The 115,343-nt window shown below is 35.3% G+C and carries 107 protein-coding genes, 1 tRNA gene, 1 other RNA gene, 1 pseudogene and 2 riboswitches (2 of these 112 running past the window's edge); of the genes and pseudogenes, 82 read left to right on the top strand and 28 right to left on the bottom strand.

Going from position 1 to position 115,343, the window contains the following annotated elements:
• Nucleotides 1-1,395, top strand: the 3' portion of a protein-coding gene (locus CALKRO_RS10770; protein ID WP_013431043.1) for a beta/alpha barrel domain-containing protein. It extends 3 nt beyond the left edge of the window; only the last 1,395 of its 1,398 coding nucleotides appear in the window; its start codon lies off the left edge, out of view; it ends in the stop codon at nucleotides 1,393-1,395.
• A gap of 51 nt (nucleotides 1,396-1,446) precedes the next feature.
• Here CALKRO_RS10770 and CALKRO_RS10765 read toward each other — a convergent pair whose 3' ends face one another.
• From CALKRO_RS10765 to CALKRO_RS10755, 3 genes are all read right to left on the bottom strand, one after another.
• Complete coding sequence (locus CALKRO_RS10765; RefSeq protein ID WP_013431042.1) at nucleotides 1,447-1,776, bottom strand: DUF6922 domain-containing protein; 330 nt, start codon at nucleotides 1,774-1,776, stop codon at nucleotides 1,447-1,449.
• On the bottom strand, nucleotides 1,773-2,483 hold the full coding sequence (locus CALKRO_RS10760) for a nucleotidyl transferase AbiEii/AbiGii toxin family protein (protein WP_013431041.1): 711 nt from the start codon (nucleotides 2,481-2,483) through the stop codon (nucleotides 1,773-1,775). The genes CALKRO_RS10765 and CALKRO_RS10760 overlap by 4 nt, the downstream gene beginning before the upstream one ends.
• A gap of 618 nt (nucleotides 2,484-3,101) precedes the next feature.
• Nucleotides 3,102-4,289: an ISL3 family transposase gene (locus tag CALKRO_RS10755; protein WP_013431040.1), complete on the bottom strand. Its 1,188-nt coding sequence runs from the start codon at nucleotides 4,287-4,289 to the stop codon at nucleotides 3,102-3,104.
• Between the two features lie 244 nt (nucleotides 4,290-4,533).
• Here CALKRO_RS10755 and CALKRO_RS10750 point away from each other — a divergent pair, with 244 nt between their 5' ends.
• The 25 genes and pseudogenes from CALKRO_RS10750 (at nucleotide 4,534) to CALKRO_RS10635 (ending at nucleotide 29,081) form a co-directional block, all read left to right on the top strand.
• Complete coding sequence (locus tag CALKRO_RS10750; RefSeq protein WP_013431039.1) at nucleotides 4,534-5,880, top strand: ammonium transporter; 1,347 nt, start codon at nucleotides 4,534-4,536, stop codon at nucleotides 5,878-5,880.
• Between the two features lie 45 nt (nucleotides 5,881-5,925).
• Nucleotides 5,926-6,264, top strand: a complete 339-nt coding sequence (locus tag CALKRO_RS10745) for a P-II family nitrogen regulator (RefSeq protein WP_013403998.1) — start codon at nucleotides 5,926-5,928, stop codon at nucleotides 6,262-6,264.
• Nucleotides 6,265-6,656: 392 nt separating this feature from the next.
• Nucleotides 6,657-7,481, top strand: a complete 825-nt coding sequence (gene nifH, locus CALKRO_RS10740; protein ID WP_193345562.1) for a nitrogenase iron protein — start codon at nucleotides 6,657-6,659, stop codon at nucleotides 7,479-7,481.
• Nucleotides 7,482-7,504: 23 nt separating this feature from the next.
• Nucleotides 7,505-7,822: a P-II family nitrogen regulator gene (locus tag CALKRO_RS10735; protein ID WP_013431037.1), complete on the top strand. Its 318-nt coding sequence runs from the start codon at nucleotides 7,505-7,507 to the stop codon at nucleotides 7,820-7,822.
• 23 nt (nucleotides 7,823-7,845) lie between these two features.
• Nucleotides 7,846-8,220: a P-II family nitrogen regulator gene (locus CALKRO_RS10730; protein ID WP_013431036.1), complete on the top strand. Its 375-nt coding sequence runs from the start codon at nucleotides 7,846-7,848 to the stop codon at nucleotides 8,218-8,220.
• A 37-nt stretch (nucleotides 8,221-8,257) separates the two neighbouring features.
• Entirely contained in the window at nucleotides 8,258-9,652 is a 1,395-nt protein-coding gene (locus CALKRO_RS10725) for a nitrogenase component I subunit alpha (RefSeq protein WP_013431035.1), read from the top strand.
• Nucleotides 9,625-11,004: a nitrogenase component 1 gene (locus CALKRO_RS10720; protein ID WP_013431034.1), complete on the top strand. Its 1,380-nt coding sequence runs from the start codon at nucleotides 9,625-9,627 to the stop codon at nucleotides 11,002-11,004. The genes CALKRO_RS10725 and CALKRO_RS10720 overlap by 28 nt, the downstream gene beginning before the upstream one ends.
• A 25-nt stretch (nucleotides 11,005-11,029) precedes the next feature.
• Entirely contained in the window at nucleotides 11,030-12,319 is a 1,290-nt protein-coding gene (locus tag CALKRO_RS10715) for a nitrogenase component 1 (RefSeq protein ID WP_013431033.1), read from the top strand.
• Between the two features lies 1 nt (nucleotide 12,320).
• A complete protein-coding gene (locus tag CALKRO_RS10710) occupies nucleotides 12,321-13,121 on the top strand; it encodes a radical SAM protein (RefSeq protein WP_013431032.1) in 801 nt (266 codons plus the stop codon).
• Nucleotides 13,122-13,141: 20 nt separating this feature from the next.
• The gene (locus CALKRO_RS10705) at nucleotides 13,142-13,468 is read left to right on the top strand and encodes a NifB/NifX family molybdenum-iron cluster-binding protein (RefSeq protein WP_013431031.1); all 327 of its coding nucleotides are present in this window, start codon (nucleotides 13,142-13,144) and stop codon (nucleotides 13,466-13,468) included.
• 46 nt (nucleotides 13,469-13,514) lie between these two features.
• Entirely contained in the window at nucleotides 13,515-14,300 is a 786-nt protein-coding gene (gene modA / locus CALKRO_RS10700) for a molybdate ABC transporter substrate-binding protein (protein WP_013431030.1), read from the top strand.
• A gap of 41 nt (nucleotides 14,301-14,341) precedes the next feature.
• On the top strand, nucleotides 14,342-15,106 hold the full coding sequence (locus CALKRO_RS10695) for a molybdate ABC transporter permease subunit (RefSeq protein ID WP_013431029.1): 765 nt from the start codon (nucleotides 14,342-14,344) through the stop codon (nucleotides 15,104-15,106).
• 21 nt (nucleotides 15,107-15,127) lie between these two features.
• Nucleotides 15,128-16,120: a beta/alpha barrel domain-containing protein gene (locus tag CALKRO_RS10690; RefSeq protein WP_041741737.1), complete on the top strand. Its 993-nt coding sequence runs from the start codon at nucleotides 15,128-15,130 to the stop codon at nucleotides 16,118-16,120.
• A gap of 148 nt (nucleotides 16,121-16,268) precedes the next feature.
• A pseudogene (locus tag CALKRO_RS14160) lies at nucleotides 16,269-16,577 on the top strand (UPF0236 family transposase-like protein); the annotation flags it as partial.
• The gene (locus CALKRO_RS14155) at nucleotides 16,573-16,821 is read left to right on the top strand and encodes a hypothetical protein (RefSeq protein ID WP_041741733.1); all 249 of its coding nucleotides are present in this window, start codon (nucleotides 16,573-16,575) and stop codon (nucleotides 16,819-16,821) included. The pseudogene CALKRO_RS14160 and the gene CALKRO_RS14155, both read left to right, overlap by 5 nt.
• A gap of 190 nt (nucleotides 16,822-17,011) precedes the next feature.
• Complete coding sequence (locus CALKRO_RS10675) at nucleotides 17,012-18,184, top strand: ABC transporter substrate-binding protein (RefSeq protein ID WP_013431027.1); 1,173 nt, start codon at nucleotides 17,012-17,014, stop codon at nucleotides 18,182-18,184.
• Between the two features lie 143 nt (nucleotides 18,185-18,327).
• Complete coding sequence (locus CALKRO_RS10670; RefSeq protein ID WP_013431026.1) at nucleotides 18,328-20,259, top strand: aconitate hydratase; 1,932 nt, start codon at nucleotides 18,328-18,330, stop codon at nucleotides 20,257-20,259.
• A gap of 72 nt (nucleotides 20,260-20,331) precedes the next feature.
• Nucleotides 20,332-21,339 (top strand): isocitrate/isopropylmalate dehydrogenase family protein, encoded by a 1,008-nt coding sequence (locus CALKRO_RS10665; protein ID WP_013431025.1) that lies wholly within the window; start codon nucleotides 20,332-20,334, stop codon nucleotides 21,337-21,339.
• A 28-nt stretch (nucleotides 21,340-21,367) separates the two neighbouring features.
• Nucleotides 21,368-22,063, top strand: coding sequence for a GntR family transcriptional regulator (locus CALKRO_RS10660; protein WP_013431024.1), 696 nt, complete (start codon nucleotides 21,368-21,370; stop codon nucleotides 22,061-22,063).
• A 97-nt stretch (nucleotides 22,064-22,160) separates the two neighbouring features.
• Nucleotides 22,161-24,386, top strand: a complete 2,226-nt coding sequence (locus CALKRO_RS10655; RefSeq protein ID WP_013431023.1) for a Mur ligase — start codon at nucleotides 22,161-22,163, stop codon at nucleotides 24,384-24,386.
• Nucleotides 24,387-24,462: 76 nt separating this feature from the next.
• Nucleotides 24,463-24,750: a hypothetical protein gene (locus tag CALKRO_RS10650; RefSeq protein WP_013431022.1), complete on the top strand. Its 288-nt coding sequence runs from the start codon at nucleotides 24,463-24,465 to the stop codon at nucleotides 24,748-24,750.
• Nucleotides 24,751-24,797: 47 nt separating this feature from the next.
• An RNA gene (ffs, locus tag CALKRO_RS13365) (signal recognition particle sRNA large type) lies at nucleotides 24,798-25,068 on the top strand.
• 128 nt (nucleotides 25,069-25,196) lie between these two features.
• Nucleotides 25,197-25,604, top strand: coding sequence for a hypothetical protein (locus tag CALKRO_RS10645; RefSeq protein ID WP_013431021.1), 408 nt, complete (start codon nucleotides 25,197-25,199; stop codon nucleotides 25,602-25,604).
• 152 nt (nucleotides 25,605-25,756) lie between these two features.
• Nucleotides 25,757-27,433, top strand: coding sequence for a GGDEF domain-containing protein (locus tag CALKRO_RS10640; protein ID WP_013431020.1), 1,677 nt, complete (start codon nucleotides 25,757-25,759; stop codon nucleotides 27,431-27,433).
• Entirely contained in the window at nucleotides 27,417-29,081 is a 1,665-nt protein-coding gene (locus CALKRO_RS10635; RefSeq protein WP_013431019.1) for a nucleoside kinase, read from the top strand. Before CALKRO_RS10640 ends, CALKRO_RS10635 begins: the two co-directional genes overlap by 17 nt.
• A gap of 49 nt (nucleotides 29,082-29,130) precedes the next feature.
• Here the strand turns inward: CALKRO_RS10635 and CALKRO_RS10630 are convergent, their stop codons facing one another.
• Nucleotides 29,131-30,018, bottom strand: a complete 888-nt coding sequence (locus CALKRO_RS10630) for a hypothetical protein (protein WP_013431018.1) — start codon at nucleotides 30,016-30,018, stop codon at nucleotides 29,131-29,133.
• 193 nt (nucleotides 30,019-30,211) lie between these two features.
• Between CALKRO_RS10630 and CALKRO_RS10625 the strand changes: the two genes are divergently transcribed.
• On the top strand, nucleotides 30,212-31,867 hold the full coding sequence (locus CALKRO_RS10625; RefSeq protein WP_013431017.1) for an FAD-dependent oxidoreductase: 1,656 nt from the start codon (nucleotides 30,212-30,214) through the stop codon (nucleotides 31,865-31,867).
• Between the two features lie 6 nt (nucleotides 31,868-31,873).
• Here CALKRO_RS10625 and CALKRO_RS10620 read toward each other — a convergent pair whose 3' ends face one another.
• Nucleotides 31,874-32,479 carry a DedA family protein gene (locus CALKRO_RS10620; RefSeq protein WP_013431016.1) on the bottom strand — a complete coding sequence of 202 codons (606 nt, stop codon included), beginning with the start codon at nucleotides 32,477-32,479 and terminating at the stop codon, nucleotides 31,874-31,876.
• A 359-nt stretch (nucleotides 32,480-32,838) separates the two neighbouring features.
• Between CALKRO_RS10620 and CALKRO_RS10615 the strand changes: the two genes are divergently transcribed.
• The 4 genes from CALKRO_RS10615 (at nucleotide 32,839) to CALKRO_RS10600 (ending at nucleotide 36,165) form a co-directional block, all read left to right on the top strand.
• A complete protein-coding gene (locus tag CALKRO_RS10615) occupies nucleotides 32,839-33,867 on the top strand; it encodes a ubiquitin-like domain-containing protein (protein ID WP_013431015.1) in 1,029 nt (342 codons plus the stop codon).
• A 210-nt stretch (nucleotides 33,868-34,077) separates the two neighbouring features.
• Nucleotides 34,078-34,971, top strand: a complete 894-nt coding sequence (locus CALKRO_RS10610; protein WP_013431014.1) for a glycoside hydrolase family 130 protein — start codon at nucleotides 34,078-34,080, stop codon at nucleotides 34,969-34,971.
• A gap of 74 nt (nucleotides 34,972-35,045) precedes the next feature.
• On the top strand, nucleotides 35,046-36,023 hold the full coding sequence (locus CALKRO_RS10605; protein ID WP_013431013.1) for a zinc-dependent alcohol dehydrogenase family protein: 978 nt from the start codon (nucleotides 35,046-35,048) through the stop codon (nucleotides 36,021-36,023).
• Nucleotides 36,024-36,073: 50 nt separating this feature from the next.
• Nucleotides 36,074-36,165 (top strand) — tRNA-Ser (locus CALKRO_RS10600).
• Between the two features lie 62 nt (nucleotides 36,166-36,227).
• Here CALKRO_RS10600 and CALKRO_RS10595 read toward each other — a convergent pair.
• Together CALKRO_RS10595 and CALKRO_RS10590 are read right to left on the bottom strand one after the other, a co-directional pair.
• Nucleotides 36,228-37,100 (bottom strand): sensor histidine kinase, encoded by an 873-nt coding sequence (locus CALKRO_RS10595; RefSeq protein WP_013431012.1) that lies wholly within the window; start codon nucleotides 37,098-37,100, stop codon nucleotides 36,228-36,230.
• Nucleotides 37,087-37,593: a hypothetical protein gene (locus CALKRO_RS10590; protein WP_013431011.1), complete on the bottom strand. Its 507-nt coding sequence runs from the start codon at nucleotides 37,591-37,593 to the stop codon at nucleotides 37,087-37,089. Before CALKRO_RS10590 ends, CALKRO_RS10595 begins: the two co-directional genes overlap by 14 nt.
• A gap of 107 nt (nucleotides 37,594-37,700) precedes the next feature.
• Between CALKRO_RS10590 and CALKRO_RS10585 the strand changes: the two genes are divergently transcribed.
• From CALKRO_RS10585 to CALKRO_RS10570, 4 genes are read left to right on the top strand one after another with little or no spacing between them, the layout of a single operon-like run.
• On the top strand, nucleotides 37,701-38,597 hold the full coding sequence (locus CALKRO_RS10585; protein ID WP_013431010.1) for a DUF2156 domain-containing protein: 897 nt from the start codon (nucleotides 37,701-37,703) through the stop codon (nucleotides 38,595-38,597).
• A gap of 56 nt (nucleotides 38,598-38,653) precedes the next feature.
• Nucleotides 38,654-39,655, top strand: a complete 1,002-nt coding sequence (locus CALKRO_RS10580; protein ID WP_041741730.1) for a CotS family spore coat protein — start codon at nucleotides 38,654-38,656, stop codon at nucleotides 39,653-39,655.
• The gene (locus CALKRO_RS10575) at nucleotides 39,646-40,614 is read left to right on the top strand and encodes a protein kinase family protein (protein ID WP_013431008.1); all 969 of its coding nucleotides are present in this window, start codon (nucleotides 39,646-39,648) and stop codon (nucleotides 40,612-40,614) included. Before CALKRO_RS10580 ends, CALKRO_RS10575 begins: the two co-directional genes overlap by 10 nt.
• A gap of 45 nt (nucleotides 40,615-40,659) precedes the next feature.
• Entirely contained in the window at nucleotides 40,660-41,652 is a 993-nt protein-coding gene (locus CALKRO_RS10570; protein ID WP_013431007.1) for a CotS family spore coat protein, read from the top strand.
• An 84-nt stretch (nucleotides 41,653-41,736) separates the two neighbouring features.
• Here CALKRO_RS10570 and CALKRO_RS10565 read toward each other — a convergent pair whose 3' ends face one another.
• From CALKRO_RS10565 to CALKRO_RS10555, 3 genes are read right to left on the bottom strand one after another with little or no spacing between them, the layout of a single operon-like run.
• A complete protein-coding gene (locus CALKRO_RS10565; protein ID WP_013431006.1) occupies nucleotides 41,737-42,525 on the bottom strand; it encodes a type III pantothenate kinase in 789 nt (262 codons plus the stop codon).
• Nucleotides 42,526-42,547: 22 nt separating this feature from the next.
• Nucleotides 42,548-42,868: a heavy metal-binding domain-containing protein gene (locus tag CALKRO_RS10560; protein WP_013431005.1), complete on the bottom strand. Its 321-nt coding sequence runs from the start codon at nucleotides 42,866-42,868 to the stop codon at nucleotides 42,548-42,550.
• A gap of 12 nt (nucleotides 42,869-42,880) precedes the next feature.
• Nucleotides 42,881-44,116 carry an LL-diaminopimelate aminotransferase gene (locus CALKRO_RS10555; protein ID WP_013431004.1) on the bottom strand — a complete coding sequence of 412 codons (1,236 nt, stop codon included), beginning with the start codon at nucleotides 44,114-44,116 and terminating at the stop codon, nucleotides 42,881-42,883.
• A 326-nt stretch (nucleotides 44,117-44,442) separates the two neighbouring features.
• Here CALKRO_RS10555 and CALKRO_RS10550 point away from each other — a divergent pair, with 326 nt between their 5' ends.
• Complete coding sequence (locus tag CALKRO_RS10550; RefSeq protein ID WP_013431003.1) at nucleotides 44,443-45,117, top strand: 4Fe-4S binding protein; 675 nt, start codon at nucleotides 44,443-44,445, stop codon at nucleotides 45,115-45,117.
• 192 nt (nucleotides 45,118-45,309) lie between these two features.
• The gene (locus CALKRO_RS10545; protein ID WP_013431002.1) at nucleotides 45,310-47,397 is read left to right on the top strand and encodes a ribonucleoside triphosphate reductase; all 2,088 of its coding nucleotides are present in this window, start codon (nucleotides 45,310-45,312) and stop codon (nucleotides 47,395-47,397) included.
• Between the two features lie 62 nt (nucleotides 47,398-47,459).
• On the opposite strand, the gene CALKRO_RS10540 is transcribed toward CALKRO_RS10545, so the two are convergent.
• Nucleotides 47,460-47,864: a hypothetical protein gene (locus tag CALKRO_RS10540; RefSeq protein ID WP_013431001.1), complete on the bottom strand. Its 405-nt coding sequence runs from the start codon at nucleotides 47,862-47,864 to the stop codon at nucleotides 47,460-47,462.
• 14 nt (nucleotides 47,865-47,878) lie between these two features.
• On the bottom strand, nucleotides 47,879-48,328 hold the full coding sequence (locus CALKRO_RS10535) for a hypothetical protein (RefSeq protein ID WP_013431000.1): 450 nt from the start codon (nucleotides 48,326-48,328) through the stop codon (nucleotides 47,879-47,881).
• A 198-nt stretch (nucleotides 48,329-48,526) separates the two neighbouring features.
• Between CALKRO_RS10535 and CALKRO_RS10530 the strand changes: the two genes are divergently transcribed.
• The gene (locus CALKRO_RS10530) at nucleotides 48,527-49,477 is read left to right on the top strand and encodes an ROK family protein (protein WP_013430999.1); all 951 of its coding nucleotides are present in this window, start codon (nucleotides 48,527-48,529) and stop codon (nucleotides 49,475-49,477) included.
• 34 nt (nucleotides 49,478-49,511) lie between these two features.
• Complete coding sequence (locus CALKRO_RS10525) at nucleotides 49,512-50,156, top strand: SGNH/GDSL hydrolase family protein (protein ID WP_013430998.1); 645 nt, start codon at nucleotides 49,512-49,514, stop codon at nucleotides 50,154-50,156.
• Nucleotides 50,157-50,215: 59 nt separating this feature from the next.
• On the opposite strand, the gene CALKRO_RS10520 is transcribed toward CALKRO_RS10525, so the two are convergent.
• The 5 genes from CALKRO_RS10520 to glgB are packed head-to-tail and all read right to left on the bottom strand — an operon-like array spanning nucleotide 50,216 to nucleotide 58,447.
• Complete coding sequence (locus tag CALKRO_RS10520) at nucleotides 50,216-52,678, bottom strand: glycogen/starch/alpha-glucan phosphorylase (RefSeq protein ID WP_013430997.1); 2,463 nt, start codon at nucleotides 52,676-52,678, stop codon at nucleotides 50,216-50,218.
• 28 nt (nucleotides 52,679-52,706) lie between these two features.
• The gene (glgA, locus tag CALKRO_RS10515; RefSeq protein ID WP_013430996.1) at nucleotides 52,707-54,143 is read right to left on the bottom strand and encodes a glycogen synthase GlgA; all 1,437 of its coding nucleotides are present in this window, start codon (nucleotides 54,141-54,143) and stop codon (nucleotides 52,707-52,709) included.
• Nucleotides 54,140-55,282: a glucose-1-phosphate adenylyltransferase subunit GlgD gene (gene glgD / locus CALKRO_RS10510; protein WP_013430995.1), complete on the bottom strand. Its 1,143-nt coding sequence runs from the start codon at nucleotides 55,280-55,282 to the stop codon at nucleotides 54,140-54,142. The genes glgA and glgD overlap by 4 nt, the downstream gene beginning before the upstream one ends.
• A gap of 16 nt (nucleotides 55,283-55,298) precedes the next feature.
• Nucleotides 55,299-56,480, bottom strand: a complete 1,182-nt coding sequence (locus CALKRO_RS10505; RefSeq protein WP_013430994.1) for a glucose-1-phosphate adenylyltransferase — start codon at nucleotides 56,478-56,480, stop codon at nucleotides 55,299-55,301.
• A gap of 32 nt (nucleotides 56,481-56,512) precedes the next feature.
• On the bottom strand, nucleotides 56,513-58,447 hold the full coding sequence (gene glgB, locus CALKRO_RS10500) for a 1,4-alpha-glucan branching protein GlgB (protein ID WP_013430993.1): 1,935 nt from the start codon (nucleotides 58,445-58,447) through the stop codon (nucleotides 56,513-56,515).
• Between the two features lie 304 nt (nucleotides 58,448-58,751).
• Here glgB and radC point away from each other — a divergent pair, with 304 nt between their 5' ends.
• On the top strand, nucleotides 58,752-59,450 hold the full coding sequence (gene radC / locus CALKRO_RS10495; RefSeq protein WP_013430992.1) for a RadC family protein: 699 nt from the start codon (nucleotides 58,752-58,754) through the stop codon (nucleotides 59,448-59,450).
• A gap of 56 nt (nucleotides 59,451-59,506) precedes the next feature.
• Here the strand turns inward: radC and CALKRO_RS10490 are convergent, their stop codons facing one another.
• Entirely contained in the window at nucleotides 59,507-61,030 is a 1,524-nt protein-coding gene (locus tag CALKRO_RS10490; protein ID WP_013430991.1) for a LysM peptidoglycan-binding domain-containing protein, read from the bottom strand.
• 176 nt (nucleotides 61,031-61,206) lie between these two features.
• Here CALKRO_RS10490 and CALKRO_RS10485 point away from each other — a divergent pair, with 176 nt between their 5' ends.
• Both CALKRO_RS10485 and CALKRO_RS10480 read left to right on the top strand, forming a co-directional pair.
• Nucleotides 61,207-61,554 carry a nucleotidyltransferase domain-containing protein gene (locus CALKRO_RS10485; RefSeq protein ID WP_013430990.1) on the top strand — a complete coding sequence of 116 codons (348 nt, stop codon included), beginning with the start codon at nucleotides 61,207-61,209 and terminating at the stop codon, nucleotides 61,552-61,554.
• On the top strand, nucleotides 61,535-61,939 hold the full coding sequence (locus tag CALKRO_RS10480) for a HEPN domain-containing protein (protein WP_013430989.1): 405 nt from the start codon (nucleotides 61,535-61,537) through the stop codon (nucleotides 61,937-61,939). Before CALKRO_RS10485 ends, CALKRO_RS10480 begins: the two co-directional genes overlap by 20 nt.
• Here CALKRO_RS10480 and ribH read toward each other — a convergent pair.
• The 5 genes from ribH to CALKRO_RS13360 form a co-directional block, all read right to left on the bottom strand.
• Entirely contained in the window at nucleotides 61,936-62,406 is a 471-nt protein-coding gene (gene ribH / locus CALKRO_RS10475; protein ID WP_013430988.1) for a 6,7-dimethyl-8-ribityllumazine synthase, read from the bottom strand. The two genes, CALKRO_RS10480 and ribH, sit on opposite strands and share 4 nt — an antisense overlap.
• A complete protein-coding gene (ribB, locus tag CALKRO_RS10470; protein ID WP_013430987.1) occupies nucleotides 62,393-63,601 on the bottom strand; it encodes a 3,4-dihydroxy-2-butanone-4-phosphate synthase in 1,209 nt (402 codons plus the stop codon). Before ribB ends, ribH begins: the two co-directional genes overlap by 14 nt.
• A gap of 6 nt (nucleotides 63,602-63,607) precedes the next feature.
• Entirely contained in the window at nucleotides 63,608-64,186 is a 579-nt protein-coding gene (locus CALKRO_RS10465; protein WP_013430986.1) for a riboflavin synthase, read from the bottom strand.
• Nucleotides 64,179-65,294, bottom strand: coding sequence for a bifunctional diaminohydroxyphosphoribosylaminopyrimidine deaminase/5-amino-6-(5-phosphoribosylamino)uracil reductase RibD (gene ribD / locus CALKRO_RS10460; RefSeq protein WP_013430985.1), 1,116 nt, complete (start codon nucleotides 65,292-65,294; stop codon nucleotides 64,179-64,181). Before ribD ends, CALKRO_RS10465 begins: the two co-directional genes overlap by 8 nt.
• Nucleotides 65,295-65,416: 122 nt before the next feature.
• Nucleotides 65,417-65,545: riboswitch (FMN riboswitch) on the bottom strand.
• A gap of 104 nt (nucleotides 65,546-65,649) precedes the next feature.
• Nucleotides 65,650-65,847, bottom strand: coding sequence for a DUF4176 domain-containing protein (locus CALKRO_RS13360; RefSeq protein WP_013430984.1), 198 nt, complete (start codon nucleotides 65,845-65,847; stop codon nucleotides 65,650-65,652).
• A 232-nt stretch (nucleotides 65,848-66,079) separates the two neighbouring features.
• On the opposite strand from CALKRO_RS13360, the gene CALKRO_RS10455 reads away from it, so the two are divergent.
• The 24 genes from CALKRO_RS10455 to CALKRO_RS10340 all read left to right on the top strand — a co-directional run bounded on the left by CALKRO_RS10455 (nucleotide 66,080) and on the right by CALKRO_RS10340 (nucleotide 90,198).
• Nucleotides 66,080-67,066: a LacI family DNA-binding transcriptional regulator gene (locus CALKRO_RS10455; RefSeq protein ID WP_013430983.1), complete on the top strand. Its 987-nt coding sequence runs from the start codon at nucleotides 66,080-66,082 to the stop codon at nucleotides 67,064-67,066.
• A 44-nt stretch (nucleotides 67,067-67,110) separates the two neighbouring features.
• Nucleotides 67,111-68,619, top strand: coding sequence for a xylulokinase (gene xylB, locus CALKRO_RS10450; RefSeq protein WP_013430982.1), 1,509 nt, complete (start codon nucleotides 67,111-67,113; stop codon nucleotides 68,617-68,619).
• A 105-nt stretch (nucleotides 68,620-68,724) separates the two neighbouring features.
• A complete protein-coding gene (locus CALKRO_RS10445; RefSeq protein ID WP_013430981.1) occupies nucleotides 68,725-70,212 on the top strand; it encodes an HD-GYP domain-containing protein in 1,488 nt (495 codons plus the stop codon).
• A 60-nt stretch (nucleotides 70,213-70,272) separates the two neighbouring features.
• Nucleotides 70,273-70,857: an ANTAR domain-containing response regulator gene (locus tag CALKRO_RS10440; RefSeq protein WP_013430980.1), complete on the top strand. Its 585-nt coding sequence runs from the start codon at nucleotides 70,273-70,275 to the stop codon at nucleotides 70,855-70,857.
• Nucleotides 70,833-71,555 carry a gamma-glutamyl-gamma-aminobutyrate hydrolase family protein gene (locus CALKRO_RS10435; RefSeq protein WP_013430979.1) on the top strand — a complete coding sequence of 241 codons (723 nt, stop codon included), beginning with the start codon at nucleotides 70,833-70,835 and terminating at the stop codon, nucleotides 71,553-71,555. The genes CALKRO_RS10440 and CALKRO_RS10435 overlap by 25 nt, the downstream gene beginning before the upstream one ends.
• Nucleotides 71,555-72,343, top strand: a complete 789-nt coding sequence (locus tag CALKRO_RS10430) for a mechanosensitive ion channel family protein (RefSeq protein WP_041741726.1) — start codon at nucleotides 71,555-71,557, stop codon at nucleotides 72,341-72,343. The genes CALKRO_RS10435 and CALKRO_RS10430 overlap by 1 nt, the downstream gene beginning before the upstream one ends.
• A 37-nt stretch (nucleotides 72,344-72,380) precedes the next feature.
• Entirely contained in the window at nucleotides 72,381-74,099 is a 1,719-nt protein-coding gene (locus CALKRO_RS10425; protein ID WP_013430977.1) for a proline--tRNA ligase, read from the top strand.
• A 96-nt stretch (nucleotides 74,100-74,195) separates the two neighbouring features.
• Nucleotides 74,196-74,825, top strand: a complete 630-nt coding sequence (locus CALKRO_RS10420) for a cyclase family protein (protein ID WP_013430976.1) — start codon at nucleotides 74,196-74,198, stop codon at nucleotides 74,823-74,825.
• Nucleotides 74,826-75,107: 282 nt separating this feature from the next.
• Entirely contained in the window at nucleotides 75,108-77,060 is a 1,953-nt protein-coding gene (locus tag CALKRO_RS10415; protein WP_013430975.1) for a methyl-accepting chemotaxis protein, read from the top strand.
• Nucleotides 77,061-77,094: 34 nt separating this feature from the next.
• Nucleotides 77,095-77,646 carry a chemotaxis protein CheW gene (locus CALKRO_RS10410; RefSeq protein ID WP_013430974.1) on the top strand — a complete coding sequence of 184 codons (552 nt, stop codon included), beginning with the start codon at nucleotides 77,095-77,097 and terminating at the stop codon, nucleotides 77,644-77,646.
• A 38-nt stretch (nucleotides 77,647-77,684) separates the two neighbouring features.
• Nucleotides 77,685-78,716 (top strand): protein-glutamate methylesterase/protein-glutamine glutaminase, encoded by a 1,032-nt coding sequence (locus tag CALKRO_RS10405; protein WP_013430973.1) that lies wholly within the window; start codon nucleotides 77,685-77,687, stop codon nucleotides 78,714-78,716.
• A 29-nt stretch (nucleotides 78,717-78,745) separates the two neighbouring features.
• Nucleotides 78,746-80,383, top strand: coding sequence for a chemotaxis protein CheA (locus CALKRO_RS10400; RefSeq protein ID WP_237699072.1), 1,638 nt, complete (start codon nucleotides 78,746-78,748; stop codon nucleotides 80,381-80,383).
• Between the two features lie 29 nt (nucleotides 80,384-80,412).
• On the top strand, nucleotides 80,413-81,891 hold the full coding sequence (locus CALKRO_RS10395) for a HEAT repeat domain-containing protein (protein ID WP_013430971.1): 1,479 nt from the start codon (nucleotides 80,413-80,415) through the stop codon (nucleotides 81,889-81,891).
• Nucleotides 81,892-81,902: 11 nt separating this feature from the next.
• Nucleotides 81,903-82,745 carry a CheR family methyltransferase gene (locus CALKRO_RS10390; RefSeq protein ID WP_013430970.1) on the top strand — a complete coding sequence of 281 codons (843 nt, stop codon included), beginning with the start codon at nucleotides 81,903-81,905 and terminating at the stop codon, nucleotides 82,743-82,745.
• 31 nt (nucleotides 82,746-82,776) lie between these two features.
• A complete protein-coding gene (locus CALKRO_RS10385; RefSeq protein ID WP_013430969.1) occupies nucleotides 82,777-83,148 on the top strand; it encodes a response regulator in 372 nt (123 codons plus the stop codon).
• Between the two features lie 16 nt (nucleotides 83,149-83,164).
• On the top strand, nucleotides 83,165-84,166 hold the full coding sequence (locus CALKRO_RS10380) for a chemotaxis protein CheW (RefSeq protein ID WP_013430968.1): 1,002 nt from the start codon (nucleotides 83,165-83,167) through the stop codon (nucleotides 84,164-84,166).
• A complete protein-coding gene (locus CALKRO_RS10375) occupies nucleotides 84,167-85,156 on the top strand; it encodes a methyl-accepting chemotaxis protein (RefSeq protein ID WP_013430967.1) in 990 nt (329 codons plus the stop codon).
• Nucleotides 85,157-85,190: 34 nt separating this feature from the next.
• The gene (locus tag CALKRO_RS10370) at nucleotides 85,191-85,634 is read left to right on the top strand and encodes a response regulator (protein WP_013430966.1); all 444 of its coding nucleotides are present in this window, start codon (nucleotides 85,191-85,193) and stop codon (nucleotides 85,632-85,634) included.
• Between the two features lie 26 nt (nucleotides 85,635-85,660).
• Entirely contained in the window at nucleotides 85,661-86,008 is a 348-nt protein-coding gene (locus CALKRO_RS10365; RefSeq protein WP_013430965.1) for a PAS domain-containing protein, read from the top strand.
• Nucleotides 86,009-86,049: 41 nt separating this feature from the next.
• A complete protein-coding gene (locus CALKRO_RS10360; protein ID WP_013430964.1) occupies nucleotides 86,050-86,676 on the top strand; it encodes a phosphoribosyltransferase in 627 nt (208 codons plus the stop codon).
• 99 nt (nucleotides 86,677-86,775) lie between these two features.
• Complete coding sequence (locus CALKRO_RS10355) at nucleotides 86,776-87,300, top strand: helix-turn-helix domain-containing protein (RefSeq protein ID WP_013430963.1); 525 nt, start codon at nucleotides 86,776-86,778, stop codon at nucleotides 87,298-87,300.
• 27 nt (nucleotides 87,301-87,327) lie between these two features.
• Nucleotides 87,328-88,239, top strand: coding sequence for a hypothetical protein (locus tag CALKRO_RS10350; protein ID WP_013430962.1), 912 nt, complete (start codon nucleotides 87,328-87,330; stop codon nucleotides 88,237-88,239).
• Between the two features lie 19 nt (nucleotides 88,240-88,258).
• On the top strand, nucleotides 88,259-89,128 hold the full coding sequence (locus tag CALKRO_RS10345) for a hypothetical protein (protein ID WP_013430961.1): 870 nt from the start codon (nucleotides 88,259-88,261) through the stop codon (nucleotides 89,126-89,128).
• 212 nt (nucleotides 89,129-89,340) lie between these two features.
• Nucleotides 89,341-90,198, top strand: a complete 858-nt coding sequence (locus CALKRO_RS10340; protein ID WP_013430960.1) for a cation diffusion facilitator family transporter — start codon at nucleotides 89,341-89,343, stop codon at nucleotides 90,196-90,198.
• A gap of 4 nt (nucleotides 90,199-90,202) precedes the next feature.
• On the opposite strand, the gene CALKRO_RS10335 is transcribed toward CALKRO_RS10340, so the two are convergent.
• Both CALKRO_RS10335 and CALKRO_RS10330 read right to left on the bottom strand, forming a co-directional pair.
• On the bottom strand, nucleotides 90,203-90,688 hold the full coding sequence (locus tag CALKRO_RS10335; protein ID WP_013430959.1) for a DUF3368 domain-containing protein: 486 nt from the start codon (nucleotides 90,686-90,688) through the stop codon (nucleotides 90,203-90,205).
• Entirely contained in the window at nucleotides 90,681-90,938 is a 258-nt protein-coding gene (locus CALKRO_RS10330; RefSeq protein ID WP_013430958.1) for a UPF0175 family protein, read from the bottom strand. Before CALKRO_RS10330 ends, CALKRO_RS10335 begins: the two co-directional genes overlap by 8 nt.
• Nucleotides 90,939-91,043: 105 nt before the next feature.
• Nucleotides 91,044-91,107: riboswitch (Fluoride riboswitch) on the top strand.
• Nucleotides 91,108-91,198: 91 nt separating this feature from the next.
• On the opposite strand from CALKRO_RS10330, the gene crcB (CALKRO_RS10325) reads away from it, so the two are divergent.
• From crcB (CALKRO_RS10325) to CALKRO_RS10275, 11 genes are all read left to right on the top strand, one after another.
• Complete coding sequence (gene crcB, locus CALKRO_RS10325; protein WP_013430957.1) at nucleotides 91,199-91,597, top strand: fluoride efflux transporter CrcB; 399 nt, start codon at nucleotides 91,199-91,201, stop codon at nucleotides 91,595-91,597.
• Complete coding sequence (crcB, locus tag CALKRO_RS10320) at nucleotides 91,594-91,950, top strand: fluoride efflux transporter CrcB (RefSeq protein ID WP_013430956.1); 357 nt, start codon at nucleotides 91,594-91,596, stop codon at nucleotides 91,948-91,950. Before crcB (CALKRO_RS10325) ends, crcB (CALKRO_RS10320) begins: the two co-directional genes overlap by 4 nt.
• Nucleotides 91,951-92,070: 120 nt before the next feature.
• Entirely contained in the window at nucleotides 92,071-93,336 is a 1,266-nt protein-coding gene (gene hisS, locus CALKRO_RS10315) for a histidine--tRNA ligase (protein ID WP_013430955.1), read from the top strand.
• 41 nt (nucleotides 93,337-93,377) lie between these two features.
• Complete coding sequence (gene aspS, locus CALKRO_RS10310) at nucleotides 93,378-95,168, top strand: aspartate--tRNA ligase (protein WP_041741722.1); 1,791 nt, start codon at nucleotides 93,378-93,380, stop codon at nucleotides 95,166-95,168.
• A gap of 226 nt (nucleotides 95,169-95,394) precedes the next feature.
• Nucleotides 95,395-97,662, top strand: coding sequence for a cellulase family glycosylhydrolase (locus tag CALKRO_RS10305; RefSeq protein WP_013430953.1), 2,268 nt, complete (start codon nucleotides 95,395-95,397; stop codon nucleotides 97,660-97,662).
• 241 nt (nucleotides 97,663-97,903) lie between these two features.
• Complete coding sequence (locus CALKRO_RS10300) at nucleotides 97,904-98,845, top strand: ABC transporter permease (protein ID WP_013430952.1); 942 nt, start codon at nucleotides 97,904-97,906, stop codon at nucleotides 98,843-98,845.
• Between the two features lie 42 nt (nucleotides 98,846-98,887).
• Nucleotides 98,888-99,793 (top strand): carbohydrate ABC transporter permease, encoded by a 906-nt coding sequence (locus tag CALKRO_RS10295; protein ID WP_013430951.1) that lies wholly within the window; start codon nucleotides 98,888-98,890, stop codon nucleotides 99,791-99,793.
• 103 nt (nucleotides 99,794-99,896) lie between these two features.
• Entirely contained in the window at nucleotides 99,897-101,399 is a 1,503-nt protein-coding gene (locus CALKRO_RS10290; RefSeq protein WP_013430950.1) for an ABC transporter substrate-binding protein, read from the top strand.
• A 167-nt stretch (nucleotides 101,400-101,566) separates the two neighbouring features.
• Nucleotides 101,567-102,907, top strand: coding sequence for an ABC transporter substrate-binding protein (locus tag CALKRO_RS10285; protein ID WP_013430949.1), 1,341 nt, complete (start codon nucleotides 101,567-101,569; stop codon nucleotides 102,905-102,907).
• Entirely contained in the window at nucleotides 102,904-104,775 is a 1,872-nt protein-coding gene (locus CALKRO_RS10280; RefSeq protein ID WP_013430948.1) for a sensor histidine kinase, read from the top strand. Before CALKRO_RS10285 ends, CALKRO_RS10280 begins: the two co-directional genes overlap by 4 nt.
• Nucleotides 104,768-106,405 carry a response regulator transcription factor gene (locus CALKRO_RS10275; RefSeq protein WP_013430947.1) on the top strand — a complete coding sequence of 546 codons (1,638 nt, stop codon included), beginning with the start codon at nucleotides 104,768-104,770 and terminating at the stop codon, nucleotides 106,403-106,405. The genes CALKRO_RS10280 and CALKRO_RS10275 overlap by 8 nt, the downstream gene beginning before the upstream one ends.
• A gap of 48 nt (nucleotides 106,406-106,453) precedes the next feature.
• Here the strand turns inward: CALKRO_RS10275 and CALKRO_RS10270 are convergent, their stop codons facing one another.
• Nucleotides 106,454-107,674 (bottom strand): MFS transporter, encoded by a 1,221-nt coding sequence (locus CALKRO_RS10270; protein ID WP_013430946.1) that lies wholly within the window; start codon nucleotides 107,672-107,674, stop codon nucleotides 106,454-106,456.
• The gene (locus CALKRO_RS10265) at nucleotides 107,664-108,092 is read right to left on the bottom strand and encodes a helix-turn-helix domain-containing protein (RefSeq protein WP_013430945.1); all 429 of its coding nucleotides are present in this window, start codon (nucleotides 108,090-108,092) and stop codon (nucleotides 107,664-107,666) included. Before CALKRO_RS10265 ends, CALKRO_RS10270 begins: the two co-directional genes overlap by 11 nt.
• Before the next feature lie 270 nt (nucleotides 108,093-108,362).
• On the opposite strand from CALKRO_RS10265, the gene xylA reads away from it, so the two are divergent.
• A complete protein-coding gene (gene xylA / locus CALKRO_RS10260; RefSeq protein ID WP_013430944.1) occupies nucleotides 108,363-109,679 on the top strand; it encodes a xylose isomerase in 1,317 nt (438 codons plus the stop codon).
• Nucleotides 109,680-109,728: 49 nt separating this feature from the next.
• On the opposite strand, the gene CALKRO_RS10255 is transcribed toward xylA, so the two are convergent.
• Complete coding sequence (locus CALKRO_RS10255) at nucleotides 109,729-110,436, bottom strand: arginase family protein (protein WP_013430943.1); 708 nt, start codon at nucleotides 110,434-110,436, stop codon at nucleotides 109,729-109,731.
• Nucleotides 110,437-110,588: 152 nt separating this feature from the next.
• On the opposite strand from CALKRO_RS10255, the gene CALKRO_RS10250 reads away from it, so the two are divergent.
• From CALKRO_RS10250 to CALKRO_RS10235, 4 genes are all read left to right on the top strand, one after another.
• Nucleotides 110,589-110,765 carry a MarR family transcriptional regulator gene (locus tag CALKRO_RS10250; RefSeq protein WP_013430942.1) on the top strand — a complete coding sequence of 59 codons (177 nt, stop codon included), beginning with the start codon at nucleotides 110,589-110,591 and terminating at the stop codon, nucleotides 110,763-110,765.
• Between the two features lie 176 nt (nucleotides 110,766-110,941).
• On the top strand, nucleotides 110,942-112,507 hold the full coding sequence (locus CALKRO_RS10245) for a response regulator transcription factor (protein ID WP_013430941.1): 1,566 nt from the start codon (nucleotides 110,942-110,944) through the stop codon (nucleotides 112,505-112,507).
• Nucleotides 112,504-114,288: a cache domain-containing sensor histidine kinase gene (locus CALKRO_RS10240; RefSeq protein WP_013430940.1), complete on the top strand. Its 1,785-nt coding sequence runs from the start codon at nucleotides 112,504-112,506 to the stop codon at nucleotides 114,286-114,288. The genes CALKRO_RS10245 and CALKRO_RS10240 overlap by 4 nt, the downstream gene beginning before the upstream one ends.
• Nucleotides 114,289-114,509: 221 nt before the next feature.
• Nucleotides 114,510-115,343: the 5' portion of an ABC transporter permease gene (locus CALKRO_RS10235; RefSeq protein WP_013430939.1), read on the top strand. It continues 87 nt past the right edge of the window; 834 of the gene's 921 nt are visible here — the first part of the coding sequence; the start codon lies at nucleotides 114,510-114,512; its stop codon lies beyond the right edge, outside the window.

Genomic DNA, 115,343 nt, shown 5'->3' with positions numbered 1-115,343 from the left:
GCAAGAGTAGAATTTAATCCCAAGACAAACCTGATTGAGCAGGCAGCGTATAAATATACACTCCAGGATGTTCCAGAGCCGAACCTCTATAGAGAGATTTTCCCGTACACAGAGATACCCAAGATAGCCTTCAACCACAGGCATGTTCCTATGTTTGTGCCTGATGAGATATGGATAACAGATACAACATTCAGAGATGGTCAGCAAGCAAGGTCTCCTTATACAGTTGAACAAATTGTAAGGCTTTTTGATTATCTTCATGAACTTGACAATGACTCTGGCGTGATCCGTCAGACAGAGTTTTTCCTATATTCAAAAAAAGATAGAGAAGCTGTTATAAAATGTATGGAAAGAGGCTACAGGTATCCAGAGGTTACCTCATGGATAAGAGCAAGAAAAGAGGATTTTCAAATTGTGAAAGAGATGGGCATCAAAGAGACAGGAATTTTGGTATCCTGCTCTGACTATCATATATTCAAAAAGCTCAACATGACAAGAAAACAGGCAATGGAGATGTATCTTTCTATTGTTGAAGCAGCGCTTGAACATGGAATTATTCCGCGCTGCCATTTTGAGGACATAACAAGAGCAGACTTTTACGGCTTTGTTGTTCCGTTTGCAAATGAGCTTATGAAACTTGCGCGCCAAGCAAATATGCCGGTCAAGATAAGAGCATGCGATACCCTCGGGCTTGGTGTGTCTTACCCGGGAGTTGCTCTGCCAAGAAGTGTTCAGGGAATAATTTACGGGCTAAGGCATTACGCAGAGGTGCCATCTGAGTGGCTTGAGTGGCATGGTCACAACGATTTTTACAAAGCTGTTGTTAACTCTGGTACTGCATGGCTTTACGGTGCATCTGCAGTTAATTGTTCGCTCTTGGGTATAGGTGAGAGAACTGGTAATACTCCTTTGGAGGCTATGGTAATTGAATATGCCCAGCTTAGAGGCACAACAAAGAATATGAGACTTGAGGTAATCACTGAGATTGCAGATTACTTTGAAAAAGAGCTTGACTACGAGATTCCACCAAGAACGCCGTTTGTTGGCAGAGCATTTAATGCAACAAGAGCAGGAATTCATGCTGATGGTATTTTGAAGGATGAGGAAATCTACAACATATTTGATACAAAAAAGATTTTAAACCGTCCAATTGTCATTGCAGTTGATGCACACTCTGGGCTTGCAGGTATCGCTGCATGGATTAACACATATTTCAGACTTGAAGGTGACAAAAAGATTGACAAGCGCGACCCGAGAGTTGCTAAAATCAAAGAGTGGGTTGACAGGGAGTACGAAAATGGAAGAACAACTGTTATTGGCGACGATGAGCTTGAAATGGTTGTTCGAGAAGTCATGCCAGAACTTTTCAAGATGCATGAAAGTAGGGTAAAATAGTTTTTCTCAAGCATTTGAAAAGAGCCAGTCCTAAAAAGTTGGGCTGGCTCTTTATTTTTGTATCTTTCTTGTCTGTTTCCATTTTTCTACCAAATTCATCTTACTTCTTATATTTCTGTATTCCCAATACTCTTTTTCATCAAGAAATATACTTCCCCAAAGATAAATTGTAGGTATAGGAAGTTCTGTAACTCCATAAAAGTCTTTTAAGAATACATCTTTTATTTCGTTGAAGCTATAAAAAGTAAAAAGTTTTTCAATGTGTTCCCAATTGCCGTATGCTAATACTGTCTTTATTATTAATTCTTTGTGTTTTTCTGTATCTAACATTTCAAAGTTATAATTTTTGAATAAGATTTTAAAATCCTCTGGAAGTTTCATGGTAGCATACCTCTTTTCTTTATATACTTTTCAATTGATATTTTAGCTTGCTGAGTTAAAAACCTTTCTATTTCACCTACTTTTGGTGCTTCACCTATTACAGAGATTAATGCTGTTTCTTTATCAATTATATCTTCTGTATACATAAGTTGTTCTAAGAACAATTTCTTTGAAAAAACTGATTCACCTTCTATTACAAATTTCTGAGGTGCTTTTTCTAAGATATATTCTAAAGTTACAATACCTTTTTTAAGTAGAAAATACAAATCAATATAATCTCTGAATGTTGGTCTTCTACCGATGGTATACGCTTTCATCAAAGCTATTTCCTTAGGAGATGCTAAATTGATTCCTTTTAAACGAATGTCTATTTTATCACCTTGGACTAATGGCTCAATCAAAGGGAAAGGATATGCAATGAAACTTACCTTTACTCCACATATAGTAGAAGTCATTTGGTCAACTTGCTTTACAACGATATTTACATCTCTTTTAGAGAAAAACTGAGTTAAGACATTGTAAATATATTCAAATTCTATTTTTTCGCTAACTTCTTTTTGAAAAAAATCTAAATCATATGACTTTCTATGGCGAAGTTGCAATGCCAATGCAGTACCTCCTGCAAGATAGAATTTTTTTGACAAATTGCTTTTAGCGATATTTCTACATATTTCATATCCTACTGAGTCTAATACTTCCATATCCATCATAGCTGACTCCTTTTTTATTTTCCTCTTTATTTACCATTATAACATATAACCATAAAAAATAATTTAATTAGCTCAAATTTAACTTTGATTTAATTTGAATCTAAAAAGTTTATGTGAGATTATATCTTGCAAATTTATTATCAGGCAATAATTAACAAATAGAGTATTGTAATATTTGTTTAACGAAACACAAATTATACAAATATATATTACTTTTTATATACTATATCTAAAACAATTATAAATTACCTTAAAAACTTTATATAAAATAAAATGCAATTTTGGTATTGACAAATTGCAAAATGAAGAATATAATGAGAGTAAACAAAGAGAATAAAGAAAGAAAGGCAAAGGCGCCTTTCAAAAGGTTGCCTTTGCCTTTTTTAATTACCCAATTTTATCCGTCTTCACACACACTTTTGATTTTTGAATCTTCTCTTTTTAAAAAGGCTCTTTGTCAAGAGTTGGGGTGGGTACTCTGAATGCCCACCTTTTTCAGTTTTATCAACCAAGCATTAATTGTAATATATGCCTATTACAGGTAAATAATTTTAAAAACCTAATATTGCCTTTCCCCGCGACTTTTGCGGGTTTTAAATATTCTCTTTCTAACTCCTAACTACCACAACTGTATAAAATCCTCTTTCTAAATCTCTCAAAATTTCTATATCCAAATGCATTTCTCTTTAAAACTTTTATCTTATTGTTAAAACCTTCTGTTACACTATTTGTATATGGAACATCAAATGAATTTACTATCTCTGAAAACCAGTTCCTAAAAACCTTTATACATCTGCAAAATTCAGAAAGGCCACTTCTCTCTGCTGCCTCTATCCATTTTTTTAATTCAACTTTTGCTTGTGCTGAATTACTGCTTTCCAAAACTTTTCTAAATTCTTCCTTGAGTCTATGCGCTTTCCTTAAATCTCTACTGTACCAAAACATCACTTCTAACTCTTCTCTCTGCTCTGCTGTAAGTTCTTCATAAGACTTTAACAGTAGTTTCCTGCTTCTCTTGAAATACTTCCTTAAATTATCTTCTAATTCCTTTTGTACTCTCTTCCTTACATTTTCTAACGCCCAATACACATATCTTGTAAAATGAAATTTGTCTATTACTATTTTCGCGTTTTTAAAATATATCTTTGCTGTCTCCACAAATTGTCTCCACATGTCACATACAAAATATTTTACTTTATCCCTATCCTTCAATCTCTTAAAATATTCAATCAAAACATCTTGTCTTCTGTCTTTTAAAATTTCTACTATCTGCTTTTTCACAGGGTCCACAATTATACACTGATATTTAGCTCCACCTGCATTTCCTTTGAATTCATCTATGCATATCGCCTCAGAAGAAAAATCCTCTATTTTCTTGGTAGGACTTACCTTATCAAATAACCTCATAACTGTTGTAACTGATACATTTGTCTGTCTTGCCACTTCTTTCATACTGCTTAAGCTACTGAGCTGACTTATAATGTATGCTGCTAATCTATTTGTCATTCTTTGTCGCTTGCCTAAAAAATTTATGTGTTCAAAAAATTTCTTTCCACATTCTTTGCAAACATATCTTCGCTTTCTTAAAACTAAATATGTTCTCTTACCCATTATTGGTACGTCCTTTACTCTTTGGACACGATAATCATGTATCTTGCTTGTGATACTACCACACTTAGGACACTTGTGAGGTTTTTGCGTCTGACTTATGTGCAGTTCTACCTCCTTTTCGCTTTCTACTACTTGGTGGAGAATGATATCTTTTGATTTCAAAAGTTCTGTGATATAATTATGATTGAGCACTTATTCTGGATGCCTCCTTTCTTTTGTGTGTTTTTTTATCTCTAAAAACAATTTTAATTATAGCAGGCATTCAGAATAAGTGCTATATTTTTTCTTTTCTTACCACCCCAATATTTATTATAGAGCCTTTAAAAATTGCGTGCTTTTTCATTATACCAGAGAATCTTTACTTTGAAAAGGGGGCGCAGGGCAAGTGAACAAAGTTGTATCAGTAAAAAGTTAGGTTTAAGGAGGGTTTTTAAAGATGAATAGACTCATTAAAAACTACAAGGCCTTTTTAATCACGGTAGGAACAATTGCAACTTTGCTGCTTGTTACATCAATAGCAAAAGCTGACCAGATTACACCTGAAAAGGTTGCAACAGCAATTGATAATGTGTGGGTGCTTATTACAGCGTTTTTGGTCTTCTTTATGCAAGCAGGATTTGCAATGGTCGAAGCAGGCTTTACCAGAGCAAAAAATGCGAGCAATATTGTTATGAAAAACCTAATGGACTTTGCAATAGGCTCTGTGATATTCTGGCTCTTTGGATTTGCATTCATGTTTGGGAAAGACGCAGGTGGGTTTATCGGTACGTCTGGATTTTTCCTGAATGATTCATTTAAACACTTGGGCCTATCTATTCCGCTTACATCATTTTTGATGTTTCAAACAGTGTTTGCTGCAACAGCTGCAACAATTGTCTCAGGTGCTATGGCTGAAAGAACAAAGTTTATTGCGTATTGCATTTACAGTGCTGTAATTTCGTTTATCATCTATCCTGTTGTAGGTCACTGGGCATGGGGTGGCGGTTGGCTGAGCAAACTTGGATTTATCGACTTTGCAGGTTCTACTGTTGTTCACTCAGTAGGTGGCTGGGCAGCACTAATTGGTGCAGCAATGCTTGGACCAAGAATTGGCAAATATACAAAAGATGGTAAAATAAATGCAATACCTGGCCATAGTATAACCTTGGCAGCACTTGGAACGTTTATATTGTGGTTTGGTTGGTTTGGCTTCAACCCAGGTTCAACACTTTCGGGTATGAATGAAAAGATTGGCGATATTGCTGTCAATACCAACTTGGCAGCTGCGATGGGTGCAAACTTAGCAATGATATACACATGGCTAAAGTACAAAAAACCAGACGTTAGTATGACACTAAACGGTGCTTTGGCTGGTCTTGTTGCAATTACAGCAGGCTGTGCGTCTGTCAACCCATGGGGTGCGGCAATAATAGGCGGGCTTGCCGGAATATTGGTTGTTGTATCTGTTGAATTCATTGATAAAAAACTAAAGATCGATGATCCTGTCGGTGCAATATCAGTACATGGAGTATGTGGTTCTTTTGGGACATTGATGGTTGGACTTTTTGCAACAGAAGGAGGACTATTCTATGGTGGAGGGATAAAGCAATTTTTAGTCCAGCTTGCCGGAGTTGCTTCAACATTTATATGGACTACCGTAACAACCTTTATTCTATTTGCAATAATCAAACTCACAGTTGGTTTGAGAGTCTCTGAAGAGGAAGAGATAGAAGGTCTGGACGTTACAGAACATGGTGCAACAGCATATGGTGACTTTGTAATAAAGTCTCAGGCAGTAAAGTAAGTTTTGGGGTTTAAGATAAATTTTATTTGAAAAGGGTGAAAGTTAATGAAAAAGATTGAGTGTATTATTAGACCTGAAAAGCTTGAAGAGGTAAAGGATGCTTTAAATCAACTTGGGATTAAAGGCATGACAGTGTCACAGGTTATGGGCTGTGGTCTTCAAAAAGGAAGAACTGAATACTACAGGGGTGTTGAGATTAATATAAATCTTTTGCCAAAGGTCAAGATAGAGCTTATTGTAAAGGACTCAGAAGTGGATAGAATTGTTGATACCATTGTTAAAGTAGCACGCTCTGGAAAGATAGGCGACGGCAAGATATTCATTTATAACGTAGAAAATGCAGTGAGAATAAGAACTGGCGAACAGGGCGAAACTGCAATTTAAACCTTCCCTCATCCCTTGAGTTTATAATTTGGCAACAGCAGGCATCCAAAACACCCCCACATTTAATAAAAAGCTTCTGCCTTGCCTCTTGCGCCCCTCTTTTTAAAAAAGTGAATAGTGTGTTTTGTGCCTGCCATTGCCATGTGTTATCGTTATGACAAGGCTTTAGATGTCTGCTGTTGCCCTTTTTCATAGATTTTAGCTCATTCTTCTTGAAAATACAGGGGGAGAAGAATTAAAAGTGCTTCCTCTACCTTGAAGATACTTAGTAGATTTGCACAACTTATCTCCCCCTGCCTCGCAAAAAAATTGATTTATTGTCCTATTTTTAAGTTTACCATATCAAAACACATAATTCAACAATTTTAATCTTGCTGAAAGGAGGCAATTAGATTATGAGACAGATTGCTATTTATGGAAAAGGTGGTATTGGAAAATCTACAACAACTCAAAACACAGTTGCAGCTCTGGCAACTCTTGGCAAAAAGGTAATGATTGTTGGATGTGACCCAAAAGCTGACTCAACACGACTTATTTTAGGTGTCAAGTCTCAGGTGACGGTTATGGACACTGTGCGAGAGGTGGGTGAAAGCAATGTCAAGCTTGACAAAGTGATGTTCACAGGTTTTGGTGGTGTGAGGTGTGTAGAGTCTGGTGGACCAGAGCCGGGTGTTGGTTGTGCCGGGCGTGGTGTGATTACTGCCATCAATCTTTTAGAAGAGCTTGGTGCATTTACTGATGACCTTGACTTTGTGTTCTACGATGTTCTTGGTGATGTTGTGTGTGGCGGTTTTGCAATGCCAATCAGAGAAGGCAAGGCAAACGAGATATACATTGTTGCATCTGGTGAGATGATGGCACTTTATGCTGCGAACAACATCTGCAGAGGAATACTCAAGTTCGCTGAAACAAGCGGTGTTAGACTTGGTGGTATAATTTGCAATTCGCGTAGGGTTGAAAATGAAAAAGAACTTTTGGAAGCATTCTGTAAACGTCTTGGAACACAGCTTATAAAGTTTATCCCACGTGATAATATTGTCCAAAAAGCTGAGATTAACAGAAAAACTGTTATTGAATATGACCCAGGGAGCAATCAAGCAAAAGAATATTTGGACTTGGCAAAAAGGATAATTGAAAATGACATGTTCGTCATTCCAAAACCCATGCCAATGGATGAACTTGAAAAGCTCATTGAAGAGTATGGACTGGCAGATTAGAAAAAAGGAGGTTTTGAATAGTTATGAAGATGATACGAGCAATAATTAGACCAGAGATGCAAGAAAAGGTTGTGAGGGCACTTGACTCAAACGGTTTTGTTTCAATGACAAAGATTGATGTATTTGGACGTGGAAAACAAAAAGGCATCAAAACAGGGAACATCGTCTATGACGAACTTCCAAAGACAATGATCATGATGGTAGTAGAAGATAATGACTGCCAAAAAGTAGTTGATATAATCTTGCAAAATGCGTATACCGGCAATTTCGGTGACGGTAAGATATTTATAAGCCCTGTTGAAGAGGCTTATACCATCAGAACGGGAGAAAAAGGTCTGTAGTAAGAAGGAGGTATTTTTTAAAAATGAAAGAGATTGTAGCTATTATCCGAATGAACAAAGTGGGTGTGACAAAAGATGTGCTGGCTGCAGCGGGGTATCCCGCTGCAACATTCCAAAAAGTCATGGGGCGTGGCAAACAGCGAGGGCTGGTTGGTGAGGTAAAAGCAGTGGAGGTTGACAAAGCTACAGAGATGGTTCTTTCATCCACCGCTATGGAGTTTATTCCCAAAAGAATGGTTACAATCATTGTAGATGATAGAGATGTTGAGAGGGTTGTCAATATCATTACGGCTGTAAATCGCACAGGTCAAATTGGCGATGGAAAGATATTTGTTCTTCCTGTTGAAGATAGTATAAGAATCAGGACAAGAGAAAAGGGCTATGAGGCCCTGATATAAAAAATCCTAATCTTTAAATAAAAGGAGGTTGACAGTCATGCCATTTGTGACTTTGGACTGTGACAGGTGCATTGAAGAAAGAGGAAAACACACATATATAACTGACAGGAACAATCCTGTTGTACCTGTGTGCAATGTAAGAACCATCCCGGGTGACATGACAGAGCGTGGTTGTGCATTTGCAGGAGCAAGAGGTGTTGTTGGAGGACCTGTTAAAGATGTAATTCAGATAGTCCATGGGCCAATTGGCTGTGCATATTATACGTGGTCATCACGAAGACACCTGTCCGATAGTGAATTTCATAGAAAGTATTGCTTTTCAACTGACATGCAAGAAAAAGACATAGTTTTCGGTGGGGAAAAGAAACTTTACAATGCAATAATTGAAGCAAACCAGCAGTTTCCTGAAGCCAAAGCGGTATTTATATATGCAACATGTCCAACTGCCCTAATTGGTGATGATTTAGAAGCTGTTGCCAAAAAAGCTTCAAAAGCAATAGGAAAACCAGTCATTGCATTCAATTCACCGGGTTTTTGCGGTGTTTCTCAGTCTAAAGGTCATCATATCGCAAATCACACAATCTTTGAAAAGATTGTTGGGACAAAAGAACTTGAAGACCCAACACCGTATGATGTTAATATCATAGGCGAGTACAACATTGATGGAGATTACTGGGTGCTTGAGAAGCTATTCACAAAGATTGGCTTGAGGATTATAACAGCATTTACTGGAAACGCTTCTTATGATAATCTGTGCAAGATGCACTATGCAAAGCTCAACATTGTCCACTGCCAGAGGTCAGCAACATACATTGCAAGGCTTATGAAAGAAAAGTACGGCACGCCATTTATCAGGGTAACACTTTTTGGAATTACCGAAACAACTAATTCTCTTAGGGAGATAGGAAAGTTTTTTGGAATTGATAAAAAGGTGGAAGAAGTGATTGAAGAAGAGCTCGAAAGTATTATGTCAAGGCTTGAGTTTTTCAGAGAAAAGCTTCGCGGCAAGCGTGCAATGATTTACGTTGGAGCACCAAGAGTCTGGCACTGGATACCGCTTATGCGTGACCTTGGGATAGAAGTTGTTGCATGTGCTACAACATTTGGGCATGAGGATGACTATGAAAAGATAAACGCAAGAGCAGACGATGGAGTTTTGGTGATCGATAATCCTAACGAGCTTGAGCTTGAAGAGGTTATAGAAAAGTATAAACCCGATATATTCCTCACAGGATTGAAAGAGAAATACCTTGCACACAAGATTGGTGTTCCATCTTTGAACTCACATTCTTACGAAAATGGGCCATATGTAGCTTTTGAAGGTCTGGTCAATTTTGCAAGAGACCTTTACAAGTCACTCTATGCTCCAGTTTGGAAATTCGTTGACAGGAGGTGGGCATCACAATGGCAACAAAACTTGATAGTCCGCTAATTTCGAAAGCAAACAGACATGTTACCATAAATCCTCCAAAGATGTGTCAACCAATTGGTGCAATGTATGCAACACTTGGTATTGACAAGGCAGTACCCCTTGTTCAAGGTTCTCAAGGATGCTGCACTTATGTTCGATACCAGTTCAACAGGCACTTCAAAGAACCTGTGAACATTGCAGTGACATCTTTCCACGAAGATGCGGCTGTGTTTGGTGGAAGAAGAAATCTTATAGAAGGAATAAGAAATCTTGTTTTTAGATATGCGCCAAAGGTGATAGGTGTTGTCACAACATGTTCAAGCGAAACCATAGGAGACGATATAGAAGCTTTTATAAAAGAGGCATATAAAAAGGTGAGAGAAGAACTGGGTGATGAGGTTGCACAAAGCGTATTTGTTGTGCCAATTCATACACCAAGCTATGCAGGAACACATGTAAAAGGCTATGACACAGCAACAATTTCGTATATTAAGTACTTTGCAAAATCAAAAGAACCAAACCAAAAACTATATATTATTCCAGGAATGATTAATCCCGGTGACATCGAAGAGGTAAAACATCTTCTAAATTTAATGGGTGTAGAATACTCAGTTTTATTTGATATTTCAAAAACCTTAAACTCACCACTGATGCCTCCAAAACCGCTCTATCCAGAAGGTGGCACGCCATGGCAGGAGCTTGAAGACTGTGCAAACGGGAAAGCCATCTTAGCTCTTTGTCCTCATGCAGGTGGCACTGGTGCAAGTTATTTGGAAAGCGAGTTTGGTGTAAAAAGTATCCTTGGTCCGTTCCCGGTTGGAGTGGAAAATACAGATAAATTTATTGAGAATGTTGCTTCTATCTACGAAATCGAAATTCCAGAAGAAGTCAAAGTTGAAAGAGGTCTTCTTTTAGATGCTATGGCAGATACTTGCCAGTATACAATGATGAGAAGGGCAGCTGTGTTTGGTGACCCTGACATTGTAATAGCTGTTACAAGGTTTTTGTGTGAACTTGGGATGGATGTAAAGGTGGTGGAGACAGCAACGCCTTCTCCTACCTTTGCCGATGAGATAAAGAAAATCTTTGATGAATATAACATTGAAGGTGAAATTCTTGTAGACAGCGACCTTTATGAATTTGAATACTTAGCAAAAGAGGCAGGGGTTGAAGTCATACTTGGCAACTCAAAAGCAGTTGAAGTTGCAAAATCAGTAAAATGCCCTGTTGTGAGAATAGGCTTCCCTGTATACGACAGGGTTGGATATTTCAGATATGGAATAACAGGGTACAAAGGAAGCATCTGGCTTTTGGATTTGATTGTAAATACAATCTTAGATTATTCTTATCCACATGACAAACTTCACCAGTAAACAAGAAGAAAAGTGGTGAATTAAGATGGCTATAAAAGCTTTTTTAGAGCAAAGACAGGGGCACATTGTACAGAGCGGAATACCTCAGTGTTCAAGACCAACAATTCCAGGTGTGATGTCCCAGCGCGCTTGCACCTATTATGGGGCGCGCTGGGTTCTTGCCCCTGTAAGAAATTCAACTCACATTGTGCACGCACCTGCTGACTGTGCATATTATGGTCAGAATGTAAGAAAGAAGAATTATTTAATACTTTCAACTGATATGAATGAAAAGGATGTTATCTTTGGTGCGCATGAAAAGCTTGAAAGGTGTATTGAAGAAGCAGCAAAAATCTTTCCTGAACACAGTATGATATTCGTATATTCAACATGCACGTCTTCACAGATTGGTGAAGAAATAAAATGGGTTGTAGAGAAAGTAAAAGAAAAAGTACAAAAACCTATCATTCCTGTTGAGGTTCCTGGGTTTGGAGGGTTTTCGCAGTCAGACGGGCACCACATAGCTCAGAAGGCTATTATAAGTTATCTTTCAGAGTATTGCAAAAAAGAAAGTACACAGCCATTTTCTGTAAACATAATTGGTGAATACAATGTGGCAGGAGAGACGAGGGTTATAAAAAAACTTTTAGAAAAGATAGGAATAGAAGTTATATGCAGCTATACAGGTGATTGTGATGCAGATCTTATGCAAAAAAGCACATCTGCTGCATTGAACTTGCTTGTTTGTAAAAGCTCTGGGCTTTTGCTTGCTCAGTTTATGAGAGAAAGATACTCTATTCCTTTTGTAGATGTTTCATTCTATGGACTTAGCAATACTGTAAATTCTCTTAAAAAGATTTCGAAGTTTTTTGGTATTGAACATAAAGTAGAAATGGTCATTTCAGAAGAGTATGAAAAAATAAGAGATAAGCTTGAGAAATATAAAAAGAAAATTTTTGGCAAAAAAGCAATTATTCTTCTTGGAGGTTCAAGGATAGGTTTTATGGCTGGTGCGTTTAAAGAAGCAGGACTTGAAATCTGTGTATGTGGCAGTCAGTTTGGATGCAATATCGATTATGAGACAGCACGCTTTGAACTTCCTTCTGCACTTTTTATCGATGATTTTAATTGTGCAGAAATAGAGGAAATTCTCTTGAGAATAGAACCTGATGTATTTATTGGCGGAACAAGAGAATGGTATCTTGCACACAAGTTTGGAGTACCTTTTTTGGTATTTCCTCAGGAGACAAAACCATATGCATGTTTTGAAGGCTTTTTAAACATGTGTGAAGATTTGTTCAAAGAAATACATGCACCTGTATGGAGGTTGATTTGAGATGGAAAGTAAACTTCTTGGTCACCCATGTTTCAATAAAGATGTCATATATAAAATTGGCAGAATACATCTTCCTGTTGCAAAGTCTTGCAATATCAAATGTAATTACTGTGACAAGAACATCTCATGCATAAACGATCACCACCCTGGCGCATGCTCAAAAGTATTAACTCCTCAAGAGGCGCTTTTAAGGTACAAGGATATCACAAGCAAAGACCAAACTATAAAGATAGTAGGAATTTCTGGACCGGGCGATCCTCTCTTTAATCAAGAAACATTTGAAACTTTTGAGCTTATAAGAAATTATGATGCTCAGGCAGAGTTTTGTATAAGCACAAATGGACTTTTATTAGAAGATTTGGCGGAAGTGCTTTTAAATTACAATGTCAAATATGTGACAGTCACAGTCAACGCAGTAGATAGCAATATTGCTCAGAACATTTATGAATTTGCCATGTACAACGAACTACTATATTTTGGCAAAGAGGCGGCTGAGCTTATTGTCCATAAACAGCAACATGGTATCTACAAAGCATCCGAGTTTGGACTTGTGGTGAAGGTAAATACAGTTTTGATACCTGGAATAAATAGCCATCACATTGAGAAGATTGCTGCAAGAGTCAAAGAACTTGGTGCTACGGTGATGAATATAATGCCGCTCATACCCTATGCAAAATTTTCTGATATTGAAAAACCATCTTGTAGTGTTCTTGCTCAAGCAAGAGAAAAGTGTAGTAAAATAATTCAGCTGGTGACCCATTGCAAACAGTGCAGGTCGGATGAAGCTGGATTGCTTGTGTGAAAAGAGGTGGTGATAAAAAAATGAAGAAAAAAAGAGTGGCAATTGCAACGAGTGATGGAAGACTTGTAAATAGGCATTTTGGAAATAGTGAAAATTTTCTGATAGTTGACCTTTTCAGCGATGGAAGCTGTGAACTTATATGTGTTAGAGAATTTAAAGACAAAGAAGAAGATTGTTCTAATGAACAGAGGATAGAAAAGAGAGTGGATATGCTAAAAGACTGTGATGTAATTGTAGCAAATAGAATTGGGCTTTGTGCATTGGAAAAACTTTCAGACAAAGTTGTATTGGAAAGACAGGGGTTTATAAAAGATGCCTTAAAAGAGATTGTAGAGATTTTTATGTAAAGCAAACTGATTATGCATTTTGCAAGATGAAAGGAAGATGCAGGAAATGATAAAAAAACTTTTTATTTTTAAGATGCGATGTGTCTATTTTTTTATAATAGCATCTTTTTTATTCTCAACAGTTTCTAATGTATCTTTTAGCAAAGATAAAACCAAAAAAGAAAGTTTGATTGTTTTTGTTCCTAACACATTGGAAAGTATTGTAAAAGACATTTCTAAACAGTTCGAAAAACAAAAATCATGTAAAGTTGTTTTCAATGTTGCAGGAACACACGTGCTTGTTACACAGCTGAAAAATGGAGCAATGTGTGATGTATTTTTTTCAGCAGACAGAAGGTATATTGATAGTCTAAAAAAGGCCAAATATATAGATAAATACGAAATTTTTGCTAAAACAAAACTCTGTGTTATATCAAGTTCCCCAAGTATAAAAAAGTTTGAGGATATTTCAAAAAAGGGGATAAGGCTTTGTATAGCTGATCCTGTGTCTCCCATTGGCATGTATACAAAGATGCTAATTGACAAGATAAAAAATGATAACAAGAGTCTTTACAGCGGTATAATAGCCAACATTATTTCGCAGGAGTTTGAGCTCACTGATGTAATTCAAAAAGTAAAGGTTGGTGAAGCTGACGCTGGGATTGTTTATTTTCCTGATGCAAAGCTTACAAAGCTCAAGATAATAGACATTCCAGATAAATATAATGTAGTTGCAAGCCACTATGTTGCAGCTGTAGAGAAAGCTAAAAATCCAAAGTTTGCAAAAGATTTTATATCTTTTATTAAGACCAAAACCATTGCAAAGCTCTTAAAAGAAAAGGGGTATGAATGATTGGTCTTTTTTAAATAATGCAAAAAGTGTGTGAGCTTGATATGAAAAAGATATTCTTTTTGTCAGTACCGTTTTTGCTGTTTTTACTCTTGCCTTTTATAAACCTTATCTTTGTTGTGCCATATACTACATTAATAAATGCTATAACAAAAGAAGAGACCATAACTGCATTTGGTCTTTCATTTTTTACTGCTGCGATTTGTTCTGCTTTAGCATTTTTGCTGTGCACACCGTTTGCCTATTTGCTTTCATCTTTGAAAAAGAAAAATGAGTTTCTGGAGATTTTAATTGATTTGCCAAATGTTCTACCGCCAATCATAACAGGAGTTTTGCTTCTTTTACTTTATGGAAGGATGGGTTTTTTAGGCAGGTATTTGAGCAAAATTGGTTTTGATATTCCATTTACTACATCTGCGGTTGTCCTTGCCCAGCTATTTGTTTCGATGGGATATTATTTAAAAGTTTCATATACTTCATTTTTAGCAGTGGATAGACAGCTCAAAGAAGAAGGGTACATCTTAGGATTGGATGAACTGGGGCTTTTGTTTAAAGTGTATTTGCCTGTTTGCAAGAAAGGGATTGTGATAGGGATACTTGGGACCTTCTCACGAGCCCTTGGTGAGTTTGGGGCAACAGTTGTTTTTGCGGGGAATGTTTACGGCAAAACTCAAACAGTTTCTCTTTATATTTATAAGCTTTATGCTCAAAATCAGGATGAAGTTTACTGTGTAAGCTTTATTGTGATAGCCATCTCATACCTTCTACTTTATATAACCAAAAAATTTTTAAACAATGTTGATTATTAAAATTTTAGAAGATAAGAGGAGATGAGGACTGTGTTCAAAATTGAAAATGAGGAATATGAAGTTCTAACAAAAAACGCCCCAAATTATTTTAAAAATATTTTTCCGTACACCTCAATACCAAAGATACCTTTTGAAGATACACCCGTTCCTTTAGATATTCCAGAAACTCTTTGCATTTCAGATAGCACATTCAGAGAAGGTCAGCAAGCAATTTCGTATATAGGAGAAGATAACGTGGAAAGAATTTTTGAATATTTCCATTATATAGATAACGAAACTGGAATAATAGAATACTCAGAATTTTTCCTTTATACAAACTATCACAGACGATGCGTTGAAAAGTGTTTAAAGAAAGGGTTCAAATTCCCACGGGTGGTGGGGTGGGTGAGAGCTAAAAAAGAAGAGCTAAAGATCGCAAAAGAGTTGGGGCTTGATGAGGTTGGAATTTTGATGTCAGCATCAGATTATCATATTTACAAAAAGTTTGGCAAAACAAGGCTTGAAGTTGCAAAAGAGTATATAAATATAATTGAAGAAGCTCTGGCTTTGAACTTAAAACCAAGAATTCACCTTGAGGATATTACAAGAGCTGATATCCAAAACTTTGTTATACCTTTTATTATGTTAATTGAAAGTAAAACAAAAAACGAGGGCATAGATATTCGTTATAAACTTTGTGATACATTGGGATTGGGTGTTCCATACGAGTATGCAAGCTTGCCACGAGGTGTTCCAAGGCTTATATACGTCTTGCGGCTACATTGCGGTCTTTCCCATCAAAGACTTGAATGGCACGGTCACAATGATTTTTATAAAGCCCAGGCAAACGCAGTATGTGCATGGCTGTTTGGAGCATCAACTGCAAATTGCTGTATCAGGGGCGTGGGTGAGAGAACAGGCATAGCTTCTTTTGAAATGCTTCTTTCTGATCTTATTCAAATAAAAGAAGAGATTAGATTAAAACTTAATTTAGAAGCGTATTGCGAACTAAAAAGATTTTTAGAAAAATTATAATATCATTAAATTTACTTAGTGTAAAATATTTATAGGACATTGGATGGAAAAAGCTCCCTCCTCTTGGTAGAAGAGAAAAAATGAAGTAGAATATAATGATGAAAAATAAAAAAAGAAAAAGGAAAAACAAACCAAAGGAGGGAGCAAAATGACTGAAAATATTGTATCAAAAATAGAAGAACTTTTAAAGACTTTTGAGGAAGGATTAGAGAAGATAGTGAAAAGGGAGAAGGATTTAGCGGAATATTCAATTGAACTTAAGAAGCAGTTAGACCTGATAGGCAAGGAGATGATAAAGGAAGCATGTGAACTTATAGATGAATCATTGAAAGTAAACGAAGAGAGGAAGAAGAGGTATGAGGTTGTGAGGAGAGACAAGAGGGGTTTAAAGACAATATTTGGTTATATTGAATATGAGAGAACATATTACAAAGATAAGGAATGCAAAGGATATGTGGGGGGAAGGGGATTATGATTTTGAACTTATGAATGTATATTTAAGAAGTATAAAGTCGAAAAATTTAGATAGGCAAGAAGTTAAGGAAATAGCAAAAGGAATTATAAAGAACGTGAGAAGAGTACGAAGAGATACGGGGAAGTTGAATAATATACCAATTATAGCAAATGGTAAAGTTAACCAGTTACGAAGAGCATTAAAGTTTTTGATTAGTTGTAGCTTCTATAACGCAGGTATATTCTGATAAAAATTTTTTCCTACAAACTCTTGACACTATCCACATCACTTTAAATATTGAAAACTATAAAAGATTATGCTAAAATACTTTTATCAGAACTTGACAAAAAGGCAAAGGGGCCATAAAAGCAGGGTTACCTTTGCCTTTTTTAGTATTCAAATTAAATTTATTATGTTAATGGGAGGATGGTAGCACTATGAAAAGATTGACCTTAAAGAATCTGGTTGGTATTACGGTAGTTTTGGTTTTATTAATTTCTCTTTTTACCAGTGCCGAATCTTCAAATACAAAAACTATTCGACTTGGTGTGAATCTTGAACTATCAGGCAGTGTTGCACAGTTTGGGCAGAGAAATTTGGAAGGACTTAAAATGGCAATTGAAGAAATAAACAGTAAGGGTGGAGTTTTAGGCAAAAAAATTGAGCTTGTGATTTACGACAACAAATCAGACAAGACAGAAGCATTGAATGTTGCCACAAAACTTGCTACAAAAGAAAATGTTTTTGCAATGTTAGGACCAGTTACGTCAGGTGCAACAAAATCAGCCTCTGTTGCTGCGCAGCGTTATAAAGTACCTTTAATTTCTTCTACAGCAACAGATGACCTTGTCACAGTAGATGAGCGAACAGGTAGAACAAAAGCGTACATTTTCAGAATTTGTTTTAATGACTCATTTCAGGGCAGCGTGATGGCAAACTTTGCTCTAAAGACGTTAAAAATCAAAACTGCAGCTGTGATATACGATGCATCTTCAGATTACAGCAAAGGTCTTTATAAGAATTTCAAAGAGGCATTTACAAAAGGTGGAGGAAAGCTTGTAGCTGAAGAAGCATTTTCGAAAGGTGAACAAGATTTTAATGGAATATTGACAAAGATAAGAGACAAAAAACCGCAAGCTATTTTTGCCCCTGTATACTACGATGAAGCAGGACTTATCATCAAACAGGCAAGAGAGCTGGGGATGTGGATACCTATTTTAGGTTCTGACGGGTTTGACGACCCGAAAGTTATAGAAAAAGCAGGCAGCAAATATGCAACAAATGTATTTTTCTCAACACATTATTCCTCTCAGGACACAGATAAAAAAGTGCAGGATTTTAGAAAAAGATACCAGCAGAAGTATAAGATTGAACCTAACGCGCTTTCAGCACTGGGTTATGATTTGGGTTATTTCATTGCAGATGCAATAAAAAGAGCGAATTCTACAACAGACAGGGAAAAACTTCGCAAAGCACTTGAAAACACCAAGAACTTTGTGGGTGTTACTGGAATTATCTCAATAGATGCAAAACATAATGCAAAGAAGTCTGCGGTTATAATCGAGATAAAAAATGGTGTTCAGAGATTTAAACAAAAACTAAATCCTTAAAAATTTTGTCCCCTTTCTGGCATAAAGCCAGGGAGGGGATTTTTAAATTCACGCTCTTGTATACAGGTATACTTTAATGCTATAATATTATAAGGTATTTTTAACAATTACAATCAAAGCTTTTTGGGAGGTTTAAAAGCGAAATGGGTTTGACAGTTGCGCAGAAGATTATAAAACAACACTTAGTTAAAGGTGAAATGATACCAGGAAAAGAGATTGCAATCAGAATTGACCAAACACTTACACAGGATTCAACTGGTACAATGGCATATCTTCAGTTTGAAGCAATGGGTATTGACAGGGTAAAAACTAAAAGGTCTGTTGCATACATTGACCATAATACACTTCAGACAGGGCCAGAGAATGCAGATGATCATCTATACATACAAACTGTTGCAAAAAAATATGGTATTTACTTTTCAAAACCCGGTAATGGAATCTGCCACCAGGTACATCTTGAAAGGTTTGCGGTTCCAGGACAAACACTTTTGGGCTCAGACAGCCACACACCAACAGCTGGTGGAATAGGCATGCTTGCAATTGGTGCAGGTGGTTTAGATGTTGCAGTTGCAATGGGTGGTGGTGAATATTACTTAATTATGCCTAAGATTGTAAAAGTAAATCTCAAAGGCAAGCTTCAACCTTGGGTTTCTGCAAAGGATATTATTTTAGAGCTTTTGAGAAGGCTTACAGTAAAGGGTGGCGTTGGCAAAATTTTTGAATACACAGGTGAGGGTGTAAAGGCTTTATCTATACCAGAGAGAGCCACGATTACAAATATGGGGGCAGAACTTGGAGCAACAACTTCTATATTCCCATCTGATGAGGTGACATACGAATTTTTGAAGGCACAGGGAAGAGAAGCTGACTTTGTTGAGATTCTGCCAGACCCAGATGCACAGTATGATGAGGAGATTGAGATAGATTTATCGAGTCTGGTACCGCTTGCAGCATGCCCGCACAGCCCTGACAATGTTGTGCCTGTGAGTGAGTTAAAAGGTATAAAGGTTGACCAGGTTGCAATCGGAAGCTGCACAAACTCATCTTACAAGGACCTCATGAAGGTGGCAAAGATTTTGGAAGGAAAAACCATTGCAGAGCATGTATCGCTTGTCATATCTCCAGGGTCAAAACAGGTTTTGAACATGCTTGCTCAAAACGGTGCACTGGCGTCAATGGTTGCAGCAGGTGCAAGGATTTTAGAGTGTGCTTGTGGTCCTTGTATAGGCATGGGTCAAGCACCAAGAACAGGAGGCATTTCGCTCAGAACATTTAACAGGAACTTTGAAGGAAGAAGCGGTACACCTTCTGCCAAAGTGTACCTTGTTTCTCCTGAGACTGCTGCAGCTTCTGCCATCACAGGTTATATCACTGACCCAAGAACCCTTGGCGATGAGCCAGAGGTTGAGATGCCAAAAAGTTTTCTTATAAATGACAATTTAATAGTGCCACCTGCTGAAAATCCTGACGAGGTTGAGGTTATAAGAGGACCGAATATAAAACCATTCCCGCAAGGGAAGCCTTTGCCAGATGTTGTTGTGGGAAAAGTCTTGATAAAGCTTGGAGATAATATCACAACAGACCACATTATGCCGTCTAACGCAAAGCTTTTGCCATATAGGTCGAACATTCCGTATTTATCTGATTACTGCTTGACACCATGCGACCCTGATTTTCCTAAAAAAGCACGTGAAAATGGTGGAGGGTTTATAGTTGGTGGAGTAAACTATGGACAGGGGTCATCAAGAGAACATGCAGCGCTTGTGCCGCTTTATTTGGGTATAAAAGGGGTTTTGGCGAAGAGCTTTGCACGAATACACATGGCAAATTTGATAAACAACGGAATCATACCAATGGTGTTTGAAAATCAGAATGATTATGATACAATTGAAGAGATGGATGAACTTAAAATTGAAAATGCAAGAGAACAGATAGAAAAAAGTGATGTTTTAATAATTGAAAATGTCACGAAAGGATTAAAGTACAGAATGATTTTAAACCTGACAGACAGACAACGTCAGATGATTTTGCATGGCGGGCTTTTGAACCTTACAAAAGCTATGGGGATGAAATAAGATAAATAAAAGAGGGGAGTTTAATCCCCTCTTTATTAAAGTTATCAAATTTTAATGTTAGGAGGACTAAAGATGGCATACAGAATTACACTTATTCCTGGCGATGGTATAGGACCAGAGGTTACAGAGGCAGCAAGAAGAGTTTTGGATGCATCGGGTGTAAAGATAGAGTGGGAAGTTGTGGAAGCTGGCGAAAAGGTTATGCAGGAGTATGGGACGCCACTTCCTGACCATGTTTTGGAAAGTATAAAGAGAAATAAGGTTGCACTAAAAGGTCCTATTACAACACCTGTTGGGACAGGGTTTAGAAGTGTTAATGTTGCACTCAGACAAGCGTTAAACCTTTATGCAAATGTAAGACCTGTAAAGTCTTATGAAGGTGTTCCTTCAAGATATACAAATGTGGATTTGATCATTGTAAGAGAAAATACAGAGGACCTTTATGCAGGTATTGAATATATGGCTGGCGATGATGCGGCGGTTGGTGTTAAAATAATAACAAGAAAGGCAAGTGAGAGGATTGTCAGGTACGCATTTGAGCTTGCAAGAAGAGAAAAAAGAAGAAAGGTCACAGCTGTTCATAAAGCAAATATTCAAAAACTTACTGATGGGTTGTTTTTAGAATGTGCAAGAAAGGTAGCGCAGGACTATCCGGATATAGAATTTGAAGATATGATTGTCGATGCAATGAGCATGAAGCTTGTCCAAAGCCCGGAAAACTATGATGTTTTGGTTATGCCAAATATGTATGGAGATATTCTTTCTGATCTTGCAGCAGGACTTGTGGGAGGGCTTGGTATTGCACCAGGTGCTAACATCGGCGAAGATGGGGCGGTATTTGAGCCAATCCACGGCTCTGCACCAAAAAGAGCAGGACAGAACTTGGCAAATCCAACTGCAACTATACTTTCTGGTGTTATGATGCTAAGGTACTTGGGCGAGCTTGAAGCAGCTGATAGAGTTGAAAAGGCGGTGGCTAAAGTTATAAAAGAAGGCAAAGAGGTTACATACGACCTTGGAGGCTCAACAGGTACAAAAGAGTTTGCAGATGCAGTCATCCGCGAGATGGAAAGGATATAAAAAATAAAGAGTTTGAAGGTGGTTTTTGATGGTATATAGTTATTCAGATGATAAAGATGCAAGATATTCTCCCTTATATGAGAAGATTTTTGAAGTGATAAAAGAAAAGATTTTAATGGGAATTTTAAAGCCGGGAGACCCTCTTGTTGAAGTAAAACTTGCTGAAGAACTTGGAGTTTCTCGAACACCGATAAGAGAAGCTCTGCGCCAGCTTGAACTTGAGGGGCTTGTATATTCTATTCCTCACAAAGGTGCGTTTGTTGCAGGTGTTACTGCTCAGGATATAGAGGATATATACACAATCAGGATGCTTTTAGATGGACTTGCTGCGCGCTGGGCTGCCCAGAAGATTACAAAAGATGAAGAAGATGAGCTTACTGAAATTATAACTCTTATGGAGCTCTATACAAAGAAAAAAGATATTCCAAAGGTGATGAAAACTGATTCGCAGTTTCACCAGCTCATTTACAAAGCATCGAAGAGCAAACCGCTTGAACATGTTTTATCCACCTTCCATAGCTATATAATAAGGGCAAGAGCAACCTCTTTTGAGACACCAGGAAGGCTTGAGGAAGCTATGGAGGAACACAAGCTCATATTTGAAGCAATAGTCAGCAGAGACCCTGACAAGGCAGAAGAGTATATGAAACTTCATGTTAAGAACGCAGCAAAAAATCTAATTGAACAAAAGAAGAGTGAAGAGAGAACAGTAGCAGGGAAGTAAGCACTTTCCCTGCTTATTTTTTTTGCAGGTATTAGTCTTTTATGAAGGGGGAAGAATACAAAATAAAAAGTAAAAAAGGAGAGAAACTTTTACTGTCATGAAGATTGAAAGTATGAAGGTATACAATCACAGAAATATTTACTCAGACAAAAAAGTTGTGGTATTAAAGGTAAAAGGAGACATTGAAGAGGCAAGAAACTTTGCAAAGCTTTGCATCCATATTCAAAACCTTATAGGATACAACTTGGTTGAATACTGGGAATGCTTGAGCGTGGAAGATCATATTGATGTTTTGATTGAACATGACAATCAGATGCTTGTACACAAGGTCATAGAGTTTGCTTTAGAGTGCATAGAAAAAGGGTTTGAACCTGAACATTTTCCAGACAAGATTTCAAAGTTAAAAAAGCTCACAATTGAGACAGAGCTTTCGCCAAATACAAGACTTTTGAAAAATGCCTGTATGAAAAGAGGTATAAAGTTTACAAGGATTGGATATACAGATACATTCATGCTGGGAGAGGGAAAGTATGCGAAGCTTTTTGCATCCATTATAAGTGATCATGACTTTAGCAGAGTTAGTCTGTCTGAAGACAGGGAACTTTCCCGAAGGTTTTTAAAGCTCAATTCTTTTCCTGTTGTGCCGTTTGATGTGGTCTTTACATCTGACCAACTGATGGACAGCATAAAAAAACTGGGTTTTCCAGTTTCGATAAAAGGCTGCAGAAAAGACTCTCCAAATATAGGGAATATCAGAACAAATCAACAGGCGTTGGAAGCATTTGATATGGTAAAAAGCCTGGATAGCAGAGTGATAGTTGAAAGGTATGTGCCGGGTAAAAGCTATAAAATCCTGGTTGTAAATGGGAAAGTTGTAGCAGCTGTTGAAAGAACCTCTCCATACATTGTAGGCGATGGTAAGAGAAGAATTTCAGAACTTTTAGACCAAGGTGAGAGAAATAATAAATATATTCAAAAGAATATTTTAAAACAGGGATTTACTTTGGACGATATTTTGCCCAAGGGAATGAAGGTTTTTTTGAAGGAACCGACCAGTTTTAAAACAGGATGTATAACCACAGATGTTACGGAAAAGATAGCATACGAAAACCAACAACTTTTTATTAAGATTGCAGAAAAGTTTGGGTATGTAGTGACCATTTTAGACTTTGTTACAGAAGATATTTCGCTGCCATATTCGGTGGTAGGAGGATATGTTGTTGATGTTGAGACAAATTGTGACCTTCGTATATTTTCGCAGACATGCAACTGCGATATTTTCAATACTATTTTGGATGTATATTTTGAAAAGATGCCCAATCCAACTGTGCCGATAATTGCTGTGTCAGGGACATATGGAAAAAGCACGATATTGCAAATAATGAAGTACATTTTACAAAGATGCGGTTTGGAAACATCCATTGATAGTGAAATTGAAAATTTCTATCTAAGAAATTTTGGTGACTTGTCTGACATAAAACTTGTTGAATTCAATCCAGAAAAGTGTATTGAGGAGATAGAAATAGAACCCGATGTAGGTATTATTACCAATACATTTTCTCAAAATCAAATAGAAAGAAACCTTTTGTTTTCTAAAAGTATTAAGGAAAATGGATATCTAATTTTGAACATCAACGATGCTTATAAATATCTATACAGTGCAAAAGCCAGATGTAATATTGTATTTACATCTATTTCAAATCATCATCCAGATTTAAAGGCTCATATAGAGATGAAAAGACCCTGTGTGTATCTTGAAAATGATTTTGTGAAGATTTTCGATGGTCAGCAGTTTTTTTCATTATGCAACATTAAAGAGATTCCGTACTCATATGAAGGCAAACTTATGTTTGCAGTTGACAATATTCTCCAGACAATTGCAGCATTATATTTTTATGGTGTTGACAGCGAGATTATATATAAATTTTTGACTGAGTACAAGAATGATTCACATCAAAATCCAGGAAAATTTAATATATTTGATATAAATGGTGTAAAAGTAATTATTGACAGTGTTAGTAAAAAGGAACATATAAAAATTCTTGCTTTGAGCCTAATCTCAATAGGAATTAAAAATCTTTATTTTGTATGCGAAAAAGAACAAGAACAAATTCTGGACTTTATAAAAGACAAAAGTAAAATTATATGTAAGCATATAGAAAAATTTTCAGATGTAGTTGAAATGGTATCTGAGGGCATAAAGAAGGCAAAAAAGGGAGATGGTGTTTTTATCATTCTGCCAGAACCTTTAAATAGAGATGTTACGTTTGAGATAAGAGAGGCACTGGCTAAGAGGAAGAAGAATTTTGTGAACAATGCTTGAAAAACACAATAAAGTTTAGTATCATATCCACTATAAGAAGTTCTAAAATTTATGGTGATTAGGAGTTGATTTTGCTATGGGCTTACCACAAGTGTTTAAATATAGAGGGAGAGAGGTTTATAAAATTAGAAATAACCTTATCCACTATGGAAATCCAGACGACAAATTTGTTGCTGTGTTTGTAGTGCTGGGGATTGAAGAATATAAAGGATACAAGATAGCATCACCTATTTCGGTTGAACTTCAGATAAACAATCCAAAGCTCACTGTCAGAGAAAGAGTTGTGAAAAAAGCTGAAGCAGACAATCTTTACAAAGCACTTGAACTTGCTCATGTATGGCTTGTTCAGGCAAACGGCAAGTAAATTTTGGCAGTTGATTTTAGAAGGTTTTAAGAGTATAATAGAATTGGCTGTGCTATGACGGGGAGGTAGCGGTGCCCTGTAACCCGCAATCCGCTATAGCGGGGTCGAATAGCCAGACTGAGGTATAACCCTTTTGGCATTGAGGGCAGGCCGGGGTGAGGATGGTTGTGTCCTGCGCAACGCGAGGGCTGTGAACCCCGCCAGGTCCGGAAGGAAGCAACGGTAAGCAGTTTTTCGCGTGTGCCGCAGGGGTGCATAACAGGAGCCTGTCGGGTCTGCTATTTCACCAGGAGGGTTATATCGAAGCTGGTTGCACAGCCATTTTATTTTTGTCTTTTTCCAGGAATAAAAATCTAAAAGTAAATAATTTTATTGACAGGTACTTAGATTTAGAATATAATATAGAAAAGTATAACAGAGGTTTACAAAGGGAGGATAAGATACAAATGATAGTTCTTGAAGGACATGAACTTGTGACCTCCCAAGCACTGACAGTTCTAAAACCCTATGTGGGCGAAGCCCATCTTATCTCAAGTATTCTTGTTCTTGCACGCCTTCTTGAACTTGAGAGGTTTTCTTTTTTTGGTTCTGAAAAGGTTTACCAGCGACTCAAAAAACTTTTTTTCCCAAACGTTTGCGTTGAGTTCTGGCAGGAATCTCTTGAAGTTGTGTTTATCGATGTTACTACTATAAAAAACCACTTTGTAGATTTAAAACATTTTAAAGCTTGGAGTGAGGCTTTGCATGCAAACAAAAAAATCCTGCTCTATGAACTTTTCGCAGAAGGAAGTTTACTTTTTGACTTATGTAGCTTTATTTTAATTTCTGATGAGATATTCAAAGTAGAATCATAGTAAAATTGGTCTAAAAAAACAAGGGAGATTTTGAAAAGTCTCCCTTTTAAATTTTATGTAAAGTAGAGTATAATAAAAATCAATCCCCCTTCTCAGGGAATATATTATTATATGGGCAAGTGATAAATTTAAACAAAGGGAATGATAAATTGATGAGTTCTCAGTTGGAATTCTGTCTTTATAAGCTTTTTGAAATGGTTGGTGTTGTTGCAATAAGTGGTATATTTATTGTTTCAGTTTTTTTAGGGAAAGAACTAAAAAATACATTGATTTATAGTTTTGGGAAGATATTTTTATCGCTTGTTATTTTGAAGTTCTTGTATGTACTAAAATTAGAAAAAGATGTTTTAAACAAAGTTGAAGGGATACAGGCTATTGTTTTTTTAAATGTTTTTTTGAAATTTTTAATAATATATGCGCTTGTATTTTCAGTTTTGTGCCAAGAAAAACTAAAAAAGTTTTTAGAAAAAACTGCAATTTTAATCAATATAGGTATAACAGTAATAGTTTTTCTTATGTTTGAAAAAATAAAAAACTCAAGATATTTTGTTTTTCTATATTCTCAGAAAACTGCTACAACTCTTTACATTTTTAGTGAAATAATAGTTGCAGTCGGTATTTTGATTTTATTACATTTAAGCTTTACAAATTTTTATTTTAAACAAACAAAAAGTTTTAGAATATTTGTTTTAACATTTGCTGCAGGTGAGATTTTTTTAGCAATGTTTAAAAGAAAAGGTATTTTGTATACTGAGGCAATTCAAAATGGTGCTTTGCTTTATCTTTTTGTTGCTATATTTCTTGCAGTTGCAATGCAAAGGTTCAGGTTTTTGCACAGTTTATCAAAATTTAGTACTGAAGTGTTGAAAGAAAGGCTTGACTTACAGAAAAGTTTTGAGCTACTTGTAGAGTTTGTATATGAGATGTATTCAAAAGTATTTCCACGAATGTGTTTTTATTACTGCCATGAAGATGATAACTACAGGCTTATAGTATTCAAAGATGAAAACAAACAAAGTAGTGATATAAGCTCTGGCCTCCAATTAAAGGTAAGTCAGGAACTGTTGCAAATCAATAGAATTAGGACATTTACTATTGATGAATTAAAGAGATTTTTTGAGTGTAAATCTTTAGAATCTTTGGTTTCTGAGGTTTTCAAAATTGCTGTATTTGTTCCAATTTTAATGCATAGCAAACTTGTTGGATTTTTAGTTTGCTATTCGAAACTCAAAGATTTTAATCTTACAGATGAGATAAAAGATGGGCTTACAATCTTTATAAATTTTTCTCAGGCTCTTCTTTTTCAGATTGAAAGAATTGAAAAAATAAAGAATTTATCAACAGAAGATGAGCTTACAGGAATATATAACAGAAGATATTTCATGAAAGAGCTTATATTAGAGTCAATATCTGCAGATAGATACAAAAACAACTTTTGTGTAGCTTTCTTTGATATGGATAATTTAAAACTTTTGAACGATTTTTATGGACATAGTGTGGGTGACAAAGCTATCAGGATGATAGGAAGGATTATAAGAGACAATATCAGAAAAACAGACATTCCTGCAAGACTTGGTGGAGATGAATTTGCAGTTATATTTAAAAATTGCAGTAAAGAAGCAATAGAAGATAGAATAAATACAATAAAGCAGCTTATAGAAAAAGAATCTGAACAGCAGCTTCCCAAAAAGATAAAAGTAAGTTGTGGAATTGCTGTATATCCTGATGATACTACAAGTCTTGATGAACTTTTGAAGATTGCAGACTTGAGAATGTATGAAGAAAAACTAAAAAACAAGGAAGGTGACCTTGATGAAAAAACAAGGTAATACAGTAAAAGTCTTTTTTGAAGATGCAAATGTATATGAAGATGTAGAGGTTGGGACAAATCTTTTGAGCTTTGTTCCAAGGTTTGAAAGTTATTTTAAATCTCCGATAGTTGCAGCAAAGGTAGACAATGAGATTAAAGAACTGAAGTATGTTATTCACAGAGATTGCAAGGTAAAATTTATTGACATGACCCAAGAAGATGGTATGAGGATTTACAGAAGAAGTCTCATTTTTGTTTTAATTGTTGCAACAAGAATGCTTTTTAAAGAAACTGTAAATGTTCAGCATTCTCTTTCAAAAGGACTTTATTGTGAGATTGAAAACAGAAAGCTGACAGCTGAAGATATAAATCTTATAAAACAAAAAATGAAATGGATAGTAGACCAAGATTTTCAATTTAGAAGAGAAAAGGTTTCAAAAGATGATGCAGTTAAACTTTTTGAAGAAAAAGGCTTTTACGATAAAGCAAGAACAATAAAGTTTTCAGAAAACGACTATGTTTACATTTATTACTGTGGGGATTATGTTGATTATTTTTATGGTCATCTTGTGCCCTCTACAGGATATCTAAAAATATTTAATCTAATTCAATACCACGACGGTATGGTGCTTTTGTACCCAGACAAGTCAGACCCATTTAAGCTTCAAGAGTTTGTTGAGAACAAGAAACTGTTTGCAGTATACCATGAGTACAAAAACTGGGGCAAGATACTTGGGGTAAGCAGCATCGGTGAGCTCAATGAGGTGATAGCAAGTGGAAAGATAAGAGAATTTATAAGAGTCTCAGAAGCTCTACACGAAAAAAAGATAGCATATTTGGCTGACCAGATTTCGCAAAATCCGCTGATAAAAGTTGTTTTGATATCCGGACCTTCATCATCCGGAAAGACAACCTTTGCACAAAGGCTTTCTATTCAGCTTAAAGTAAATGGAAAAAACCCTGTTTATATAGGGCTTGACGATTATTTCTTTGAGGATAAAGTGCCACTTGACGAAAATGGCAAGCCTGACTATGAATCGATTGAAGCTATTGATGTTGAGCTTTTTAACAAACAGCTAAAAGATTTGATAGATGGCAAAGAGGTTGTTCTGCCACGGTTTAATTTTATAGAAAGAAAGCGGACATTTGAAAGACCAGTCAAGCTTGAAAAGAACGATATAATAATAATTGAAGGAATACATGGACTAAACAGAAGACTTACTCCAATGATACCTGATGAAAGCAAGTTCAAAATATATGTAAGTGCCTTGACACATCTAAATCTTGACAAACACAACAGAATACAGACAACAGATTATAGAATTTTGAGAAGGATTGTCAGAGATGCCAGAACAAGAGGAGCATCTGCTAAAAGAACAATTTCTATGTGGCCGTCTGTTAGAAACGGTGAAGAAAAGAATATTTTTCCATACCAGGAGATGGCAGATGCCATGTTCAATTCAGCGCTAATTTATGAGCTGGCTGTGTTAAAGAAATATGCCGTGCCGCTACTTAGGACAATCACAAGAGAAGATGAGGAATATAGCGAGGCGCAGAGGCTTTTACACTTTTTGAGCTTTATCCTCACAATTGAGGACGAAAGAGAAATCCCACCACAATCAATCATAAGAGAGTTCATTGGAGGGTCTTGCTTTTATGACTTCTGAAAAAGAAAAGGGGCTTTTCGGGAAATTTTCCTTCAAGCCCCTTATTTTTTTAGAATGTCACATTTGTTGAAGAGTTATTTGTGTTCTGGTTTGTTCCCTGATTTGGCCAAAATCCTCTCATCTTAAATCCAAATCCACCCATCTTGCTTCCATCCATTCCTGCAGCGCCTTTAAATTTTCTGCCAAATCCTCGTGGAGCAAATCCCTTTGAAAGGTCCCAGTTTGAGATTTTTGTTTTGATAGCTTCTTTTATTTTGTCTGCCTGGTCTTTTGTTATTTTACCTTCCTGCAAAAGCTTGTCAATCTTGGCTGTTTGCATTGATATTAGTTTGTTTTTGAAGTCAGACTCAAGGATATTCTTGGACTTGATTAAGTCTGCAATGGTCTTTCCATTTTTCAGCTCATTTAAAAGACTATCCTTTGTCATACCAAGGATTGTTGCAATATCACTGAACATATCGAGGTTGTATAAATCTTTTGAAAATGCCCTAACCTTGAAGCCAAAGAATGGGGATTTTCCATCCCAGCTGTCTATTTTCTGTTTTAAGTTCTGCTTTAACTGTGTTGCTTTGTCGCTTGTTATTTTATTGTTTTTAACAGCTTCATCAATCTTTGCGTAAAGACTTTCTAAAAGTTTTGATTTGAATTGATCAAGTGTCAAACCCTTATCCTTTAAGATGTCTGTGAAAGACTTTCCGCTTTGAATCTGTTTTTGAATATCCTCTTTTTTCATGCCAAGGATATTTTCAATTGTGCCAGCAATATCAAGCTTTATGCCTGCAACATCTTTTCCAAATTTTCCAAAACAGAGTTTCGTAAGAGTACCCTTGAAAGGTGCAGTGAAATCTGCCTTTGAAGAACCTGCAAATGCAAGGCTTACACTTAAAATCAGGATTGCAATAAGTCCTATACCAATTATTGTCTTTATCCTTTTCACTGAAAAATCACCTCTTTTCATTTTGAATTTTTCTTTCAATTATATTATCCCACACAAAATTGGATTTTGTGTTTCGCAATTGTAAAAATATTTTTAAGGAAAATTTTTACACCAAGATGTGTTTTTAAATGGCTATCAAAAGGGTATATTAGAATCGAAAAAGACTTTTAAAAGAGGATGGTGAAAATTGAAGATGAAGTATGTTGTGATTGGTGCTGTTGCGGGTGGGATGACAGCTGCGATGAAAATAAGACGAAATGACGACAAAGCAGAAATCATTGTATATGACAAAGACACTGACATATCATATTCTGGTTGTTCTCTTGCATATTATATTTCGGGTGTGATAGATAACAGAAAAAACATTGTTCCAAGAGATAGCCAATATTTCAAAAAGTTTAATGTTGATGTAAAAACAGATCATGAAGTTTTGAAGGTTGATGTACAAAACAAAAAAGTGATTGTGAAGGATTTAAAAACTGGTAATATTTTTGAGGATGGTTTTGACAAATTGATTATAGCAACAGGAGCCCATCCTGTGATACCCCAGATTGAAGGCATAGAACTTGAGGGCATATTTGTCCTTCGAAATGTCAAGGATGCAGATAGAATAAAAGAATTTATAAATAACAATCTTCCGAAAAAAGCCTTGATAGTTGGTGGTGGGTACATTGGACTTGAAATGGCAGAAGCTTTGAAGGTTTTGGGGATGGATGTATGCATTGTGGAAAAACAGAAAAATATTCTTCCAAACTTAGATAGTGACATGGCAAGGCTTGTTGAGAGCTATCTTGAAGAAAACGGTGTTGTGATAAGAAAGGGCACCTCTGTTTTAAGGTTTGAAGGAGACAAGAGAGTGAAAAGAGCCATTTTGAGCGATGGTAGCAAAATTGAGGCAGACTTTGTTTTGCTTGCAGTGGGAGTAAGACCTTCTACCAAGTTTTTAGAAGAAAGTGGTATACAGCTTTTGCCAAATGGAGCTATCAAGGTTGATGAGTATATGAGAACTAACATTGAAGGAATCTTTGCTGCAGGTGACTGTGCTGCTGTATATTTCAAGCTAAATGGCAAAACCATGTACGTGCCACTTGGCTCAACTGCAAACAAGATGGGAAGAATAGCGGGAGAAAATGCAACAGGTGGGAGCATGAAGTTCAGTGGCGTTTTGGCAACATCCATTTTCAAAGTATTTGACCTTACAGTTGCACAAACAGGCTATACAGAAAAGATGGCACAGGAAGATGGAATTGAGTATGAGGTAGGGCACATTACAAAACCGCATATCACAACAGCATATCCAGGGGCTGAAAAAATGACAATAAAAGCTTTAGCAGAACTTTCCTCTCGAAAAGTTATAGGTGCTCAAATTGTTGGTACAAAAGGAGTTGACAAAAGGATAGACGTTTTGGCAACTGCAATCTTTGCAGGGCTTACAACAGATGACCTTTTCCAGCTTGATTTAGCTTATGCACCGCCATTTTCGTCGGCAAAGGATCCTATTCACTATGTTGGTATGGTTATGTCAAACTTTCTTGACAAGAGAAAGTTTAACTGCACTCAGGAAAAGCTTTTGGAAAAGATGCAAAAAGGAGAAGATTTTATTGTTCTGGATGTTCGAACACCTGAGCAATATAAAGCCAAGCACATAAAGGGTGCTATAAATATCCCTCTTGAGATGCTTCATGAAAAGATGAATGAGCTTTCACGGGAAAAACAGATAATTGTATATTGTAACAGTGGTGTAAGCTCAAATATTGCACAAAATATCCTTCAGCAAAACGGATTTAGAAAAGTTTATAATCTCTCAGGTGGAATTTCGAACGTGACTATTAAGCAGCTTATTGAATGAAATAATTTAGATTCTTTTTTTTCTTCTCCATAGCTTTAAAAATATGGTCCATACTAATATTACAATAAAAACCAACACTGAGATGGCAAGCCAGAAAAGATTTATATCTTTTTTGTAAAGGAACTTGAAAAAGCTAAAACCATACCAGTAAAAATACACATAGAATGTTGCCCAGATAGTATTTCCAATAAATGAAGATATGATATATTCATAGAAATTCATTTTACTAATTCCTGCCAAGAAAATTATGGGGGTGCGCGGGACACCTATTATTCTTGCTACTGGCACGGCAAATATCCCATACTTTACAAAAAAACTGTTGACGCTCTCAAGCGTCTCTTTTTTTATCCTCAAAAGTCTTTCAAAAAAGCTTATAATTCTTTTTCTCCCACTTCTGAGAAGAAGGTTGACAATCACATTTCCACAAAGATTTCCCAAAGATATTACCATTATCAATGTAAAAGGTGTGAATTTGTGAGAGTTTAAAAGTGCAACTGCGCCAAGGTAAGCAATCTGTGTTGGAAATGGAATTCCAAGTCCTTCTATTGCCAGTATTAAAAAAATACCCCAAAGTCCAAAACTGTCAACAATGTATTTTAAAAATTCTATCATATTTCCATCATCTCTTAAAACAAGTTTTTACAATATCTATTTTACTCCTTTTCTTATAGAATAAACAGAAAAATAAACTTTGGATTTGCTAATATGACTTTTCAAAATTTTGTTAAATACAGAAAAGGGAATTCAAACCAATAAAAACTCTTAAGACACATAAATGGTATAAAAATTAGTTTAAAGTTGATAAAATTTTTGTATAGAGTATGGGCAAAAGGTATAAAATTCATATATGAAAGGTGTTGCAAGTCAAGAAAATTTCTTGACTTTTAAGGTTATTTGACAAAAAATTTTTTTTAAATTAAAATAACAGAGAAGTTTTTTAGAAAATAAATCCATTTTGTAGGAGGTTGATTATGAATAAATTTAAGTGCCTTGTGGCAAGGCCAAGGGATATGAAAAAGCTTATCCTGGCTTTTGTCATTGTATTTGTTTTGTCAGTCCTGCTTGGCGCCATGACTGCACAGGCACTGGTGAAAGAAGTTAGCATAACAATTGACGGCAAGACATTTTATTATAAAACGATTAAATCCACAGTAAGAGAGGTTTTAGAAGAAAATCAAATTTACTTGACAAAAGATGACTATGTCTCGCCTTCTTTGGACTCAAAAATAAATGAAAATACCCAGATAATAATAAAAAGAGCTTTTGAAGTGAAAATACTTGTTGGCGACGAGGAAAAAGTTGTATATATTCCAAGCGGTACTGTTGAGGATGCTATCAAAAAAGCTGGAGTTGTTCTTGGAAAGTTGGACAAGATAAATCTTCCTCTTTCTCAGCTTCTTGATAAGCCAACTGTCATTAAAATTACTAAGGTGACAGAGAAGGTGGTCGTGGAAAAACAAAAAATACCTTTCAGTACAGTGACAAAAATAAACTATAATATGGACTACGGAAAGCAAAAGGTTATCCAGCAAGGGCAGGATGGTATTAAAGAAAGAAGATACAAAGTTGTCTTGGAAGATGGTAAAGAAGTTGAGAGAAAGTTGATTGAGGAAAGAGTTGTCAAAAATTCGAAGCCGAGGATTGTTGAAGTTGGAGCAATAAGGTGGTTCAAGACATCAAGAGGAGAAGTGGTCAGATACAGAAAAGTTTATACAATGATAGCAACTGCATATTCTTTGACCCCAAGTGATACAGGAAAAAGTCCATCTCATCCTGATTATGGCAGGACTGCAACAGGTCACAAAGTAAAGCGCGGGGTTGTTGCGGTTGACCCACGGGTGATTCCTCTTGGAACAAGGCTTTATATAGAAGGATATGGTTTTGCGAGAGCTCTTGATACAGGTTCTGCTATCAAGGGGAACAGGATAGATGTGTTTGTTGAAAAGGATGCGTATAAATTTGGTGTGCGGCGCGTAAAAGTTTATGTGCTTGCAGACTAAAAAATTGGAGAAAAGAAATAAGGCCTCCTTGCCAAAAAGGAGGCTCTTTTGTTTGTAAAAATGTAACATATCATTTTCAAAAATTTAAAACAAGAAAAGTTCAGGTTATTTTTTCAATTGAAATTTTCAAAACTTGAATTAAAATTATGTGTTGAAATTTCGAAATAAAATTATGTGATAAAAAAACAAGAGGGGGCGCAAGATACTTTTATGTTTAAACTTCAAAGGGTGACTGACAAGCCAGTTTTAAAGCCAAAACAGGAAAATGAATGGGAAAGAAGTGCAGTTTTCAACGCTGCAGCAATATATCACAGAGGACTTTTTCATTTGATTTACAGAGCAACAAACATTCCACCTCACAAGGATTATGGTGAGTATGTATCTACCATAGGATACGCTGTATCAACAGATGGTATTAACTTTTACAGGCTTGACAAGCCTATAATGGTGGCAGAAAACGAACAAGAAAGAAGAGGGATTGAAGACCCGCGCATAGTTGAGATTGATGGGACGTTTTACATGACATACACAGGTTTTGGCGGAAGATATGATGGTGATTTTAGAATAATGATAGCAAAATCAAAGAACCTCATAAAATGGGAGAGAATGGGGGTTGCTCTTGACGAGCCCAACAAAGATGCAGCTCTTTTTCCAGAGAAGATAAATGGCAGGTATGTTATGTTTCACCGAAGATATCCTAACATGTGGCTTGCGTTTTCTGACGACATGATAAATTGGACAGACCATGTTCAGATAATGACTGTAAGAGAAAATTCATGGGAAAGTAGCCGCATAGGTATTGCAGGACCACCAATAAAGGTCAAGTTTGGCTGGCTTGTGATATACCACGCAGCAGACCATAAGAATGTGTACAGACTCGGAGCAGTGCTTTTGGACGCAAAAGACCCAACAAAGATTCTGTCTCGTTTTTCAGAACCTATTTTGGAACCTGAGCTTTCCTGGGAAGTTGATGGTTACATACCTAATGTGGTTTTCAGCTGTGGTCATGCAGAGGTTGGCGATGAGGTCTGGGTATACTATGGTGGTGCTGACACTGTTATTGGAGTTGCAAAATTTAATAAAGAGAAGATAAAATTTGATTGAAGTAGCTTTCAAGTTAGTGATAAACTTTATAATAGAAAATCAAAAACTTCATCAAAGAGGGTTTAAAAAAGACAATGAAAGCAGCCATATTTTATGGTAATAGAAACTTAAAAGTAGAAGAAATTGACTTGCCTCAGATAAAAGAGAATGAGATTTTAGTCAAGGTTGAGGCGTGTGGCATATGTGGTACAGATGTGCATATATTCAATGGAGAAGAAGGGTCTGCAAAGGTCACACCGCCGATAGTGTTGGGTCATGAATTTTGTGGCACAGTTGTTGAGACAAAATCTAAGCTTTTCAATGTAGGAGACAAGGTGAGTATTGACCCTAACATCTACTGTGGAGTGTGCAAGTTTTGTAGAACTGGAAGGCCTCAGCTTTGCGAAAATTTAACAGCGCTTGGTGTGAACATAAACGGTGGGTTTGCACAGTATGCCGCTGTGCCAGAAAAACAGGCGATAAAATTTGATAATATAGATTTTGCTGAGGCGGCACTGGCAGAGCCTCTGGCTTGCTGTCTTCATGGTCTTGATAGAATTAAGATTTTTCCCACCGACAAAGTTTTGATAATAGGCTTTGGTCCGATTGGCCTTATAATGCTTGAGCTTGTAAAAATGTATGGGGCTGACAATATCTTTGGCTATGAAGTTGATGATTTTAGAAAAAATATTGCTAAAGAGTATGGAGTTAAAGATATTGTTGATGAAGATTGCAGAGAAGAAAGTTTTGATGTTGTAATTGAGTGTGCAGGGACAAAAGAAAGTATCGAAATGGCATTTAAGAAGATAGGGAAAGGTGGCAGAATTTTGGTGTTTTCAGTACCGTCACCGCTTGTTGCTACTGAAATTTGTCCGTTTGAGATGTTCAGAAAAGAAGCACAAATTTTTTGGTCATTTGTGAACCCGTTTACCCAAAAGCTTGCAATTGACCTGCTGCAGCAGGGGAAGATAAATTTGAAACATATAATAACTCACAAAATTTCGATTGATAAGCTTCCTGAGGCACTTTCAAAAAAGTTTGAGAATCAACTAAAAGTGATTGTCCAACCTTGACAAGTGCAAAAGGTTTGGGTATAATAATTAATGTGCCATTTAGAGGGTGCGGAGAAGTACTCAAGTGGTGAAGAGGCGCCCCTGCTAAGGGCGTAGGTCGGGTAAAACCGGCGCGAGGGTTCGAGTCCCTCCTTCTCCGCCAGGAAATGAAAGATAGATTAGTTGAAATAAAATATAACCTCTTCAAGTGAAAAGCTGAAGAGGTTATATTTTTTTTGGCAGTGTGACTGTAAAGGTTGTATATCCTTCTTCTATTTTGTCAAGTGCTCTGTATTCAGAGAAAACATCAATTTTACCTTTGTATTTCTCTACTGTTGATTTTACAATGAAAAGACCAAGACCACTTGAATTTTTTGTAGAATATCCAAGTTCAAATATTCTCTCCTTTTTACATTTGTCTATATATGACCCCGAATTTGTTACAGTGATTTCAATTTGATTACCTTCATCTTCTATATTAAGTCCGACATATTTTGAAAATGAAGATTTGGCGTAGTAAAATGCGTTGTCAATTAAGTTGCCGCAGATATTTATAAGGTCCATTGAATCAAACTTGAGATTGCTAAAGTCTACGCTGTAATGAAATTCAAAATTTATATCGTACTTCTCAGCCAAAGCACTTTTTGCAAATATCAAAGCAGAAAGTTCTGCACATCCAAGTCCGTAAAATTTTGATGTATTTTTAAGATTTTCGCTGATTTGCTCAATATAACGAATGGCATCATCATATTTTCCAACACAAATAAGTCCCCATATAATTTGAAGGTGGTTGTTAAACTCATGTCTTTGAGCTCTTAAGATGTTTATAAAATTGTCTAATGATTTTATATTGTCTTTATAAACCTGAGTTGCCTTTAGTATACTTAGTGCTGAAAAAAGGTTTTTTACAGTGTACAAATTTAAAATTGCAAGCAGAGTGAAAGAATATATAACAAGCGTTCTTTGCCACTGAGGTATCTTTTGATGTTTTATGAATTCGGTGTTTATAAAGTATATCGAATAGATGAGCAAAAACATAATAAGTGCAAGTAAAAAAAGCATTGATATCAAAAGCTTTGTATGGTCACTTTTCTTCATACTTTACCTCATTCCCTTTATCAATATGCGAAGGCAATATTTTGCAAATTTCAAATACCAAGTAGTTTCTACTCTTTATAATAGCAAGAAGTACGCTCATAACAGCTATCTCAATTACAAGTGTTGTGATATCACATGCAAGCACTGATGGTGTGAGCGAGAGATTATTAGCAATTGTACTAATTATTGAATAACCTCCAAATTTCAATGTCAGACATAAGGATTGCGAAATAAGTCCCAAGATGATACCATATAAGGGTAGAAGTCTGAGGTATAAGATATACAAAAGTATTAAGCAAGTAGTCATAAGTATAAGTCCCAGCATAAGATTTATATGGTTGCCAAATACAATGGTATCCCAGAAAGCTTGAATAAAACTCACAACCACAACTTTTTTTATGCTATAACATATCCCAAACAAACTTAAAATCAGGCTTACAAGAAAAAATACTTTTAAGAAGTACAAACAGTACAACACTACATATGTAGCCATTGTCTACCATCCTTTATTTTTATGGATTGCAGAAACCTTCTATATGATATTATATATTTTATTTATGTTTTATTCAAAACTTTTGTATCGATATGGGGGTAGAAAATATGAAATTTTACAAAATAGACATTTCACACAAAAGCATTTTTGACCAATATTTTGCCGAATTTGAGCCTGAGATTGCTGACCTGACATTTACAAACCTCTTTATGTGGGATCCGTTTTATGATATTCATTTTACTGAGGAAGATGGATTTTTGCTCATCATGGCAAAGCCGTACAATCAGCCACCTTTTTTACATGGACCTGTGGGCAAAGATTTAGACAAACTTCCCATTGTTATTGAAAAAGCCAGAAGTTTTTTTGAATCTGAAGGATATAATTTCATGATAAAAAGAGCTTCTAAAAAGACGTTAGATATGCTTTCTGAGTGTAAAATGGAGTTCAAAAGTATTTTTGAAAGAGATCTTTCTGACTATGTTTACAGAGTTGAAGATTTGGTTCAGCTAAAAGGGAAAAAATATCATCCCAAAAAGAATCATATTAACAAGTTTTTAAGACTCTATTCAGAGAGATATGAGTGGAAAAAAATAGATGAAGAAATTGTAAAGCTTTGCTGGGACTTTGAATGTGAATGGTACGAAAAGAGAAATGGGAAGGAGGATATAGGGCTTACATTTGAAAAAATGGCTATAGAAAGGGCTATAAGAAATTTTGAAAAACTTTCTTATGAAGGTATGGTAATTTTTATTGATGGCAGAATAAAAGCCTTCACGTTTGGAGAACCTTTAAATAAAAATACAGTGGTCATACATATAGAAAAGGCAGACCCGGATGTTGAAGGGCTTTATGCTTTTATTAACCAAAAATTCTTAGCAGAGTTTTGGCAGAATTATGAATTTGTAAACCGTGAAGAAGATTTGGGTAAGGAGGGAATAAGAAAGGCAAAGATGTCTTACCATCCATTCAAGTTTGCAGAGAAGTTTACTATTCTTTTTGATTAACACTCACTGCAGACTTGCCATATAATGAAATTGAGCAATGAAAAATGTATATTTTCATGGGAACACCTGAACTTAAGTTAGTTGAAGAGAATTATTATATAAAGATAGATGAAATAAAACAAATAAAATCCAATGCCTATTTTGTAAAGACAAAGGATGGTAAAGAATTTTTTTTGAAGGTCAGTAGAGTTGACAAAGAACATGTTGATTTTATTATCAAGATTTTTTCACACCTGAAAAATACAAGTTTTAAAAGCCACCTGATTGATTTTCAAAAGACCATTGACGGTGGCTTTTATTTTTTAGATAATCACAAAAAGGTTTATCTTCTATGTAAGTGGATAGATGGCAGAAGTGCAGATTTCAGAAATGTTTATGACTTGAGAAGAGTAGTTTCAATCTTGCATCACCTTCATTTAGCCTCACTTTCTTTTGCTGAGGAAATAAAAGATAGTTTTTATCCATCTTATCAAGAAGTGTTTTGTAGAAAGTATTCACAAGTTATCCAAATGAAGAATATTATACATCAAAAAGATAATCTTAGCTATTTTGATGAAATATTCTTGAATGTTCTAAGCAGATTTGAAGATAGGTTTGTGGAGAGCATGCATATGATGAAAAAAGTTGAAGACTACTTCAAAGAAGAGAATCAGAAGGTATTAATTCATCATGATCCTGCTCATCACAATTTTATATTTTCTGAAAAAGGTGTATACCTTATCGACTTCGATTATGCGATGGTAGATTATAGTGTACATGACTTTGTAAACCTTGGTGTGAGGGTTTTGAAAACAAATGATTGGGACAGAAATATGTTTAGAATTTATTTAAAATTGCTACAGGATAAAAATATCTTAAATAAATTCTGGTTGCAAACATTTTGGATTTTGATGTATTTCCCACAAGAGATTTGGCAAGTTGGATTTCAGTACTATTTCGAAAAACAGCCGTGGGCGGAAGAGTATTTTCTCAAAAGACTTAAAGGATCAGAAAGAATACAAGCAGGAAAGGAGATGATAATTAAGGAATTTGCGGGAGGGATTTTTAAATGGTGTTGAAACAAAAATTTAAGCTTTACTATGGCTTTGACATAAAAGAGCTCAAGAAGTTCAAAGATGGATATTTATTAAAAACAGGCAAAGAAGAATACCTTTTGAAAAAGACTAAAATGTCGCCAGCAGAAATTGTCTTTATATTTCACTGTCATCAGCATTTAAAAGACAACAAATTTGTTAATTTTGAGAAGATTATTCCCACAAAGGATGGTTGTCCTTATCTGAGAATTGACAAGATGACATATGTGCTGATAGAACATTTTAAAAAAGAACCGGTTGAACTTTCTGAAAAACAGGTGATCAGCTGTATTGAATTTATAAATTCTTTTCATGCAGCGTCTACCAACTTAAAATCGGCTGTAGGTGCAAGATACAATGTTCAATATGGAAAAGATAGGATTACTGCACGGAATATGTATTCGATGTTCGTTAAGCTGAAAGAAAAACCTCAGCTCATAAAAAATGAAAAGCTGAGAAACATAATTTTGAGGACAATTGACTCAAACATCGAATATGTAAAAAAAGCGTTAGAAATTTTAGAAGATGACAGGTATCTTGAGGTAATATCGCGCAGCATGCAAGAAAATAGATTCATACATGGCAAACTAACTATTTACAACATATACAAATGTTACAGTAAATTAAGACTTGCAAATATGTTTGACTTAGAGCTAAATGTCCGTGAAAAGGACATAGCCACGTTTGTGAAAAGCCTGATTAAAATAGATAAAAATTTTGATTTTGAAGAATGTATAAATAAATTTTATGTTACCTCATATGATAATTACAAAAAATGTTTAGTATTGGCTATGATACTTCTGCCATATGAGTATTTCTCTCTTCTCAAGAAAATCATCAGGTTTAGAGATTTGGACTGGGCGTCTGAAGAATTTGAAGAAAAATTTACAAGTTTATGTGAAAAAGAACAATATAAAGATAAAATTTTAGCCTCCCTGCATTAAAAAAGCTGTGTGATCATATAGTTTTTAGTGGGAGGTGTTTTTGTTATGATTGCTCTGAGAGAGGAGATAACTCAATTTTTTGATATAGAGGTTTTTTATTTTATGCCTATCCGTGACATTTTGGTTCTTTCAACAGACAGAGGTCTTAAGTGTTTTAAAAGAGTAGATTATTCGATAGAAACACTTTTGTTTATTCACGGGGGCAAAGAACACCTTGTTTCAAGAGGGTTTATAGACATTGACAGGTTTAACTTAAGCAAGGAAGACTTGCCTTATGTTATGTTGGGTGATGAAATCTATGTGTTGACAGACTGGATTGACGCGAGAGAGTGTGAACTTGAAAACCCGATAGAATTGAAAGCTGCGACAGAAAAACTTGCTATGATGCACGAAGCATCGATAGGTTATACAAATGTTCCCGAAGGTGCAAGGGTCAGAGATGATTTGGGAAAACTTTTGACTAAGTTTGAAAAGCGCTGCAACGAATTTTTGCGTATGAGAAAGATGGCAGAGAAAAAAAAGAGCATGTTTGATTACGAGTATCTATTTACATACTCATATTATTTTGACCTTGCAAAGGAAGCGCTTGAAAAACTTAAAAATTCAAATTACTTAAAACTTTGTGATGAGGCAAGAGAAAAAAGAGGTTTTATTCACAGAGATTACTCTTACCACAATATTCTCTACACTCACGATGGTGATGTGTATATTATAGACTTTGATTATCTTACGTATGATCTTAGAATAATTGACCTCACAAGCTTTATGCAAAAGGTGTTAAAAAGGATTCACTGGGACATAAAAACAGGTGAGAGCATCTTGAACTGGTATTCAAATGTATCGCCGCTCAACAAAGACGAGATTGAACTTATTTATATAATTCTGCTTTTTCCATACAGATATTGGAAGACATGCAACAGATATTATAATGGTAAAAAGAGCTGGTCTGAAAAAGCATTTACAAACAAGCTTCATGAAGTTATTGCAGAAAAAGAATTTCACTATGATTTTGTCAGATGGCTAGAAAAGCAGATATAAGAAAAGCAGATATAAAAAGAAGGGGCAACAAAACCTGCTGTTTTTTTTTTAAGGTTTTATTGCCCCGTGTTTATTTTAGCATTTTTAAATTGACATCTGTTTGTTTTTATAGTATATTATCCTGAGTCCTTCTAATGTCAAGGTAGGATTTACAATCTGAATTGTTTTTGACTCTTCAGCAATAAGCCTTGCAAGGCCACCTGTTGCAATGACTTTTGCATTTATCTCACTCATTTCTTCTTTTATCCTGTTTACCATGTAATCAACAAGACCGACATAACCATAGAGGATACCAGACTGCATAGCATGTACTGTATTTTTGCCAATTACACTTGGTGGCTTTTGAAGTTCTATTCTGTGGAGCCTGCTTGCATGAGAAAAAAGTGCCTCTGCCGAGATTTTAATACCTGGTGCAATTGCACCACCTAAGTATTCTGATTTTCTTGAGAGGGCACAGAAAGTTGTTGCTGTTCCAAAATCAATTATTACTGCTGGACCTCCGTAAAGTTCATTTACCGCAACAGCATTGACAATTCTATCTGAACCAACCTCTTTCGGGTTTTCAGTTTTGATGTTCAGTCCCGTCTTGATGCCTGGACCCACCACCATAGGATTTGTTCCAAAATACTTTTGTATTGCTCTTTCAAACGAATACATAATTGGTGGTACAACAGAAGAAATGATAACATCCATTATTTCAGCTGGGTTTATACCACTGTACAGAAGCATCTGTGTCATAAGTATTCCAAATTCATCTGCAGCCTTTTCTTTATCAGTCTTCATCCTGTAACTCGCTATTAAATCTTTCCCTTTGAAAACACCGAACACAATATTAGTATTGCCGATGTCAACAACTAAAAGTTTATCTTTCATTTTCTCTCACCTATTAAAGAGTTTATTCCACAACAACTGCAGTTCCTGTAACTGAAACCATCAGCATACTTCCATTTGCACCCAAAACTTCATAGTCTATATCAATTCCAACAACTGCATTTGCACCGAGCATTGCAGCCCTATTTTGAAGTTCTTGCAAAGCTTCTTCTCTTGCCCTTATAAGCTCATTTTCATATGTTCCAGACCTTCCGCCAAATATGTCTGTGATAGAAGCTATAAAGTCTTTTACAAGATTGACTCCTACAATTACTTCGCTGCTCACAATTCCTTTGTATTCCACAATTTTTTTGCCCTCAATAGAGGGAGTTGTTGTAACAATCATCAAAAAAACCTCCTAAAATTCAAATTCCACATCGGAAAGTCTTCTTTTGAGCTCTTCCATAACTTTTATTTCGTCCTCAGGTGTCTTTGCTTCAAATGTGACAGAGAACCTAACAAAATGTCCGGCGTCGTCCCATGGAACTGTTGAGATGCATTTTTCAGTGATTAAGTATTCGGAAAACTCTTCAGCTGTCTCAAACCTTCGGCCCTTTTTAATTCCCTTTGGGATCTCAACGTACAAATAGAAAGACCCCTTTGGCTTTTGAGCATCAAAACCAAGATCTCTTAATGTTTTTACAAGAAGGTCATGACGGCGTGAATATTTTTCATTGATTTTCTCAGTGATCTCAGGATGCTCAAGTGCATAAATTCCTGCTTTTTGTATAGCTTTGAACTGACCAGAATCGTTGTTGTCTTTGACAGCTGCAAATGCCTTTACAACAAGCTCATTTCCTGCAACAAATGCAAGTCGCCACCCTGTCATATTGTATGCTTTAGATAGAGAATGAATCTCAACACCAACTTCTTTTGCCCCTTCAACCGACAAGAAGGATAGTGGCTTGTATCCGTCAAATACTAAAGCTGCATATGCTGCATCGTGCACAACTATTATGTTGTTTTCCATTGCAAATTTTACGACCTCTTCAAAAAACTCTTTTGTTGCAACAGCACCACATGGATTGTTAGGATAGTTTAAATACAAAAGTTTTGCCCTTTTTCTTATGTCAGCCGGGATTGATGACAAATCTGGAAGGAAATTATTCTCTTTCAAAAGTGGCACGTTATACACTTCGCCACCAAGCCATTTTGTGATTGTTCCTAAAACAGGGTAGCCTGGCACAGTCATTATTGTTACATCACCAGGGTTTATAAATGCATAGGGCAAAAGTGCTAAGGCTGACTTTGAACCTATCGCGTGGTTTACCTCTGTATCAGGGTTAATCCCCTTGACGCCGTACACTCTTTCTAAGTATTTGGCAGCTGCCACTTTAAATTCATAAATTCCATTGTCGGCATACCCTCTGTTTTCATCTTTTCCTGCCTCATAGGCAAGCGTTCCAATTATACCCATGTCAGCTTTTTCATCAGGTTCACCAACTCCCATATCAATGAGTTCCATGTCAGGGTGAAGCTCTTTTGCTTTTGCCTTTGCCCTTTTAATTTTTTCAAACTTATAAAGCACAGTTTCTTTACCAAATTTGCTTCCGCCAATTCTTTCTGCAAACATGTTCTGGATATAGCTTTCCATCAAAACCCCTCCCTCAAAATTTGGTATAGCATTGTTTTATTAGTATTATGATATGGTTATTCACAATTTGATTGCTGATCCAAGTCGATAAGGTCAAAAATAGATTTAGTGATATTTTAACATAAAACATCAGATTTATGAAAGGGTAATTTAGTTTCGAAATTTACAGCAAAACTAAACTGATTGTGCAATTTAGAAAATTTATTTTTCACATTTATTAGCAAATTTCATAAAGGGCTTCTAATTGACATACAATACCTACCCATGGTATAAAAAATGTCTGGATTACATATAACACAAAAGAAAAAAGTGAGGGGGTATGTGAGATGGAAATACTGGAAAGAAGAGATGAAAAAAGATTGAAGATGGACAAAAGCAACATTGCAAAGATACTTTTGACTTTTGTATTTTTTGGAGTTTTAATAGGCGGACTTTTTTATCCGAAAGTAGGTTTGTTTGCATTTGTGTGCATGATAGGTAGTGTTTTACTGAGTTTTTACAAAGGAAGGTACTGGTGCTACAGGTTTTGCCCAAGAGGTGTATTTTTAGATGAGTTTATTGCAAAGGCAAGCTTTAATAAAAATATTCCTGCAGTTTTAAAATCAAAGGTTGCAAAAGCATTTATGGTTACATTTTTTGTTGTAATGATGAGTGCAAATGCTATTTTAAGCGGGGGAGATTTAGAGAAATTCGCAAAAGGTGTTGTGATGCTTTTATGGGTTACAACTTTGATTGCAATAATTTTGGGAATTTTATTTAGAGCAAGAACATGGTGTGTTATATGTCCGATGGGGACAGTCAGTGGAATTGTAGGCCAAAAAAGAGGGACGCTAAAGATAGACGCCCAAAAATGTGTGAGCTGCAAGCTTTGCAACAAAAATTGTCCGATGGAAGTGGAAGTTTGTTATTTCAAAGAAAATGGAAACATTGAAAGTGTAAACTGTATAAAATGCGAAAGCTGCAAAGTGGTATGTCCTAAAAACGCAATTGAAATGGTTTGAGTAAAAGGCAGGCACCAATTTTTTAGAATATGCCTGCCTTTTGTTTTTTAAAAAATTTTTTGTTCTCCATTGATTTGGAAATGAGGTTGGAATATAATATATTGTGCCAAGTAAAAATAATTAACACAATATATAGTAGTTTGCAAAAAGAAGTTTGCTGGTTAAAAAAGTTTGCGAAAGGAGAAAGTAAAGATGATAACAAAGGTAATGAAAAGGGATGGGACAATTGTTGACTTTGACCGCAAAAAGATAGAAAATGCAATCTTTAAGGCTGCAAAGGCCGTTGGTGGCTCTGACTACTCAATTGCTGAAAAGCTCACAGACCAAGTTATTGAAATCTTAGAGCAAAAATTCGGCTATTCAATTCCGCATGTAGAGGATATTCAGGATATAGTGGAAAAGGTTTTGATAGAAAACGGTCATGCAAAGACAGCAAAGGCTTACATTCTCTACAGGAAACAGCATCAAGACATGAGAGAGTTCAAAAACCTGTTTTTAGACATTGAAAACACAGTTGACCAGTACATTGGCAAGATGGACTGGAGAGTCAATGAAAACAGCAACATGAGCTATTCTCTACAGGGACTCAATAACCACATATCAACAGCAGTTATTTCAAAGTACTGGCTAAACAAGATATATCCAAAAGAGGTTGCAGAGGCGCATATAAACGGTGATTTTCATCTTCATGATTTGGGTGTGCTTGGAGTATACTGCTGTGGTTGGGATTTGAGAGACCTTCTTTTAAACGGATTTACAGGAGTTGAAGGCAAAGTTGCATCAAAGCCTGCAAAACATTTTAGAAGTGCTCTTGGTCAGATTGTCAATTTCTTCTATACACTTCAAGGTGAGGCAGCAGGTGCACAGGCTTTTTCTAACTTTGACACATACCTTGCACCTTTTATATACTACGACAAGCTCACATACTCTGATGTAAAACAGGCTCTGCAAGAGTTTGTGTTCAATACAAACGTGCCAACAAGGGTAGGTTTCCAGAGTCCATTTACAAATATAACCTTGGATTTGGTACCTCCTTCCACTTTAAAGGATGAGCCTGTTATCATTGGCGGGCAGATTATGGACAGGACCTATAAAGAATTTCAGCGCGAGATGGATATGTTCAACATGGCATTTGCTGAGGTTATGATGGAAGGGGACGCAAAAGGGAGAATTTTCTCATTCCCGATTCCAACATACAACATCACAAAGGACTTCGACTGGGACAGCCCAGTCGTAAACAAGATAATGGAGATGACAGCAAAGTATGGTCTTCCTTACTTCAGCAATTTTATAAATTCGGATATGAAACCCGAAGATGCCAGAAGCATGTGTTGCAGATTAAGGTTGGATAACCGTGAACTCAGAAAACGTGGTGGAGGTCTTTTTGGTGCAAATCCATTGACTGGTTCTATTGGGGTTGTCACAATTAACCTGCCAAGAATAGGGTATCTTTCAAAATCTGAAGATGAATACTTTGAAAGACTTGCAAGGCTTATGGACATTGCAAAGACAAGCCTTGAGATAAAAAGAGAGGTATTAGAAGATCTTACCAAGAAAGGTTTATATCCATATTCAAGATTTTACCTGCGCGACATTTATGCACGATTTGGTGAGTACTGGAAGAATCACTTCAACACAATAGGAATTGTTGGAATGCACGAAAGCCTGCTTAACTTCATGGGCGTTGGTATTGATACAAAAGAGGGAAGAGAGTTTGCTATAAAAGTGCTTGACTTTATGAGAGAAAGAATTATAAAGTACCAGGAAGAGACAGGAATTCTTTACAATCTTGAGGCAACACCTGCAGAAGGAACCTCTTACAGGCTTGCAAGAAAAGACAAGCAGATGTTCCCGGACATAATTACATCAGGCAAAGACGAGCCATTTTACACAAACTCAACCCAGCTTCCTGTTGATTACACAGATGATATATTTACAGCTTTGGATCATCAAGAAGAGCTTCAGATTCGCTACACAGGCGGAACTGTTTTGCACGGCTTTGTTGGTGAGAAGATTGACGATATTGAGGTTTGCAAAGAGATAGTCAAAAAGATTGCATACAACTATAGAATTCCATACTACACAATAACACCGACATTCTCTGTATGCCCAGACCATGGCTATGTTGCAGGTGAGTACTTTAGCTGTCCAACCTGTGGCAAAGAATGTGAGGTTTACTCAAGAGTTGTGGGCTACTACAGACCTGTTCAGTGCTGGAACAAGGGCAAGCAAGAAGAGTTTAAGTTCAGGAAAGAGTATAAGATTGCTGTGAGAAGATAAAAGATGAAAACTTTACTTTAAAAACAAAGAGAGCTAATCAGATGTGGTTTTTCACACACTGATTAGCTCTTTTTTATATTTCGACTTTTTATTTTTATATCAATTATGAAGACTGCTGCTATTGATAAAATTATTATGATTATTGCTAACAGAATATAAGCCAACGAGATTCTGGGTTTATAGTTTACTAATACCACTGCTATGATAGCGCAGGCTATAAACCATGATATTTTGGAAATATTCCACACTTTAAGTTTAACAGGGATATTTGTAGTAAAATTTTTGACAATGGTTTCAAAAAATAAAATACCGCTTATACTAACAATTAAAAATATTTCAATAAATAACATATTCTTTGAGGTTATTGAAAAATATATTCCAAAGATTAAAAATAGAATTTGTGTTATCCATACAAATATTCTCAACAATTTTACTATAGCACTTTTGGTCAACCTTTTATTTCTCAAATTTCTCAGTCTCCTTATGATTTTTGTTTTGTAGATTTTTTGTTTAAGATAAGTCTAAGGATAAGCTTATCTGCTATCAACACCAGATAAAACAACAAACCACTAATTGGGATACCAAAAAGATAAAAGAGATTTTTAGTTTCAGTTGTTTTCAGGATGAAAATTAATGCTGCTGTACAAGAAGAAATTAATAATGCTATTCTAGTTAGTTTCCAAGGTCTTGAAAAGTCAGGTTTTGCTTGAATACCAAATTGTTTCCATACTTCCTCAAATCCCTGTCTTCCAATAAGCAATGCTAATTCGGGTAAAAACAAATAGATAACTAAAACGCTTAACATAAATAGTAGACCACCAATTGATTTATTAATAATGGAAAGAATAGTACCCCCGATAAAACCAATAAAAGCTGGAACCAAAGCAAAATATTTGAAAAAGATACCAAATATTTTGCCTATTAATTTCATAGCTTCTCCCTTATTATGTTGCAATTTTTTTCATAATATCAAAAAAAACAGTTCTTGTAGATAACAAAAAATATTTAATTTTATGCAAGTTTATTATGCAAAATATCTAAAAATAGAGACTAAAAAGTCTATTTTACTTAATCTCTTTTTGTTGATATAATAAAATCAAAATCTTGAGAATTGGAAAGGAGAGAGAAAGTGTATTACATAGGAATTGACTTGGGAGGAACAAACATTGCAGCAGGAATTGTTGATGAGGGAGGAAAAATTATAAAAAAAGGTTCTGTGCCAACAGGAGCGCACAGACATTATACAGAGATTATGAAGGATATGGCTGAGCTATCTTTAAATCTTGTAAAGGAATGTGGACTTACACTTGATGATATTCATTCTGTTGGAATTGGAAGTCCAGGTGCACCTGACAATGAAAAGGGCATGATTCTTTACAGCAACAATATTGCGTTTTTGAATGTGCCTATGAGAGAAGAGATACAAAAATACATTCCAAAGCCTGTTAACATAGAAAACGATGCGAACTGTGCAGCATATGGTGAGTATATAGCAGGCGGTGCAAAAGGCACAAAGATTTCTGTTACAATTACATTGGGAACTGGCATTGGCGGGGGAATTATAATCGATGGCAAAATATTCACCGGGGCACACCATGCAGGTGCAGAGCTGGGGCATATGGTAATTTGTGTTGATGGTGAGCAGTGCACATGTGGCAGAAGAGGTTGCTGGGAGGCTTATGCTTCAGCAACAGCTCTTATTCGAATGACAAGAGAGGCTGCTGCAAGGGATATAAACGGCACTATCATGAAGCTTGTAAATGGTGATATTTCAAAGATTGATGCCAAAACAGCTTTTGATGCAAAGCGAATGGGAGACAGCACTGGTGCAGCAATTGTTGACAGGTATGTAAAATACCTTGCTGAAGGCCTTGCAAACATCTGCAATATATTTGAACCAGAGGTAATTTGCATTGGCGGAGGAGTTAGCAAAGAAGGAGAGTATCTTTTAGAACCTGTGAGAAAGCTTGTGTATGAAAAATTCTACTGCAAACAGGTTCCAATGCCCAAAATCATTCCTGCCGTTTTGGGAAATGATGCTGGTATAATTGGGGCTGCGCTTTTAGCAAAGCAGCTGTGAAATGTAAAATTACAAAAGAAGGTGGGCAGCAAAAATGAAGATTGAAAATGGAAGCAAACTTCTTTTCATAGGCGATTCAATTACAGACTGCGGCAGAGCAAGACCAGTTGGTGAAGGGCTACATTGGAATAATTTGGGGAATGGGTATGTTTCTCTTGTACAAGCTCAGCTTCTTTCAAAGTATCCTGAGAGCAAAATAAGAGTTATAAACATGGGTGTTGGTGGAGATACTGTAAGGCATCTCAAAGCGCGCTGGCAGACAGATGTTTTAGATTTAAAACCTGACTGGCTTTCTATCATGATAGGTATAAATGATGTTTGGAGACAGTTTGACAATCCACTTATTCCTGAGTGCCATGTGTATTTGGATGAGTACAAGTCTACCTTGGATGAGCTTATAAATCTTACAAAGCCAGACTTAAAAGGACTTGTTCTGATGTCGCCATTTATAATTGATGATAACAAAAATGATGCTATGAGAAAGAGAATGGATGAGTACAGATTTGCAATGAAAGAAATAGCTCAAAAACATGGTGCAATATTTGTTGATGTTCAGGAAGCTTTTGATGAATTCTTAAAATACTATCATTCATATGCACTTGCGCTTGACAGAATTCATCCGAATTTAACAGGACATATGATTATAGCAAATGAGTTTTTGAAAGCTGTTGAATTTTAATTACCCAAAATAAAGGCAGGCACAGAAAGTAAGCCTGCCCTTATTTATTTTTTGACAATTTAATCTGGAATTTCAACCCTTTTTATATGCCAAATTTCATCAGCATACTTTTGAATGGTGTTATCACTTGAAAAAATTCCAGATGCTCCTATGTTGATTATCATCATTTTTCGCCAGCGTTTGGTGTCTCGGTAGAGCTTATCAATTTTCATTTGAGCTTCATGGTAAGAGTCAAAATCTTTCAATACAAAGTACTCATCGTTATATGTTATCAAGTGATTATAAATATCCATAAACTCACCAGGTGGCACATCAAAAAAGTTTCCGATTAACTGATCAATGAGCCTTCTGATTCTCAAATCTTTTTGATAAAGCTGACTACTACTGTACCCGCCATTTTTGTAGTAGTCCAAGACCTCTTCAGCCAAAAGGCCAAAAATGACTATGTTCTCATCACCCACTGCCTCTTTTATCTCCACATTTGCACCGTCCAAAGTTCCAATGGTAATTGCGCCGTTCATCATAAACTTCATGTTGCCTGTACCAGACGCTTCTTTTGAGGCTGTTGAGATTTGCTCTGACACATCAGCAGCAGGGATAATTTTCTCTGCTAAAGATACACAATAGTTTTCCAGGAACACTACTTTGAGTTTGTCTTTTACATCTGGGTCTTTGTTGACCTTTTCAGCAATAGAATTTATGAGTTTTATAATCTTTTTTGCAAGGATATAACCCGGCGCTGCTTTTGCTGCAAAGATAAAGGTTCGCGGATAAATATCCAAGCTAGGATTTTCTTTCAGCATATTGTAAAGATGCAGTATGTGAAGAGCGTTCAAAAGCTGGCGTTTGTAAGCATGGAGTCTTTTTGCCTGCACATCAAATATTGAACGCGGGTCAACCACGATGTTGTATTTTTCTTTTATATACTTGGCAAGTTTGACCTTGTTGTTAAATTTAATATTCGCAACAAGCTCCTGTGTTAGCTTATCTTCTGCAAAATCTTTGAATCTGAGCATGAGCATAGGATCTTTTATCCACCTGTCTGTCTGCAAAGTTTCAGAGATAAGCCTTGCCAAATCTGGGTTTGCTTCAACAAGCCATCTTCTGTGTGTAATACCATTTGTTTTGCTGTTAAACTTTTCAGGGTATATAGTGTAAAAACATTTCAAAACTTCATTCTTTAAAATTTCAGTGTGAAGTTTTGAAACCCCATTTACAGAGCTGCTACCAATAACAGCCAAGTGCGCCATGTTTATTTGCCCATCATGGATAATAGCTACATTGCATACTCTTTGCCAGTCACCGCCAGTACGTTCAAGCATTTCACTGCAGAATCTTCTATTTATCTCTTCGATTATCGTATATATCCTTGGAAGAAGAGTTTTTACCATATCAATTGGCCACTTTTCAAGAGCTTCTACCATTATAGTATGATTTGTGTATGCAACAGTTTTTGTTGTGATATTCCATGCATCTTCCCATGGAAGTCCCTCTTCGTCGATTAGTATCCTCATAAGTTCTGGTATAACAAGTGCTGGATGTGTGTCGTTGATTTGAATCATTACATAGTTTGGAAGCTCATAAATTGGTTTTCCACGTTTTTTAAATGTCCTTATTATACTCTGAACACCGGCTGATACAAAAAAGTATTCCTGCTTGAGCCTCAAAATCCTGTTTTGCTCATTTGTATCATCTGGATACAAAACTTGGGTTATAGACTGCACCATATACCTGTATTCCACAGCTTTAATATAGTCACCTCTTGAAAACGAAGCAAAGTCAAATACATTTTCAAACGGTTCTGCACTCCAAAGCCTTAAAGTATTTACTGTGTTGCAACCGTAACCTATTATAGGAATATCATAAGGTATTGCCCAAACAGGTTCATAGTTTTCGTGGAAGGCTTTCAGTTTTCCATCAACAATGTCAAAACGCACTGTGCCACCAAACTTTACAACGCAGGCTCTGTCGCTTCTTTTTACCTCCCATACATACTCTTCAGAAAGCCAGTTGTCGGGCACTTCAACCTGATACCCATTTTGAATTTTTTGTTCAAAAAGACCGTAGCGGTATCTTATTCCATTTCCATGACCAGGTAGACCCATTGATGCCATAGAATCTAAAAAACATGCAGCAAGTCTGCCAAGACCGCCGTTTCCAAGTCCTGGTTCTCTTTCTGCCTCTTCAATCTCTTCAAGAGTTATGCCAAGTTCGCTCAAAGCTTCTCTGCATACATCACGAATCCCTAAGTTTATAAGATTGTTAACAAGAAGTTTACCAAGAAGGAACTCTATCGAAAAATAATACACCTGTTTTACATCGTTTTGCTTGTAATACTTGTTTGTCTGAAGCCATCTTTCGAAAGAGTATTCTTTTATAACCTCGCCAAGAGCAAGATATTGCTGATAAGTTGTTGCTTCTTTTGGATCAATTGCAAAGAGGGATATAATCTTTCGCTGAAAATCCTGCTTTATTTTTTCTTTGAGTTCTTCTTTTGAAAGACCCTTAATTCCACCTATCATAAAAAATTATCCTCCTGAGTCTAAATTTTTATGAATTTAAAAGGCTTTCATAAACCTTTTGATATTCATAGGCTGAAGCATTCCACGAATTGTCTTGTGTCATTGCCTGATGGACAATATTTCTCCACTGATTTTTATCATTATATATTGAAAGTGCATATTTTATAGTGGCAAAAAGCTCTGCAGGGTCATAGTTTGCAAACGAAAATCCCCAGCCCTCACCTGTAAACTGATTATAAGGTTTTACTGTATCTTTAAGTCCACCTGTCTCTCTGACAATCGGCACACTTCCATATCTCATTGCAATGAGCTGAGATATTCCACAAGGTTCTGTTAAAGATGGCATAAGATACATGTCAGAACCGGCATAAATTTTTCGTGCAAGTTCTTCACTATAACAAATATTTGCCGAAACCTTTGAAGGAAACGCTCCTGCATATTGTTTTAACATTTGTTCATAATGATAGTCACCAGCACCCAAGATTACAAGCTGAATTGGTAATGTCAAAAGCTTATTTATAATTCTTTCTATAAGCTCAATTCCTTTTTCTTTTGTTAACCTTGAAACCATACCAATCAGAACAATCTCGTCTGAAACAGGAAGGTTTAGCATTTGCTGAAGTCTAAATTTGTTCTCTTTTTTTCTATTTTCAAATGTATTAGAATCATAATTTACAAATATTAACTTATCTGTTGCAGGATTGTAAACTTCATAGTCAATTCCGTTAATAATGCCTATTAATTTTTCTCCAATCCCAGACAAAAGTCCGTGTAGTCCTTCGCCGTAAGAAAGTGTTCTTACTTCGTTTGCATATGTTCTGCTCACAGTTACGACCTTATCAGAGTATATTATACCGCCTTTTAAAAATGATATAGCATCATAGAATTTTAGCTTATCTTCAGAAAAATATTCATCCGGCAGTGAAAGAAGGTCATACATAACTTCTTTTGGAAAAATACCTTGGTACTTAAGATTGTGTATTGTCAAAATGGTTTTTATTTTATTATGTTTATCTGAATGTCCGTAATGAGCTTTAAGTAAGACAGGTATAACGCTCGTGTGCCAATCATTTACATGAATTATATCAACATCAAAGTCAAGATGATACACTGCTTCACATACAGCCCTTGAAAAAAAAGAAAATCTTTCTCCATCATCATAATATCCATAATATCCAGGTCTTTTAAAATAGTATTCATTGTCAACAAAATAAAATGGTACACCATCTAAATTTAGGTATTCTATTCCACAATATTGATTTCGCCATCCAACAGGTACAGTGAAATGACATATATGTTTCATCTTTGTTGTAAAATCAGGATGTATATCACTATATTTTGGCATAATGACTCTTATATCAACACCAAGTTTTCTTAATGCCTTTGGCAAAGAATATGCTACATCAGCAAGGCCTCCGCTTTTAGCAAAAGGAAATGCCTCAGACACTGCAAATAAAATTTTCATATTCTTTTCACCTCTTTTAACTGACTGAAATTAATAAAGCTTTGTTTTTCCATCACGAGGGGATTTTTGTTGTGCCCAATGAGTGTAGTATTTTCATCTATTATTACGTTTTTATCTAAAATCACATTTTTCAATATAGTGCCTCTTTTAATAACGCATTTTGAAAATATTATACTGTTTTCAACAATTGCATCTTTTTCTATTACAACTCCTCTTGAAATTATGCTATTTTTTACCTTGCCTGCAATCAGGCATCCGTTCGACACAAATGAGTTTTCAACCTCACATGTGGAAAAATACCTTGTTGGTGGCGAGTCGTTGGACTTTGTATAAATAGGTCTTTCCTCTGAAAAAAGTTCACGTTGAATATCAACATTTAACATGTCCATTGATACTTTAAAATATGAGGAGATGGAGTTTATGCATCCTACATATCCTTTAAACTCATAAGCTTTTACATTAAAATTCTGGACATTTTTGTAGATAAAATCTCTAAATGTTGTACAGTTACCATTTTCAAGACATATCATAATGCACTCAATCAAGAATTCTTTACTAAGCACAAACATATCCAAAGATATATTTACAGCTGTGCGCCTTCCTATGTTTTTTCCGACTCCAATTACATTTGAGTTTTGGTCAACCATGATTGTTGAAAGATCCAAAAAATGTTCATCTTCATTGGTAACCTTCTTATATACAACTGTTACATCTGCAGCACTTTCTTCATGAAACCTTGCTACATCTTCAAAATCAATATTGCAAATCATATATGATGAAGCAAAAATTACCATTTCCTTTCTACTACGAAGTAAGAATTCTATATTACTTTTCAAAAGTTTTATGTCACTTATGGAAGGCGGTTCATATGAATAATTGAAAATGTAAAGACCATCAACCTTGCGGTTTAGGTCCCAGGGTTTGCCTGTTCCAACATGGTCTATCAAGGACCTGGACTTGGTTGGAGCCAAAATCCCCACGTTTGTGATACCTGCGTTGACAAGATTTGAAAGCACAAAATCAATAACCCTGTATCTGCCGAATATAGGAATTGACGCTAAAGGTCTTGTTGCTGTTAGACTTTTAAGTTTACTATCATTTTCTGTAAGGCTTACAATACCTAAGTAATTTGTAAGCATTTTAATCTCCTCCACTTTATTGTTCTGAAATTATGATGTCAGAAGTTACCTTTTTGTTTTCAGGAACAACTGCAATTTTTCCTGGTTTTCCAATAACTTTACAACCTTTTGTAACTCTTGCCCCTGAACACACAATTGCATTTTCAACCACAGCACCATCTTCGATGAAGACATTGCTAAGTAAAACAGAGTTTATAACTTTGGCATTTTGGCCTACGTACACGTTGTATGACAAAACTGAATTGTAAACCTCACCCCAGATGCTGCAACCTTCTACTACCATCGACTTTTTGACCTTTGCACAAGGGGCTATGTACTGAGGTGGATATGCAATTGATGATGTATAAACCTTTGTCTCTTCATTGTACAAATCTAATATGCAACTTGGTTCATCTAATTTACACTCTTCATTTAAAAGGTCCATATTTGCCTCCCAGTAAGACTCAACCGTCCCCACATCCTTCCAGTAACCTTTGAACCTGTATGCAAATAATTTTTCACCACCTTTTAACATCTTGGGAATTATGTTTTTTCCAAAATCATGTGCAGATTCCTCGTCTTTTGCATCTTCTTTCAAATATTTTCTTAATTTGTCCCAGTTAAAGATGTATATGCCCATTGATGCAAGATTGTTTTTTGGATGTTTTGGTTTTTCTTCAAACTCATATATTCTACCATCTTCTTTTGTATTCATAATTCCGAATCTTGAAGCTTCCTTAATAGGAACTTCAATGCATGCAATTGTCACATCAGCTTTCTTTTCCTTGTGGAATTTAAACATCTCTTGATAGTCCATGGTATAGATATGGTCGCCAGACAGTACTAAAATATACTCAGGTGAAAACAGCTCCACAAAGCTCATATTTTGGTAGATGCTATCTGCAGTGCCTTTATACCAATTTCCGCCACTGTCATTTGTATGAGGTGGCAGGATGTATACACCTCCTTTTGTGCGGTCCAAATCCCATGCAGTTCCAGTTCCGATATGACAGTGTAATGTAAAGGGTTGATACTGAGTAAGAACGCCAACAACGTCGATTGATGAGTTTGCACAGTTGCTTAAAGTAAAGTCAATAATCCGATACTTTCCCCCAAACTCTACAGCAGGCTTTGCATTTGTTTTGGTGAGGTCTTTTAGCCTACTTCCTTGTCCGCCAGCCAAAATCATTGCTATAATCTCACGCTTGGGACCGTTCATTTTAATCACCACCCTATGTCTGAATATTGTTGTCATTTTGATTCTTTTTCTTCTTGAGCATTGAAAAATTCAATTGGCTTGAAAATCAAACACGAAAGTGCAGGAAGCCTAAATTCTATACACTGGTTATACCCATGCCACACTTCATCAATTGTTTTAAGTTTTTCTGTGTTTACTATATTATTACCACCAAATTCAGCTTTATCACTGTTAAATACTTCCAGATAAATGCCTTTTCTTGGCACGCCTATTTTGTAATTTTCATATGAAGCAAGACCAAAGTTACAAATGACAACAAGGTAATCATCAGGTTCTTTGGAAAATCTCAAGTATGATATGACACTTTGCTCCCAGTTGTGAACATCTATCCATCTAAAACCATCCATTTTATGGTCAAGCTCCCACAGAGCTTTGTTTTCTAAGTAGAATCTGTTTAAACTTTTAACATAGTGCTGAAGCATGCGGTGCATGGGGTAGTCCAAAAGTAGCCAGTCAAGCGATGCATAAAATCTCCATTCAATGAACTGACCAAACTCACCACCCATGAAAAGGAGCTTTTTGCCCGGATGAGTGTACATATAACCGTAAAGAAGTCTTAGGTTTGCAAATTTTTGATTGTAATCACCTGGCATTTTGTCAAGCAAAGATTTTTTCCCGTGAACAACCTCATCATGAGAAAAAGGTAAAATGAAATTTTCAGAAAATGCATACATTATAGAAAATGTCAAGAAATTATGGTGATACTTTCTTTCATCAGGGTGTTTTTGCATGTACTTTAAAGTGTCGTTCATCCATCCCATATTCCACTTGTAATTAAAGCCAAGCCCTCCATCGTATGTTGGATATGTGACCAGAGGAAATGCAGTTGACTCTTCGGCAATCATCAAAACATTTGGATATTTTGAGAATATTGCCTTGTTGAGCTTTTTTATAAATTCAATTCCTTCTATGTTTTCATGTCCGCCATACCTGTTTTTCTGGTTGTTGTTCATATAGATGATGTGAGAAACAGCATCTACCCTTATTCCGTCAATGTGATAAACATCAAACCAAAACATGGCGCTTGAGATAAGAAAGCTTTGAACCTGGGGTTTTGAGAAGTCAAATGTAGCAGTACCCCATGTGTAGTTTTCTCTCAAAAGTTCATCCTCATATTCATATAAAAATGTTCCGTCAAACCTATAAAGTCCATGCTCATCTTTGCAAAAATGAGCTGGCACCCAGTCAATTATTACTCCAATTCCATTTTGGTGCATATAGTCAACAAAATACATAAAATCCTCAATACTACCGTAGCGTGATGTGAGAGAAAAGTAACCTGTTGGCTGGTAACCCCATGACATGTCAAGAGGATGTTCTAAAACTGGCAGAAGTTCAATGTAGTTATAGTTCATTTCTTTTATGTAGTCTACCAGCATGTGGGCAAGTTCGCGGTAATTATAAAACTCGCCAGCCTTCTCTATGCTTCCATCCTTTTTCATTTTCCATGATGCAAGATGCACCTCATAGATATTGATGGGCTTGTCATATGGTGGAGTGGTTTTTCTTTTTTCCATCCATTCCTGGTCATGCCATTCATAGTCCGGGATGTTTTTGACAATTGATGCTGTATTGGGACGTTTCTCAGAATAGATTGCATACGGGTCAGCTTTTAAAACCCTTTTCCCATCAGCACCAATAATTTCATATTTGTAGAGCTCTCCTTCACCAATTCCTTCTACAAATAGCCACCAAAACCCACTTCCATAAACTCTCATCATCTTATGGTTTTCGCCGTGCCAATTATTAAAATTTCCAACAACAGATACGCTTTTAGCATTTGGTGCCCACACACAGAAAACTGTCCCAACCTTGCCTCTGTAGTTTACAACCCTGCTTCCTAAGAACTTATAACTTTCAAAATGTTCTCCTGATTCAAATTTTTTTATATCAGATAGATAAATAGTAGATTTTACTTTTTTTATCATATTTAGCACCCCCATTAGAGCTTATATTATAGAAAAGATAAATGTTTACAAAATTTAAATAAGTGTTAGTAGAAAATACTGTAAGCAATTTTATCAAAACAGAGACTAATAAGTTATAAAAAACATACAAAACACAAATTCAATTATAACATTATTGTAAAATTAAAGCAACAAAAATTTTTTTCTTTAAGATACTTAATACCCAAAATTCATGGGTTATTATTCTTTATTGAAAAGAATGATATAATCAAAATAAAATGTGATTAAAAAATTCAAAAGAAAAGTTATTTTAAAGGGAGAGTGTATGGATTTGTCTTGTAACCTGCATGAAGGGCACAGAGAAAGGCTCAAAAGAAGATTTATTGAACAAGGGCTTGATGGTTTTGAAGACCATCAAGTGTTAGAACTTCTCTTATTTTTCAGCATTCCAAGGAAAGATACAAATGAGATTGCACACAGGTTGATTTCAACTTTTGGAAGTATATCAAATGTATTTGAAGCTCACCCAAAAGAACTTCAAAAGGTAAAAGGTGTCGGTGAAAATTCTGCCATTTTGATATCTCTTATTTCTCAAATATCAAGACGATATCTTGCTGATAAAAATAGAAAAACCTTTCAGCTAAGAAATGTAGAAGCGGCAGCAGAGTACATAAAGAGTTTGTTTGTTGGCAGGAAAAATGAGGTGTTTTATGTTATTTGTCTTGATACCCAGTTAAATGTGATATATTCCGTGCCACTTTTTGAGGGTACAGTTAAAGAAGCTGTTGTGTATCCACGAAAAGTTGTTGAATGTGTTATTCGGTACAATGCAAGCAGTGTAATTTTGGCTCACAATCATCCTGGAGGTTCTGTAAGACCCTCAATGGATGACATTAAGACAACTCAGAAGATTGTTAATGCTCTTTCTACGATAGGTGTTGCTGTAAATGACCACTTTATAGTGGCAAAAGATGAGTACTACAGCTTTGCACAAAATGGAATGCTGCCCCAGCCGCAGATATAACATGGCTATTATTTCAATGGGGCTGTTCATTTGAAACAGCCCCAACTTACTTTACCTTACCTCAAGCCTGCAGCAATACTTACTGTCAACTGATGCTGAGGGTCAATTTGATTGTCTTTATGGCGAAGACCGTTGAAAGTATACACATCAAAATGTCCGTCCATTCCATTTACAATTGTATCAAGGTTTGGACCGTAGCCATATCCACCGCTTCTATTTGCAACATTTTGATTGTAAGGAAGGCCGTCCACCCCTGCATGTGGCATGCCAGAAACTGACACGGCTATTCTTCTACCATTTATTTCAAGTATAAACGGACGTCTTTCCCATGTAAAGCTTCCGCCAAATATCTCTTTCATGATTTGAGTGTCTTTAAAGCTCAAGGTTTCTACATCGGCATGGCTTGCCCCCATTGTCCTTTTTGCAAAGAAGTATTTTCCTGTCTGGATGTCAATAAACTTGCCAACGCTGCCGATGGGGAATACATAATTTCCCTGTGAAAACCAGTCGAGCATTTCAACACCGAACTCATTTGAATGCACAGCAACTGTGTGAACCGGCACTTTTAAAGTTTGTCCTGCATAGATGTATGAGTTTTGATTAAGATTATTTGCTGACATAAGTTCATAGTCGGGTATTCCAAATTTTACTGAAATCGACCATATTGTATCTCCATTTTGCACCTTATAGTATGTGTAGCTTACATAGTCACCTGAAGTATCAACAGGTATATAAGAATAAAAATAGCTACTTGGTTTTGAGACGTCAGAAATATCTTGTTTTATATCTACTGCCCATATTGAAACAAAGCCAGTTCCTTTGGGGCTTGAAATTTTATAGAAATCTGTTTGCTTTCCAATAACATTTACGCTTTGCCCTTGAGTAAGATAAAATAAGTTTTGTGCTGATGAAGTTGGTGCAGCTTTTACATATGTCCACCACTTTGTTGTTCCAGTAATTTGCACAGAATTGAGGCTCACTTTTTTTACAATGAGCTTTTGTCCCACATAGAGTGTATCATTTGTAAGATTATTAAAACTCTTAATAGCTTCAATAGATGTTCCGAACGTTTGGGATAATATCCAGAGTGAATCACCACTTTGAACACTGTAGACTATGTAGTTTCCGTTTGGCTTGAATATCATCTGCTTTCCGGATGTATAATGACGAAATTCAAATAAATTCAAGTAAGTTTTGAAAGTAGAATAAGGTACACAAATTCTATTTTGTATGATTTGCATTGGTCCGTCCATATAAAAGTTTTTTCCATTGAATGTCACCACATTGCTATCGAGCTTGAATATAAGTTCATTTTGGTCAACGATAAGCTTTGACTGAAGAAAGTTATAGTCTTTTGGATCGAAAGCAAAATTTCCACCCAGTATCCTTGAAAGTTCATAAGGGGAAAGGAGCTCTACTGAACTTTTGTTAATAATGGTGATGTAAGATGGGTTGCCATTTGCATCAAAAATCAGAGCCTCTTCTTTTTGAATATCAGAGGCAAACGAAGGAAAAACTATGACTAAAGATAAGATTATAATAGTAACAACAAACAGCCAAAATCTTAATAAACTTTTCATAAAAACCCCGCCTTTTTCATTTTTAGAGTTTTAATATATTTTCATTATAAAGCCAACGTTTTACTCAACTCAAATGAAATGCTTTCCAAAATGACTGAGTGTCATAAATAACTTGTTAGCTGTCTATAAGTTTTGTGGTATACTAATAATTGAAGAAATAATAGGAGATGATTGCGATGCCAGCAATTTCGGTTGTCAATAGTTCTTTGAAGAATGAATTAGATAGAATATTAAACATAATTATTGAAAATTTCAATCCTGAAAAGGTGATACTGTTTGGGTCAATGGCAAATGGGAATTTTAATGAATCGAGCGATATTGACTTGGTGGTAATAATGCCTACTAACCTTAGGTTTATAGAAAGATTATTACATCTTGCGCAGACTGTAAAACCTGAAGCACCTGTAGATTTTTTGGTCTATACTCCAGAAGAGGAAGAAGAATTTATAAAAAATAACCATTTGTTCTACACGGAAGAAATTTTAAAAAAAGGAGTTATACTCTATGAAAAAAGGAAAAACTGAATTTGAACAATGGGTAATGTATGCAGAAAATGATCTAAAAGCTGCTCAAGAGCTGTTAAACTCAAAACTTTATAATATTGTGTGTTTCCATTCTCAGCAGGCAATTGAAAAATATTTGAAAGCGTTTTTGGTATATAATGGTGTAAATCCACCCCGAACACATAGCATAGTATATTTAATTGAGATGTGTGCTAATATTGAAAAAGATTTTGAAAAATTTAAAGAAGAGGCGCGCATAATCGATGTTTTCTACATTCCCTCAAGGTATCCTAACGCGCCCCTTGGAAGCCTTCCAGATGGTTTGCCGAACAAAGATGATGCAGAAAAAGCATTTGAAATTGCTCGAAAAATTTGTCAATTTGTAAAAAATCTATTGCCAATTTAAGATTCAGAAACATTTTTCATCAAATTTGCCATCTCCAAGGCAGAAAGGGCTGCGTCAAACCCTTTGTTTCCTGCTTTTGTTCCTGCTCTTTCGATTGCCTGGTCAACTGTGTCGCATGTCAGAACACCAAATATAACTGGAACTTCTTGTTCCAAGGAGACGTTTGCAATGCCTTTTGAGACTTCTGCGCTTACATACTCAAAGTGTGGTGTGCTACCGCGAATCACTGCACCCAGTGCAATTATTGCATTGTATTTTTTTGACTTTGCAAGCTTTTTGCACACAAGTGGTATTTCAAAAGCACCTGGTACGTAATATACGTCGATATTTTCACTCTCCACCTCATGCCGCTTAAGACCATCTAAGCACCCTTTCAAAAGCTCATCTGTAATAAATGAGTTAAACCTTGAAATGACAATTGCAAATTTCAAGTCTTTTCCACAAAAGCTTCCTTCAAAAGTTCTCAAAGCTATCCTCTCCTTTTATTAAGATTTCATGCTTTTTCTTTAACATTTTAGAATGTATATATTTCCTGTTATATGGATTTACAGAAACCGGAATAGCTATCTTCTTCAGAATTTCAATTCCGCAATCCTGCAAAAAAGAAACTTTTTCAGGATTGGATGTTGCAATATTTATTCTCTTTATTCCAAAGAATCTCAAAATATGCAGAGCATCGAAGTAATCTCTCAAATCGTCGTCAAAGCCAAGTAGATTGTTTGCCTCATAGGTATCAAAGCCTTGCTCTTGAAGTGCATATGCTTTAATCTTATTGGCAAATCCAATTCCTCTTCCTTCCTGGTCAAGGTAAATAAGCATGCAGTTTTTGTTCTCTGCCATAAACTGCAAGAAAAATTCAAGTTGTTGATGGCAGTCACATCTTAAACTGTGAAAAATATCTCCTGTTTTACACGATGAGTGTATTCGGACATTTACAGGCTGGCTTGGGTTAAAAGTCTGGTTCATCAGCACAGCATGTTCTTTTTGCGAAAAATAGTTTTTGAAAGCAAAAATCTTAAACTTTCCATACTGTGTGGGAAGCTCTGCTTCAGCTTCTTTTTGCACTGTAGGCTGGCTAAGTAGGATATATTTTTCAATCTCCTCAATTGTGGTAATAGGTATTGAAAATTTCTTTGCCAAATTTTTTACATACTCTTTGTTGTGACTATCTCCTTTTTCGTCTAAGATTTCAATCATGACTGCAGCAGGAAAAAGCTTTGAGATTCTACAAAGTTCTACAGCTGCCTCTGTGTGCCCTTTTCTTATCAAAACCCCCCCTTCATGCGCAACAACAGGACTTACATGACCTGGAATTTTGAAGTCAGAAGCAATTGCTTTTGGGTTTGCAAGTTCTTTGCTTGTTTTGCTTCTCTCTTTAGCAGTTATACCCGTTTTTGTATCTTTGTGGTCAACAGTAACTGTAAAGGTACAGGTGTTTTGAGTATTGTAAGGAATGTATAAATTCAAGCGCTTTTGAATTTCTTTATCTATGGCAACACAGAACATTCCTTTAGCATAATTCAAAACAAAGCTTATTTTCTCTGGGGTTGAAAACTGAGCAGGCAGAATTAAATCTGCCTCATCTTCACGGTTTTGGCTGTCAAATACTATGACAAATTCTCCATTTTTAAACTTCTGTATTACATCTTTCAACTTGTACATTATCTATCACCTCAAATTTTCTTTCACAATCTTTGCAATATAGTCAAATTCAATGTTTACCCAGCTACCTACCTTTTTGTACTTCAAGGTAGTATTTTCAATGGTGTGTGGAATCAAAGATATTGTAAAGTATGTATCAAAGACATCTACGATTGTAAGAGAAATGCCGTCAATTGCAACAGAACCTTTTTTGATAACAAGACCTTTAAAATCTTCGGAAGGCTTTATTCCAATTATTCTACTTTTTCCCTGAATTTTTTGCATACAGATTGTGCCAATACAGTCCACATGACCAAGAACAATATGACCGCCAATTCTGTCTCCCATCTTCAAAGCAGGTTGCAGATTAACAGGCATTCCCTCTTTTAAAAATTTAAGTGTGGTCCTCTCAATTGTTTCGGGTGACAGGTCAAAGTCAAATTTGTTATTAGAGATATTTGTAACTGTCAGGCACACACCATCAACGGCTATACTGTCACCAATTTTTGCATCTATCTTTTTCACTTCTATACTCAGCTTTACAATATCCTCAATTTTTCTCATTAGAACAACCCTGCCAACCTCTTCAACAATTCCGCTAAACATAAGTTATATCTCCCTCAATAATAGTAGAATTTCTAAATGTTGTAACTTTTGTATTTGCAAGCTTTGGGAAAAACTGTTCAAAGCCTTCTCCGCCTACCGCACCTTTTGTATTCTGTCCGCCAATAAAAACATTGAATATCAATGAATACCAGTAATCCGCAATTCTTTGTTTCAAAAGAGAAAAGTTAAGTAGACTTCCTCCCTCAACAAGGACTGATACTATCTTTTGCTGTGCAAGTTTTAAAAATGTATCTAAAAGGTCAAGATGACCATCTTCTGATGACTTTGCAAAGATTATTTTTATTCCTTTTTGAGAAAGAAGCTCTATTTTTTGAGTATCATTTACATTTTCACTGCACACAATGTAGGTAGAATACTTGTCAGAGGTTTTTACAATATTACACTCTAATGGAATTCGAAGCTTTGAATCAAGCACAACTCTTATAGGCTGCCTTACAATCTGGCCATACCTTGCATTTAAAATTGGGTTATCTGAAATTACAGTATTTACAGACACCAAAGTTGCCATATATTTTTGACGAAGACTGTGCACAAAGACATTTTCCTCTTCAGTGTTAAACAAAAACCTCTTATTTGAAGGTATTGCAATTTTGCCATCAATACTCTGGGCAACTTTTATAGCGATATAGGGAATGCCTGTCTTCATGTACTTAAAAAAATCCTTGTTAATACTTTCTGCTTCTTTCTGCAGCACACCTTCTATGACTTCTGTTCCGTGCTGCTTTAATATCTGTATGCCCTTGCCATTGACAAGAGGATTTGGGTCTTTAGTGGCAATGACAACTCTTTTAATTCCACTTTTTATAATTGCTTCTGTACAAGGCAGCTGTTTACCATAATGACAGCATGGCTCTAATGTAACATACATTGTTGAGTTTTTGAGCAAGTATCCATTTTTTATTGCATCCTCAATTGCCAAAACTTCTGCGTGTTTTTCACCATACTTCTGGTGATACCCCTTTCCAATTACAGTTCCATTTTTTACAATCACACACCCAACTCTTGGGTTTGGCAGCACCAAAGGAGAAGCTTCTTTTGCCAGCTCAAGTGCCATGTTCATGTAGTAGCTATGTGAAAGAGCTCTCAAATGCTTCCTCCTTTCTAAGGTGTAATTTGATACACAAAAAACTAAAGCCTCGAAAGTAGATTTTCCACCTTCGAGGCTTTTTGGGCTATTGACAAGATGTATAAGAAATCTTCCTTACACATCCAATCCTTCTCCCATCCGGACTGTAACCGTTGGCACCGGAATTTCACCGGTTCTGCAAAAGCCAGAAAAGCTTTTGCTCGCGGGCTTTTACCGCCAGTGGGGAATTTCACCCCGCCCCGAAGGATGGACTTTTACTATTAGCTTATATTCAATTTACATTTCATTATATTCATAAATTTACGAAATTTCAATAGCAAAATTTATACGAAACTTTGCAGAAAGCCTCGTCCTTTTAGGGTGGGGATGAATGCAATGATAAAAAATGAAAACCAAATATGATATAATTAAGGCAAATCTTTGAATAAATTAAGGTAGTATTAAATTCATGCCCTGTTCGCGAATTGAACTGTTTTCGACCATAAATCATTAATGGTTTATTTCCACCTTTTAGAACGACTACACTTCCAATTGGAAGCCATCCGCTTTCCACCTTAATCACCCCTATAACCTTTATTTCCATTTTATCAAAAAAAAAGAAACGTCAATAGATGTTTTTGTAATATATAGTTAAAAATTCTAATACCCTACCTTGCTATTTTTAAAAATTTTGTTGATAAATCAACTACCAATGTGATAAAGTATATAACAAAGAATAATCGAAATCGCTTACAACTTCTATATTTGAGAAATTTAAAAAAGCTAAGTGAAAGGAGGTAGAGCATTTGCCATCAATTGAAGATGTTGCAAGAAGAGCTGGTGTTTCAAAGGCAACTGTGTCAAGAGTTATAAATGGAACAGCAAACGTCTCTGAGAAAAAGAAAAAGGCTGTTTTGGAAGCTATTAAAGCTTTGAATTATACTCCAAATGTAACAGCCAAAAATTTAGCAAGAAGAAAGACAGATACAATAGGAATCATAATCCAACAGCTCAGTAGCTGGTTTTACAGTGAAGTTGTGGGGTTACTCAACCAATATATAACCCAGCGCGGGTACGGGGCTATATTTTGTCAGCTGATAGATAATATTGACTACTTCAAATTTTTGGTAGGCAGAGTGGATGGAGTTATAGTTTTTGGATATAAAAGTATTGATAAACAAGCACTAAAGCTTTTGCATGCTAACAATGTTCCAGTTGTTCTTGCTGAAAACAATACTGAATTTACAAATGTTCCGAGGATAAATGTAAACAACCTGCAGGGGGGCTACATTGCAACAAAGTACCTTATTGAAAAAGGTTGCAGGAAAATTGTACATATATCAGGTCCGCTTGAGTCTTTTGAAAGTGTTGCAAGATATGAGGGGTATAAGGCAGCATTAAAAGACTTTGGAGTAGAATTTGATGAGGAACTTGTCATCGAGGGAGATTTTATGTTTCAAAAGGCATATGAAAATACAAAAAAGCTTTTACAAAACAAAAAAATAGATGGCATATTTGCAGCAAACGACCTTATGGCATATGCAAGTATGTACGCATTAGATGAAATGGGAATGTCTGTCCCAAATGATGTGAAAGTAGTCGGGTTTGACGATGTGGATTTAGTAGGGCTTCAGCTCAGCAAAATGCCAAGACTTACAACAGTTCGCCAGCCAATTGACCTTATGGCAAAGACAGCTTGTGATATTCTTTTTGAAAAAATAGATGACCCGAACAAAAAATTTGAAAGTGAATATATTCTTGACACTCAGCTTATAATCAGACAATCTGCATAAAATATATTTTCAAGACAAAAATTCAAGAAAGGAAGGTGTTTTGAATGTATTTTATTGGAATTGATGTTGGAACATCTGGTACAAAAACTATTTTAACTGATTCAAAAGGCAACATTTTGGCAACAGCAACTTTTGAGTATCCTCTTTATCAGCCTCAGATTGGATGGGCTGAGCAAAACCCTGAAGACTGGTGGGATGCAAGCGTAAAAGGAATTAAAGCTGTACTTGAAAAGTCAAAAGTAGACCCAAAAGAAGTCAAAGCTGTAGGACTTACTGGGCAGATGCACGGGCTTGTTATGCTTGACAAAAACTACAATGTCATAAGACCATCAATAATCTGGTGTGACCAGAGAACGGCAAAAGAATGTGATGAGATTACACAAAAAGTTGGCAAGGAAAGACTTATTGAAATAACAGCAAACCCTGCACTGACAGGTTTTACAGCGTCAAAGATTTTGTGGGTAAAAAACAATGAACCCCAAAATTATGAAAAGGTTTACAAGATTTTGCTTCCAAAGGACTATATAAGATTTAAACTCACAGGCGAGTTTGCAACAGATGTATCAGATGCATCTGGCATGCAGCTTTTGGACATTAAAAACAGATGCTGGTCTGATGAAGTTCTTGAAAAGCTTGAGATAGACAAAGATCTTCTTGGAAAAGTCTATGAGTCACCAGAGGTTACTGGAAAAGTGAGCAGGCAAGCAAGTGAGATTACAGGTCTTTGTGAAGGGACGCTTGTTGTTGCAGGTGGAGGGGACCAAGCAGCAGGTGCTGTTGGAAATGGCATAGTAAAGACGGGTGTGATTTCTTCTACAATAGGTTCGTCTGGTGTTGTTTTTGCCCATCTTGACGAGTTTAAGATTGACCCACAGGGAAGGGTTCATACATTTTGTCATGCAGTGCCGGGAAAATGGCATGTGATGGGTGTAACTCAAGGTGCCGGGCTTTCTCTCAAGTGGTTTAGAGACAACTTTGCTCACATTGAAAAGGCTGCGTTTGAGTTTATTGACAAAGACCCATACATTTTGATGGACCAGGAGGCAGAACTTGCAAATCCAGGGTCAGATGGGCTTGTTTTCTTGCCATACTTGATGGGCGAAAGAACACCCATTTTGGACCCGTACGCAAAAGGTATTTTCTTTGGAATAACTGCAAAACACACAAGAAGGGAATTTATTAGGGCTGTTATGGAAGGTGTTGTATTTTCGCTTAAAAACTGTCTTGATATTTTGAATGAGATGGGTATTGAGGTAAAAGAAGTCAGAGTTTCAGGTGGTGGTGCAAAGAGCAAGCTGTGGAAACAGATGCAGGCAGACATATTTGAGATGGATGTATGGACACTGAATTCCAAAGAAGGACCTGCATTTGGCGCGGCTATTCTGGCAGCAGTTGGTGCCGGAGAGTATAATAAGGTCGAAGAAGCCTGCGATGTTATGATTCAGAAGGTTGAAAGCTGTAATCCAAATAAAGACTTATTTGAAGTATATAGAAGGACTTATAAACTTTATAATAGTATATATCCAAGAGTAAAAGATTTATTTAACGCATAAGAGAGCCGTGTTCGGCTCTCTTTTTTTGTCATTTTGTTTAAAGGATTTTTGTACCTTTTGTCGAAATAATAAGGTGTGTGACTTTTTTGACAGGGGGACTGAAGATTGAAACTACAAAAGAATTTATGGATGAGGATTTTTGAGTTTTTTCTCTTCTTTTTAATATGTTTTCCACTGGCAGTTCAGGTTGCTGAGATTTTCATACATATTCAAAAACCTGTCATTGAATATCTTAAAATTGTAACACTGTTCCTTGCAGTGGTATTTTTTACAGTATTTTATATTCTCAGATATGGCAGTATATTGAAAAGATATAGAGTATTTGAGAAAAAACAAAAAGTCATAATTAAAAAGCTAAAAGAGGAAAAAGATAGTATTGAAAAGAACTACATTGATAGTATTCGACTGAACAAAGAAATGACAAATATTGTAAAAAGATTAATTGAAACAGAAAGGGACTTAAGAGAAAAAAATGAATGGTTTAAAAATTTTTTTGAACTCTCAACTAAGATTATTAGTCTTTCGAATGTAGAAAATATAGTTGAGGTTATAGGTGAGTATAGCCATGGAAGTTTGAGATTTTCTCGTATAAGCATTTATCATGATGGTGATGATAAAAAATTCAAAATCTTGGGTCAGTTTGGGCAAAAAGATATTCATGAACATCTTCTTCTGAGCAGAGCAAAAGAGGATATTAATATTGCTTTCAAAATAATAAATAATAACTTGGTAAAAGTAGCTATTCCGATTGTTTCAGAAGAGAGATGTGAAGGTATTTGTTTTTATGGCATTGAATGCAAAAGCACTTCAAGCGAAGATGTTGAATATTATATCAGCCTGTGCAATTTTATTACTATAGCCATAAAAAATGCCATTTATTATTCAAATCTCAAAAAACAGAAATCAGAAATAGAAGATTTGTATGAGAAAAGCACTTACATGAACGAAAGACTGAAAGACACAATTGAAGAATTAAATAAATCAAAGGCAGAACTTGAAAAGAAAAATCAAGAAATTGAAAAGTTCTTCTATGAAACAATCTTATGCTTGTCCAAAGCGATTGAGTACAAAGATGTGCATACGAAAGGACATTGCGAAAGAGTGCAAAGTATTGCTTTAAAAATTGCTGATGAGCTTTCGCTTTCAGAGGAAGAAAAAAACATTTTAAAGGTTGCGTGTTTGCTTCATGATATAGGAAAGATTGGTGTGAAAGAGGATATACTGAACAAGAAAGGTTCTTTAGATGAGCATGAGTATAAAGAAATCCAAAAACATCCTTTAATAGGTTACAACATTTTAAAAGATTTAGAGTTTACGGACAGGATTAAAAAGGTTGTGCTTCAGCACCATGAAAGGGTGGATGGCAGAGGTTATCCGTTTGGATTGAAAGATGAAGAGATAGACCTTCTTGCCAAGATTGTAGCTGTTGCAGATGCTTATGATGCAATGACTTCTGACAGACCCTATAGAAAAGCTTTTGATAAACAGGCGGCGTTGAACGAAATGAAAAGGTGTGCTGGAAGTCAGTTTGATACTACTATAGTGGAAAAACTGCTTAATTTAGCCCAAAAAGGTTTAGTAATGTTTTTATAGAAAAATAAAAAGAAGTGTGTTAAAATTATTAAATAAGCTTGGTAAGGGGCAAAAATATAGATGTTCAAGGTTATTCTGGCTATAAAAAACCAAAGATTATTTTCTGTTGTAAAAAATGCTCTCATTGAAAATGGCTATACCATTGCTGACACTGCTTCGGACTTTGCAGATTGTCTGAGAAAGATAAGAGCATTAAAACCAGATATTGTTATTATGGAGTATGGATTTAGTGTTGGCAGTATGGTGGAGATGATAGATATTTTAAAAAATGACAGAATATGTCCTGTTGTCATCTTGGCAAACCAGGCACAAAGGTCTAATATAGAAAGCGTAATCTTAGAAGACGATGAGTTCAATATTTTTTTATACAGTCCATTTAATAAATGGGCGTTCATATCTTTTGTTGAGACTATTGCAAAAAATTGGATGAAATTAAGAAAGTTAGAAGAACAAGTAAGGAAGCTTCAGGATGATTTGGAGACAAGAAAGCTTGTTGAAAGGGCAAAAGGGATTTTGATGAAGGAGCTAAAGCTTGATGAGGAAAGTGCAATGAAAAAACTTCAAAAGCTCAGCATGGACCACCAGATGCCTATTAAAGAAGTGGCAAAGAGAATCATAGAATGGAAATTGAAGAACTCAAAGTGAATAAGGTAAGTCCAATGAAGGTTCTTATATTTGGCGGGTTTGATACAGAGAATAGAAAACTTTATGTTATGAATGAGTACATAGAAATACTTTTAATGCTAAATGCAAAACCCATAATTTTCCCTATAAGTGTTTTATCAACTGATCTTTTAAGAGAGTACATACAGATGTGTGAGTATGTTCTTTTTTGCGGAGGTGAAGATGTTCACCCTAAATTTTATGGCAGAGAACCTCAAGTAGGAATAAGAAAAATCAATCTTTTGAGAGATAGAATAGAGCTTGAGGCAATGAAAATTTCATATGAGATGAGCAGAAGAGTTTTGGCAATTTGCAGAGGAGTGCAGGTTATGAACGTTGCGTTTGGTGGGACTTTGATACAGGACATAGAGAGAAAATCCTCTATGTCTCATTACCAGAATCTTGATGGTATATATGGATATCATACTGTAGAGGTTGTTGGAGGGTTATTTGCTTGCATCTTTGGGGGCCGAAAGATTTTAGTAAACTCTTTTCACCATCAAGCAATAGAAGAAGTAGCACCTGGATTTGAAATTGAGGCAGTATCAATGGATGGCATTGTAGAGGCAATTTCGAAGAAAGACAGAAATTTTTTTGTAGGTGTGCAATGGCATCCCGAGCTTATGGCAAAAGACGACCTTTTTCAGAAAAGGCTTTTTGAGAAGTTTTTGGGAGGGTGATGTATTTGAGTATTGGGAAAATATCTGATATGATTTTGAAATACAGTGGCAAAATCATATACTCTGTGTTCATCCTAATTATTGGTTTTTTATTTTTGAAAGTTTCTAATAGAACGCTTGAAAAATGGAAGAAAAAACAGAGAAGTTCTGTATTTCCTATAAATCAAAAAAGAATAGATACTCTTGCAGCACTTTTCAAAAGTATTATAAAATACTCTATATACTTTTTAGTGATTGTGCTCATTCTTGAAAACTTTAACGTTTCAATCAAGACAATCTTGGCTGTTGCAGGGATAGGTGGACTTGCAATAGGTTTTGGTGCACAGAGTTTGATTAAAGATGTCATAGCAGGTCTTTTTTTAATTATAGAAGACCAGCTGTCTGTCGGTGACTATGTCACCATCGATGGGAGAAGTGGTACTGTAAAAGAAATGGGGATAAAGACAATAAAAATCCAGGACTACAACGGCTCAATCCATATTATACCAAACGGTTCAATAGGTGCTATTACGAATTGGTCGAGGCATAACTCAAAGGCGATTGTGGATGTTAAGCTCAATACAAAAATGAACTTTGATGAGGTGTCTTTGAAGCTACAAGAGGTTTTTAAAGAGATTGAGGAGGAGTTTAAAGATGATATTGTAACACCACCGCAGATTGTTGGTATTGTGGACACGAACTGGATAGAATATACGCTCAGGATTGTGACAGAGACAAAACCTCTTCGCCACTGGGATTTAGAAAGAGCGATGAGAAAAAAGATTATTGAAAAACTTTTTATATGCTAAAAAACTAAGGTTTAGAAAGGGGTAGTAACAAAGGAAGATGAAAGTTTCAGAGCTTTTTATGCCAACTTTGAAAGAGACACCTTCTGATGCAGAGATAGAATCACACAAGCTTATGCTAAGGTCTGGTTTTATGAGACAGCTTTCCTCTGGCATTTATGTTTATCTTCCGCTTGGTTACAGAGTTTTAAGAAAGATAGAAAACATTGTAAGAGAAGAGATGGATAAAAGCGGTGCACAAGAGGTTCATATGTCAGCTCTTATGCCAAAAGAACTTTGGGAAGAGTCGGGTAGGTGGGCTGTATTTGGCCCTGAGATGTTTAGGGTAAAAGATAGAAATGAAAGGGAATACTGTTTGGGTCCCACTCACGAAGAAGCATTTACTTATATAGTCAGAAACGAGATTTCATCTTACAGGGACCTTCCTAAAATTTTGTATCAAATCCAAACAAAGTTTCGTGATGAGAGAAGACCGCGGTTTGGCGTTATGCGTTGCAGAGAGTTTACAATGAAGGATGCTTATTCATTTGATGTTGATGAGAAAGGCTTGGACATATCATATAAGAAGATGTATGATGCATATGTGAGAATATTCAAAAGATGTGGGCTTGATGTAAAGATTGTCGAGGCAGATACAGGTGCAATGGGCGGAGCAAGCTCACACGAGTTTATGGTTCCATCTTCTGTTGGTGAGGCAGAGATTGCATATTGCAAAGCGTGCGGATATGCTGCAAACTTGGAAAAGGCAGAGTGTTTGGATGAGCCTATTGAAAACAATGAGGAGCTTAAAGAAAAACAGGAAGTCTACACTCCAAATGTGAGAACAATTGAGGAGCTTGTGAGTTTTCTTGGCATCGACAGTACAAGGTTTGTAAAAACAATGATTTACAAGGCAGATAACAAGTTTGTTGCAGTGCTGGTAAGGGGAGATAGAGAGGTAAATGAGACAAAGCTAAAAAATCTTTTAAAAGCTACAGACCTTGAACTTGCATCGGCAGAGGATGTAGAGAAAATTACAGGTGCAAAGGTGGGATTTGCCGGTCCAATTGGTCTTTCGATAAATGTGTATGCAGACAATGAAGTAAAATATCTCAAAAACTTTGTGGTAGGTGCAAATAAGACAGATTATCATATAAAGAATGTTAATCTTTCAGATTTTAAAGTAACAAAATTTGCAGACCTCAGGAATATAACCCAAGATGACCTTTGTCCAAAATGTTGCTCTCAGAAGGTGACAATTGAGAGAGGAATTGAGGTTGGACATATATTTAAGCTTGGCACTAAATATACACAGGCATTTAACTGCGTGTACACAGATGAAAAAGGCGAAAAGAAGCTCATGATAATGGGATGTTATGGTATTGGTATCAACAGGACAGCTGCAGCTATCATTGAACAGATGCACGATGAAGATGGTATAATTTGGCCAATTACAGTTGCACCGTATGAGGTAATTATTGTGCCTGTAAATGTAAAAGATGAAAATCAAAATAGAATTGCATTTGAGATTTATGAAAACCTTCAGAGAAATGGAGTTGAGGTTTTGATTGATGACAGAGATGAAAGAGCAGGTGTTAAGTTCAAGGATGCAGATTTGATAGGGATTCCGTTTAGAGTTACTGTTGGAAAGAAAATATCAGAAGGAAAGCTTGAGATTAGAAATAGAAGAACAAAAGAATCTTTTGAAGTTGAAATTGAGAAAGCAATAGAAGTTGTAATTAATCTAATCAGGGAAGAAAAAGCAAAATACCAAATATAAGTTTAAAATGTTTGTCAGCAAAAGGGGCTTTTAAGCAAAAGCCCCTTTTTATTATTCTTATTTTTGAAAATGTTAAGTTTAAAGGAGGGTTTGAAATTGAGGATTATAGATGTCAGTATTCCAATTTCAAATAATATGGTTTATTTTCCCGGTGATCCAAAACCGCAGATATCAAGGGTTTATAGTATTGAAAGTGGAGATGTGGCAAACGTAAGCAAATTAATACTTTCATCCCACACAGGGACGCACATTGACGCACCATCTCATTTTATAAAGGATGGTAAAACAGTTGACCAGATTCCTTTGGAATACCTGATTGGAGAAGTCAAGGTTTTCGAGGTATATGAAGATAATAAGATAACCAGAGAGTTTCTTGAAAGCAAGAATATAGAGTATGGTGATAGGATATTTTTCAAGACCAAAAATTCTCAGTATCTTAAAAGGAGTTCAGAGTTCTATGAAAAGTATGTTTATTTGACTTTGGAAGCAGCCGAGTTTCTCATAGAAAGAGAGGTTAAAGTTGTAGGAATAGATTATCTTTCAATAGAAGAATTTGCTTCAAATGATTTTGCTGTACACAAGAGTCTGCTGTCAAATGGTGTAGTGGTTATTGAAGGATTGGATCTTTCACAGGTTTGTGAAGGGAAATACAGGTATGCAGCACTGCCACTAAAACTAAAAGACTGCGACGGTGCACCTGCAAGAGTGATATTGATTGATTTTTAATCCAAAAATTTTGTAGGTCTCATTTACACCTACTTATTTTTGGTGGTATTTTTATCAGTAAAGATAACTTGATAATTAAATTGCAAATTATTTTTAAATATTTCTGTTTTAGTTGGATTAATTGGTATTAACGTATACAATGCCAATATTATTGTGGTTATGGATTGAATATATTTGTATAACATAAATAAAATTTATTAAAAAAAAAAAAAAAAAAAAAAAAAGTTACAAAACCACAACATTGTGGTATTATATATTCAAAAATAAAGGGGAGGTAGAAGAATGGAACTTTCAAAATTACAAACACCGAGAAATCCTTTGAAAGCAGGCGCTCAACCTGCTGCATCAAACCAAATTCAAGATGTTTCTCAGAGCCAATCTTACAGTACCAGTATTTTTGACTCAACTAAGAGAAAAGAAAGAAGAGATGAGCTGAAGAAAAACACAATAATCGAGAGGCTGGCTGCAGCATCAGCTGAAACTCAGGCGGCTGTAGCCCAGGCAACACGTAATGTAAATGAACTTCAGGTTGCAGTGCAAGAGATTGCGGCATCGGCTCAGGAAGCATCAAAAGCTGCTAATGAATCTTTAAAAGCTATTCAGGAGATTGAAAAGGTTGCAAAGGTTTCAGATGAAAAAGCAGTTGAACTTTCAAACTCTATTGCAAACCTTCAGACGCTTATTCAGAGTATTTCAGATGAGATAGAAGAAGTCATAAGAGGAATTGAAATATCTGCTCAAAGTTCTGTTGAGTCTGCAGAGAATGTTTTACAACTTGAAAGACAGGCAAATGAAATTAAAAATACTGCCCAAGCTGTAATGGAGGTCGCTGACCAGACAAATTTGCTTGCACTCAATGCTGCGATTGAAGCTGCAAGGGCAGGAAAACATGGTCGTGGTTTTGCAGTTGTTGCAGATGAGGTAAGAAGCTTAGCAGAGATAACAAATAAAGCTGCTATAGAGATTCAAAACATCATAGAGGATATTCAAAAAGATGTAAATGTTGTAGCGGAAGACATAAGAAGCGTTGGAACACTTGTCAGAGGGGAAGCTGAAAAGGCAAAAGGTGTTACTGAGGATTTGAAGAAAATAGAGGATGCTATAAATACAATTGTCGAAGCCATGAAGGAAATAAGGGTTTTGTCAAGGAACATGATGAATGCATCAAGCGAGGTCAGGGGTGGAAGCCAGCAGATTGCAGCAGCTGCTGAGGAAACTGCAGCTGCAACTGAAGAGTCAAATGCATCGTTAATTGAACAGACAAAAGCATTGAACGAGATTAACAATGCAATAACTATGCTTGCTGAAATGGCAGATGAGTTAAAATCTACAAGTGTAACTCAGAAAAATGCAGAAGAACTTGCTGCAGCGTCTTCTGAGCTTGCTGCTATGGTAGAAGAGTCACACAAGGCAAGTTATCAGATTTCTTCAGCGCTTGAACAAATAATGCAAGCTTCTGAAGAACAAGCAGCTGCATGTGAAGAATCCCAAAGGGCAACAGAGAATCTTAAAAACATGCAAAAAGACATAGTTGATAGATTAGAAAATGCTACAAAGTTGTCAAAAGAGCTTCAAGAAATTTTAGAAAAGAACAGGAAAGACGTAGAAGGATTGATTGAGGGTGTTGCCCACTCGGTTGAAAAGAACAAACAGTCATTGGAAAGTGTGAGAGTACTTGAGAAAAGAATTAGAAACATTGAAAAGATAATTGATACAATCTCAAATGTTACAACAAAAGTGGACTTGCTGTCACTCAATGGTTCAATTGAAGCGGCCCGTTCCGGCAAGTATGGAAAGGGATTTGCAGTTGTTGCAGGAGATATAAAGCAGCTTGCTCAGCAGTCAAGTGAAGCTATTGGAAACATCAAAGAAATGGTGAGAAATATTAGCGACCAAGTAAGAATTGTGTATGAGGATGTAGAAAATGCAGTAAAGACATCTACACAGGAAAACGAAAAAGCACAAAAAATTACCATTTCGCTTGAAAGAGTTAGGATTGCAACTGAAAAAGTTTTAGCTGAAGGCGGGCAGCTACTTAAGATGGCACAGGATGCAGAAGCAGCTTTAACCCAGATTGCAGCAGGAACCATGCAGATAGCAAGAGGAGCAGAAGAAGCATCACAATCAGCTCAAAGTGCAGCAACCCAGGCACAAGAACAGCTAAAAGCAATATCTCAGATTGCTCAGGCAGCCCAGGAACTTGCTAATCTTGCTGAAGAGCTTAAAAATATTTAAGCGGGGTTAGTTTAAAAGAGGAGGATTGAGTAATATGATTGAAGAAGAAAGAAAAAAATTGTTAAAAGCAGATATAGCTGAAGATTTTGAAGAAGAAGATGAACTCACTGATGAAAAGCAGCTTGTTATTTTCAAGCTTGGGGATGAAGAGTACGGTGTTGATATAATGCAGGTCAAAGAGATTATCAGAACAACCACCATTACCAAAATACCACAAGTACCATCTTTTGTTGAAGGGATAATAAGTCTGCGGGGAGAAATACTGCCTATAATTGATATGCGAAAAAAATTTGGACTTCCAGAGACAGAAAGAACAAGACAAACAAGAATCCTTGTCATAAACCTTGACAATATGACAATAGGCGGAATTGTTGATGAAGTTACGGAGGTTTTAAGACTTCCAAATGATGCTATAACTCCCCCACCACCTGTTATAAGGGGAATCAACACTGAGTACTTACAAGGTGTTGGTCAAATTAATGGTAGGATAATAATTCTTCTTGACATGTCAAAGATATTAACATCAAATGAGGTAATTCAAATTGAGGAGTTAAAAGAGGAACTTTTGAACACAAATACACAATAAACTTTTACTAAACCACACGGGAGAGTAGAAATTCAAAGATGGTAAGAGTGTTAGTAGCAGAAGATTCCCCTTTGATGAGAAGGGTTTTAATAAAAATACTTCAAAAAAGTCCTTTTATAAAGGTTATAGATTATGCAACAAATGGGCAGGAGGCAATCGAAAAGGTTGCCTCCCTTCGCCCAGACGTTGTCACAATGGATGTTGAAATGCCTGTATTAAACGGTCTTGAGGCTCTGAAAGCAATAATGCAAACATGTCCAACACCTGTTGTGATGATATCAACGCTTACCCAAAAAGGTGCTGAAGTCACATTAAAAGCTTTGAGTCTTGGTGCGGTGGATTTTATTCCAAAGCCTTCTGCCTACTCAAGCGAGCTTGAAAGTATAGAAAATGAGATTATTAAAAAAGTATTAAATGCAGCAAAAGCGAATGTCTTTGGCAAAAAAGTAGATTCTTTGAACACTACTAAAATTATTTCAGTTTCAAAAAAACCATTAGTAAAGCCAAATGCTATATTTATTGGTGTTTCAACAGGTGGACCAAAAACTCTTGGTGAGATAATACCCTATATTAAAAGTGATATAGGTGTACCAATATTTATTGTTCAGCATATGCCACCAAACTTTACACGACAACTTGCTTCAACCCTTTCAGAAAGAAGTTCGCTTTTTATAAAGGAAGCTGAAAAGGGTGAATTTGTAAAACCTAATACAGTCTACATTGCACCAGGTGGCAAGCAAATGGAACTAATAATCTCTGGTGGCAGAACTGTAATAAATATAGTTGATGGTCCAAATGATTTGATATACAAGCCTTCTGTTGATTATGTTGGGTTTTTACTTGCCAATCATTATAAAGACAGACTTGTTGCAATAATGCTGACAGGAATGGGCAATGATGGTGCAAAAGCATTTGCATTTATCAAAAAACTTGGTGGTTTTATAATAGCTGAGGATCATTCCACTGCTATTATATTTGGAATGCCAAAAGCTGTAATTGATCAGGGGATAGCTGATTTGATTTTGCCTTGCACAAGTATTGCAGGGGCTATAAATTCTATATTTTCATGAGAAAGATTTTTAAGGGCAGGGTTGAAAAGATGAATTATGAAGAAAAGAAGTTTCTTATGGAACTTTTAGATGAGGGGAAAAAGATATACAAAATAGAGTTTTTATTAAAGCCAGAAGCTGAGTTTAAATCTCCATCTATGGCAAAGATATATAAAGCTCTTAAAAAAAAATACAATATTTTTTTAACAATTCCGGATGTAGAGCAGGAACATGTTAGTGAAGAAGTAAATGAATATCTATTTTTTATTGAAGGCGACATTGAAATAAATGCATTACGGCAGGATGTAGAGGATATCTGTAAAACTGAGGATGTAGTGGAAATTTTCTTTATACAAAAACTAATAAAAGAGGATTTAGAGGTAACAGAAACAGAAGAAGTGGACAAAATTGTAAACCAGTCTGAGAGTGATCAGACGGGGACTTTTGAGGATGGAATTAAGAATCTTAAAGAAATTGATATTAAAAGAATTGATTCAGTGCGAATAGATATAAACAAGCTCAATAATCTTACAAATCTTGCTGGCGAACTTATTACCTGTAAATCTCAATTGAATCAGATATTAAATGCATTCAAAGAAACAAACATAAAAGATAAAACGCTTAGTAACTTAATTTCAAATCTTGAAAAAGGAATTTTACGACTTGAAAGAATATCATTTGATATTCAGGAAGGAATAACAAGTTTGAGGCTTTTGCCTATAAAAAATGTTCTGAGAAAGCTTCCGCGAATTGTTCGAGAGGTTGCTCAAAAAGAAGGGAAAGAGGTTGAACTTATCATAAAAGGTGAAGAAACAGAAATAGACAAGATTATACTTGAAAAGATAACCGACCCACTTGTTCACTTGGTGAGAAATTGTGTAAATCATGGAATTGAAAAGCCTGAAGAAAGAATTGCTAAGGGAAAAAGACCTCAGGGAAGGATTTTGATAGAAGCATATGCAGAAGGTGAGAATATCTACGTAAATGTTGAAGATGATGGCAAAGGTATTGACATTGACAAAGTAAAAGAAAAAGCTTTGCTAAAAGGTATAGTGACAAAGGATGAGATTGAGAGAATGTCAGATGATGAAATAATAGAGTTTATTTTCTTACCAGGTTTTTCTACTGCTGATAAGATTAATGATGTGGCAGGCAGAGGCGTTGGAATGGATGTTGTGAAAAAGAATTTAAGTGAGCTAAAAGGAGAGATAAAGGTTAAAACAGAAAAAGATAAAGGTACAAGCTTTTTGATGATAATTCCTCTCACTGTTGCAATAATAAAGACATTGCTGGTTTTAGCTGGGGATAAATTGTATCTGCTTCCGCTTGAAAAAGTGGTTGAGACAGTAAAGATAAGAAAAGATTCAATAAAGTCTATAACTGGTAAAAAGGTATGCAGTATTAAAGGTGAAATAGTACCATTTTTCAGTCTTCAGGAAATACTTGGATATCAGAAAAGTGAAGATGATAGAAGTTACTATTTTGGAATAATAGTAAAATATAGAGAAAGCAAAGTAGGAATAATCGTGGACAGGCTGATGGGCGAATATGATGTGGTTGTAAAGCCTTTAGATCAGTTTGTCGGGAATGTAAAAGGAGTTGTTGGTTCAACAATCTTAGGTGATGGGAAGGTTGTACTTTTGCTTGAACCAGAACAGCTAATTGAAAGAGTTATTCAGATGGTCTAATTAAAACTAAAAGGAGTGGGGCACAGAAGATGAATTCAGCTATGGAAATAATTGAAATGCTAAATTCAGATGACTATCTATTACAAAAAGAAGCTATTGAGAATGCGCCAAAGTTTAAGGAACCTGAAATTGTTGATAGATTAATAGATCTTTTTATAAAAACAAACAATAAAATGATTGAGGAGCACATTACAGAAGCTTTAAAACAAATAGGTGGCAGTTATACTGTTGAAAAATTATTGAGGCTTTTAGACCATGAAGAAGCAAGGGTTAGGGTTTTTGCTTTTGAGGTTTTAAGTAAAATAGGTAATGATAATATTCACGCAATAATCAAAGAGGCAGAAAATCCAGATAAAAATGTTAGGAAATTTGTAGTGGATATTTTAGGTGCTCTTAAAAACAAAGAAGCAGTTGATACTTTACTGAAAAGGTTATCAGATGATGATGTAAATGTAGTACAGGGGGCCATTGAGGCACTTGGCAATATTGGGGATGTTGAAGCTCTCAAAAAGGTAATTGAGTTTTTACCTTCTGCTCATCTGTGGGTACAGTGGACAATAATTGAGAGCATAAAAAAAGTGAACAATAGAGAACTAATTTCAGAGGTTTTAAATCTGCCATGGGAGATTGAGGATATCATCTTTGACAGTATTTTTGACATGGTGAAAGAAAATGGTACCCTTGAGAATGTGGAGGATGCAGTAAATCTTTATTTAAAGCTTTCAACACAGCTGAGGATAAAGGTTTTAGATACCATATATTCGATTTATATAAAGTCAGATAAACAAAAACTTGAAAAAGTTTTATCAAATACAAGCTTTTTTGATGAAATAAAAACCATTTTGATATATGGTTCTGATACACAAAAATTTGAGATTTTTAACTATATGGGTAGCATAGAAGATAAGGATTTTGTAAGGTTTATAAAGAGTAGGGTGTTTGATGAAACAGTTATTCTAAGCGCTATAAAACTCTATTATGCATCGAATACTTTAGAGAAAAGAGAATTAGTTAGAGTGTTTAAATATTTTAATAAGTCAAAACTGGTTGAATATATGAGAGAGATATTCAAAGGTGATGATAATATCTTAAAGCTTAGCGGGTTGAAGATTATGAGATACAATGGTATCAAGGAGGCAGCAGATGTGTTGCCAGAGATGATAAAAGAAGATGAGCTTTTACCAGAGGTCTTAAAAACTGTGATAGAACTAAACTTGAAGGAGTTATTTGATAGAATTTATGAAGAATATTTCAATGTCAAAAGCGATGACTTAAGACTTTTGATGCTTGAATGTATGGTTGAACTAAGACCTGACGATGCAAGGGTTGTGGCTCTAATTAAAGATGAGCTTGCAAATGAGTATTTATCTGATGTTCATATTCTCAAGCTTTTACAACTTGTAAGAAAAATTAGTGATAAAGAACCATTTAGATTACAGTTAGAGTATTTGGCTGACCATCCTAATATAGAGATTTCTATTGAAGCTCAGGACCTGCTTGGAGGCTAAGGAGGAGCAAAATGCTAACAGAAATTGTCTTAAATAATCAAGAGTGGTATATTATAAGAGATTTTATATACAAAACTACAGGATTGTACTTTTCCGATGATAAAAAAAGCTATATTCAAAAAAGATTGAAAATAGCAATGGATAATTTAGCGATAACAGATTTTTGGGAGTATTTAAAAAGAATTGAGACTGACAGAAATGCTCTTAACAAATTATTGGAATTGATTACAACAAATGAAACATATTTTTTCAGAGACATTCCGCAACTTGACATGTTTTCGAAAGATGTTTTGCCTGAACTTTTGAATAGAAAAGCAAGCAAAGGTGATTTTAGGTTAAAAATTTGGAGTGCAGGATGTTCAACAGGGGAAGAACCTTACACTATTGCAATAATTTTGAAAGAAAGGCTTGAATATTTTGATGACTGGGACATTGAGATACTTGGAACTGATATTTCAGAAAGGGTTTTAAGGCTTGCGCAAGATGCTATTTACATGCCACGGTCTTTGAAAGATGTTCCAGAGTATATAAAACTTAAATATTTTGAGTACAGCCCTGTAGATAAAATGTACAAGCTCAAAGATGAGATAAAGAAGCTGGTGACTTTTAGGTACTTGAATCTTTATGATGAGAGTAAGATGAGGCTTATGAGAAATTATGATGTGATATTTTGTAGAAATGTTTTGATTTACTTTGACGAAGAGTCAAGAAAAAAGGTTGTAGAATATTTTTATGATGCATTAAATCCGGGTGGTTATATCTTTTTAGGACATTCAGAGAGTATCCTAAGAATCACAAAAGCTTTTGAAATTGTTTATTTTGACAACAACATAGCTTTCAGAAAACCCATGTAAAAATAAAGAATAATGGAGGGTACGAAAAGATATGCCGAAAATTTTAGTTGTTGATGATTCGCCGGTTGTAAAGAAAATTGTAACAACAACACTTGTGAAAAAAGGGTTTGAGGTAAAAGAAGCATTAGATGGTGTTGCTGCATTGGAAATACTTTTAAGCGAGAAGATTGACCTTGTTATTACAGACCTCAATATGCCAAAGATGGACGGTCTGCAGCTTACCAGAGAAATAAGGAAAAACCCGATGTATAAGAGAATACCAGTTATTATGCTAACAACAAATCCATCAGAAGAGCAAAAAGCGTTGGAAGCGGGTGCAAATCTCTACCTGAAAAAACCTGTGACAAGCGAGGAATTGATTTCACATGTTCAAAAATTTTTGGGGATAGAAATGAGAAGCTAACAGAGGTGGGATTGTAATGACTGACCAATTGTTCAGTGCAGCAGAACTTGAAGAGCTTAAAAAAGATTTTATTGTTGAAACATACGAGCATCTTGAGAATGCTCAAGATGCTCTCCTGCAACTTGAGAAAGATCCAGCTAACTATGAAACACTAAATTTTATATTCCGTGAAATTCATTCAATAAAAGGAGGCGCAAACTTTTTAGGTCTGCAGGATATAATCAACGTTTCTCATGAAATGGAGAGCTTATTGGACAAGATGAGAAACTATGAGATATATCCTTCCAGTGATGTTATAAATGCTATTTTTGAGGGAATAGATATAATTCGAAAGTTGGCAGATAATTTGGAGAATAATGAACAAAGCTGTATTGATTATACCTCATACATAGCACAATTGAAGAGAATAGACAGTTCAAAACATTCATCAGATACAGCTATTCAAGGAAGAATAAAAAATAATGATGATTTTCAAACATCGAACGAACCTGAATTTGCAAGAAATCAAGAAGATGATAAAAATGATGGATTTACAAACTTCAGAATAAATGATGATGACCAACGTATTGATGAAGATTCTTACCAAATGATTGTTTCATTTGAATATGGAGATGTTACTTATGGAATTGAAGTAGAGTTTGTCAGGGAGATAGTGAGGCCAACAGATGTAACCACAATACCGTTTGCACCTGAACATGTAATGGGGCTTATGAATCTGAGAGGAGATGTTGTAACAATAGTTGATTTTGGGAAACTACTGGGAGTTGAAAAGAGTGAAAGTAATAATCACAAAGTTCTAATAATTGGCAATGATGAATTGACATTTGGGCTGTACGTTGATAATGTAAGAGAAGTTGTGAGTGTGCTTCCTGAGGAGATAAAAAAAGAATTAAATGTTTCTTCAATTTCATCAGGAGAGATTTTGAAAGGAATAGTAGAAAGAAATGGTGAGTTTATACAAATAATAGATATTAGGAAATTGATAGAAAGGTCAAAAAATAGTATGGAGTTGATTTAAATGGAATTGTATACATATCTTCTCTTTGCAATAATGCTAATGATAATAATTGCTGAAAAATTGTTACTTGTGAAAAAGTCCAATGAAATAAAAAAAATTATTGAATTTGTGAGTTCGGGGAAAGTAAAAAAGGGAATACCTAAGGAATTTGTTAATGTATATAAAAGTAAGCTTGACTTGATAGAAAAACAGTTTAAGAATGAGATATCTAAGCTTAAATCTGAAAACCAGTACCTACAAAAAGAAATAGAGGAAAGTAGAAGAATGTTAGATAGTCACAACAGTGAGTTTAAAGAACAGTTGCATACTATATTTGACTCAGTTAAGGAGCTTGCGGAAGCATTTAAGGTAGTAGTGGATGAGATAAATGAGGTCCTGGTAAAGAATTTAGAAGACATGACTCAACGGTCAAATAAAGTTGAAGATGATATAAGAAATGGTCGAGTTCAGGTTTCAAAGTCTGTAGAGGATATAAATATCCTTTTGGGTCAAATGCAAGAGTTATTAGAAAATGTTGTTAATCTTTCGGTGCATATTGAAAATATGAGCAAAGTAACGCAGATTATTAGCGATATTGTAAAGGAGATTTCTTTCATTTCATTAAATGCGCAGATTGAAGCTAATAAAGTGAAAGATTCTATGGCGTTTAGTTTGTTGGCATCCGAGATGAGAAAACTTGCAGACAGTGGCAAACAGAGTTTGAAAGAAGTTAACAAGACCATTTCAAATATTGTTGAGGATATTAATACAAACAGTATCCGTATTAATACTTTTGTAAGTAAATTGGAAGAGCTGAAAAATAGAACTAATGAAATAACCGATGAATTTGAATCTGTTCACAGACTAATTAGCTCTGTGCTACATTATCAAAATCAGTTATCAGACCAGGTAAAACAACACTTTGCAGGTATTCAAGAAATTGTTGGGGTGTTAGAGAATATCTACAATGAAGGTGTTCAGATTCTGGAAAAAAGCATTGCACACATATAGATGAAATAAAACTTGTGATGAGAGAGGTTAAGTAATGAAAAAGGTGACCTTTCTTATTGTCGATGATTCTCCAATGTGGAGAAAGGTGATAAGAAGGTTCATAGAAGAAAAGCTCAATGGTAAAATAATTGCAGAGGCAAAGGATGGTGTTGAGGCTGTAAAGCTTTACAAAAGATTTAAGCCTGATGTGGTTACAATGGACATTGAGATGCCAAAACTTGATGGTATAAGTGCAATGGAAGAGATTTTGAAATTTGATAAAAGTGCAACAGTAATCATCATAAGTTCAAAAGGTGAGGAGGATGTAGTAAGAAGAGCTCTTTTAAAAGGGGCAAAAGATTTTATTGTGAAAGATTTAGAGATTGAAAAGTGGTCCAAAAGATTTGATAATGTTATAAAAGAATTTGAGAAAAAGAATTCAAAGAAAAGTGTATTTGCAAATGTAAAAAACTACATTAATAGATTAAAAAGACAGTAAGTTAATTTTGCAGCGGGGGTATTTGGATGAACGTTGAAAAGAAAAGGGGTAAAGAGTTAATAGAAAACAATAAAGTTAAATTTTTTGTTGAGAATCTTAAAGATTATTTCGGTAACATGAATGAATATGTTGTAGTGGTTTGGGACGAAGAAGGAGTAATCTTGGAATACAAAGAAAATGGCGAGAAATTATTAGGGTATTTTCCTGACCAAATAGAGGGCAAAAAGTGGTTAGATGTTTTAATTGATGACAGAGAAAGAGAAGAGATGGAATGGGTTTGTAGAAAATTAGAGAGTATAAATTTCAAAGTGAAACTCATTTTTAGAAGGCACCAATGTGGTAAAATAAATTTAGGTGCCTTTTTTGTTTTTTAGGTCAAAGAGAAAGTTCTTTAATAAAGGAGAGAGTTTTGATAATGCTTTTTAGAGACAGGGTTGATGCTGGAGAAAAGTTAGCTGAGAAATTAGAAGCATTTAAAGGAAGACAAGATGTTATACTTTTTGCAGTTCCAAGAGGTGGGGTGGTTGTCGCAAAAGTAATTGCAGATAGGCTCAAAATCCCTTTGGATATTGTGTTGGCAAAAAAGATAGGTGCACCTTTTAACAGAGAGTTTGCTATTGCCGCTGTGGATATAGATGGGGATATGGTTTTAAATAATGAATATGTAGAATATTTCTCTATGAGAGACGAATATATAGAACACCAAAAGAAAAGAGTCTTAGAAAGCTTGAAGGACCAGCTTATTGAGTACAGGGGGTCTATCAAGTATAAAAGCTTGGAAAACAAAGTGGCAATAATAGTGGATGATGGAATTGCAACAGGTGCAACAACAAAAGCATGCATAAGGTTTCTTTTGAAACTAAATCCTAAAAAAATATACATTGCAACACCGGTGATTGCACCTTCGACTTTAAAAGAGCTGGAAAAGGAATGTGATGGTATCTTTTATATTGTAAGTAGTGAGCCATTTTGGGCAGTTGGACAGTTTTATGTTGACTTTTCACAGGTTTCTGAAGAGGATATTAAAAAACTACTAAGCTAAAATTTTTTTTGAAAACTGTGTGCACAAAAATGTTAACATAAAGAGGCTTTTGTGATAATATAAAATAAAACAAATACTAAAATTGAGTGGGATGAAGAAATGGATTTTTACAGGGTTGGTGATAAGGTCATAAGTCTTCAAAAAATAGTGGATGAAGTCAAGAAGATATTGGACCTTCGTCAAAAAGGATTTTCGCAGATTGAGGTTGCCGAAAAGCTGAAAATAGATAGGTCTTTTATCTCAAAGCTTGAAGGACTTGGAGAAGTACGCAAGGGCAAAAATATTGCTGCAATCGGATTTCCTGTAAAAAACAAGCATGAGGTAGAGCAGGTATTGAAGAGTTACGGAATAAACTACTATCTTTTAATGACAGAAGAGGAGAGAAATAGTTTTATAAACTCCCTTTCTGCTGCTCAGCTTTTGAACATCATGGGTGAATATATAAATAATTTTAAAATGTTTGACATTGTAATTGCCATGGGTTCGGACTTTAGACTAAACTGGTTCAAAGCTTTTCTTGATTGTGAGGTCATTACAATACCTCTGGGAAAATCCCCGCTCAAACATGATGTTGAAGTTGATGTTGAAGAGCTGAAAAAAATCTTAGATTCTATTGTGAAGTAGCAAGAAGGAAAAGGAGATGTTTTTTGCATGAAAAGGATAGTGAGTGTCAGCATTGGTTCAAGCAAGAGGAATCACAAAACAAAGACTAAAATAATGGGTATTGACTTTGAGATTGAAAGAATTGGGACAGATGGAGATATAAAAAAGGCAATAGAAATTATAAAGTCTTTGGATGGAAAAGTAGACGCCTTTGGTATGGGAGGAATTGACATTGTACTATATGGTGGAGGAAAAAATTATGTCATAAGAGAGGCTATTCCAATAAAAAATGCTGCTCAAAAAACTCCTCTTGTTGACGGTACAGGAGTTAAAAATACATTTGAAAAATGGGTTATAAAATATCTTCAAGACAACAACATAATAGGTTTCAAGGATAAAACTGCGCTTGTTGTGTGTGCGCTTGATAGATACAAGCTTGCAGAGGGACTATATGAGGCAGGGTGCAAACTTTTGCTTGGCGATGCCCTATTTGCCTTAGGGATTCCGCTTATGATAAAAAGTCTTAAGACGTTTTACTATCTTGCAGCTTTGCTTGTCCCATTGATAATAAAATTACCATTTAGCATGTTGTATCCCAATGATGAGAAAAAAGAAGAAAATCCCAAAAAGCTCAAAAAGTATTGGAAATATTTTAAAGTAGCAGACATCATCGCGGGAGATTATAAATACATTCAAAAGTACATGCCAGATAGTTTAGAAGGAAAGATAATCATCACAAATACCATTACGAAAGAGGATGTTCAAGAGCTTAAGAAAAGAAAGCTAAAGATGCTTGTTACTACAACACCTGAGTTTGACGGAAGATCTTTTGGGACAAATGTTGTTGAGGCTATTTTAGTCGCTCTGACGGGTAAGAGATTGGAAGACATGAGTCAGGAAGAGATAGAAAAGCTCATAAAAGAGATTGATTTTAAGCCCAGGATAGAAATATTCTATTAGTAGAAGATATTTTCTTGGGTTGATAAAAATTTATACTATTACTTTTGTGTTAGAAGGTGAAAGTAGAATTTTTCTTCCAGAATATGCAAAGTTTTTTCCTCTATTTTTGAGAAAATTTCTGGTTGCAAATTCACAACCCAAGTTCGAAGAGTATATAAGGCTAATTAATGGAATAGAAATGAGATTAGAATTTTTCATATTTCCGAAAATGGAGAAGGTTTCAAAAAAACATAAAAAAATAAAACATTTTATTGACCAGCAAAGAAGAGGAAGAGTAATACACTTTGATTGGACATATGAACAAAATATTCACATTAATTGTTTTATTGCATATCATATTGTAAGAGAAATATTAAAAAAGTACGGTCAACGTTTAAAAAATAGAAAGATAGGAATAGTTGGGCTTGAAAAAGCTAAAAAAAATGGACTTTTATATGAGCTTGCGGAAAATACAGATATTCTTTATACTTCCTTTGATTCATTTCAAGAGACAAAAATAGCTGATGAGCTTTTAGGAGAGTTCGGAACGATTGTAATAAACTGCTGGGAAGAAGAGAAGTTGTTTGAAACTGCAGATGTGGTGTTTATATTCAGAGAGATAGCCAAGACAGCTTATGCGTCAAAAAGAGGAATAGTGTGCTATCCTGAAATGGGTGTGATAAAAGATTTTGAATTTTTTAAAAAGTCCTTTTTTCTTTCTGAGATTTGTGTTGATTTTCTTCCTCTAAAAGATATATGTATATATAACGTGACACCCTTTATCGATTTGCCTATTAACATGGTTGAAATTATTTGTGAAAAGCTTCTCTTTACAACCATAAATAGCTTTTCAGATGCCAAAAAGGTCTTTACAAAAGACCTCTTTGATGTTAAAATAAAGCTCAAGTGACATGAAAAATTTAATACCTTCTGTTAAGAAGTGGTCAGAAAAGAGCGCTTAAAAGCTCTTTTCGGGCCTGGAAATTGTACCAGGCAGCAGGGATGAAAAAATCCTGCGGGACCCATGTTTTTTACACAAAACATGAGTCTTGGCAGGATTTTTTTATTGTTTTAATAGTTTTTGTGAAGAAGCTTATAATGAAAGGAGTTTTGTGAAAGTATATGGAAAAGCAAGGTGCAGCACTTTTGTCAGTTTTTTCTAATACAGCCTTGGTTTTATTCAAACTTATTGCAGGTAGCATTATGGGTTCTGTGTCTGTTATATCAGAGGCAATTCACTCTGGCATTGACCTTTTAGCAAGCTTGGTTGCATATTTTTCCATCAAACAGGCAAGAAAACCAGCAGACAGTGACCATCCTTTTGGTCATGGTAAGTTTGAAAATGTCTCTGGTGCATTTGAAGCGATATTAATATTTTTAGCAGCAGCTATGATTATTTATGAGGCAATAAAAAAGATTGTAAAGGGTGGAGAAGTTGAGAAAATAGAAGCAGGGCTTTTGGTTATGCTAATCTCAGCCGTTGTAAACCTTTTTATATCCTCAAAACTCTTTAAAATAGCTAAAAAAACAGATTCTGTGGCTTTGGAAGCAGATGCTTGGCATCTTTTCACAGATGTGTTTACCTCATTTGGAGTATTCTTAGGGCTTGTTGCAATAAAACTTACACATGTGTACATTATAGACCCGATAATTGCTATCATTGTTGCCCTGATGATAATAAAAGCTTCTGTTGATTTGACTAAAAAAGCTCTCTGTGACCTTGTTGACAAGAGTCTTCCTCAAAGCGAGATTGAGATAATTGAAAATATAATAAGAAAATACTCCCAGGTTACAAGCTTTCACAAGCTCAGAACCAGGAAAAGTGGAGACAGGCGCGAGATTGATGTTCACATTAGAATGGAAAATTCAACTACTTTAATTGACGCTCACAACCTCTGTAACCAGATAGAAAATGATATAAAATCTGCTCTGCCAAATTCGTATATAACAATCCACATTGAACCTGAGGAAGAAGAGTAGAAATTTAATTCTCATTAGCAAGCGTTAGTATATGTTCATAGAGCTCTTGACTGATATATATTCCATTTTTAATTAAATCGTTAAGAATAGGTTTAATTTCCTTGATTAGTTGATTTTCTTTTGCTCTTAATAAAACACCTATAGTTCCTGTAACCTTAAGGCCAAATAGAGAGGCATATTTTCTTGCTAAATAATCATCAATGATGCATAAGTCTGCATTTATTTCTTGCGCTAATAGAATTACCTCTATTTCTCCCTTATGCAAGGAAGTCTGAAGCAATTCTTTTGCATATGCGTTTTTTACTCTTTCTATTAAGATATAATCGAATAGAGAAAGATCAATTTTCTTGTTTGTAGGGGCTTTAAAAAATACTTCTTCATATACTCCATATGGCACAATTATCCTCTTGTAGAGAGCCTCCAAAATTGATAATTGATTTACAGCATTTAGCGCAATTAAAGGAGTTGAATTAACAACTACCTTAAGCATTTTTTACATCCTCTTTAATTTCTTCAAAGCAATCAAAGTTAAATACAGAAATATTTTGCTCGGATAGTAATTGAATAAATTCTGCAATACTCATACCGGCGAGTTCTGCTGCTTGACCAAGGGACAGTCTTTTTTCTTTAAAGTATTTGACAGCTATAAGTTTTTTTATTTCACTTGAAAGTTTGTTTTCATCTTCTCGCAAAGCTAAAAAGATTTCTAATGGTAAGTTTATATTAATGATTTTCTGCATAAAGATTTACCTCTCTCTTTTCTGATTTTACTCTGGTTTTATTATAACATAAAAGAGAATTCACAAAAAGTCTATATTGAAATCAACTGTGTTCGATGATATAATATTACTAACGGCGATGGAGTCCGCCGTACAAATGCCAATGAGGGCTGATGACTCCTACAGATGCTGCAAAAAAGCAACATCTGTAGGAGTTTTTTGTATTTTATAGGCCTAATTTCCTGCTGACTACTTTGATTTTACTGAAGGAGGCAATGGCCGTGAAAAACGTTGTTGCAATTGCTATTGGAGCTTTTTTTGGTGCTGTTTGTAGATTTTTTATATCTCAGCTGAGCCTTGGCAGCTTTCCTTTTACAACACTTTTTATAAACGTTGTTGGCAGTTTTGTTTTGTGCTTTGTTGCAGAGATAACGGTAGAACACATAAAGATTTCAACCGCCTTAAGACATATGATAACAACAGGTTTTATAAGCAGCTTTACAACCTTTTCTACATTTGTACTTGAAATTGTGAGGTTTTTGATGAAAGGAGAATTTACAGCTGCGATTGTCTATCCTCTTTTATCCATTGTACTTGGGCTTTTAGCTTCAATTTTTGGCTTTGAACTTGCAAGGGCTGTTTCAGAAAGACAGCAAAAAGAGGAGTATGAGGCAGCATGAACTATCTCATTGTTGGAGTTGGTGGGGTAATTGGAGCAATCTTGAGATATATAGTTGGGAAAATATTTAGAGAGGTAATGGATAAAGACCATCCTGCTGCTACATTGTTTATAAACGTGATAGGGAGCTTTTTAATAGGATATTTGTCAACAAACCATCTTTCGAGTGAATACAAACTTTTTCTGATGACTGGTCTTCTTGGCGGATTCACCACATACTCTGCGTTTATGATTGAGACATCAAGGTATATAAAGAGAGAAAAACACACGAAGGCTTTTATTTATGTATTTGTCTCTATCATTTTTGGAATAGTTGCAGCTGGTGTGGGAATTTGGTTAGCAAGCTTTATCTAAGTATTGCTATATTTTGATTATTTTTTAGGTCTCATCACTTGAAACCCCAAATTGAATTAATATATAATTTAAATATTGCAAATTTTAATCTTTTTAATTATTTTGAGGAGAGAGTAGGAAATGAAAATCCAAGCACCAAAAGGAACAAAGGATGTGCTACCAGAAGAAAGTTATATGTGGCAATATGTTGAGAATAAATTCAGAGAGATTTGCAAGCTTTATGGATATCAGGAAGTTAGGTTTCCTACATTTGAGTACACAGAACTTTTCCAAAGAGGTGTGGGCGATACTACTGATATTGTCCAAAAAGAGATGTATACCTTTTTGGACAAGGGTGGAAGGAGCATCACTTTAAGACCAGAAGGAACAGCATCCACAGCAAGATTGTTCATCGAGCATGGTTTTGCGTCACGTCCGATGCCACAGAGGTTTTACTACATTATTTCAGCTTTCAGGTATGAAAATACTCAAGGCGGAAGGTTTAGAGAGTTTCACCAGTTTGGAATTGAGAATTTTGGTTCTTCTTCTCCTGTAACAGATGCAGAGGTAATTTCACTTGCATACAATTTCTTTGCAAGCCTTGGGCTTGACAATATTACTGTGAATATCAACAGCATAGGATGTCCTGTATGCAGAAAAGAATATGTGAAAAATTTAAAAGAGTATTTTTCGGCAAATTCTCAAAAGCTCTGTCATACATGCCACCAAAGGCTTGACAAAAATCCTATGAGAATTTTGGATTGTAAAGAAGAGGATTGCAAGCTGATTGCAAAAGACGCACCAAAACCAATAGATTATCTTTGTGATGATTGTAAAAGCCATTTTGAAAGTGTGAAAACTTACTTAGATTCAGCTATGGTTTCATACAAGGTTGACCCATATATTGTTCGCGGCTTGGACTACTACACAAAAACAGTTTTTGAGATTGTTGCCACTGTCTCTGATAAAGAGCTTGCAATTTGCGGCGGTGGAAGGTACGACAACTTAATAGAGCAGATAGGAGGAAATTCCACTCCAGGAATTGGTTTTGCAATTGGCGTTGAGAGACTTTTAATGCTGCTTGAGCAAAATGGTCTTCTTCCTGCAAGATCGCAGGTGCCGAGAGTGTTTGTGGCAACAATAGGGGAAAATGGTATCAAAAAAGCTTTTGAGATTGCAAGGATGCTTAGGTTTGAAGGAATTTCAACCGTAGTTGAAGAGATGGGAAGAAGCTTAAAATCTCAGATGAAATATGCTGATAAGATTGGCTGCGAGTTTTCTATAATTATTGGCGATGATGAGATTGAAAAGGGTGTTTGCAAAGTTAGAAATATGAAGACATCTTCGGAGGAAATAGTAGAAATAGAAAATATTTGCGAGTATTTAAAAGAAAAACTTCAAAAATAACAAGAACGTTTTTATAACTTTAAAAATTTTCAAAGAAGGTGATGGGTGTGGAAGGTATTAAAGGGTTTAAACGAACAAAATACTGTGCAGAAGTATCACTTGATGATGTTGGAAAAGAGGTTGTATTAACAGGTTGGGTTGATACAAGACGCGATCTTGGTGGGATAATATTTGTTGATTTGAGGGACAGAACAGGTATTGTACAGGTTGTATTTGATGAGAAGATGGGAGAAGAACTTTTAGACAAGGCCGACTCATTAAGGTCCGAATACTGTATCGGCGTTAGGGGTATTGTGGAGAAAAGACCACCTGAGACAGTAAACCCTAAAATAAAAACAGGAGAGATAGAAGTAAGAGCAACAGAACTGAGGATATTTAACAAGTCTGAAACACCCCCTTTTCCAATTGAAGAGGGAATAAATGTAAATGAAGCAGTAAGGCTAAAATACAGGTATTTGGATTTAAGAAGACCTGATATGCAGAGGAATTTGATGTTCAGACACAAGCTCTATCAGGTTGTGCGAAATTTTCTTTCTCAAAATGGGTTTATAGAGATAGAAACACCCATGCTCACAAAATCCACTCCAGAAGGTGCAAGAGACTACTTAGTTCCAAGCAGAATATTTCCGGGAAAATTTTTTGCACTCCCACAATCACCGCAGCTTTTTAAACAGCTTTTGATGGTTGCAGGGTTTGACAGATATTTTCAGATTGTAAAATGTTTTAGAGATGAAGACCTGCGAGCAGACAGGCAGCCTGAGTTTACCCAGATTGACATTGAGATGTCGTTTGTTGATGTTGACGATGTTATCGAGATAAACGAAAAGTTATTGCAGACTATATTCAGAGAGATGCTTGGGATAGATCTTAAGTTGCCTCTTCCAAGGCTTACCTACAAAGAAGCAATGGAAAGGTTTGGCTCAGATAAACCAGATACACGATTTGGAATGGAGCTTGTTGATATTACTGACATTGTCAAAAATTGCGAGTTTAAAGTATTTGCTGATGCTGCGAACAAGGGTGGATCGGTGAGAGCAATCAATGCAAAGGGTTGTGCAGCTACATTTTCAAGGCGTGAGATTGATGCGCTTGTTGAGTTTGCAAAAAACTTTAAAGCAAAAGGTCTTGCATGGATCGCAGTTGAAAGTGATGGTCTGAAGTCCCCTATTGTCAAGTTTTTAAAAGAAGAGGAGATAAATGAAATTCTAAAGAGACTTGGAGCAGAGGTTGGAGATTTGCTACTATTTTCTGCTGACAAGAATGAAATTGTTTTTGATGTTCTTGGGAACTTGAGACTTGAGATAGCAAGAAAGCTAAATCTTCTTGATAAGTCAAAATTTAATCTTCTCTGGGTAACAGAATTTCCTCTTTTTGAGTATTCAGAAGAAGAGGGCAGGTTTGTTGCAAAACACCATCCGTTTACATCGCCAATGGATGAAGATTTAGAATTTTTAGAGACAGATCCGACGAAAGTAAGATCAAAGGCTTATGATATTGTATTAAACGGAACAGAAATTGGTGGTGGTTCTATTAGAATTCATTCACCTGAGCTTCAAAAGAGAATGTTCAAAGCCCTTGGATTTACAGAGGAAAGGGCACAGGACAGGTTTGGCTTTTTGCTTGAAGCTTTCAAGTATGGTACACCACCGCATGGTGGTATAGCTTATGGATTTGATAGGCTTTGCATGCTTCTTTTAGGTTTAGATTCTATCAGAGATACAATTGCCTTCCCGAAGGTGAAAGATTCGTCATGCCCGTTGACTGATGCGCCCTCTGAGGTTGAACCAAAACAGCTTCGAGAACTTCACATCAAGGTTGATGTTGTAAAATAACAAAGAATTTTTCACGGCTCCGTGTCCCTAAAATAGTTAAAGATTTTGGTGGGACAGGAGCCTTATTTTTTGCAAAATTTTTACCTTATCTTAGAGCAAGATGCTACAAAAAGCAGGTCAAAAATTTCAAACAGATATGAAATTTTTTTAATTTAAAACTTTCTGAGCATGGAATATATTAAACTTATAACAAGATGATAACGATTACATAGGAGGGATTTGCATTATGAGGAAAATTATTTTAAAGTTTTGTGCACTCATGATGGTAGTGATTTTGATTGTTTCTATTTTACAAATTTTACCTGTTTTTGCCCAGAGCATACCGTATGAAAAGGAAAAATATCCACATCTTCTTGGCAATCAGGTAGTTAAAAAACCATCGGTTGCCGGCAGACTGCAGATTATTGAAAAGGACGGAAAAAAGTATTTAGCTGACCAGAAAGGAGAAATAATTCAGCTTCGTGGTATGAGTACACATGGACTTCAGTGGTATGGTGATATTATAAACAAAAATGCATTTGAAGCTCTTTCAAAAGATTGGGAGTGCAACGTTATAAGGCTTGCGATGTATGTGGGTGAAGGCGGCTATGCTTCAAATCCAAGTATTAAAGAAAAAGTTATAGAAGGGATTAAGCTTGCTATTGAGAAAGACATGTATGTAATTGTTGACTGGCATGTATTAAATCCCGGCGACCCGAATGCTGAAATTTATAAAGGGGCAAAAGACTTTTTCAAAGAGATAGCTATAAGTTTTCCCAATGACTATCACATAATATATGAACTTTGCAATGAACCAAATCCAAATGAACCGGGAGTAGAAAATAGCTTGGATGGCTGGAAAAAAGTAAAGGCTTATGCACAGCCCATCATAAAAATGCTCAGAAGTTTGGGGAATCAGAACATTATAATTGTAGGTTCGCCAAACTGGAGTCAGAGACCTGACTTTGCAATTCAAGACCCTATAAATGATAAAAATGTTATGTATTCAGTTCATTTTTACTCTGGAACTCACAAAGTTGATGGATATGTTTTTGAAAACATGAAAAATGCATTTGAAAATGGCGTGCCAATTTTCGTGAGTGAATGGGGAACAAGTTTGGCAAGCGGTGATGGTGGACCGTATCTTGATGAAGCAGATAAGTGGCTTGAATATTTAAATTCAAACTATATTAGCTGGGTGAACTGGTCACTGTCAAACAAAAATGAGACATCAGCTGCTTTTGTTCCATATATAAATGGTATGCATGATGCCACACCACTTGACCCTGGTGATGATAAGGTGTGGGACATAGAAGAGCTTAGTATTTCTGGAGAGTATGTGAGGGCAAGGATAAAAGGAATTGCTTATCAGCCAATTAAGAGAGATAACAAAATAAAAGAAAGAAAAAGTGCACCTTTAGGCGAAAAAGTCTTACCATCCACGTTTGAAGATGACACTCGTCAGGGCTGGGACTGGGATGGACCATCTGGTGTGAAAGGTCCTATTACCATCGAAAGTGCGAATGGTTCAAAAGCGCTATCTTTTGATGTTGAGTATCCAGAGAAAAAACCACAAGATGGCTGGGCAACAGCTGCAAGGCTTATACTTAAAGACATAAATGTAGAAAGGGGAGATAATAAATATTTGGCTTTTGATTTTTATTTGAAACCAGATAGGGCTTTAAAAGGTATGATTCAGATATTTTTAGCTTTTTCACCGCCTTCCTTAGGTTACTGGGCTCAGGTACAAGACAGTTTTAATATTGACCTTGCAAAACTGTCAAGTGCAAAAAAGATAGAAGACCGAATTTATAAATTCAATGTATTTTTTGACTTAGACAAGATACAAGATAATAAAGTACTGAGTCCAGACACACTCTTGAGAGATATAATAGTAGTCATAGCAGATGGCAATAGCGATTTTAAGGGGAAAATGTATATAGATAATGTTAGATTTACCAATATCCTTTTTGAGGATATCAATTTTGAAAATAGCCTTTATGATGTTATCGACAAGCTTTATTCTAAAGGAATCATAAAAGGAATTTCAGTATTTAAGTACTTGCCAGATAAAACCATTACAAGGGCTGAATTTGCTGCACTTTGTGTCAGGGCACTGAACCTGAAAATTGAAAAATACGATGGTAGATTTTCTGATGTGAAAAGCGGCAACTGGTATTCAGATGTAGTTTATACGGCGTATAAAAACAAATTGTTTGAAATAAAAGAGAATAAATTCTTTCCTGAAAATATTTTAAAAAGAGAAGAAGCAGTAGCTTTGGCAATTGAAGTGTATAAAAGATTGACTGGTAAGATAGAAGTTAATACAGACGATGTTCCAATTGCTGATGAAAAACTTATAAATCCTCAATACAGAGAAAGCGTGAAGTTAGCAATTAAGCTCGGTATTGTTGACCTGTATTCAGACGGAACATTTGAACCAAATAAGAGCGTTTCAAGAGGGGAGGTGGCAACAATTTTCTATAATCTCTTGAACTTAGCAGGCAAGCTATGATACATGAATTTGAAAAGAATTTTTAACAAATGCTGCTGGCTAAATGCTGGCAGCTTTTTTTATATTATTTTGACACTCTTGTATGACAAAATATTGCACATTTTAATATCAACATTTCACAAAAAAACTGCAATTTTTTCAATTCATTTTGAAAAATATAGGTTGTAAACTATAGTTGAAAAGTTCAAAGAACAATTCAAAAGTTTCAATAAACAACTTGAGAAAGGAGACGGCATCAGAAATGGCAAACGATCAGCGCACATATCGAAGCGGTTTTTTGAGAGAATTGAATAAAAACTTTCCTCTATTCTTAATGGCACTGCCGGGGGTTGTTCTTTTAATAGCATTTTCTTACTTACCTCTGTTTGGGCTTATCATAGCATTTAAAGATGTGCACTATGATGTAGGAATTCTTAAAAGCCCCTGGGTGGGTTTAAAGAATTTTGAATTTCTTTTTAAAACACCTGATGCCTTTATTATAACAAGAAATACACTTCTTTACAACTTTGCTTTTATAGTCTTTGGGAACTTGGCGGCAATTGCAACGGCTATTGCGTTGAGCGAAATGAGATCAAGATTTATGGCAAAATTTTACCAGTCAGTAATGTTTTTACCATATTTTTTGTCTTGGGTTGTTGTTGCGTATATGGCATTTGCGTTTTTGAGTATAGACTTAGGGATTTTAAATACAATGGTTCTTCCAAAACTGGGTTTACAACCAATTGCATGGTATTTTGAAACAAAACCGTGGCCGGTGATATTAATACTTGCAAATTTGTGGAAATATACTGGTTACAATGCAGTCATATATTTAGCAGCAATTACAGGAATTGATCCTGAGTATTATGAAGCAGCTTTGATTGATGGTGCATCAAAATGGCAGCAGATAAAACATATTACAATTCCGCTTTTATCACCGCTTGTTGTTGTTCTTGTTCTTTTGGGTATAGGTAGAATATTTTATGCAGACTTTGGACTTTTTTATCAGCTTCCTATGAACAGTGGTGCACTTTATGATGTTACAAATGTTATTGACACTTATGTTTATAGAACTCTTATGGGCATGAACGATATAGGAATGGCGTCTGCTGCAAGCTTTTATCAGTCGATAATGGGGTTTATTTTGGTTCTTACATCAAATCTTATTGTTCGAAGACTTGACCCAGAAAAAGCGTTGTTTTAAGAACTTTTATAGACAAACAGCAAAGAAAGGTGATGATATAGTATGCATTCAAAAAGCAGATTTTTACAGATTTCTGCAGTATCAGAAGCCATTTTGCACATCTTCTTTGGAATTGTAACTCTTGCATGTTTAATTCCGCTATGGTCTGTTATATCAATTTCGCTCAGTAATGATAACAAGATTAGACAAATTGGATATAGATTTTGGCCGGTTGGTTTTAGTACAAAGTCATATGATTTTGTTTTATCTCAGGGAAGAGCAATTTGGCATGCGTATGGTATTACTATTTTTGTTACTATTGTTGGAACAGTGCTATGTGTGTTAGTAGTTTCAATGTACGCTTATATTTTGTTCAGAAAAGATTTTAAATACAGAAAATTCTTCACATTCTTTGGTTTTTTTACAATGTTAATCAATGCAGGTCTTGTTCCATGGTATATAGTGTGTGTAAATATTCTTCACTTAAAAAATACTATTTATGCATTAATTTTACCGTATGTAATGAATATGTGGTATGTTTTGATTTTTAGAACATATCTTTCGATGTCTTTACCTGATTCTATTATAGAGTCTGCAAAGATTGATGGAGCAGGGGAATTTACAACATTTTTTAGGATTGTTGTACCGCTTGTAAAACCTGGACTTGCAACAATTGCTTTATTTTCAGCTATCACATATTGGAATGACTGGTGGCTACCATTCATGTTGATAGATACTGAAAAACTTTATAATCTTCAATATATGATGTACAGAGTTCAACAAAAGATTCAGTATTTAGCAGAAATTGCAGGAAAGCTTGGTGCATCGGGTATTGTTCCTACCGACCTTCCAACAGAGTCTGCGCGAATGGCAATGGCAGTACTTGGAATGGGGCCAATAGTTTTAGCGTATCCTTTCTTCCAGCGCTATTTTGTAAAAGGTCTTACCATAGGTGCCATTAAGGGCTGACGTGTGGTTGTATTAATGCGGCTATAAGCTTCAGAGCTGCTATAAAAAAAGCAGCATGCTGAGGCTTATATACAAAAAAATAGAAATTGGGAGGTTGATTTATGTGAATCTCAAAAAGTTTTTTGTAGTCATGCTTGTTGTGACTTTTGTACTCACAAGTGTAATTGGTATAGTGACAGGATTTGGTGCATCTTCTTCAAAACTTCCTTATGTTAAGCTTACATGGTATGTCATTGGAACACCGCAAAAAGACTGGGATTTAATCAATCAAAAAGTAAATGAGTACATCAAACCAAAGCTTAATGCTGAAATCAAAATGACAATGTTTGACTGGGGCGAATATAATGATAAGCTCCAGACAAAGATTGCAGCAGGTGAACCATTTGACATCTGTTTTACAGCAATCTGGACAAACAACTACAGAACTAACGTTGCAAAAGGTGCATTTTTGCCGCTCAATAAGCCCGGAAAGGACCTACTTTCTAAGTATGCACCAAAGACAAAGAAGCTTCTTGGAGATGATTTCATAAAAGGTGCATCCATTAACGGAATTCTATATGCAATTCCAGCAAACAAGGAGAAGGCTCACAACTGGGGATTCATTGTTAGAATGGACTTGGTAAAGAAGTATAAATTAGAAGACATGTTTAAAAAGGTTAAAAAATTAGAAGATTTAGAGCCATATCTTAAGGTAATCAAACAAAAAGAGCCAGGTGTATATCCACTTGGAGCATATGCTGGTGAGTCGCCAAGATTCCTTTTAGACTGGGACAAGGTTGTAGACGATGATGTTCCTGTATCACTTTATCCGAATAATAAGAGCACAAAGATTGTCAATGAACTTGAACAGCCAAATACTAAGGCACTCTTTAAGACTGTAAGAAAGTATTACTTGGCAGGATATATTAGAAAAGATGCAGCAAGTGTTACAGATTGGATGTCTGATTTAAAAGCTGGTAAAGTGTTTGTAATGCCCCAGTCACTCAAGCCAGGAAAAGATGCTGAGATGTCTATTTCAACAGGTTATGAATGGAAACAGATAGATATAACACCACCTGTTATGTCAACAAGAGAATGTATAGGTTCTATGCAGGCAATCAACGCAAAGTCAAAGAATCCAGAAAGAGCTTTGATGTTCTTAGAACTTTTCAACACAGACAAGTATCTTAACAACCTTGTAAACTTTGGTATTGAAGGTCAGCACTATGTATTTAAAGACAAAGCAAAAGGAATCATAGCTCCAGGACCAAAGGCAAAAGACTATAGCCCAGGTCTTGGCTGGATGTTTGGAAATCAGTTTATAAACTATATTTATGAAAATGAAGATCCTAACAAATGGAAGAACTTTGAAGAGTATAACAAGAAGGCACTGCCTCTTCTTAGCCTTGGATTCAACTTTGATGACTCAAAAGTAAAAACACAGGTTGCAGCATGCAAGAGCGTATGGAAGCAGTATATTCCAATGCTTGAGACAGGTAGTGTTGACCCAGACAGATACATTCCACAGGCAATTGACAAGTTCAAGAGAGCAGGTGTTGACGTTATTATAAAAGAGGCACAGAAACAGTATGACGAATTTCTGAAGAAGACAGGAAGAAAGAAATAAAAAATAAATTTAGAAAATTTACAAACGGGATATCGGTGCGAATTTAGAGTACCGATATCCCGTTTGCTTCTAATATTCAGAAAAAATGGATTGTAATTTTATATTATTGTGAGCTAAAATAGAAGTAAAAATGTTTATATTTAAATTCTTTAGGGTTGTGATTTTTTATGAATGATTCATTCAATAAAAGGCGTATATTATCAATAAGTTTTTTAGTACCTCTTGTAACTACCCTTGTGCTCATAATTGTACTCATTTTGAATACGCAGAAGACAGTGGAAGAAAGCGTAACTATTGAAAATGAAGAGTTAGAAGTTAATACAAAAATAAGATTTTTAAGTCCATGGGGCGGGAGTGACCCTTATGCTGAAACACTCTCGTTTGTACTTCAAAAGTTTCAAGAAGAGAATCCTGGTGTAACTATTGTCAACGAATCTCTGTTTGGTGATGATTTTTTGATAAAACTTCAGACAGACTTTGCATCTGGAAACCCTCCTGATGTTTTTGGTCTTTTTCCAGGTTCTGTTAGAGACTTGCTGATTCAAAGGCATCAAATAGCTGATTTAACAGATGTACTTAAAAAAGATATAAGGTGGTACCAGAGTTTTTATCCTAACATGTGGAAGTATGTAACTTTCAATAAAAGAATTTATGGTGTTCCGCTTGAAACAATAGTTGAGTGCCTATTTGTTAACAAGGATATATTTGAAAAATACAATTTAAAAGTTCCTCAAACATTAGATGATTTGATAAGTGTCTCAAAAATACTAAAGAGCAAAGGAATAATTCCCATTGCTTTCAATGCCCAGCCAGAAGGAACATATATATACCAAAACATTATTGTTTCTATAGGGACAAAGTATGAAGTTGAAAACCCGATCAAAAACGGTGAATTTTCCTCACCCTACATAAAAGCCCTTGACTATTTAAAAGTTCTTTACAAGGCAGGTGCATTTCCAGCAAACTACTATTCACTTACAAGCAAACAGCGAAATGATTTGTTTTTGACAAAAAAAGCTGCAATGATAGTTCAGGGTTCATGGTTCATACCAAAGTGTGATCCAAAAACAGTTGACATATACATTTTTCCTCAGGCTAATGAGAAAGGCAAAAAACATTTAATTTACGGTCTTGGTGCAGGAACGTTTTATGTGAGCAGTCAAGCATGGCAAGACATAAAAAAAAGAAACAGTGCAATAAAACTTTTAAAATTTTTGTCTTCAGAAAAGATTGCGAGAATATTTGTGGAAAGAACAGGATTAATTTCAAATATAAAGATAAAGAATCCGCCAAATGTCAAAAATCCACTGCGTTCAAAGGTGGAAGGGCTTATAAAAGAAGCTGATGTGCTTGTTGCACCGCCTGACCATTTTGTTGATAGAATGGTTTGGGAAGAGGTAATAACAAAAGATATTCCTTATTATCTACAAGGAACCATTTCTTCAAAGTTATTTTGGACAAGAGCAGTCAAGGCGTGGAAAGAGAATATGGAGAAATTAGGTGAATGAAAATGTTAAAAATAAAACTTATTATTAGAAATTTAATAAAATATTACCGAAAAATTTCCATATACAAGAAGTTCTTGGTAGTATCATATATTCAAATATTTATCCCGATAATTCTTATTGGGGTTTTGAGTTTTAGAATTTCGTCAGATTTGATTTTCAAAAAATATGTAGGATACACTTCTGATGTTATAAAGACAGCAAGGCTTCGCATTGTTGACAAGATAAACGAGTTAAATAGCATAACTCAGGATATTTTGTATCAAACAGAATTATACAATGTTTTGGACAAATCAATGAAAAATATGGATTACTATGATGATGTCACTTCACTTACAAACAAGTTTCGAAAGATAATCTTAGGACATTTAGATGTACAATCGATAGGAGTATTTACAAAAGAAAAAAAGCTGTGTATAGTTGATAACACTTCAAAAGAAATAGGACTTGATGAAATAATACCTTCTCAAATTTCGTTAGAAAAAGTATATAAGATAGCTGAAATGGGAAATGGGAAACCTATTTGGTATGTAACATTACTGAAAAAAGACAAAGAAAACAAAGCGGCAGTTTTAATAACAAGATGTATAAACAATCCTAAAACATTAAAGTTTGAAGGAATTTTAGCTGTCATGATAAACACAGAGCTATTTGACAAGACATTTTCTGAGCTTGTTGCAGAAAAAAGTCAGGCAATTTCAGTGGTGGGAAATGGCATATTTATTTCAACAAAAGGTGAAATAAATAAAGAAAAAGTCCTCAAATTTATGTCTCAAATAAGAAATAAAAATGGAATTGTTACATACACTTCGAATGAATATATTGTAAATATACTGCCAATAAAACAAGTAGAATGGTACATAGTTACGTCTATTCCAGTTAAAATATTATTTAGAGACATAGACAAACTCAGGATGTGGCTTATAGTTTTGTGTTTTTTGTCGTTTGTTATAACATCAGCAATGTCAATAATGCTTTCAATGGACTTTTTAAAACCAATTAATGCTATTGTGGAAGCAACAAAGAGAATAAGAAAAGGCGAATACAAGACGATAGAAAATCTTGACAGAAAGGATGAACTTGGTATTCTAATTGATAACTTTAACAGTATGGTGATAAAAATAAATCATCTGATAAATTCGATTTACAAGGAACAGATAACACGAAAAGAAGCAGAACTAAAAGTTTTGCAAACCCAGCTAAATCCACACTTTTTGTTTAATATTCTAGAATCGATTAACTGGCTAGCACAGCTAAACGGCGTATCGCAAATAAGCGATGTTGTCATTGCGCTTTCAAAGCTTTTAGAGGTGAATCTTAAAGAAGAGAAGTTTTTAACCATAGAGGAAGAGATAAAATACATATCTTCATATGTATCTATTTTAAGGATAAATTTTGGTGAAGAGAATTTAAAACTTGAAGTGGATGTAGACAGAAAAGCTTTAAAACTTAGAATTCCCAAACTTCTTATACAACCTCTCGTAGAAAATTCCATTTTTCATGGTATACGTCCAAAAGGTTTTGGCAGAATATTTGTGGGTTGCTATATTTGGAACGATAAGCTTGCCATAATTGTAAAAGACGATGGTATAGGAATTCAACCTGAAAAATTAAAGGGGATACGCCAAAATTTAGAAGATAACAGTGAGGTTTTGCTTGATCAGTATGAGAGGTCTTATACAAGAATAGGGCTTGTCAATGTGGTAAAGAGACTAAAGCTCATTTATGGCAGGAATGCAAACTTTTCAATTGAAAGCTTGCCACAGAGGGGTACTACTATAAAAATTGAAATTCTATTAGATGCGCTTTCAAAAGCGGTAGAAGAAAGTTTGCAAGAATTTTCTGGCGAAGGGGAAGAGGTAAATGTATAAAATTGTAATAGTGGACGACGATATGCTTATTCGAAAAGGAATTAGGAATGTAATAAGATGGAAAGATTTGGATTGTGAAATTAGCGGAGAAGCTTCAAGTGGGGATGAGGCTTTAAAGGTGATTGAAAATGTAAAGCCTGACATTGTCATTACAGACATTAAAATGCCCAATATGGATGGTATTGAACTCATAGAAAGAATTAAAAAGATTATACCACATTGCAAGATTGTAATTTTAACAGCTTACAGAGAGTTTGAATATGCACAGAGAGCTATAAAATGTGGTGCTTTTGATTTTCTTCTAAAACCAACCAAGGTAGAAGATATAATAAATGTTGTGCAAAAAGCTATAAACGAGATTAAAAAAGAAAAAACAATATTAGAAGAGATAGAAAAGATAAATAACATTTTAAAAGAAAAATTACCAATCTTGAGAGAAAATTTTTTGTTCAATGTCATGTTTGAGATGATTTCAAATGAGGACGAGATTCTTCAGATGGCATCTCTTTATGAGATTGAAATTGGTATATTTTTAATGATTTTAACTGAATGCAGCACAAAAGAGAAAGAGAGAAAGAATTCTCATTTATACCTTTTAGGAATCTCAAATATGCTAAATGATTTTTTGAGCAATAATTTTACCATCTATACTATTTATTTAAATAACTCTCAAGCAGTATATATTGTAAACTCAAAGAAGGAACTTGATAAAGAAGAAGAGAAGAAATTCTTTGAACTTTTGAGCCAGCTTAAAAAAGCAGCAATGGAATGTTTTAATATTGATTTGACATTTGCAGTAAGTACGTGGGGCAGGGGATTAGTGCAGCTTCCAGACAAATATAAAGAATGCATAGATGCAATAAATTATAGATTTTATTTTGATGAAGAAGATATCATATATTACAGGGACCTTTCTCACTTTTTCATGTATGTGGATGATAGAAAACTAAAGAATTTGAAAAATGAAATTTTATCAAATGTCAGATACGGCAACTATTCGAACATAAATAATCTTTTACATGATCTTGAGGAAACTTTGAAAAAGTCAAAAGTAGATAAGCAATATATCTATAATTTTTACTATCTTATGCTTATTGAAATAAACATGATTAAAGCACAACTTTCTTCAACCATAAATAAGCCTGAGAATCAAGAGATGTTTGAACACATTGATTATTTTAATGATATTATAAAATGCAAGAATTTGTCAGAACTGAGTAGCATCTTACGAATATCTATTCAACAGACTATTGAAGAAGTCCAAAAACACAACCTAAACAAAATGGGCAGTTTAATAAAAAAGGTGATAGATTACATAAAAGAAAACTATCACTCAGGCGAGATTTCCCTCAGTGATATTTCAGAGAAATTTTTTGTAAGTCCTTCATATTTGAGCAGGTTATTCAAAAAAGAAACAGGAAAAAATCTTTCAGATTTTATAAATGAGTATAGAATAGAAAAAGCAAAGCATCTTTTGCTCACAACCGACCTTAAAACATACGAGGTTGCAGATAAGGTTGGTATTCCAGACCCACACTACTTTTCAAGGCTTTTTAAACGCTACACGGGCTACAGCCCTTCTGAATACAAAGAAGGTGTAAAAATAAAAGGTGAAAAAGTAAGCGATTAAAAAGAGGGGCGTGCAAAAATTAGCCCCTCTCATTTTTTGAACTTAAAATTATTCTTGCTTTATGTTTACTACCTTCAGTAGCATCATTGAGGCGAAAATAGCAAGGATGGCGCCGAAGATGAAAGGTGCAGAAGGACTTATATATTGCCACAATAGTCCAGCAATCAAACTTGCTGGAAAAGCAAAAATTCCAACAGCGCCGTTGTAAAGACCATAGGCAGTACCTCTTTTCTCAGAGGGAACTAAATCTGCAACAAGTGCCTTTTCAACACCTTCTGTAAGTCCATAATAAAGACCGTACAAAATGTACAAAGCAACTATTTGATATGTTTTTGTTGCAAGTCCAAAACCCAAGTATATTAGAGCATATACAATCCATCCTGCCACAATCAGGTACTGACGTCTTATTTTGTCTGACAAAATTCCAGCAGGGTAGCTACTTAGAGTTGTAATCAAGTTAAAAGCAGCCAGCATCAAAAATATCTCTAAAACTGTCAATCCCCTGTTTTGAGCCTGAAGGATTAAAAAAGCGTCTGAAGAATTTCCAAGGGTAAAGATTGAAATAGTCAAAAGATATAGTTTAAACTTTTTATCAAATCCTTTCAATGATAGGTTGACCTTTGCTGCCGATAGGTTTTGGTTTTTAGTATCTACTGCAAATGCAATTATTAAAAAAAGTGCAAAAAAGACTGGGAAGATTGACACTAAAACAAGAATCTGAAACAAGTGTTGCGTAAGCTTTAAGGTGTTTTTAGAGGTAAAATATATTATAAAACTGGCCACAATCAAAGCTAAAATTGCCCCTGCCGGGTCCATTGCTCTGTTAAATCCAAATGCCTTTCCAAGTTCTTCTTTTTTGGTTGTGTTGGCAATCAAGGCATCACGAGGAGAAGTCCTTATGCCTTTTCCAACTCTGTCCAAAAACCTTATAACCAATACGAATACCCAGTTATTGGCAAAATATAAAAGTGGTTTTGAAAGTGCAGAAAGGCCATAACCTATGGCTACAAGCCACTTTCGTTGATTTAGCTTGTCAGAAAGATACCCTGAAAAGATTTTTAGGATTGTTGCGGTTGAATCTGCCACACCTTCTATAAGACCTATCACTGAGGTTTTTGCGTTCAGAACATTTTTCAAAAAAAGTGGAAGTGCTCTAATTGTAAGCTCACTTGAAAAATCATTGAGAAAACTTACAAAACCGAATATAAAAGCGTTCCAGGGTATGCCAAGAATTTTCTTTTCCTCAAGATTGTCCTTTTCATTCTTCATTTTCATTCTCTCCTTTCTCATCAGTTTGCCATTCAAATTCAAGCTCAAACTTTATGGTGTCACTTCTTTTCTTGATTTTGACTTCCATTTCAACATTATCTGGAAAGTCGAACTTTCGATTTTCAATGGTAATTGACTTTTCACGGGAAATTGTGTCAAGAATCTCTTTTGCATGTGAAATGAGGTTTTCAGTCTTTCCTTTTCTTGTCTCTTCAAAACGAGATATGGTCTGGTTCTTAAAATAATCTTTTGATGATCCTCTTCCAAGCCAGTCAAGCAAAGCATGTTTAGAAAAACGCCACTCTCTGCCTATCTTTCTTGCTGGTATATCTTCATCTTTTAAAATTTGATTAAATGTTTTAGTAGAAATTTTCAAAAACTCAGCTGCTTCTTCAAAGTTCAAAACCTCTTTTTCCATTCGTATCACCTCATATTACACCTAAATTCTATTTAATTTATATTTATATTATAAACAAAATACATTCATTGCACAAGTTTAATTGACAATATGCCTTTATTTTTAAAAACATTCTTTGTTTTGAAAGAAGGATTTTTTGAAAAAGTGGAGAATATATATTATAATAAACTTAGTTTGTTTAATAAACAAACTAAGTATGTGTATGGCATGTTTTAAAAATAAGATTTAGTCAAAAAATTATATATTATATAAGGAGTGTGAATTTATAAAATGAAGTACTTCAAAGATATTCCAAAAATAAAATACGAAGGTCCACAGTCGGACAACCCATTTGCTTTCAAGTACTACAATCCTGACGAAATCATTGACGGCAAGTCTTTGAAAGACCACCTTCGTTTTGCTATTGCTTACTGGCACACATTCTGTGCAACAGGAAGCGATCCGTTTGGACAACCTACAATTGTTCGTCCTTGGGATAAGTTTTCAAACCCAATGGACAACGCAAAAGCAAGGGTTGAGGCAGCATTTGAATTTTTTGAACTGTTAGATGTACCATTTTTCTGCTTCCATGACAGAGATATTGCACCTGAAGGGGAAAATTTAAAAGAGTCAAATAAGAATTTGGATGAGATTGTTTCTTTAATAAAAGAGTATTTGAAAACCAGCAAGACAAAAGTATTATGGGGGACAGCAAACCTGTTTTCGCATCCACGATATGTTCATGGTGCTGCAACATCCTGCAATGCAGATGTCTTTGCATATGCAGCAGCGCAGGTGAAAAAGGCTTTAGAGGTTACAAAAGAGCTTGGCGGCGAAAACTATGTGTTCTGGGGCGGAAGAGAAGGTTATGAGACACTTCTAAATACAGATATGGGATTGGAACTTGATAACCTTGCAAGATTTTTGCATATGGCAGTTGAGTATGCAAAGGAAATAGGTTTTGACGGACAGTTTTTAATAGAACCAAAACCAAAAGAGCCAACTAAGCATCAGTACGATTTTGATGCGGCTCATGTTTATGGATTTTTGAAGAAATATGATCTTGACAAGTATTTCAAGCTCAATATAGAAGTAAACCATGCAACCTTGGCAGGACATGATTTCCATCATGAGCTGAGGTTTGCACGAATAAATAATATGCTTGGTTCAATTGACGCTAATATGGGCGACTTGCTTTTGGGCTGGGATACAGACCAGTTTCCAACAGATGTAAGACTTACTACACTTGCTATGTATGAGGTTATTAAAGCTGGTGGTTTTGGCAAAGGTGGACTTAACTTTGACGCAAAGGTAAGAAGAGGTTCATTTGAGCTTGAAGATTTAGTAATTGGTCATATTGCAGGTATGGATGCTTTTGCTAAAGGCTTCAAGATTGCGTATAAGCTTGTTAAAGATGGCGTATTTGATAAATTTATAGATGAGAGATACAAGAGCTACAAAGAAGGAATCGGTGCTAAGATTGTAAGCGGTGAAGCAAACTTCAAGATGTTAGAGGAATATGCTCTGTCTCTTGACAAGATAGAAAATAAATCTGGCAAGCAAGAACTCCTTGAGATGATTTTAAATAAATATATGTTCACTGAATAAGACCAATATTGCAAACTAAAGGCTGGAAGGAAGTTCCTTCCAGCTTTTTTCATGCAACAATACTTTGAGATTTTGCTGTGAGCAAAGAAAGAAGTTGTATATTTATGTTCTCGCTTTTTTTGTGTTCGGGTAAGAAAAAATGTGCAGGTGGTTCACCACAAATATCTGCTCCAACTATTTCAAAAGATGACGTAAAATGTGAAACTATTTCAATTAAGGTTTTTGGTTGGCAGTGTCCCTGGTCCCAGGTTGTGTTTATTGAGGACTTTGTCAAGATGTCTTTATCAATGCTTATATAAACTGGTAGGCGAGGTTTTATTTTTTTGTATTCAAGTGGTGAAAAAATTTTGACTTTATTGTTATGGACATTTTTTTTATCTTCTGAAAGGACAAAAATTTCTCCAATTTGCTTTAATTCTGCTGCATCTTTTAACCATGAACCGCATGTTATAAATCCCGGATAAGCAACTGAATAGTCAACATGTTTATCTATCACTATTAGAGAAAAAGTTTTATTAAAACTTTTTAATAACATATATGTAAAGTGGTGATATTCCCCAGCACCAAGAAAGAACAAGGAATTTTCAACTTTTTTTATCCTTTCTGAGATTGAATCAAGCACCTTTTTTGAACACATGTACTTGATTGAAGAAAGATCTTTGAGGTCAATGCAAGTGCAAATCTCTTTAAGTCTTGGCTGAAAAGTATAATACTCATCAAACATTAAAATGTATGAAGAAGATAATAAGCTTTTCATGCTCATCATCTCCTTCTTTTGGAGAGTTTACATATATAATTATATCACTTTAAGGTGAAGATGCTGTTATAAAGAAGCAAAATGGTGGTATAAAAATGTATTGAAAGCAGAAGATACTGTAAGGAATTTGTATTAGAGGGGAGTTGACTTTTATGAGCGCAAAAGAGATAGTGTTAGAGGCTTTAAAGAGTTCTCCAGAGCCGATGAAAACTCAGGATATTGTTCAAAAGACAGGGCTTGACAAAAAAGAGGTTGAAAAAGCTATCAAGGAACTAAAAAGTGAAGGGCTGATAGAGTCACCAAAACGCTGCTTTTATAAGGCAAAATAAGCACTTAAAAAACTTGTTGCCTGTCCACTTCATAAGGTGCAAAGGAAGATGGACAGGCTTTTTTTATTTTTTTAGCTACTTAAAGAGTTCACATGGTGTATAATATTCAAGTAGAAAGTCTTCAAAAAGTTGTGCAAGATTAACTTTTTTCTCTGTTGGGAGGAAAGACAATAAAAATGTTTAAACTTTTGATTGTAGAAGATGAGAGGATAACAAGAGAAAGTCTTGAGACATTGATACCATGGGATGAGCTTGGGATTGGAGAAATTAAGAGTGCTAAAAATGGTCAAGAAGCTTTAGAAATTGTAAAAAGTTACACTCCAGATATTCTCCTGTGCGATGTAAGAATGCCGCGAATGGATGGTATAGAGTTTTCAAAGAGATTAAAAAGTATTTTCCCAAAATGCAAAATAGTGTTTATCAGTGGATATGCTGAAAAGGAGTATCTTTTATCGGCCATTCGTCTAAATGCAATTGACTACATAGAAAAACCTCTCAATATAGAGAAGATTATAAGTACCATGAAAAAAGTTGTTGAGATAATTGAAGTTGAGAGAAAAGGAGAGGAAGAAAGAGAAAAATTGAAAGAGCACTACAACCAAAGTCTATCCTATATTTGCACACAGCTTATTCAGCAGCTGCTAACAGATCATCCTGACCTCAGCATTTTTCAAAAATACAACGCTGAAGATTTTTTAAATTCAAACTTAGATGTTATTGTTGGATTTGTAAATTGGCAGTCCGAAGAAGAACACATGAATGAAATTGTATCAAAAGATTTATACAATGGATTTTTAGGCAAAGACTTTACATCTAAAATTGCAGCACTTTTTGCATTTTTGTCTCCAAACAGCTTTGTTCTTATTTGTAACAATAAAAGAGAAATTGATACCCGAAAGGCAGTAGATATCCTCAAAGAGGCTTTTTCGCAAAAAGGGGAAGTTTCTCTTGCTATTGTGTATTCAATAAGAGCAAATGAGATAAAAGAACATGTTGAGAATATAATCAAAATGCTACAGAAAAATGTATTTTATAACGGTTTTGGCGATTTGTATACATACGAAGCTTTTGAAAATAAAAGGGAAGCAGAAGAAGTCAATTTTGACTTTGAGAGATTTGAAGAGTATCTCAGAAGGGATGAGATAAAAAAGGCTAAGGAGGAAATTGAAAAGCTGTATTTTTGGCTAAAATCAAACCAAACCATTGATGTAGAGAAGGTTAAAAATTTGTTTTTTGAGATGATACTGATTGTGTACCAAGTGGGCAAACAAAGAAAGATAACACAGCTTTTAGATGAAGATGGAAGATCTAAAAAATGGCGTGAAATTGAACAAAAGCTTACCTTAAACCAAGTAAAAGAGGTTGTTTATGAGACCATTGACGGAATATTTGAGATATTTGAAACACGCGGGAATTTGAACAGAAAGGCTTATCAGATAGTGAAATTCATTGAAGAAAACTTTTATGACAAAGAACTTAGCATCCAAAAAATTGCTCACTACTTTTACTTTAGTCCAAACTATTTATGTAGTATGTTCAAAAAAGCAACTGGTAAGACACTCAACGATTATATAACTGAAGTCAGAATTGAAAAAGCCAAGCAGCTTTTAAAAGATAATAGCATCAAGCTATATGAGATTGCAGAGAGAGTTGGATTTGGAGACCCGAATTATTTCTCATCCTTGTTCAAAAAGAAGGTTGGCATGACTCCATCTGAATTTAGAGAGAGGTATTACGTATGAAAAGAATTACAAATACTTTTTCAAATATGAGTATAAAATACAAATTGTTTGCTTCATATATGTTTGTGATTTTAATATCATTTGGTATATTTTCTTTTATGAACTATGTTATTGTTGGAAGGGATGTCGAAAAACAGGCTATTTATTCTTCTGGCAAGATTGTGGACCAGACAGCTTCTTTCTTAGAAAACAGGGTTTCATCAGTCAAAAATGTCCTGAACATTTTAGCTCTTGATTCAACTGTGCAAGAGCTTGTAAACAGACCGGATGACTATTACTACGAAAACATAGGAAACTGGCTTGTAGACTCCCAGAGATTTACAAAACTTTTTTACAGCACATGCCAAAATTTTGACATACTAAGCATCTCAATTTATATGACACAGGGATTGGCAAAACTCAGCGAGACAGATAGCTATTTTCTTTTTGAAAGGATTGAAAAGCTTCCATGGTATCAGCAGATGGTTTTAAAAGGGGAGCTTTTTGCTTGGGTGACCCCAAAAATGATAAATGTTGCGCGAAAAGATGTTGTGTCTTTGATAAGACTGATTCCAGACCCTAAGAATATTAGTGAATACAGAGCTGCGATCAGAGCTGATATCTCAATTGCTGAAATTGAAAGGATACTAAATCAGGCTTTGTTTACAAGCAGAACACTTGCTTTTATTGTCAATTCAAATGGAGAAGTGGTTGCACGTTCTTTAAATAGAGCAAATTTATCTATTGGGGAGATAATAAAAGGAATAGAAAAGAATATATCATCTCAAGAGGCAAATGTTGTTGAAATGGAGGTAGGGGGTGAGAAACTTCTTGTTCGAACGAGGAGTATTAGTGATACAGATTGGTATCTTGTACTGGTTACACCTTACAAAGAGATTCATGAGCTTAATATAAAGACTATTAAACAAGTATTTTTCATGATATTCTTGATTACACCTTTTACATTGATATTTGCTTTCTGGGCAGCGACCTCAAGCACATCAAGAATTAAAAAACTTACTCATAATATGAAAAAGGTTATCGAAAAAGGTGATTTCAATATAGAATTGGATTCCCACTCTCAAGATGAGGTGGGGCAGCTCATATATACCTTTAACTATATGCTAAAAAAGATAAAAGAACTTTTGCATGAGCAGTACCAGCTTGGTAAGGAGAAGAAAAATTTAGAGCTAAAAGCTCTTCAGTCACAGATAAATCCTCATTTTTTGTACAACACCCTTGACCTTATAAACTGGATTGCAATTAAGAACAAGAATGAAGATATTTCAAGGCTTGTAACCTCTCTTTCTCAGTTTTATAAATTAAGTCTTAGCAAGGGTGAGGATGTTGTAACAGTGGAAAATGAGATAGAACATGTAAAAGCCTATGTGATGATTCAAAATTACAGGTTTGACAACTGCATTGACCTTAAGATAGATGTTCCACAAAAACTTCTCAAAGCACGCATTCCTAAACTGACACTTCAGCCGCTTGTTGAAAATTCTATTCACCATGGAATTTTGGAAAAAGAGGAGCAGAAAGGTACAATAATCATAAAAGGCGAAATAATAGATGACAAAATGGCTGCGATATATGTTATTGATGATGGTGTTGGAATAAGTAAGCAAGTTCTTGAAAAGATAAAAAAGGGAGAGGTTGAGACGTCAAAAGGACATGGTTTTGGTATAAAAAATATAAACGAAAGGTTAAAAATCTATTTTGGAAATGAAGCTGGACTGTTTTACGAGAGCAAAATAAACGAGAAAACAGTTGCAAAGGTGCTGTTTCCTGTGGAAGAATAGCCATAGCAGCATTTTAATTTTTTCTCCTTACAATGCTCAAAAAGAGATGAAAGCTGGTTTTGAAAGACCAGCTTTTATTTTTTGCAATTTTTATCATCTTAATTTTACAAAGAAAATATTAATTTTGTCTGATATGAATTTCAAACTGACCTTTTATAATAAGAAATAGAAGAAGCGAAAATAAATGATTTGTTCAATCACTACAAAGGGAGTGGCAGAAATTGAAAAAGAACGGTTTTTGGTATGAAATAAAAAAGAACAAGGTACTTTATGCCATGTTCTTACCAGTAGCAATTTACTACATTCTGTTTGCCTACATACCGATGGGTGGAATTGTTCTTGCTTTTAAAGAGTTCAACTATCGAGACGGAATACTTTTCAGTCCATGGAACGGTTTCAAAAACTTTGAGTATTTCTTTGCTTCGGGCAGAGCTTGGCTTGTCACAAAAAACACTATTCTTTACAACATAGCTTTTTTAGCTGCGTACACAGTATTTTCAGTCGCTTGCGCAATTTTTATAGCCGAGCTTGCAGGTAAAATCTTTAAAAAGTTCATCCAGTCTGTAATGTTTTTACCATATTTTGTATCATGGGTTGTTGTGGCAGCTATGATGTATAACTTTTTCAACTATGATTATGGTCTTATTAACACCTTGATAAAAAACCTTGGTGGTGAGCCTATAGATATCTACTCAAATCCTACTTACTGGTATTTCCTTTTGCCAATGTTATATGTATGGAAGTGGGTAGGTTACGGAAGCGTTTTATATCTTGCAGCTATAATGGGATTTGACGAAGAATGTTATGAGGCAGCAATAATTGATGGTGCAAATATCTTCCAGAGAATCTTTTATATCACAATCCCGATGTTAAAACCGACAATGATAATATTGATTTTGCTTGCACTTGGAAGAATTTTGCGTGGCGAGTTTGATATGTTTTATCAGATAATAGGTAATAACGGTCTTTTGCTTGACTATACAGATATTATAGACACTCTTGTATTCAGAAGTCTCATGCAGGTTCAGGATATTGGAATGGCGTCAGCAGCAGGT

Source organism: Caldicellulosiruptor kronotskyensis 2002, assembly GCF_000166775.1.
Lineage (GTDB): Bacteria > Bacillota > Thermoanaerobacteria > Caldicellulosiruptorales > Caldicellulosiruptoraceae > Caldicellulosiruptor > Caldicellulosiruptor kronotskyensis.
This window is presented reverse-complemented; position numbering and strand designations above follow the sequence as displayed.

Bases quoted from the DNA above. Each gene is read 5' to 3' on its own strand.
- CALKRO_RS10765 (WP_013431042.1), bottom strand. From the start codon at position 1,776: ATGAAACTTCCAGAGGATTTTAAAATCTTATTCAAAAATTATAACTTT.
- CALKRO_RS10760 (WP_013431041.1), bottom strand. From the start codon at position 2,483: ATGGATATGGAAGTATTAGACTCAGTAGGATATGAAATATGTAGAAAT.
- CALKRO_RS10750 (WP_013431039.1), top strand. From the start codon at position 4,534: ATGAATAGACTCATTAAAAACTACAAGGCCTTTTTAATCACGGTAGGA.
- CALKRO_RS10745 (WP_013403998.1), top strand. From the start codon at position 5,926: ATGAAAAAGATTGAGTGTATTATTAGACCTGAAAAGCTTGAAGAGGTA.
- CALKRO_RS10735 (WP_013431037.1), top strand. From the start codon at position 7,505: ATGAAGATGATACGAGCAATAATTAGACCAGAGATGCAAGAAAAGGTT.
- CALKRO_RS10730 (WP_013431036.1), top strand. From the start codon at position 7,846: ATGAAAGAGATTGTAGCTATTATCCGAATGAACAAAGTGGGTGTGACA.
- CALKRO_RS10725 (WP_013431035.1), top strand. From the start codon at position 8,258: ATGCCATTTGTGACTTTGGACTGTGACAGGTGCATTGAAGAAAGAGGA.
- CALKRO_RS10720 (WP_013431034.1), top strand. From the start codon at position 9,625: ATGGCAACAAAACTTGATAGTCCGCTAATTTCGAAAGCAAACAGACAT.
- CALKRO_RS10715 (WP_013431033.1), top strand. From the start codon at position 11,030: ATGGCTATAAAAGCTTTTTTAGAGCAAAGACAGGGGCACATTGTACAG.
- CALKRO_RS10710 (WP_013431032.1), top strand. From the start codon at position 12,321: ATGGAAAGTAAACTTCTTGGTCACCCATGTTTCAATAAAGATGTCATA.
- CALKRO_RS10705 (WP_013431031.1), top strand. From the start codon at position 13,142: ATGAAGAAAAAAAGAGTGGCAATTGCAACGAGTGATGGAAGACTTGTA.
- modA (WP_013431030.1), top strand. From the start codon at position 13,515: ATGATAAAAAAACTTTTTATTTTTAAGATGCGATGTGTCTATTTTTTT.
- CALKRO_RS10695 (WP_013431029.1), top strand. From the start codon at position 14,342: ATGAAAAAGATATTCTTTTTGTCAGTACCGTTTTTGCTGTTTTTACTC.
- CALKRO_RS10690 (WP_041741737.1), top strand. From the start codon at position 15,128: ATGAGGACTGTGTTCAAAATTGAAAATGAGGAATATGAAGTTCTAACA.
- CALKRO_RS14155 (WP_041741733.1), top strand. From the start codon at position 16,573: ATGTGGGGGGAAGGGGATTATGATTTTGAACTTATGAATGTATATTTA.
- CALKRO_RS10675 (WP_013431027.1), top strand. From the start codon at position 17,012: ATGAAAAGATTGACCTTAAAGAATCTGGTTGGTATTACGGTAGTTTTG.
- CALKRO_RS10670 (WP_013431026.1), top strand. From the start codon at position 18,328: ATGGGTTTGACAGTTGCGCAGAAGATTATAAAACAACACTTAGTTAAA.
- CALKRO_RS10665 (WP_013431025.1), top strand. From the start codon at position 20,332: ATGGCATACAGAATTACACTTATTCCTGGCGATGGTATAGGACCAGAG.
- CALKRO_RS10660 (WP_013431024.1), top strand. From the start codon at position 21,368: ATGGTATATAGTTATTCAGATGATAAAGATGCAAGATATTCTCCCTTA.
- CALKRO_RS10655 (WP_013431023.1), top strand. From the start codon at position 22,161: ATGAAGATTGAAAGTATGAAGGTATACAATCACAGAAATATTTACTCA.
- CALKRO_RS10650 (WP_013431022.1), top strand. From the start codon at position 24,463: ATGGGCTTACCACAAGTGTTTAAATATAGAGGGAGAGAGGTTTATAAA.
- CALKRO_RS10645 (WP_013431021.1), top strand. From the start codon at position 25,197: ATGATAGTTCTTGAAGGACATGAACTTGTGACCTCCCAAGCACTGACA.
- CALKRO_RS10640 (WP_013431020.1), top strand. From the start codon at position 25,757: ATGAGTTCTCAGTTGGAATTCTGTCTTTATAAGCTTTTTGAAATGGTT.
- CALKRO_RS10635 (WP_013431019.1), top strand. From the start codon at position 27,417: ATGAAAAAACAAGGTAATACAGTAAAAGTCTTTTTTGAAGATGCAAAT.
- CALKRO_RS10625 (WP_013431017.1), top strand. From the start codon at position 30,212: ATGAAGTATGTTGTGATTGGTGCTGTTGCGGGTGGGATGACAGCTGCG.
- CALKRO_RS10620 (WP_013431016.1), bottom strand. From the start codon at position 32,479: ATGATAGAATTTTTAAAATACATTGTTGACAGTTTTGGACTTTGGGGT.
- CALKRO_RS10615 (WP_013431015.1), top strand. From the start codon at position 32,839: ATGAATAAATTTAAGTGCCTTGTGGCAAGGCCAAGGGATATGAAAAAG.
- CALKRO_RS10610 (WP_013431014.1), top strand. From the start codon at position 34,078: ATGTTTAAACTTCAAAGGGTGACTGACAAGCCAGTTTTAAAGCCAAAA.
- CALKRO_RS10605 (WP_013431013.1), top strand. From the start codon at position 35,046: ATGAAAGCAGCCATATTTTATGGTAATAGAAACTTAAAAGTAGAAGAA.
- CALKRO_RS10595 (WP_013431012.1), bottom strand. From the start codon at position 37,100: ATGAAGAAAAGTGACCATACAAAGCTTTTGATATCAATGCTTTTTTTA.
- CALKRO_RS10590 (WP_013431011.1), bottom strand. From the start codon at position 37,593: ATGGCTACATATGTAGTGTTGTACTGTTTGTACTTCTTAAAAGTATTT.
- CALKRO_RS10585 (WP_013431010.1), top strand. From the start codon at position 37,701: ATGAAATTTTACAAAATAGACATTTCACACAAAAGCATTTTTGACCAA.
- CALKRO_RS10580 (WP_041741730.1), top strand. From the start codon at position 38,654: ATGGGAACACCTGAACTTAAGTTAGTTGAAGAGAATTATTATATAAAG.
- CALKRO_RS10575 (WP_013431008.1), top strand. From the start codon at position 39,646: ATGGTGTTGAAACAAAAATTTAAGCTTTACTATGGCTTTGACATAAAA.
- CALKRO_RS10570 (WP_013431007.1), top strand. From the start codon at position 40,660: ATGATTGCTCTGAGAGAGGAGATAACTCAATTTTTTGATATAGAGGTT.
- CALKRO_RS10565 (WP_013431006.1), bottom strand. From the start codon at position 42,525: ATGAAAGATAAACTTTTAGTTGTTGACATCGGCAATACTAATATTGTG.
- CALKRO_RS10560 (WP_013431005.1), bottom strand. From the start codon at position 42,868: ATGATTGTTACAACAACTCCCTCTATTGAGGGCAAAAAAATTGTGGAA.
- CALKRO_RS10555 (WP_013431004.1), bottom strand. From the start codon at position 44,116: ATGGAAAGCTATATCCAGAACATGTTTGCAGAAAGAATTGGCGGAAGC.
- CALKRO_RS10550 (WP_013431003.1), top strand. From the start codon at position 44,443: ATGGAAATACTGGAAAGAAGAGATGAAAAAAGATTGAAGATGGACAAA.
- CALKRO_RS10545 (WP_013431002.1), top strand. From the start codon at position 45,310: ATGATAACAAAGGTAATGAAAAGGGATGGGACAATTGTTGACTTTGAC.
- CALKRO_RS10535 (WP_013431000.1), bottom strand. From the start codon at position 48,328: ATGAAATTAATAGGCAAAATATTTGGTATCTTTTTCAAATATTTTGCT.
- CALKRO_RS10525 (WP_013430998.1), top strand. From the start codon at position 49,512: ATGAAGATTGAAAATGGAAGCAAACTTCTTTTCATAGGCGATTCAATT.
- CALKRO_RS10520 (WP_013430997.1), bottom strand. From the start codon at position 52,678: ATGATAGGTGGAATTAAGGGTCTTTCAAAAGAAGAACTCAAAGAAAAA.
- glgA (WP_013430996.1), bottom strand. From the start codon at position 54,143: ATGAAAATTTTATTTGCAGTGTCTGAGGCATTTCCTTTTGCTAAAAGC.
- glgD (WP_013430995.1), bottom strand. From the start codon at position 55,282: ATGCTTACAAATTACTTAGGTATTGTAAGCCTTACAGAAAATGATAGT.
- CALKRO_RS10505 (WP_013430994.1), bottom strand. From the start codon at position 56,480: ATGAACGGTCCCAAGCGTGAGATTATAGCAATGATTTTGGCTGGCGGA.
- glgB (WP_013430993.1), bottom strand. From the start codon at position 58,447: ATGATAAAAAAAGTAAAATCTACTATTTATCTATCTGATATAAAAAAA.
- radC (WP_013430992.1), top strand. From the start codon at position 58,752: ATGGATTTGTCTTGTAACCTGCATGAAGGGCACAGAGAAAGGCTCAAA.
- CALKRO_RS10490 (WP_013430991.1), bottom strand. From the start codon at position 61,030: ATGAAAAGTTTATTAAGATTTTGGCTGTTTGTTGTTACTATTATAATC.
- CALKRO_RS10485 (WP_013430990.1), top strand. From the start codon at position 61,207: ATGCCAGCAATTTCGGTTGTCAATAGTTCTTTGAAGAATGAATTAGAT.
- CALKRO_RS10480 (WP_013430989.1), top strand. From the start codon at position 61,535: ATGAAAAAAGGAAAAACTGAATTTGAACAATGGGTAATGTATGCAGAA.
- ribB (WP_013430987.1), bottom strand. From the start codon at position 63,601: ATGTACAAGTTGAAAGATGTAATACAGAAGTTTAAAAATGGAGAATTT.
- CALKRO_RS10465 (WP_013430986.1), bottom strand. From the start codon at position 64,186: ATGTTTAGCGGAATTGTTGAAGAGGTTGGCAGGGTTGTTCTAATGAGA.
- xylB (WP_013430982.1), top strand. From the start codon at position 67,111: ATGTATTTTATTGGAATTGATGTTGGAACATCTGGTACAAAAACTATT.
- CALKRO_RS10440 (WP_013430980.1), top strand. From the start codon at position 70,273: ATGTTCAAGGTTATTCTGGCTATAAAAAACCAAAGATTATTTTCTGTT.
- CALKRO_RS10435 (WP_013430979.1), top strand. From the start codon at position 70,833: ATGGAAATTGAAGAACTCAAAGTGAATAAGGTAAGTCCAATGAAGGTT.
- CALKRO_RS10430 (WP_041741726.1), top strand. From the start codon at position 71,555: ATGTATTTGAGTATTGGGAAAATATCTGATATGATTTTGAAATACAGT.
- CALKRO_RS10425 (WP_013430977.1), top strand. From the start codon at position 72,381: ATGAAAGTTTCAGAGCTTTTTATGCCAACTTTGAAAGAGACACCTTCT.
- CALKRO_RS10415 (WP_013430975.1), top strand. From the start codon at position 75,108: ATGGAACTTTCAAAATTACAAACACCGAGAAATCCTTTGAAAGCAGGC.
- CALKRO_RS10410 (WP_013430974.1), top strand. From the start codon at position 77,095: ATGATTGAAGAAGAAAGAAAAAAATTGTTAAAAGCAGATATAGCTGAA.
- CALKRO_RS10405 (WP_013430973.1), top strand. From the start codon at position 77,685: ATGGTAAGAGTGTTAGTAGCAGAAGATTCCCCTTTGATGAGAAGGGTT.
- CALKRO_RS10400 (WP_237699072.1), top strand. From the start codon at position 78,746: ATGAATTATGAAGAAAAGAAGTTTCTTATGGAACTTTTAGATGAGGGG.
- CALKRO_RS10395 (WP_013430971.1), top strand. From the start codon at position 80,413: ATGAATTCAGCTATGGAAATAATTGAAATGCTAAATTCAGATGACTAT.
- CALKRO_RS10390 (WP_013430970.1), top strand. From the start codon at position 81,903: ATGCTAACAGAAATTGTCTTAAATAATCAAGAGTGGTATATTATAAGA.
- CALKRO_RS10385 (WP_013430969.1), top strand. From the start codon at position 82,777: ATGCCGAAAATTTTAGTTGTTGATGATTCGCCGGTTGTAAAGAAAATT.
- CALKRO_RS10380 (WP_013430968.1), top strand. From the start codon at position 83,165: ATGACTGACCAATTGTTCAGTGCAGCAGAACTTGAAGAGCTTAAAAAA.
- CALKRO_RS10375 (WP_013430967.1), top strand. From the start codon at position 84,167: ATGGAATTGTATACATATCTTCTCTTTGCAATAATGCTAATGATAATA.
- CALKRO_RS10370 (WP_013430966.1), top strand. From the start codon at position 85,191: ATGAAAAAGGTGACCTTTCTTATTGTCGATGATTCTCCAATGTGGAGA.
- CALKRO_RS10365 (WP_013430965.1), top strand. From the start codon at position 85,661: ATGAACGTTGAAAAGAAAAGGGGTAAAGAGTTAATAGAAAACAATAAA.
- CALKRO_RS10360 (WP_013430964.1), top strand. From the start codon at position 86,050: ATGCTTTTTAGAGACAGGGTTGATGCTGGAGAAAAGTTAGCTGAGAAA.
- CALKRO_RS10355 (WP_013430963.1), top strand. From the start codon at position 86,776: ATGGATTTTTACAGGGTTGGTGATAAGGTCATAAGTCTTCAAAAAATA.
- CALKRO_RS10350 (WP_013430962.1), top strand. From the start codon at position 87,328: ATGAAAAGGATAGTGAGTGTCAGCATTGGTTCAAGCAAGAGGAATCAC.
- CALKRO_RS10340 (WP_013430960.1), top strand. From the start codon at position 89,341: ATGGAAAAGCAAGGTGCAGCACTTTTGTCAGTTTTTTCTAATACAGCC.
- CALKRO_RS10335 (WP_013430959.1), bottom strand. From the start codon at position 90,688: ATGCTTAAGGTAGTTGTTAATTCAACTCCTTTAATTGCGCTAAATGCT.
- CALKRO_RS10330 (WP_013430958.1), bottom strand. From the start codon at position 90,938: ATGCAGAAAATCATTAATATAAACTTACCATTAGAAATCTTTTTAGCT.
- crcB (WP_013430956.1), top strand. From the start codon at position 91,594: ATGAACTATCTCATTGTTGGAGTTGGTGGGGTAATTGGAGCAATCTTG.
- hisS (WP_013430955.1), top strand. From the start codon at position 92,071: ATGAAAATCCAAGCACCAAAAGGAACAAAGGATGTGCTACCAGAAGAA.
- aspS (WP_041741722.1), top strand. From the start codon at position 93,378: ATGGGTGTGGAAGGTATTAAAGGGTTTAAACGAACAAAATACTGTGCA.
- CALKRO_RS10305 (WP_013430953.1), top strand. From the start codon at position 95,395: ATGAGGAAAATTATTTTAAAGTTTTGTGCACTCATGATGGTAGTGATT.
- CALKRO_RS10300 (WP_013430952.1), top strand. From the start codon at position 97,904: ATGGCAAACGATCAGCGCACATATCGAAGCGGTTTTTTGAGAGAATTG.
- CALKRO_RS10295 (WP_013430951.1), top strand. From the start codon at position 98,888: ATGCATTCAAAAAGCAGATTTTTACAGATTTCTGCAGTATCAGAAGCC.
- CALKRO_RS10285 (WP_013430949.1), top strand. From the start codon at position 101,567: ATGAATGATTCATTCAATAAAAGGCGTATATTATCAATAAGTTTTTTA.
- CALKRO_RS10280 (WP_013430948.1), top strand. From the start codon at position 102,904: ATGAAAATGTTAAAAATAAAACTTATTATTAGAAATTTAATAAAATAT.
- CALKRO_RS10275 (WP_013430947.1), top strand. From the start codon at position 104,768: ATGTATAAAATTGTAATAGTGGACGACGATATGCTTATTCGAAAAGGA.
- CALKRO_RS10270 (WP_013430946.1), bottom strand. From the start codon at position 107,674: ATGAAGAATGAAAAGGACAATCTTGAGGAAAAGAAAATTCTTGGCATA.
- CALKRO_RS10265 (WP_013430945.1), bottom strand. From the start codon at position 108,092: ATGGAAAAAGAGGTTTTGAACTTTGAAGAAGCAGCTGAGTTTTTGAAA.
- xylA (WP_013430944.1), top strand. From the start codon at position 108,363: ATGAAGTACTTCAAAGATATTCCAAAAATAAAATACGAAGGTCCACAG.
- CALKRO_RS10255 (WP_013430943.1), bottom strand. From the start codon at position 110,436: ATGAAAAGCTTATTATCTTCTTCATACATTTTAATGTTTGATGAGTAT.
- CALKRO_RS10250 (WP_013430942.1), top strand. From the start codon at position 110,589: ATGAGCGCAAAAGAGATAGTGTTAGAGGCTTTAAAGAGTTCTCCAGAG.
- CALKRO_RS10245 (WP_013430941.1), top strand. From the start codon at position 110,942: ATGTTTAAACTTTTGATTGTAGAAGATGAGAGGATAACAAGAGAAAGT.
- CALKRO_RS10240 (WP_013430940.1), top strand. From the start codon at position 112,504: ATGAAAAGAATTACAAATACTTTTTCAAATATGAGTATAAAATACAAA.